This window comes from Chitinophaga filiformis (genome assembly GCF_900102545.1).
GTDB lineage: Bacteria > Bacteroidota > Bacteroidia > Chitinophagales > Chitinophagaceae > Chitinophaga > Chitinophaga filiformis.
Window position 1 is genome coordinate 334,673 of record NZ_FNBN01000003.1, and the last position, 115,343, is coordinate 450,015.

At 45.5% G+C, this 115,343-nt stretch carries 72 protein-coding genes (2 of these 72 running past the window's edge); 55 read left to right on the plus strand and 17 right to left on the minus strand.

The window, feature by feature from the left end:
- The 12 genes from BLR32_RS13750 to BLR32_RS13805 form a co-directional block, all read left to right on the plus strand.
- Positions 1 to 2,747, plus strand: partial view of a SusC/RagA family TonB-linked outer membrane protein gene (locus BLR32_RS13750; protein WP_089832680.1) — the 3' portion only. 910 nt of this gene lie to the left of the window's left edge; only the last 2,747 of its 3,657 coding nucleotides appear in the window; the start codon falls outside the window, past its left edge; the stop codon is at positions 2,745 to 2,747.
- 12 nt (positions 2,748 to 2,759) lie between these two features.
- Entirely contained in the window at positions 2,760 to 4,214 is a 1,455-nt protein-coding gene (locus BLR32_RS13755; protein ID WP_089834157.1) for a RagB/SusD family nutrient uptake outer membrane protein, read from the plus strand.
- A gap of 30 nt (positions 4,215 to 4,244) precedes the next feature.
- Positions 4,245 to 5,156 carry a zinc-binding metallopeptidase gene (locus BLR32_RS13760; RefSeq protein WP_089832682.1) on the plus strand — a complete coding sequence of 304 codons (912 nt, stop codon included), beginning with the start codon at positions 4,245 to 4,247 and terminating at the stop codon, positions 5,154 to 5,156.
- Between the two features lie 33 nt (positions 5,157 to 5,189).
- Positions 5,190 to 6,470 (plus strand): DUF4302 domain-containing protein, encoded by a 1,281-nt coding sequence (locus tag BLR32_RS13765; RefSeq protein ID WP_089832684.1) that lies wholly within the window; start codon positions 5,190 to 5,192, stop codon positions 6,468 to 6,470.
- A 51-nt stretch (positions 6,471 to 6,521) separates the two neighbouring features.
- Positions 6,522 to 15,455, plus strand: coding sequence for an Ig-like domain-containing protein (locus BLR32_RS13770; protein WP_089832686.1), 8,934 nt, complete (start codon positions 6,522 to 6,524; stop codon positions 15,453 to 15,455).
- A gap of 16 nt (positions 15,456 to 15,471) precedes the next feature.
- Complete coding sequence (locus BLR32_RS13775) at positions 15,472 to 19,644, plus strand: PKD domain-containing protein (protein ID WP_089832688.1); 4,173 nt, start codon at positions 15,472 to 15,474, stop codon at positions 19,642 to 19,644.
- A 24-nt stretch (positions 19,645 to 19,668) separates the two neighbouring features.
- Entirely contained in the window at positions 19,669 to 20,676 is a 1,008-nt protein-coding gene (locus BLR32_RS13780; protein WP_089832690.1) for a PorP/SprF family type IX secretion system membrane protein, read from the plus strand.
- Between the two features lie 38 nt (positions 20,677 to 20,714).
- Positions 20,715 to 22,499, plus strand: coding sequence for an OmpA family protein (locus BLR32_RS13785; protein WP_089832692.1), 1,785 nt, complete (start codon positions 20,715 to 20,717; stop codon positions 22,497 to 22,499).
- A gap of 37 nt (positions 22,500 to 22,536) precedes the next feature.
- Positions 22,537 to 23,568 (plus strand): PorP/SprF family type IX secretion system membrane protein, encoded by a 1,032-nt coding sequence (locus tag BLR32_RS13790; RefSeq protein WP_089832694.1) that lies wholly within the window; start codon positions 22,537 to 22,539, stop codon positions 23,566 to 23,568.
- Positions 23,569 to 23,643: 75 nt separating this feature from the next.
- On the plus strand, positions 23,644 to 24,201 hold the full coding sequence (locus tag BLR32_RS13795) for a hypothetical protein (RefSeq protein WP_143011467.1): 558 nt from the start codon (positions 23,644 to 23,646) through the stop codon (positions 24,199 to 24,201).
- A 108-nt stretch (positions 24,202 to 24,309) separates the two neighbouring features.
- Positions 24,310 to 24,891, plus strand: a complete 582-nt coding sequence (locus BLR32_RS13800) for an RNA polymerase sigma factor (RefSeq protein WP_089832697.1) — start codon at positions 24,310 to 24,312, stop codon at positions 24,889 to 24,891.
- A gap of 264 nt (positions 24,892 to 25,155) precedes the next feature.
- Positions 25,156 to 27,768 (plus strand): TonB-dependent receptor, encoded by a 2,613-nt coding sequence (locus BLR32_RS13805; RefSeq protein ID WP_089832699.1) that lies wholly within the window; start codon positions 25,156 to 25,158, stop codon positions 27,766 to 27,768.
- A 28-nt stretch (positions 27,769 to 27,796) separates the two neighbouring features.
- On the opposite strand, the gene BLR32_RS13810 is transcribed toward BLR32_RS13805, so the two are convergent.
- The 5 genes from BLR32_RS13810 to BLR32_RS33780 form a co-directional block, all read right to left on the minus strand.
- Positions 27,797 to 28,426 carry an RloB family protein gene (locus BLR32_RS13810; RefSeq protein WP_176842271.1) on the minus strand — a complete coding sequence of 210 codons (630 nt, stop codon included), beginning with the start codon at positions 28,424 to 28,426 and terminating at the stop codon, positions 27,797 to 27,799.
- Entirely contained in the window at positions 28,419 to 29,735 is a 1,317-nt protein-coding gene (locus BLR32_RS13815; RefSeq protein ID WP_089832703.1) for an AAA family ATPase, read from the minus strand. Before BLR32_RS13815 ends, BLR32_RS13810 begins: the two co-directional genes overlap by 8 nt.
- A gap of 73 nt (positions 29,736 to 29,808) precedes the next feature.
- Entirely contained in the window at positions 29,809 to 31,425 is a 1,617-nt protein-coding gene (locus BLR32_RS13820) for a hypothetical protein (protein WP_089832705.1), read from the minus strand.
- A 1-nt stretch (position 31,426) separates the two neighbouring features.
- A complete protein-coding gene (locus BLR32_RS13825; RefSeq protein WP_089832707.1) occupies positions 31,427 to 31,954 on the minus strand; it encodes an RNA polymerase sigma factor in 528 nt (175 codons plus the stop codon).
- 193 nt (positions 31,955 to 32,147) lie between these two features.
- Positions 32,148 to 32,603: a hypothetical protein gene (locus tag BLR32_RS33780; RefSeq protein ID WP_218124194.1), complete on the minus strand. Its 456-nt coding sequence runs from the start codon at positions 32,601 to 32,603 to the stop codon at positions 32,148 to 32,150.
- A 532-nt stretch (positions 32,604 to 33,135) separates the two neighbouring features.
- Here BLR32_RS33780 and BLR32_RS13830 point away from each other — a divergent pair.
- The gene (locus tag BLR32_RS13830) at positions 33,136 to 34,173 is read left to right on the plus strand and encodes a TIGR03118 family protein (RefSeq protein WP_176842272.1); all 1,038 of its coding nucleotides are present in this window, start codon (positions 33,136 to 33,138) and stop codon (positions 34,171 to 34,173) included.
- A 78-nt stretch (positions 34,174 to 34,251) separates the two neighbouring features.
- Here BLR32_RS13830 and BLR32_RS13835 read toward each other — a convergent pair whose 3' ends face one another.
- The 4 genes from BLR32_RS13835 to BLR32_RS13850 form a co-directional block, all read right to left on the minus strand.
- On the minus strand, positions 34,252 to 36,930 hold the full coding sequence (locus tag BLR32_RS13835) for a glycosyl hydrolase 2 galactose-binding domain-containing protein (protein WP_089832711.1): 2,679 nt from the start codon (positions 36,928 to 36,930) through the stop codon (positions 34,252 to 34,254).
- Positions 36,931 to 36,974: 44 nt separating this feature from the next.
- Complete coding sequence (locus BLR32_RS13840) at positions 36,975 to 37,694, minus strand: DUF4397 domain-containing protein (protein ID WP_089832713.1); 720 nt, start codon at positions 37,692 to 37,694, stop codon at positions 36,975 to 36,977.
- Between the two features lie 39 nt (positions 37,695 to 37,733).
- Positions 37,734 to 39,176: a RagB/SusD family nutrient uptake outer membrane protein gene (locus BLR32_RS13845; RefSeq protein ID WP_089832715.1), complete on the minus strand. Its 1,443-nt coding sequence runs from the start codon at positions 39,174 to 39,176 to the stop codon at positions 37,734 to 37,736.
- Positions 39,177 to 39,237: 61 nt separating this feature from the next.
- Positions 39,238 to 42,636: a SusC/RagA family TonB-linked outer membrane protein gene (locus BLR32_RS13850; protein ID WP_089832717.1), complete on the minus strand. Its 3,399-nt coding sequence runs from the start codon at positions 42,634 to 42,636 to the stop codon at positions 39,238 to 39,240.
- A 430-nt stretch (positions 42,637 to 43,066) separates the two neighbouring features.
- Here BLR32_RS13850 and BLR32_RS13855 point away from each other — a divergent pair, with 430 nt between their 5' ends.
- From BLR32_RS13855 to BLR32_RS13865, 3 genes are all read left to right on the plus strand, one after another.
- Positions 43,067 to 43,618: an RNA polymerase sigma factor gene (locus BLR32_RS13855; protein ID WP_089832719.1), complete on the plus strand. Its 552-nt coding sequence runs from the start codon at positions 43,067 to 43,069 to the stop codon at positions 43,616 to 43,618.
- A 46-nt stretch (positions 43,619 to 43,664) separates the two neighbouring features.
- On the plus strand, positions 43,665 to 44,804 hold the full coding sequence (locus tag BLR32_RS13860; RefSeq protein ID WP_089832720.1) for a FecR family protein: 1,140 nt from the start codon (positions 43,665 to 43,667) through the stop codon (positions 44,802 to 44,804).
- Positions 44,805 to 44,974: 170 nt separating this feature from the next.
- The gene (locus tag BLR32_RS13865; protein WP_176842273.1) at positions 44,975 to 47,608 is read left to right on the plus strand and encodes an alpha/beta hydrolase family protein; all 2,634 of its coding nucleotides are present in this window, start codon (positions 44,975 to 44,977) and stop codon (positions 47,606 to 47,608) included.
- Positions 47,609 to 47,715: 107 nt separating this feature from the next.
- On the opposite strand, the gene BLR32_RS13870 is transcribed toward BLR32_RS13865, so the two are convergent.
- The gene (locus BLR32_RS13870) at positions 47,716 to 48,066 is read right to left on the minus strand and encodes a hypothetical protein (RefSeq protein ID WP_089832725.1); all 351 of its coding nucleotides are present in this window, start codon (positions 48,064 to 48,066) and stop codon (positions 47,716 to 47,718) included.
- Positions 48,067 to 48,634: 568 nt separating this feature from the next.
- Here BLR32_RS13870 and BLR32_RS13875 point away from each other — a divergent pair.
- The 8 genes from BLR32_RS13875 (at position 48,635) to BLR32_RS13915 (ending at position 57,934) form a co-directional block, all read left to right on the plus strand.
- The gene (locus BLR32_RS13875; protein ID WP_089832727.1) at positions 48,635 to 48,925 is read left to right on the plus strand and encodes a hypothetical protein; all 291 of its coding nucleotides are present in this window, start codon (positions 48,635 to 48,637) and stop codon (positions 48,923 to 48,925) included.
- 1,019 nt (positions 48,926 to 49,944) lie between these two features.
- Positions 49,945 to 50,370 (plus strand): LytR/AlgR family response regulator transcription factor, encoded by a 426-nt coding sequence (locus BLR32_RS13885; protein ID WP_176842274.1) that lies wholly within the window; start codon positions 49,945 to 49,947, stop codon positions 50,368 to 50,370.
- 122 nt (positions 50,371 to 50,492) lie between these two features.
- Entirely contained in the window at positions 50,493 to 51,050 is a 558-nt protein-coding gene (locus BLR32_RS13890; RefSeq protein WP_089832733.1) for a hypothetical protein, read from the plus strand.
- A 146-nt stretch (positions 51,051 to 51,196) separates the two neighbouring features.
- The gene (locus BLR32_RS13895; protein ID WP_089832734.1) at positions 51,197 to 51,691 is read left to right on the plus strand and encodes a hypothetical protein; all 495 of its coding nucleotides are present in this window, start codon (positions 51,197 to 51,199) and stop codon (positions 51,689 to 51,691) included.
- Positions 51,692 to 51,895: 204 nt separating this feature from the next.
- Entirely contained in the window at positions 51,896 to 54,709 is a 2,814-nt protein-coding gene (locus BLR32_RS13900; protein ID WP_218124195.1) for a SusC/RagA family TonB-linked outer membrane protein, read from the plus strand.
- Between the two features lie 10 nt (positions 54,710 to 54,719).
- Positions 54,720 to 56,066, plus strand: a complete 1,347-nt coding sequence (locus BLR32_RS13905) for a RagB/SusD family nutrient uptake outer membrane protein (RefSeq protein WP_089834158.1) — start codon at positions 54,720 to 54,722, stop codon at positions 56,064 to 56,066.
- Positions 56,067 to 56,107: 41 nt separating this feature from the next.
- Positions 56,108 to 57,073, plus strand: a complete 966-nt coding sequence (locus BLR32_RS13910) for a cyanophycinase (RefSeq protein WP_245705425.1) — start codon at positions 56,108 to 56,110, stop codon at positions 57,071 to 57,073.
- A gap of 132 nt (positions 57,074 to 57,205) precedes the next feature.
- Positions 57,206 to 57,934: a carbon-nitrogen hydrolase family protein gene (locus tag BLR32_RS13915; protein ID WP_089832738.1), complete on the plus strand. Its 729-nt coding sequence runs from the start codon at positions 57,206 to 57,208 to the stop codon at positions 57,932 to 57,934.
- A gap of 60 nt (positions 57,935 to 57,994) precedes the next feature.
- Here BLR32_RS13915 and BLR32_RS13920 read toward each other — a convergent pair whose 3' ends face one another.
- Entirely contained in the window at positions 57,995 to 58,849 is an 855-nt protein-coding gene (locus BLR32_RS13920) for an OmpA/MotB family protein (protein WP_089832740.1), read from the minus strand.
- Between the two features lie 265 nt (positions 58,850 to 59,114).
- Between BLR32_RS13920 and BLR32_RS13925 the strand changes: the two genes are divergently transcribed.
- From BLR32_RS13925 to BLR32_RS13955, 7 genes are all read left to right on the plus strand, one after another.
- Positions 59,115 to 60,518: an alpha-L-fucosidase gene (locus BLR32_RS13925; protein ID WP_089832742.1), complete on the plus strand. Its 1,404-nt coding sequence runs from the start codon at positions 59,115 to 59,117 to the stop codon at positions 60,516 to 60,518.
- 334 nt (positions 60,519 to 60,852) lie between these two features.
- Positions 60,853 to 65,523 (plus strand): hypothetical protein, encoded by a 4,671-nt coding sequence (locus BLR32_RS13930; protein WP_089832744.1) that lies wholly within the window; start codon positions 60,853 to 60,855, stop codon positions 65,521 to 65,523.
- Complete coding sequence (locus BLR32_RS13935) at positions 65,523 to 67,613, plus strand: fibronectin type III domain-containing protein (protein ID WP_089832746.1); 2,091 nt, start codon at positions 65,523 to 65,525, stop codon at positions 67,611 to 67,613. The genes BLR32_RS13930 and BLR32_RS13935 overlap by 1 nt, the downstream gene beginning before the upstream one ends.
- 20 nt (positions 67,614 to 67,633) lie before the next feature.
- Positions 67,634 to 68,194: a hypothetical protein gene (locus tag BLR32_RS13940; protein ID WP_089832748.1), complete on the plus strand. Its 561-nt coding sequence runs from the start codon at positions 67,634 to 67,636 to the stop codon at positions 68,192 to 68,194.
- A gap of 227 nt (positions 68,195 to 68,421) precedes the next feature.
- The gene (locus BLR32_RS13945; RefSeq protein ID WP_176842276.1) at positions 68,422 to 72,771 is read left to right on the plus strand and encodes a hypothetical protein; all 4,350 of its coding nucleotides are present in this window, start codon (positions 68,422 to 68,424) and stop codon (positions 72,769 to 72,771) included.
- Between the two features lie 53 nt (positions 72,772 to 72,824).
- Positions 72,825 to 74,168 carry a PKD domain-containing protein gene (locus BLR32_RS13950; RefSeq protein ID WP_089832752.1) on the plus strand — a complete coding sequence of 448 codons (1,344 nt, stop codon included), beginning with the start codon at positions 72,825 to 72,827 and terminating at the stop codon, positions 74,166 to 74,168.
- Entirely contained in the window at positions 74,161 to 75,885 is a 1,725-nt protein-coding gene (locus tag BLR32_RS13955) for a DUF4136 domain-containing protein (RefSeq protein ID WP_089832754.1), read from the plus strand. The genes BLR32_RS13950 and BLR32_RS13955 overlap by 8 nt, the downstream gene beginning before the upstream one ends.
- An 89-nt stretch (positions 75,886 to 75,974) precedes the next feature.
- Here BLR32_RS13955 and BLR32_RS13960 read toward each other — a convergent pair whose 3' ends face one another.
- A complete protein-coding gene (locus BLR32_RS13960) occupies positions 75,975 to 76,469 on the minus strand; it encodes a hypothetical protein (RefSeq protein WP_143011470.1) in 495 nt (164 codons plus the stop codon).
- A 535-nt stretch (positions 76,470 to 77,004) separates the two neighbouring features.
- Here BLR32_RS13960 and BLR32_RS13965 point away from each other — a divergent pair.
- From BLR32_RS13965 to BLR32_RS13985, 5 genes are all read left to right on the plus strand, one after another.
- Positions 77,005 to 77,220, plus strand: a complete 216-nt coding sequence (locus tag BLR32_RS13965) for a hypothetical protein (RefSeq protein ID WP_089832758.1) — start codon at positions 77,005 to 77,007, stop codon at positions 77,218 to 77,220.
- Between the two features lie 87 nt (positions 77,221 to 77,307).
- Positions 77,308 to 79,605 (plus strand): fibronectin type III domain-containing protein, encoded by a 2,298-nt coding sequence (locus tag BLR32_RS13970; RefSeq protein WP_089832760.1) that lies wholly within the window; start codon positions 77,308 to 77,310, stop codon positions 79,603 to 79,605.
- 9 nt (positions 79,606 to 79,614) lie between these two features.
- On the plus strand, positions 79,615 to 83,352 hold the full coding sequence (locus tag BLR32_RS13975) for a Hint domain-containing protein (RefSeq protein WP_089832762.1): 3,738 nt from the start codon (positions 79,615 to 79,617) through the stop codon (positions 83,350 to 83,352).
- A 4-nt stretch (positions 83,353 to 83,356) separates the two neighbouring features.
- Positions 83,357 to 83,815 carry a hypothetical protein gene (locus BLR32_RS13980; protein ID WP_089832764.1) on the plus strand — a complete coding sequence of 153 codons (459 nt, stop codon included), beginning with the start codon at positions 83,357 to 83,359 and terminating at the stop codon, positions 83,813 to 83,815.
- Positions 83,816 to 83,954: 139 nt separating this feature from the next.
- Complete coding sequence (locus BLR32_RS13985; RefSeq protein WP_089832766.1) at positions 83,955 to 84,410, plus strand: SMI1/KNR4 family protein; 456 nt, start codon at positions 83,955 to 83,957, stop codon at positions 84,408 to 84,410.
- Between the two features lie 8 nt (positions 84,411 to 84,418).
- Here BLR32_RS13985 and BLR32_RS13990 read toward each other — a convergent pair whose 3' ends face one another.
- Entirely contained in the window at positions 84,419 to 84,739 is a 321-nt protein-coding gene (locus tag BLR32_RS13990) for a hypothetical protein (protein WP_089832768.1), read from the minus strand.
- Positions 84,740 to 84,883: 144 nt separating this feature from the next.
- Here BLR32_RS13990 and nfi point away from each other — a divergent pair, with 144 nt between their 5' ends.
- Entirely contained in the window at positions 84,884 to 85,579 is a 696-nt protein-coding gene (nfi, locus tag BLR32_RS13995) for a deoxyribonuclease V (RefSeq protein WP_089832771.1), read from the plus strand.
- On the opposite strand, the gene BLR32_RS14000 is transcribed toward nfi, so the two are convergent.
- The gene (locus BLR32_RS14000; RefSeq protein WP_089832773.1) at positions 85,560 to 86,021 is read right to left on the minus strand and encodes a hypothetical protein; all 462 of its coding nucleotides are present in this window, start codon (positions 86,019 to 86,021) and stop codon (positions 85,560 to 85,562) included. The genes nfi and BLR32_RS14000 overlap by 20 nt on opposite strands.
- 7 nt (positions 86,022 to 86,028) lie before the next feature.
- Positions 86,029 to 90,093: a DUF6531 domain-containing protein gene (locus BLR32_RS14005; protein ID WP_089832775.1), complete on the minus strand. Its 4,065-nt coding sequence runs from the start codon at positions 90,091 to 90,093 to the stop codon at positions 86,029 to 86,031.
- Between the two features lie 143 nt (positions 90,094 to 90,236).
- Between BLR32_RS14005 and BLR32_RS14010 the strand changes: the two genes are divergently transcribed.
- The 12 genes from BLR32_RS14010 (at position 90,237) to BLR32_RS14065 (ending at position 106,071) form a co-directional block, all read left to right on the plus strand.
- The gene (locus BLR32_RS14010; protein ID WP_089832777.1) at positions 90,237 to 91,313 is read left to right on the plus strand and encodes an acyltransferase family protein; all 1,077 of its coding nucleotides are present in this window, start codon (positions 90,237 to 90,239) and stop codon (positions 91,311 to 91,313) included.
- Positions 91,314 to 91,389: 76 nt separating this feature from the next.
- Positions 91,390 to 92,010 carry an RNA polymerase sigma factor gene (locus tag BLR32_RS14015; protein WP_089832779.1) on the plus strand — a complete coding sequence of 207 codons (621 nt, stop codon included), beginning with the start codon at positions 91,390 to 91,392 and terminating at the stop codon, positions 92,008 to 92,010.
- Positions 92,011 to 92,055: 45 nt separating this feature from the next.
- Positions 92,056 to 93,108 (plus strand): FecR family protein, encoded by a 1,053-nt coding sequence (locus BLR32_RS14020; protein ID WP_089832781.1) that lies wholly within the window; start codon positions 92,056 to 92,058, stop codon positions 93,106 to 93,108.
- Between the two features lie 60 nt (positions 93,109 to 93,168).
- Positions 93,169 to 96,621 carry a SusC/RagA family TonB-linked outer membrane protein gene (locus BLR32_RS14025; protein WP_089832783.1) on the plus strand — a complete coding sequence of 1,151 codons (3,453 nt, stop codon included), beginning with the start codon at positions 93,169 to 93,171 and terminating at the stop codon, positions 96,619 to 96,621.
- A gap of 19 nt (positions 96,622 to 96,640) precedes the next feature.
- A complete protein-coding gene (locus tag BLR32_RS14030; protein WP_089832785.1) occupies positions 96,641 to 98,173 on the plus strand; it encodes a SusD/RagB family nutrient-binding outer membrane lipoprotein in 1,533 nt (510 codons plus the stop codon).
- 28 nt (positions 98,174 to 98,201) lie between these two features.
- The gene (locus tag BLR32_RS14035) at positions 98,202 to 98,663 is read left to right on the plus strand and encodes a RidA family protein (protein ID WP_089832787.1); all 462 of its coding nucleotides are present in this window, start codon (positions 98,202 to 98,204) and stop codon (positions 98,661 to 98,663) included.
- 62 nt (positions 98,664 to 98,725) lie between these two features.
- On the plus strand, positions 98,726 to 99,943 hold the full coding sequence (locus BLR32_RS14040; RefSeq protein WP_245705426.1) for an aminotransferase class V-fold PLP-dependent enzyme: 1,218 nt from the start codon (positions 98,726 to 98,728) through the stop codon (positions 99,941 to 99,943).
- A 250-nt stretch (positions 99,944 to 100,193) separates the two neighbouring features.
- Positions 100,194 to 101,429, plus strand: a complete 1,236-nt coding sequence (locus BLR32_RS14045) for an amidohydrolase/deacetylase family metallohydrolase (RefSeq protein WP_089832791.1) — start codon at positions 100,194 to 100,196, stop codon at positions 101,427 to 101,429.
- 48 nt (positions 101,430 to 101,477) lie between these two features.
- Positions 101,478 to 102,392 carry an RraA family protein gene (locus BLR32_RS14050; RefSeq protein ID WP_089832793.1) on the plus strand — a complete coding sequence of 305 codons (915 nt, stop codon included), beginning with the start codon at positions 101,478 to 101,480 and terminating at the stop codon, positions 102,390 to 102,392.
- Positions 102,393 to 102,423: 31 nt separating this feature from the next.
- Positions 102,424 to 103,470: a bile acid:sodium symporter family protein gene (locus tag BLR32_RS14055; RefSeq protein WP_089832794.1), complete on the plus strand. Its 1,047-nt coding sequence runs from the start codon at positions 102,424 to 102,426 to the stop codon at positions 103,468 to 103,470.
- A 212-nt stretch (positions 103,471 to 103,682) separates the two neighbouring features.
- Positions 103,683 to 104,720, plus strand: a complete 1,038-nt coding sequence (locus BLR32_RS14060; RefSeq protein ID WP_089832796.1) for a sugar phosphate isomerase/epimerase family protein — start codon at positions 103,683 to 103,685, stop codon at positions 104,718 to 104,720.
- A gap of 142 nt (positions 104,721 to 104,862) precedes the next feature.
- Positions 104,863 to 106,071, plus strand: coding sequence for an NAD(P)/FAD-dependent oxidoreductase (locus BLR32_RS14065; protein ID WP_089832799.1), 1,209 nt, complete (start codon positions 104,863 to 104,865; stop codon positions 106,069 to 106,071).
- 26 nt (positions 106,072 to 106,097) lie between these two features.
- Here the strand turns inward: BLR32_RS14065 and BLR32_RS14070 are convergent, their stop codons facing one another.
- Positions 106,098 to 106,886 (minus strand): FecR family protein, encoded by a 789-nt coding sequence (locus BLR32_RS14070; protein ID WP_089832801.1) that lies wholly within the window; start codon positions 106,884 to 106,886, stop codon positions 106,098 to 106,100.
- A gap of 209 nt (positions 106,887 to 107,095) precedes the next feature.
- Here BLR32_RS14070 and BLR32_RS14075 point away from each other — a divergent pair, with 209 nt between their 5' ends.
- From BLR32_RS14075 to BLR32_RS14085, 3 genes are all read left to right on the plus strand, one after another.
- Positions 107,096 to 108,274, plus strand: coding sequence for a proline dehydrogenase family protein (locus BLR32_RS14075; RefSeq protein ID WP_089832803.1), 1,179 nt, complete (start codon positions 107,096 to 107,098; stop codon positions 108,272 to 108,274).
- A 152-nt stretch (positions 108,275 to 108,426) separates the two neighbouring features.
- Positions 108,427 to 109,221, plus strand: coding sequence for a thymidylate synthase (locus tag BLR32_RS14080; RefSeq protein ID WP_089832805.1), 795 nt, complete (start codon positions 108,427 to 108,429; stop codon positions 109,219 to 109,221).
- Between the two features lie 37 nt (positions 109,222 to 109,258).
- Positions 109,259 to 109,753, plus strand: a complete 495-nt coding sequence (locus BLR32_RS14085; protein ID WP_089832807.1) for a dihydrofolate reductase — start codon at positions 109,259 to 109,261, stop codon at positions 109,751 to 109,753.
- Between the two features lie 290 nt (positions 109,754 to 110,043).
- Here BLR32_RS14085 and dnaG read toward each other — a convergent pair whose 3' ends face one another.
- Positions 110,044 to 112,023, minus strand: coding sequence for a DNA primase (dnaG, locus tag BLR32_RS14090; protein WP_089832808.1), 1,980 nt, complete (start codon positions 112,021 to 112,023; stop codon positions 110,044 to 110,046).
- 393 nt (positions 112,024 to 112,416) lie between these two features.
- Between dnaG and BLR32_RS14095 the strand changes: the two genes are divergently transcribed.
- The 3 genes from BLR32_RS14095 to BLR32_RS14105 all read left to right on the plus strand — a co-directional run.
- The gene (locus tag BLR32_RS14095) at positions 112,417 to 113,007 is read left to right on the plus strand and encodes an RNA polymerase sigma factor (RefSeq protein ID WP_089832810.1); all 591 of its coding nucleotides are present in this window, start codon (positions 112,417 to 112,419) and stop codon (positions 113,005 to 113,007) included.
- A 99-nt stretch (positions 113,008 to 113,106) separates the two neighbouring features.
- Positions 113,107 to 114,087, plus strand: a complete 981-nt coding sequence (locus BLR32_RS14100; protein WP_089832812.1) for a FecR family protein — start codon at positions 113,107 to 113,109, stop codon at positions 114,085 to 114,087.
- Positions 114,088 to 114,174: 87 nt separating this feature from the next.
- Positions 114,175 to 115,343 carry the beginning of a SusC/RagA family TonB-linked outer membrane protein gene (locus tag BLR32_RS14105; RefSeq protein ID WP_089832813.1) on the plus strand. It continues 2,239 nt past the right edge of the window, so the window shows 1,169 of its 3,408 coding nt (coding positions 1-1,169); it begins with the start codon at positions 114,175 to 114,177; the stop codon falls past the right edge of the window.

The following is a 115,343-nucleotide window of genomic DNA, read 5'->3' on the forward strand; positions in this document are numbered from 1 at the left end:
ATATCTCAAACGATCAGCTGACCAGTGGAGATCCTACTACACTGCTCGGCTCCGCAGTAGCAGGTCTGAACCCCAACGATATTGAAAGCTTCGACATCTTAAAGGATGCGGCAGCTACCGCTCTTTATGGTGCACGTGCTATGAATGGCGTAGTGGTGATCACTACCAAAAAAGGACGCGCCGGCGCTAAACCGGTTGTGACCTACAGCGGTAACTACAGTACGCAGCTGAAGCCTAACTATAGCAATTATAATATCATGAACTCCGCCCAGCAAATGTCAGTACTGGCAGAGCTGGAGCGGAAGGGCATGCTCACTTCTGACATTCTTTCCCGCGGCGATATTGGTGTATATGGTAAAATGTATGAAAAGCTGAATGCAGATGATAAGGGAAATTTTCCACTGGAGAATACACCCGCTGCTAAACGCCAGTTCCTGCTGAGATATGCATCCGCCAATACAGACTGGTTTGACATTCTCTTCAAGACCAGCTTTATACAGGAACATTCCCTCAGTATTTCCTCCGGTACAGATAAAGGACAGTCCTACTTCTCTACCAGCTTTTACCACGACAACGGCTGGACCGTTGCTGATAAAGTAAGCCGTTATACACTCAACTTCCGTAATAACTATAAGCTCTCCGACAGGGTGAGCACAGGCTTCTCTGTACTGGGCTCTGCACGTCAGCAAAGAGCGCCCGGTGCGTTGAGCCGTACCAGCAACCCTGTAGAAGGTCAATACGACCGCGATTTTGACATCAATCCATTCAGTTATGCCCTGAATACCAGCCGTACCTTAACAGCCTATGACGAGCATGGAAACCTGGAATATTTCAGGAGGAATTATGCGCCATTCAACATCATCAATGAATCGGCCAATAATTACCTCAACCTGAATATGCTGGACCTCCGTCTTCAGGGCGACTTATCCTGGAAGGTGGCTAAGAACTTACGTTATGAATTTGTAGGCGCCCTGCGTTATGTAAAATCCTCCCGTGAACACCAGATCTCGGAGAACAGTAATATGGCCAATGCTTATCGCGCTGCCGACAATGCAACCATTGCAGAGAACAACAAGTTCCTCTACCACGATCCGGCTAATCCGGACGCATTACCTGTGATCGTGCTGCCTTATGGTGGTTTCTACAATCGCACAGAAGATCAGCTGATCAACTTCGACTTCCGCAACAGCTTAAACTATAATGCTACTATCGGCGATCGTCACAGTGTGACGGCCATGATAGGACAGCAGGTAAAATATGCAGACCGCCAGAATTCATCCAACACTGGTTACGGTTATCAGTATAACAATGGCGGCGTGCCTTTCACAGACTATCGTATTCTGAAGCAAACTATCGAGAGCAGTTTTCCTTACTATGGTATGAGCAAAGATTATGATCGCTTCGCGGCCTTCTATGCAACTGCTACCTATGCCTACAACAATAAGTATAACCTGACAGGTACCACCCGTTACGATGGTTCCAACAGGCTGGGAAGATCCAGCACCGCCCGCTGGCTGCCTACGTGGAGTATATCTGGTTCCTGGAACGCCGACAGGGAAGACTTTATTCAGAACCTGGGTTGGGTAGATTACCTGACGCTTAGAGCGAGCTATGGACTGACCGCGAGTATGGGCCCTGCTACCAACTCCAACATCGTATTCCAGACAATCAACTCTAAAAGAACTCATCTCGATGAGGTAGAATCAGTGATCAAAATAGCGCATCTGCAGAACGATGATCTGACCTGGGAAAAACTGTACACGACCAATATCGGTCTGGATGGTACCCTGTTCAACAGACGACTGAATTTTACGATCGATGCCTACAGCCGTAAGAGCTTTGACCTGATCAGCATTATCAAAACTTCAGGTATTGGTGGTGAAACTTTCAAAGCCGCCAACTATGCTGATATGGATTCAAAAGGTATGGAAGTGATGGTAGGCGGCGACGTGATCAAAAAGAAGGATTGGGGCTGGAAAACCAATGTCACATTCGGTTATAATACCAACAAGATCACCAATGCCAAGAACATCCCGAGGATCTTCGACCTGGTGGTAGCAGAAGGTGGTAACAAAGAAGGTTATCCCGTAAGAGGTCTTTTCTCTCTCGAATATAAAGGGCTTGACCCCCACACAGGTGCTCCGCAGTTTGTGAACCAGCATGGTGATGTAAGTAAAGATGTATTTCTGCAAGACCTGAATACATCTCACCTGGTTTACCAGGGCCCTGTTGATCCGCCGGCAACAGGTGGCTTCTCTAATACCTTCCATTATAAAGGTCTCTCGATGAACATATTCGTGACCTACCAGTGGGGTAATAAGATCCGCCTGTATCCAGCTTTCAAGACAGCGTATTCTGATCTGGATGCGATGCCGAAAGAGTTCTATGACCGCTGGATCATGCCGGGAGATGAGAAGGAAACACAGACGCCATCTATTCTCGACGGACTGGAACAGGTGATGCTGGGAGGCGCTTATCCTTACAACAACTATAACTATTCCACTGCCCGTGTGGCAAAAGGGGATATGATACGTCTGAAAACAGTATCGCTCACCTGGCAGCTGCCTGCTACACTGTTGAAAAGAACTGCTTTCAACAACATCACACTGACAGGAGCAGCCATTAACCCATGGCTGATCTATTCAGACAAGAAACTGAGAGGACAGGACCCTGAGTTCTTCAACACAGGTGGTGTAGCACAGCCTATACAAAAGCAATTTACTCTATCACTAAAAGTAGGTCTCTAAATAAAGATGGTTATGACGAAATTTTTCACAAGGGTAGCAGTCATAGGAGGCTGTCTGATAACCATAGCCGGATGTAACAAATACCTGGACAAATCTCCGGATAGCAGCTGGACAGAACTGGATACACCTGCCAAGGTATCACAGCTGCTGGGTACTGCCTATCCCCAGGCCAACTATATAGTTTTTGCAGAAGCGATGAGTGATAACGTTGAAGACAAAGGCGCTGGGGTAATTGACAGGACTAACCTGGATCCTTATTTCTTCAATGATGTATCTGCTACAGAACAGGATTCTCCTGAGTATTACTGGCAGGCTTGTTATACCGCTATTGCCGCCGCTAACAATGCACTGAAAGCATGTGAGGCTGCTGCAGATACCAGCCGTTACTCGGCACAGAAAGGAGAGGCACTGGTAGCCAGGGCTTATGCCCATTTCATGCTGGTAACTTTCTTCTCTAAGTTCTACAATGCGGAAACTGCGTCCAATGATCCGGGCATCCCTTATGTAACCGAGCCGGAAAAGGTAGTGATGAAACAGTATGAGCGTAAGACAGTGGCTTACACGTATGATATGATAGAAAAAGACCTGCTGGCAGGTATGCCGCTGATCAGTGATGAGAACTATGCTGTGCCACGCTATCATTTCAATAAGTCGGCTGCTTATGCTTTCGCTACACGATTCTATCTCTTTAAGAAAGATTATCAGAAAGTAGTGGAGTATGCTAATAAGGCATTCCCGAACAATGACCTGGCCAGCAATATGCGACCATGGAATACGACCTATAAAACAATGACCCCGGCAGTGATCAGGGATATCTATGCCAAGGCTTCTGAGAAAGCCAACCTGTTGCTGGTAGAAACACAATCAACGTATGGCCGGTATGTGGCTTTGTACAGATACGGCCTGACCTACAACATTCAGCAGCAGATACTGGGTAGTAATGTAACCGGTGGCGCTTTTGTGTATCCATTGTACTACTATGGCACAAGAGATTACTTCGTGCCTAAACTGACAGAATACTTTGTAAAGGCATCGGTGAACGCGACTATCGGAGACCCTTATGTAATGGTGCCATTGTTCACTACAGAAGAAGTATTATTCAACAGGGCAGAGGCTAATGCTTACCTGGGCAACAATACAGAAGTACTGGCAGATCTGAATCTCTTCGCCAGTAAACGTATCAACAACTACAATGTTTCTACCCATCGTATCACCACTACGAAGATCAGGAATTACTATGGCATCCAGGATGTAAAGAATGGTTTGCTACAGACTATCCTCGATTTTAAACGTGCTGAATTCGTACAGGAAGGACACCGCTGGTTTGACATTCAGCGCTATAAAGCGCAGATAACGCACTACACGGACAAAGGAGAACAGATGGTACTGCAGGCAGATGATAAACGCCGTGTATTACAGATCCCTCTATCGGCCACTACTTCCGGTATAGCCCTGAATCCCAGATAATATCAACCCTTACAAAAAGAACGCATACATATGAAACACATAAAAATATTCTTCTTCCTGTTTGCAATGGTGCTATTAGCTGCCTGCTCAAAAGAAGATGATGATCTCAGTGGTGTGCAAGACATCCCGGGCCTGGGTGGCGATACCTGGGTTCCGGGATCTTTAGATGCCTGGCTGCACGATACGATGACTGTTCCCTACAACATTGAAGTGAAATACAAATGGGACCAGTTTGAATTTGATGTGACGAAGACACTGGTACCACCCAGAGAAGAAGTGGTAGTTCCTGCTATCAGGGCCATCAGGAAAGTATGGATCGACAATTACATCAATGCAGCAGGTGAAATTTTCTTCAAGAAATACAGCCCTAAATTCTTCATCCTGTCAGGCAGCGCCAGCTGGAATGACAACGGTACCATCACTCTCGGTACTGCAGAAGGTGGCCGTAAAGTAGTGATGTACCTGCTGAATGATTTCCGTACCAAGGAGATGCCCGGCTATACCAAAAGAGATACAGGCAATGTGAAACAGATCTTCCATGTGATCGAACATGAATTTGGTCATATTCTCCACCAGACAAAGATGTATCCTCCTGAATTCAAGAAGATCTGCGCCGGTTATTATACAGGCAACTGGAATAACATCGCAGATGCCGATGCCCGGAAAGATGGCTTTGTAACTGCCTATGCCATGTCCAATGAAAGTGAAGACTTCGTTGAGATGATCGCTATGATGCTGATAGAAGGAAAGGCTGGTTTTGACAGGATCGTGAACAGCATCCCGGAGGGATACAGTGTAAATGGTTCTTCCCAGGCACAGGCCAAAGACAGGTTAAGGCAGAAAGAAGCAATGGTGGTGAACTATTTCAAAGCGTCTTACAACATTGATTTCTACAGCCTGCAGGACAATACAAGGAAATCTATTGTACAACTGCTGTATTAAGGCTTTATCAACCAGATCAATTTCGAACTCCTTATGAGAAAAAATCTATCATTATATTTTTTACTGATTGTCGTTACAATTGCTTCCTGCCGGAAGTATGACGATGTTTTTGATAAATCTCCGGACACCAGGATCAATAAAACACTGGCAGCATATAATGATGCGTTGACAGGTGCTCCCTATGGCTGGAAGGCGCTGGTATATCCTTCCGGTCTGCCTAATACGGCATTCGGATTCTATTTCAAATTTGATACTGCGAATAGAGTGGATATGTTCTCAGACTTCGACTCTTTGTCATCCATTACGGTGAGACAAAGCAGTTTCCGCCTGAAGTCATTACAGCAGCCATGCCTGTTGTTTGACACTTACTCTTATATCCATGTGCTCTGCGATCCCGATGCAAGCAAGAATGGAGGATACTATGGAAAAGGACTGTTCTCTGACTTTGAATTTGCTATAGATGGTATCTATGGCGACACTATAAAACTTACAGGACGTCTGAATGGCAGCAAGGCCATTCTCGTTAAAGCTACCTCCCAGGAGGCACAGGATTATTACGATAAAAAACGGAACTGGGAGTTTAACAACATTTCCCGGTTCCTTACTTACTTCAAACAGCTGAATGTAGGCAACAACAAATATGATGTCTATGTTGACAAGCTGTATCGCCAGATCAGTTTCGTACGTCCTGATGCTGATGGTGGAAAGGCGATTAGTGTTAGTTACTACTTCGATGGTAACGGTATCGCCTTCTCAAACCCCTTCCGTGACGGCGCCCTTACCTTTTCTTCATTTACTGATATAAAGTGGGATGCTGCCGGACAAAAGATGACACTGAAAGCAGGTGAAAACACTGCTACTATCACCGGTGTGATTAAACCGCTGGTACTGGATCTGGCCGCAGGACAGCGCTGGTACAACCAGGCTGCATCAACTGGTTCTTACTGGATCTCTACAACAGGATTCCACGTCAATGGTGTGGATGATGCCTACAATGTGGCCGGTATTGCAGGTTTCAATTTTATGTTCTATTACCCCAATTATGGTGAAGGCTATGACTTTGCCGGTATCGTACCAGATGGTTATGCCTATGGTCCGGCCTTCAAGCCTACATTCAGATCCAATGGCACTGCCACTTTCGCTTACCCCGGCGGAGGTTGGGGACAGACTCCCGATGCGGCAGCTGCTACCATGAGCCTTATCCTTGCCAAATACCAGGAGAGTGAAGGATTTTACTTTGTGCAGACAGGCAATACTTCCTTTGATATGGTGAATGCAAAAGATGCCCGTAGCTGGATCAGCTGGCAGCAATAATATCATCACCCTATCATTCATCCAAGAAGAAATATTTAAAAACAAACAGCCATGAAAAATCAGCCTGTTTCTGTATTATACAAGGCTTCATTATACCTGGTCATACTGTTGTTATCTGTACTGCGGCTTTCGGCGCAGATAGATATCACGATCGGGTCCAATAGCGGGGCCAATGGTAGTTCGGTATATCCCTGCCCATTACAGGATTATTATGAAGGTTCCCGGGCACAGTACCTGTACCGGGCCAGTGAACTGATAGCTGCAGGTATGCAGCCAGGGTTCATCAACGCAGTGAAGTTTACTGTGAATAGTGTGAACAATACCGGCGCTATAGACGCATATACCATTAAGCTCGCTACTACAGCAAAAGCGTCTCTTGATGTCAATGCGTGGGAGCCTTCAGGGAATGCTGTATTCGGTCCGGTGAACTACCAGCCGGTTAACGGTGTAAATAGTTTTGCCGTAGCGCCAACCTTCTTTTGGAACGGTACTGACAACCTGTTGGTGGAAGTATGTAATGGCGGCGCGGGATTTACATCGAATCCGAGTGTAAGATGGACAACAGGCCTGAGTTTTAATGGCTCTCATACATACAGGTCTGACGGTTTTGGTAATCTCTGTGGAACTGCTACCACCAGCAACTCCGGCACGATGACGACCCGGCCTGACATCATACTGAATTATACACCCGCTGCAGCATGTACCGGTGTGCCTGAAGCAGGTACCACCGTTACTTCGGCAACTACTATATGCGGAAATAACAGTTTTGCACTAAGTCTTACAGGCAATACTGCCGCTACAGGGTTAACCTACCAGTGGCAATCTTCTGATAATAATACAACATGGACAGATATTCCCGGTGCTAATACAGCTTTCCTGAACAGAACGCAGGCGGCAACTACCTACTACCGTTGTGTGGTAACCTGTACCGCCAGCGGTAGCAGTGATAACTCTACTGCGGTGCAGGTAGTAAGCCCGGCACTCATCCATGGTGGGTTCACCATTGATAAAAACTCCCCTGCCGGTAACGGTAACTTTACTTCATTCAATGCTGCTTATGACTATATTAAATGCGGTATAGATGGTCCTGTAGTATTTAACGTAGCGCCGGGTAGTGGTATATATGATGAACAACTGATCATCACACCAGTAAGTGGTGCATCCGCTACCAATACGATTACATTCAATGGCGCAGGACAAACCATTACCTATCTCCCCACCAAACAGTCAGAATCTGCTGTGATCAAGCTGAATGGTGCGGATTATTTTTCTTTTAATAATCTTAAAATAGTACCTAAGGGTACCACCTCTTCCCAATGGGGATTCGGTGTACAGCTGATCAATGATGCAGACTTCAATACAATTGACAGCTGTATTATTCCTATCCAGCAAACACTTACTTCCACATCCTATGCAGGTATCGTAGTCAGTGCCTCTGATACCGATCCGGTGGGTAGGGGAACCGCCAGTTGTGATGACAATACCTTCAGTTATAATACCATTACAGGCGGATATTACGGCATTACGCTGGTAGGTAGCTCCACTGTAGCTAACCAGCGGAATAAGGTGCTGAATAATAAGATCAGTGAGTTTTATAACAGGGGTGTGTATGTACACGGTGCGTTCAATGCTATTATCAAGAATAACACCTTCAGCAGGGCAACGCGTACCAGTGTAACTACCTTCACTGCGATCGGCCTCACAGACCTGAGTACAAAAGTGATAATAGATGGTAACCGGATCAGTAACCCATTTGGCGGTGCGCTGACCAGTACATCTGCTTTCTATGGTATCCTGCTTGAAAATGTGGATGCAATCACCGGTCTGGAAAATGAGGTGATCAACAACCTGGTCTATGGCCTGAATGGTAATGGTGTTCGTTATGCTATTTACAATAACGGCTCCAGCAACGTAAGGATCTATCATAATACCCTCTCGATGGATGGTACCTCTACTACTAACACCAGCTCTTCAAGAATTGCGGGTTATAACCAGAGTTCTTCTGCAGCAGGTGTGGAGTTCATCAACAACATCATCACATTGACAGGCACCTCGAATATCTCTCAATACGGTATTTACTTTGGTACTGCTTATCCTACAAGCGATGTGATATCCGATAGGAACGACATCTTTATTAATCCCCTGGCCACCAATAAGTATACTGGTTTCTATGAAAAGAACCTGCCTACACTGAGTGAGTGGCAGACGGCCAGTTTGCAGGATGCCAGCTCTTTTGCTGTTAATCCTTTCTACCAGGATATCGTGGGCGGTAACTATTCTGCTACCAGTGCTATGCTGAACAACAGGGGCACAGTAGTGAATGTAGCGGTAGATATCAACAACGCATCGCGTAATGTGAGCGCCCCTGACCTGGGAGCATATGAGTTCACGCCTCCTCCCTGCGTAACGCCGCCTACAGGTGGTACCGCCCTGGTGAGTAAGCCGGTAGTGTGTGCGGGGAACCAGGTGATACTGAGTCTGACAGGCAACACAATGGGTATGTCGCAGATCTATCAGTGGCAATATTCCACTACTGCCGCCGGTCCTTACACAAACCTGGGCTCGCCATCAGAATATGCGGATACTACCATCACAGCAACAAGCACGTTGTACTACAGGGCCTCGCTGACCTGTGGAGTTAGTACCAGTTATTCGGCACCGGTATTGCTGACAGTGAATAACGCATTGCCAGGCAATACTTATACGATCGACAAAAATACCCCAGCCAGTCCTACTAACTTTGTAAGCTTTAATGCAGCTAAAGAGGCCATGCTGTGTGGCATATCCGGCCCGGTGATCTTTGAAGTAGTGGCCGGTCGTACAACTTATGAAGAACAACTGATACTGGATTCTATACCGGGTACTTCTGCTATCAATACGATCACTTTCAGAGGTAATGGCAACACCATTCATTTCAGTGGTGATAACGCGGCGGAAAGAGCAGTGATCAAACTGCGTAAGGCAGATCATATCACGTTCGACAGCTTGCGCATAGATGCAACAGGTACAGGCGCTTATGGTTATGGCATACAGCTGTTCAATCATGCCGACAGCAATACCATTACCCGTTGTGAGATCATCGCAAAAGCCGACGCGACAGATGCTCAATACAATGGTATCGTTGTTAGTTCTTCAGATCAGGATGCGGACAATTCAACCGGCAACAACTGGTGCGATGCCAACGTATTTACTAAGAATAAGATTTCCGGAGGATACTATGGTATTACGCTGACGGGTATCAGCAACGGTATAACAAAGAACAATGTGGTGGCGGGGAATAAGGTACTGGACTACTATAGTGCCGGTATCAAGGTAAGATACAGCGTCAACAACCAGGTAACTGAGAATACTATCGACCGTCCGACCCGTCAGGATAACGACTGGAGCGTATATGGTATCTCGCTTGGCGGACGTGCCGATGGTGCTAAGATTGCCCGTAATAAGATTGCCAATGCTACGCCGCAGGCGGATGATTATACCTACTATGGTATTTCACTGGATAATCTGACCATTGATGATACAAAACCAGATACAGTTGTCAACAACATCATCTATAATCTGAACAGCAGTGGTAGCCGTTATGGTATTTATGTGAGCTGGACTGCTAACATAGTTATTACACACAATACGGTATCTGTTGACCGTGCAGGAAGTGATCTGACGTGGGAGGGGTCCACAGGCGCTTATCTCAACTTTAGCGATAATGTGAAATTCACCAATAACAATATCACTGTAACAAGTACAGGAACGGCCCCAAAACATGCAATAGAGATAAATGGCGGAACTGTCTCCCATCAGAACAATAACTATTTCGTAAAAGCCGGCGGTACGGACAACTATACCGGTGACTTCAACGGAGACCGCAGAACATTGGCTGACTGGAAGACGGCTACACTACAGGATACTTCTGCTACAGACTACGATCCTATCTACACAAACCTGGCCGGTGGCAACCTGTCTCCATTATTCTACAAGATGGATAACACTGGTACGCCGGAAGGTATTGCTATTGACATTCTGGGTAAGCCAAGAAGTACTACCACACCAGACGTGGGTGCTTACGAAATAAACATGCCGCTTTGCCAGACGCCTATCAACGCAGGTAAGGCAGTAGTAGATCCAAACGCAGGTATCTGTATGGGTACTATGATCTCGCTCGACCTGGTAGATAATGCAACAGCCGGTAAGCTCACTTATCAGTGGCAGGCTTCCTACTCTGCAACAGGTCCATGGATCTATATCAGTGATACAGCTTTCATCCCTTCATTCAAAACAGAACTGGGGACTAACAATTACTTCCGTTGTCAGCTGGTATGTAGCAATACAGATACTGCGTGGTCTGTAGTTACTTCAGTAAATATGAACCAGCCGCTCGTCAAAGGTATCTATACCATTAACCCGACCGGTACAGGTAACAGGAACTTTACTTCATTCAAATCAGCCGTAGCTGCAATGGAATGTGGTATCGCCGGCGAAGTGATCTTCGACGTAGTACCGGGTACTTATACAGAACAGGTATACATGCACAGGATCCCTGGTGCATCAGATACCAGCCGCGTAACCTTCCGCAGTCAGAATGGCAATCCTGCTTCTGTTATATTGACCTTTGCAGGAACAACCGCTAGCAACTATGTACTGAAGCTCGACAGTGCCAGCTATATTACTTATAAGAATATTACTATCACTGCCAGCAGTGCTACCAACGGACGTGCAGTAGTATTTGATGGTAATGCTATCAAAGACAGCCTGCTGAACAACACGATCAATGTTCCTGCCGTAACAGTGGATAATACTAATGCTGTAGGCGTATTCGCAGAAGACTTCAAAGGTGGTAATATCACCATCAGTGGCAACACCATTAAGAATGGCGCCAGTGGTATTCTCTTCTCGGGTCCTTCTGATGTAGAGCAGGTGCGTGGCCTGGTAATAGACAGTAACAAGGTAAGTGGTGTGTATACAAACGGTATCAATATCAATAACGTAACCCGTCCGGTAGTGACGAAAAACGAAGTTGAGATAAAAGATCCGCTGGCCGCTACTGCTTACGGTATCGCACTGACTCATGGTGATACCGCTTACAGGGTAACTAACAATACCGTCACTATCAGCAACACCAGTGGTAATGTATGGGGTATTGCGCTCCAGGATTGCCAGGCATCGGCAGCTGCTACCGGATTAGTAGAAGCTAACAGAATAGCAGCAGTAGCAGGCAATACCGGCATGATCTGGGGATTGGCTAACAACGGCGCTACTTACAACACCACGGTAAATAACGTGATCAGTGTGAAAACGACCGGTGCAGTAGCCTATGGCCTGTACAGCAACCAGGGTAATAATATCAACTACTATAATAACTCTGTATACAATGCTTCAACCGCAGCAGGTGCAAATGTAGCGGGATACTTCTCTCATACGAATGCTACTGAAGGCAATGTGAAACTGCGGAACAATATCTTCTCCAATGAAGGTGGCGGCGTAGCAGCAGAAATAGTGTACAGCAACTTTATCAACAGCGATTACAATACTTATTATACAACAGGTCCGGTACTGATCTCAAGAAGTGGTACAAGTGATGATTATGATAACCTGACTGACTGGATCGCTGCTTCTGATCTGGATATCAGTTCCATTGTGTATAAACCTGCCTTTGCAAATACAACCACACTGGAACCTGAACTGAGTAATCCGGATGTATGGGCTATCCATGGCCGTGGTGTGCAGATACCAGGTAATGATCATGATATCAACAGGCAATCCAGACCAGTAACCTTAACAGCAGGTGTGCCTGATATGGGGGCTTATGAATTCCTGCCAACGGCACAACCGACAGTACTACAAGCTATTCCTGCTGTACCGGCTCCTGGTATTACCCAGCAGTTCCTCTATGGTTCTGATACGGTAGCGAAGATCACATGGGATCCTAATACAGCCGTACCAACAGGTATCACCCTGAAACGTTACTCTGGCGTAATGCCGCCAAACCTGGCGCCGGGTACAGCCTTCATGTACTTCTATACAGATGTGGACGTAACTGGTGGTGGCGCGTATAAATTCAACCTGGAACAGTTCTATGTGGATTCCTGGCTGGGATATATGGATAGAGAGAAGAACGTACGCCTGGGTAGAACCAATGCTGCCAATACCTGGATCGTCAATGATAGCAGTACGGTAGATGTAGCGAAGAATATCATTGCTGATACCGCTCTCCAATATCTCGACAAATTCACCGGTTTAAGAGGCAACCTGATCTTCGAACATGAAGGTCCTGCCAGTGCAGATACTTCAAATATCGGTACCCGTTTCTGGGTAGGGTATGGTCACAACAGGTCGTTCATGACTAACAATAGCCAGAACCTGGCCCTTTATCTGGTTGCCGGACAAACAGATGCGCATGTAGTGGTGAAAGTAAATGGCACCGCCTGGGGTAAGGATTACCTGGTGCCTGCCAATACCAGCCTGACTACCGATATGATACCTAAATCAGGACTGAGCGATGCACGTCTGACAGGTGAGGGTTTATATCCTTTCGGCATCAGCATAGAGAGTGATGCACCAATCACTGCATATGCACATCAATATAGTTCACAGACAGCCGGTGCTACATTGCTGATGCCTGTCGGTACTTACGGTTATGAATACCGTCCGATGCCGGCCCACCAGCTTGGAGATGCTAATTCCTTCTCATGGTTCTATATCATTGCTGATAATGACAGCACAGTAGTAGAGATTACGCCATCACAGGCCACCATCGGCGGACATGCAGCTGGCCAGCCGTTCACCGTAACACTGAACAGAGGTGATGTATACCAGGTATTAGGCGCGCTGAAAGGCCTGAATGAAGGCAATGACCTCTCCGGTAGTATCGTACGCTCCGTACAGAATCCGAATGGTAAGTGTTATCCGGTAGCCGTATTTTCCGGTAACAGCTATACCGCCTTCGGTTGCGGTGGTACAGGTGGATTCGGGTCTGATGGTGATAACGTTATCCAACAGAACCAGCCGGTACAATCATGGGGTAAGACCTTCATGACGGCGCCAACTTCCGGTATGGCTGACCCGATACGCCTCATGACAAATATCTATCGTGTACTGGTGAAAGATCCTGCAACCGTGGTGACAAGGAACAATACACTGCTGACAGGTTTGATCAATAACAGCTACTATGAATTTGAAAGTAAGACTGCCGATTATATCGTAGCCGATAAGCCGGTAACAGTAGCACAATACTTCACTATCGATGGTTCCTGCAACAATGCACCGGGTGGCGACGTAGACATGGTTTACCTCACACCGGTAGAGCAGGCAGTGAAGAAGGCTACTTTCTACCGCAATAATGAAGCAGGGGTAAGCTATAATTTCGTTACCCTGGTGATCCATAAGCAAGGCCTGAACTCCCTGCTGATAGATGGTAGCAATGCATTCAGCTACGCTTATAATCATCCGAACAGACCAAACTATGTGGTAATAGTAAGACGTTGGAACGCTGGTGATGCACTCAGTACCATTAAGAGCGATTCTGCCTTCACCGCTATCACCTATGGTTTTGGTACTGACGTAAGCTATGCATATAACGTAGGCATGCAGATCAGGAACCTGAATGTGCAGCCTGCAATCACCAACATAAATAACGGAACAGGTAATAAGAGTACTTATACCTGTGCTAAGACACCGTTCCGCCTCACGGCACTGTTGCCAATGGTGCCGGCTACGCTGACATGGCAACTGAGCCAGGTAAGCAACCTACAGCCTGCTGCAGATGTGGTAACCAATAACCCGGTACCTGCAGACACCCTGTTGATCGATGGCCAGACTTACTACAAGTATGAGATCGGCACAGATTATACATTCACGACTCCTGGAACTTACCAGATTCCAGTAAAAGTAACCAATCCTGATATAGCCAGCTGTGACAACAGTATCACTACTTACCTGAGTGTAAAAGTGATAGCTGCGCCATTGGTTGACTTCTCTATCAGCTACAATGGTTGTATCAGTGATATCGCTGTATTCAACGGAACAGCAGTTAGTGAGAACAATGCAGCGATCAGTAAATGGGAATGGAAGTTTGGCGATGGTACTACAGCAGATACCCGCAGCGTAACCAAACAGTATGCGGCTGCTGGTAGCTATACACAGGAACTGAAGGTGATCACAAAAGACGGTTGTGTGGGAGATACCGTGAAAACAATAGACGTAAACGAACCGGTAGCAGCTACGCTCAATACGGACACACTGAGGATCTGTGCGCATACCGATGCTACATTCTCAGTACAGAACCCTGATCCGAATGCTTCTTACAACTGGTACAATGCTGCTACAGGCGGTGCATTGATCAAAGCAGGTGCAACACTTGAAATAAAAGATGCTACAAGCCCTGCGGTATACTATGTAGAAACAACAAAAGGTGGTTGTGCCGGTATGGCGCGTACGCCTGCAGTATTGCTGGTATTGCCGCAGCTGGGAACGCCGGTGCTCAAAGTAGATTCAGTAGGAGTGGACATGATCCGCTTCATCTGGAATGAGATCAGCGGAGCAGCAGGCTACCTGGTATCGCTCGACAATGGCGCTACCTGGATCACACCTTCCTCCGGAGCTCAGGGTCTTGAACATGTAATCAGAGGTCTTAAACCACAGCAGTCGGTAACACTGCTGGTGAAGGCTACAGGTTGCGAGGATAAAGTATCCCAGGCGGTTACCGGTAAAACATTACCTGATGGAGTATATATCCCTTCAGGCTTCTCACCAAACGGAGATGGATTGAACGATGTATGGCAGGTATATGGTGCAGTGGTAAGAGAGATCCATTTCATGGTATTCAACCAGTGGGGTGAGAAGATATTCGAATCCAACAGTCAGCAACTTGGATGGGATGGTAGTTACAAAGGCAAGGCACAACCTTCCGGTGTATACATCTACATCTGCAAACTGAAATTGGCTGATGGTACCCAGATAGACAGAAAAGGTACGCTCAACCTCTTGAGGTAATACTAAAAATGGTTTTATGGAGAAATGGACGTTACTTTCAACCAGACGATTCTTTGCTTGCTATTGCTCTCCGCCTCAGGGCGGGGGCACTGGCAGCAGGAAGTTGCTCCGCAGTCTGACAGGTATCCTGTTGATACTGCTGACTTGTTTGCAAACCCAGGGTCAGAACTTATCCAACAGAGGTAAAAGTTTCTGGGTAGGATATGGCCACCACCAGTTTATGGAGCCCAACAGGGGCAACTCACAGGAAATGGTATTGTACCTGAGTGCAGAAGAACCGGCTAATGTGACCGTGAATATAGATGGCACTACCTGGACAAGAACCTACAGCATCCCTGCCAACACTGTTATCGCTACAGACCAGATTCCCAAAACAGGCACCTTCGACGCCAGGTTATATTCAGTACCTCCTACATTCGGTGGTACAGGAGGAGAGGGGCTCTTTACCAAAAAAGGGATCCATATCGTGAGTGATGTACCTATCGTAGCATATGCGCACATATATGGATCTGCTTCTTCGGGCGCTACCATGCTGATGCCGGAGGATACATGGGGTTACTATTATGTGTCACTGAACAGCCAGCAGGACTATGATTTTGACTGTTTCTCCTGGATGTTTGTAGTAGCGAAAGATAATAATACCAGGGTAGAGATCACACCCTCCGTACCAACCCGTAACGGTAAACTGCCCGGTGTGCCTTTTACGGTTACACTGAATAAGGGAGAGATCTACCAGGTGATAGGCGCCTCCTTAGGAGGTAGTGCCGGTCATGAAATGACAGGTACTACAATAAGGTCTATCGCCAATGCAAATGATACCTGTTTCCCGATAGCCGTATTCTCCGGCAGTAGCCGTACTACTATTGCCTGTGCCGGTAATTTCGGTTCCAGTGGCGACAACAATATACAGCAGGTCTTTCCTTCCCAGGCATGGGGAAAACGTTATCTCACAGCACCTACTTCTACGGATAATACAGCAGGTAGTTTCATGACCAATCCATATAAAGTGGTGGTGAAAGATCCGACTACAATTGTAAAGCGTAATGGTGTGCAGTTAACCGGTCTTCAGAATAATGCTTACTACGAATTTGAAAGTAGCACACCTGATTATATAGAATCAGACAAACCAATTCTCATCGCCCAATACATGGCATCCACGGGTGCCTGTCCTAATACAGGTGGAGATGGAGATCCAGAAATGATCTACCTCAGCCCTGTTGAGCAATCCATTAAACGCATAGGTTTTTACAGGAATAACAGGGAGAGTATATGGGTGAATTATCTCACTATGATCATTCCCACAAAAGGAATGGAAACACTGAAGATTGATGGTCAGCCTAATGCCTGGACCTATACTACGCCGCATCCAAACAAAGCTGGCTATTCAGTAGTTGTAAAAAGATGGAATTCCAACCAGGCGCAGGCTATTGTACAAAGTGATTCTGCATTTACAGCTGTTACCTATGGTTTAGGCTCTGTGGAAAGCTATGGCTATAATGCAGGTACTCTCATAAATAACCTGAACGTAATAGGTGTTATTCACAATGAACAGGACACCTCCTCTTATAAAAACGAATTTACCTGTACACAGACGCCTGTAGAACTATCGGTGCTCCTGGCATACAAGCCGACAGCCATGCAATGGAACATCAGCAAGCTGGGAAACCAGATCACCCCCAATGCTGACGTATCTCTTACCAATCCTCAGCCTACCGGCGAAGAACTGGTGAACGGCGTACCGTATTATAAATATACTTTACCGGGTACTTATCTCTTCAGTACCATTGGTACTTACGAGATTCCCATTACCAATACACACCCGAGTATTGAAAAATGTGATCATAAAGAAGAAGTGAAAATTACTGTAGATGTTAAACGTAAGCCAACAGCCTCTTTTAAAATTGATTTCACAGGTTGTACTATGGATACTGTTTACTTCAAAGGTGATAGTAGTGGAAACGGGTATGATATTGATCGCTGGAAATGGCTTTTCCCGGGCGCAGTACAGGATAGCGGTGCATTGGTGAAGCGCAGGTTCCCGGTAGGACAACAGAATGTTAAACTAAGCGTGATCTCCAAAGAAGGATGTCTGGCGGATACGACCATTCCGGTAACAGTAGTAGCAAAACCAGTCGCTGATTTTACTACCGTGCCTGCCGCACTTTGTGAAGGAGGCAGTATTATGCTGACTGACAGAGCTACCTATGGTGGTACGGCTCCTATGAAGAACTGGTACTGGAACTTTGGAAATGATACTACTGCTTCACTGGATAAAGGAACAGCGCAGACTGCCAACTATTCCAAATTCGGCACATATACTGTATCGCATGTTGTAAAGATCAGTGACCTGTGTGTAAGTGATACGGTGAAGAAGCAGATACAGGTCAATGCCAAACCAGTATTAGGCTTCACTTATCCTGCAGCTTGTCTGGATGCCAATGGTCTTGTACAGTTCACCAGCACAACGACGGTACCCGATGGACAGGCTATCAGCACTTATACCTGGGACTTCGGAGATGCTAATGCTACGCCGGCAAACCCTAATACTTCCACTGTGGCAAACCCACAGCATAGCTATACAAACTTTGGTACGTATAATATCAAATATACTGTTACCACTGCCCAGGGATGTACAAAAGACACAACAGTGTCTGCCACTTTCAACCTGAAGCCGCGTTTAACCTTCACAGCGCTACCTGCAGTATGTGTAAACGACAAGAGAATTATATCAGTAGCAAAAGGCAGTATAACAAATGGTGTAACGGGTACTGGCATTTATAAAGGCCCGGGCGTATCTCCTGCGGGTATGTTTGATCCGTTGACGGCAGGAGCAGGTACGCATACTGTATGGTATGTGTTCACCACAAAGGGTGGTTGTGCGGATTCTATATCCGCTACCATTACCGTGCATCCGAAACCGCAACCTGCTTTCACGGCTAACGAAAGTATCTGTCTGGGAGAGACAGTGAATTTTGCAGACCAGTCAACCATTACTACCGGCAACATTACTACCTGGAAATGGAGCTTCGGAGATGGTAACAACGAAACACACACAGACAATACGCCTTTTGATAAGACATACACCACCTGGGACGCATACAAAGTAAAGCTGGTAACAGTGAGTAACAATGGCTGTGTCAGTGATACTGCATCCAGGACGATAGCCGTGCATGCTATACCGGTTACAGATTTTGCATTACCGGGTAGCATTTGTATACCTGATGGTACGGCCAGGTTCACGAACAATTCGACTATTCCTGATAATGCGGGTCTGACCTATCAGTGGACCTTCGGTGATGGTGGTACGTCAACGACTGCATCTCCGGTTTACAATTACCGCGCAGCAGGCAATTATACAGTATCGTTGATCACTACTTCAGTATATGGCTGTACAGCTACTAAAGAAAAGCTGCTGAATACTTTCTTTACACAACCGCTGGCCGACTTCTCTGTTGCACCGGATACACTGTGCCAGGGTGCTGATAATGTCTTTACAGACAGAAGTGTAGATGCCAATAACAATATCGTTTCATGGGCATGGACCTTCGGTGACGGTAGCGGGGCATCTGAAAAGAATCCTGTGAAGCGTTACAGTAAGCCGGGTAATTACCCCGTACAGCTGGTCGTAACTAATGGCGCAGGCTGCGTATCAGCACCGTTCACCAGCAATGTAGTGGTATACCTGCAGCCGGTGATAGATGCAGGACAGTCCTTCATCGTACCACAAGGCACGCCGGTAACATTCAACGCCACTGCAAATGATTCTACTGTATTGAAATTCCAATGGTCGCCGCCCAACGGACTGTCTGACCCTGCAGCGCTGAGACCGACCCTGTATCCGATGGAAGACCAGGTATATACCCTGACTGCTATTGGAGAAGGAAGTTGTATTGCTATCGATGAATTATCAGTAAAAGTATTTAAACACGTAACAGTACCCAACGCTTTTTCTCCGAATGGCGACCAGATAAATGACAGATGGGAGCTGACCAACCTGGCTGAATACGCAGATTGTACGGTGGAAGTATTCAACCGGTACGGACAACGCGTGTACTACTCAGAAGGCTATAAAACGCCATGGGACGGTACTTACAAGGGTCACTTATTACCACAGGCTACCTACTATTATATCATAAAACTAAAGAATGGATTTGCACCATTAACCGGGTATGTAGTCATTTTACTTTAACAACCGCTAAAAATATCGACCAAAATGAGAAATATACTATCTATCATCCTGGTATTGCCCTTTCTGATCTTCACAGGCAATACAGCAAAAGCGCAGACCGATCCGCATTTCTCCCAGTATTATGTGTATCCGTCATGGCTTAACCCGGCGTTGACCGGTGCATTTGATGGCCAATATCGTATATCTGCCATCTATCGTAATCAATGGGGAAACATCAGCGATCCGTTCTCGACTTATGGCGTAGCGGCTGATTTCACCACCAACAAACAGTTCAACTTCGGCGCCAGTGTGCTGAATCAGAAAGCCGGCGACGGTGGTTATAACTATACCACTGCTTATGGAAGTGCTTCCTATACAGGTGTACGTTTAGGTGCTGCCGGTACGCACAGGATCGTGTTTGGTTTACAGTTCGGTATGATCCAGCGTAAGTTCGATGCTTCCAAGCTCACTTTCGGCGATCAGTGGAACCCTATTACCGGTTACAATCCCGGTACACCCAGTGGCGATGCTTTCAGCAGAACATCATCCACCTCATTTGATGCCGGCGCCGGTGTACTGTATTACGATGCAGAACCAGGAAAGAAGTATAATCTCTTTGGCGGCTTCTCGGTATCACATCTTACACGCCCTACCGACCAGTTCAGCAAGACCGGCGATGCGCGTTTCCCCATGCGCTTTACAGGGCATGCAGGTGTGAAGCTGGCCATCAATGAAGTGTTCAGTGTAACGCCTAACCTGCTTTACCTGCGACAGGGTAATGCAGAAGAAAAAATGGCCGGTGCTTACGGACAGCTGTTTGTAAATCCTATGACAGATGTATTGCTGGGTGTGAATTACCGCTTCAAAGACGCTGTATCCACACATGCAGGATTTACCTATAAGAGTTTTACGCTTGGAGTGAGTTATGATATCAATACATCTCAGCTGAGTAAGATAGCCAGAGGCTCCAACAGTTTTGAACTGTCGCTCACGTTCATTGGCAGAAAGCTTTTCAGGTCACAGGAAGTGGAGTTTGTTTGTCCGCGTCTCTAACATGCACCTTCATCCATCACACGTATTAAAAGAGAAACATGAAACATATCTTTCTTACAGCAGTACTGTTTTCGGTGGTAACAATAAGCAAAGCACAGGTTGCTTATAACTACCTGCGGGCTGCTGACTATTACTACAAAAACGCAGAGTATAGTTCCGCGGCTCCGTATTATGAAAAATACCTGGCAGGAACCAGAACAATTGTAAGCAATGCGGCCTACAGACCATACAATACACAGCCGTCAACCAAGAAATCAATGGTAGGTGTGAGCAGCGAACAACAGGCTATCTATAAACTGGCGGAGAGTTACCGGCTCTTACATAACTACAGCAAAGCAGTGCCCTGGTATGCAGAAGCCATGGAATTTGATAAAGCTACTTTCCCCCTGGCTCCTTATCATTATGCAGTAGCATTGCGCGCATTGGGAAGACATGAGCTGGCAGAAAAGGCATTCACTTATTTCCTGGAATCATATCAACAGCAGGATAACTATCGCGAAACAGCGCAAAGAGAATTGCAGAATCTCCGCTTCATTATTGCAGAGATGAACAAACCTGATCTTAACATGTACAAAGTAGAAAAGGCGCCGGAAGTGATCAATCCTATCGGAGCTAATTATGCCCCAGTATGGTTTAAGGATAGTGTGCTGGTATTTACCTCTACAAGACCTGAAAAAGGGGCTAAAGGACATGCCTTCGTAAACCGTCTGTACAGCGCTAACTACGCTACCGGACAGCCGGATTCGGTAAGCCTCCTGGCTATTGCACAGCCAAAAGATGTTGACCAGGGAGTGATCGCATTGAGCCCGGATGGTAATACACTCTTTATGACCCGGTGGACAGTGAAGCAGGGTAAGAAGAGCGCTGCTATCTACAGCAGTAAAAAGAGTAGTGATACCTGGAGTGAGCCGGTATTGCTGGATACTATCCTGAATGTACCTGGTTATAGTTCACAACAACCGTTTGTTACGCCTGATGGTAAGCGCCTCATTTACGCGAGCGACAGACCTGGTGGTGTTGGCGGTTTTGACCTCTGGGAAGCAGAGCTGAATGGCGAAGGAACGCCTTTCTTTACAAAGAACCTTGGTCCGGTGATTAACACCGCCTGGAATGAAGAAGCACCTTATGTACATGCTGCGTCCAACTTGCTGATCTTTTCTACAGATGGCAGGGTAGGTATGGGAGGTTTCGACTTCTTCTACTCGAAAGATTCTGCAGGGGTATGGAGCACACCGGTGAACTTTGGTTATCCTGTGAACTCGGTAAAAGATGATATGTATTTCATCAGCAAAGGCAGTAAGGAGAATATCCTGGAGAATGTATGGTTATCGTCCGACCGTGCAGCGGCTTGTTGCCTGGAGCTCTTCTCTCTGCAGAAAGTAGTGCCACCACCGCCGCCACCTCCTCCTGCACCAAAACCAGAACCACCGGTGATTGCGTTAGAGCCACCAACTACAGATGGACCTATCGTACTGGAGAATATTTACTACGACTTCAATATGTCATACCTGCAACCGGCGTCTTTCCCATCATTGGATAGACTGGTAGCGATGCTGAAGAAATATCCTGCTATCGTGATTGAGCTGAGCGCACATACTGACAGCAAAGGATCTAATGAACTGAATGAGAAATTATCTGAAGCCAGGGCAAAGAGTTGCGTGGATTATCTCGTAGGTCAGGGTATTGATGCCAGTCGCCTGCAATCCAAAGGATATGCTGCCACACGTCCGATAGCACCTAATACAAATCCTGACGGATCTGACAATCCTGAAGGCCGTGCGCGTAACCGCAGAACGGAGTTCAGGATCATCAGCGGCAGATAAATAAGCTATCCGCACACCACTTTAAAAACACAAGCTTATGTACAGAAAACCATTGTTGTTGCTGCTGCTGACCATCTTATCGCACGGCATATATGCACAGCAACAGCCGCATTATACGCAGTACATCCTGAATCCATTCATCATCAATCCTGCTGTAGCAGGTATTGAAAATTACTGGGATGTAAAGGCAAGTCACCGGCACCAGTGGACGGGCCTGAATGGTGCACCGGTTACAACTTACTTAACCGTGCACGGTCCTCTTCGCAAAAGTGATTACCCTACAGCGAGTGTAACGGGTTTGACGCCTCCCGGCGAAAATCCGCGGGGTAGAGCTTACTGGCAGGAGTACACCACGCCGCCTTCACATGCAGGGCTGGGAGTGACTATTCTGAACGACAGGACCGGTCCTTTAAACAGGTTCTCATTCAGTGCTACCTATGCGCACCACATTCCCTTGTCAGCGCGGTTGAATGTGAGTGGTGGTATTTCCTTAGGCATGCAATCCGTATCAGTAGACGCTGCGAAGCTGCAATTCCAGCAGCCCGGCGATCCGGTGGTTGCTTCCAGTACCCTGCTGAACAAGTGGCGTCCGGAAGTAAATGCTGGTCTGTTATTGTACGGGGCTGACTTCTATATAGGTGCGGCGGCCCAGAACATCGTTCCCCAGGAAATGACCTATGATAATGGTAAAGTAGTGGGTGATTCTCTATACAGGGGAAAGCTGGTGCCGCACCTTTTCTTCTCAGGGGGTTACAGGTTATGGATGAATGATGATGTCAGTGTATTGCCTTCTGTGATGGTAAGACTGGTCACAGCGGCGCCTGTCAGCTTTGATGTAAATGCCAAGTTTCTCTACAGGGACCGCATATGGATGGGAGCGTCCTATCGCATCAAAGACGGCTTTGCCGCTATGCTGGGTGTGAATATCAGTTCGACGATAAATATTGGTTATTCCTATGACTATACTACTTCATCGTTGAATACAGTCAGCAAAGGTACACATGAGATATTGATCGGATTCCTGCTGGGTAACCGCTATGGCGACCTTTGTCCGAGAAATAATTTTTAGCAGCAGATAGCATGACACAACCTATATAAATTTTTAACAAAACATCTTCATTAAACATTAACAAACAAATTACTTATGAAACGAATTTCCAGTTACTTCTTTGTTGCATGTATGTTCTCATTCATCATCGGTATCACTTCCTGTGGAAAAGATGGCGCAGCGGGTCCTGCTGGTCCTGCGGGTCAGAATGGTCCGAAAGGTGATAAAGGAGATAAGGGCGACAAAGGTGACGCAGGATCTGTAAACATTACTTATTCAGATTGGCTGGATACACAGTTCGCGCTGGATACAGCGTCTGGTGAATATGTATGGGGAGCGGATGTAGCAGCAATTAATGCTGACCTGCTGAGCACAGGTTTTGTAAAAGTATATTTCAACCTGTATACTGCTGCGCAGCCTAACATTTCATCTATTCCTTATGTGGAGGGTGATCTGTATATCAGGGAAGTGTTGACAGAAGGAGGACTATTGTTGTTCAGCAACTTCAATGTGAGCACTCAGACAGATAATAGCGGTAATAAGAGATTCCAGGTAAGATATGTAATTGTTCCGGGTAATGCTGCTGGTCGTGGCAGGAACATTAACTGGAGCAACTATGCTGAAGTGCAGGCACTTCTTGGCATTAAGAACTAGTTTACTAATGACCATCTCCATCAAAACCACATGTAAGATGGCTGCTTTATCCAGGGCGGCCGATTTTCAAACTTCTTTTTTGCCCGGTAGTTTTAAAAAAATAATGACATGAAAAGATATTGTGACCTGACAGATGAAGAACTCATAAGAATGTACAGATCCGGCAATGACAGAGCTTTTACGGTGCTCGTACATCGCCATAAGAACAGGATCTTTACCACTATCATACTGTTGGTAAAAGACCGATGCCTGGCGGAAGATATATTCCAGGATGTGTTCATCAAAATCATCAATGCCTTCAATGAAGGTCATTATCTTGACAACAGCCGCTTTATAGCCTGGGCTGTCAGGATAGCCCATAATTGCTGTATCAGCCATTTCCGTAAAAAGACGAGTGCTTTTGCCCTTATTTACAGGGATGATATTGCGAACAGTGAATACAAATACGTGTACAGTCAGGAGCACCGCATCATCACGCGGGAGACGCATGCTTCTGTACACGAACTGATAGACCGCTTGCCGGAAGCACAGCGTGAAGCGCTGATCTTACGGTATTATGCCGACCTCTCTTTTAAAGAGATCGCACAGATTGTCAATGTAGGTATTAACACTGCATTGGGAAGGGTGCGTTACGCTGTGCTGAACATGCGTAAAATGATGGAAAGAGAACAAACACCTGAAGCTGTGTAAAAGCTCCCCACGGAGCTTTTTACCGGTTTTATCCCCATACCGCAGACATGATGCAGTCCGACCATTTTTTTACTGGCTATCTCCCTAAAAAAGCCTAAATTGAACAGAAAAGTAGCTTATTACTTTGGGATACTTTTGCATTTACAGGACGCCCCGGAATCATGAATAGTTTAAAGTTAGCCATTTAGCAAGTTATCCAGTTAACCCGTAATCAACAGTATCCCCAATTACAGGTCTGAAATTGAATTGAAGCCCAGTTTTTTTATGAAGAGGATTTTCCTGCTCATTTGTTTCCTTTGCTGTCTGCATACCCTGTTGGCACAGACTGTCTATAACGTATCAGGCACTATCAGGGATACAACCGGTCAGGAAATGATCGGGGCCAACGTATGGCTGATGGCAGGCCGTGATACGATGCATACTATCAGTAATGATGCCGGTAAATTCATTTTCAGGAATGTACCGCAGCCGGTTTTTACTATCCGCGTTACCGTGATCGGATACGATACCTGGTATCGTGAATTCTCATATAAAGAAGCAGGTACTCAGATCGATCTGCCGCTTATTAAACTATCCATCAAGACTAGCACACTGAAAGAAGTAGTGATAAAAGGTGCTTTGTCGCCCGTAGTGATGAAAGAAGACACCATCGAATACCGCGCAGATCAATACCATCTGCGGGCCAATGCAGTAGCGGAGGATCTGCTGAAACGCCTGCCCGGTATGCAGGTGGATATGGAGGGCAATGTACAGACCATGGGTAAAAGGATCACTAAGGTACGGATCAATGGTAAAGACTTCATGATCACGGATATCAAGACCCTCACACGCTTACTGCCGGTAGATCTCATTGATAAAATACAGCTCATAGATGATTATGGTGATCTGGCGCGTGCAACAGGCCGTAAGGTAGGAGAGCCGGAGAAGATCATCAATATCCAGACGAAAGCAGATCTTGAAAAGGTATACCAGGGGCAGGCATTAGGTGGTGTGGGCAATGATGGCCGGTATAACGCGGCTGTACTGGCAAACTATTTCAGTGAGAAACAACAGCTCTCAATTAATGGTAATACGAACAATATCAGTGCGCAGGTAGGAAATACCATCACTTCCTCTGTTAACGCCAACTATCGTGGCAATTTCTCCAAAGAATTTTCAATGAACGTAGGCGTCATTGGCGGGCGTACCACCAGTGATATGGAATCGCTGAGCACTTCAAAAACAGTGACTACCGATGGAACACTTTCCAGTATTAATACCAGCAATAACAGCAGTCGTAATGATAATTACAATATCAACGTTGGTGCTGAATACAAACCGAGAGAGGGGGATATGGTCAATTTCAATCTGAACTACAGCGGTAACAAATCTTTCAACAGCAGTATGAACAGCGCTATACAAAGCGGATTACAACGTAAGGACCAGATCTCTACCGGTGTGAACACCAACACTACACCTGTGTTCCTGGCAGGACTGTTCGCTTCTCACCGTTTCAAGGGACTGGGAAGGATTGTCTCCCTCGGACTGTATGTCAATACCACGAAGAACAATAACCTGCAGGATGGTGTTGACAGTCTGCGGTACTATAACCCCGACAGTACTATTGCAAAGGATTCTTTATTGCATCAGATACTTGATAAGAAGAACAATAACTTTACTTCCAATGGCCAGCTATCATATGTGGAGCCGCTGGATTCTGCCAATAGCCTGGAACTGCGTTATTCGGTCAACTATAACCATACTGATAACGGACAGGAAACGCACTGGATCAATCCTGATGGTAAGATCAATTTCATTGACTCTCTGAGTAATCGATATATCTACACGATGGTGCAGCATCAGATAGAGCTGAACTTCCGCAGGTCGAAAAACAAATGGGATTACACATTTGGTATGCGGTTGCAGCCTGCCAGTCTGACGAGTAGTATGGCGGGTGGGGCTAACAAAGCGGTGGTCAGCAGTAATAAGTTGGTGCCTGTTTTCCGTATTCAGTACAAACTTGCGAAGCAGGCGATGGTCAGCCTCTCTTACTCCGGTAATGTGATCTTCCCGACTTACCAGCAGTTGCAACCGGTACCAGATCTGACCAATGCACAGTTTCCTATCATCGGGAACCCGGATCTGCGCCCGGCGTTTGCACATTCTGTTTTCTTCAATTACCGCAATGCGGGAATGAATACCTTATTCGTTCACCTCTCTGGGAACTATACACAAGATAAAGTTGTAACGAACGTATCTCTTGTGAAGGACAGTTTTAATACGGTCAAGCAGGAAACCCGCTTCCTGAATACTGACGGCGACTATAACTTCCGCTTTATCTATGGATGGTCTTACCGCATCGCTGATGGTAAATACAACTTGTTCCTTGACGGAAACAGCTCTTACAATAATAATATCCTGTACATGGATAACGTTCGTAAAGTAGGTCAGAATTTGATGATTACGCAGTCTCTCCGTGCTAACATGCTGAGGGAATTTGTAGAGCTGACTACTGGTGTGGCTTATACTTACAACAGGAACGTTTACGTACTACAGGAGAATAATATAACCAATATTCACACCTGGAATTTTAACCTGAATGGAAAGGTGTATTTCCTGAAGACATTCAGCCTGGGAGCTGATGTGAATAAACAGTTGAATAGTGGTTATAGTGGTGCCTTGTCGGCTAATCCGCTGATGTTGAATGCTACATTGGAGAAGATGTTGTTCAAAAGGAAACTGACTGTTCGCTTGCAGGGGTTTAACTTATTGGATGAGACGTCGAGGTTGTCGCAGTCCATATCAGGAAATACGGTGACGGAGAGTCAGAACAACTTGTTGGGAAGGTATTTCATGGCGACGTTGCAGTGTGATTTGAGGTTGTTGAGGGGGAAGTAAAGGGAATTTAGGGGTTTTGTTTGATGGGCTATTTATCTATTTGAATCGGTTTTGGGGGTGAGAGGTTTAGTATTTTGAAGATCTTAAATATTTCAGCTCGTGGTTTTTTATCGCTATGATCGGACCGGTTAAGTTCAAGTGATGCCGCATTTTGTATGGCATTATCTAAGTGAGGTCTGAGTGCTTTATAAATGTTTTTTCTTTTTAAATAATCCTGGCGCTTATTATAGCCCTTAATGTGCGGAAGTATCTTAATGGAGACGTCTTCACAAGAGCCAAACATTCTGGCGGTCTTTTCAAAATGTAGTAGAATCCACGTTTCAAAACAGGGATTATTAATGTATACCGTGAAACAATCCGGATCCAGGCAGGCAATGTCATTTTTGAACGCTGTTATTTTCTTCTCTGAAATGACTGTATCAAAGTCAATCAGACAGTAGACATGATCGTATCCTTTTTCAATTAACGATTTTGCCGATTCAATAATTCTTTTGTAAGAACCGCCTTTGTGTGCTTTTCCCGGCAGTTCGGGTTTTATGACGACATCATCGAGCTGCTCCAGTTCCTTGAGCTGATCAAAGTAAATTTTCTCAGTAAATCCATCACCCACAATTGCCACTACCTTTTTGAAATTTCTGTGTGATGTTTTTCTAGTCATGGTTTTTAGATATAAAGATGCTGCCCAAATCAGGCTTTGCACCGAGTTTGCCAGTTTTATATGAATTAATAATGGATGCCCCTTTTCTAAGAACGCTGGTATCAAAGTCTGCCAGGGAATATAAGTCAGTTGTCCCGTTCTCTTTTTTCTCTGTGAACCAGATGGCGTCATTTCTGACAACATCCCTATCCTCAAGGAGGGATAGATTATGTGTAGTAATCGCTAATTGTGAGAAAGTGGAATTTGCAAGATGAACCAATATAAAATGTTTCATTAAATCTGTATGAAGGGATGTTTCCAATTCGTCGATGGTAATGATCTTGTTTGAATTAATCAGTGTATTAAGTATGCCGCTAAGTCCATAGTAACGTAATGTTCCCCTTGACTCCATACTGTTTATTAATTCATAAGATATTGCCGTTCCCTCTTCCTTAACGGTATGTTTAAAAAAGATATCTCTTGTAGTGATCTTTTTATCTTTTAACAATTGTTTTGCTTGTTTTTCAGAAGTAGACCATGCGACCAATCTGTTAAGTGTGATTTCATCAAGTTCTCTTTGAGTTGTTCTGATGTCAATGCCATCAATCTGAATGTCAGCCTTTTTGAGAATTCCGAGGATATCAGTTTTAAATGTAGGGTCATCCTGGATTCTGTCACTGGTCCAGCCAAAAAGGTTGGTGGTAGGTCGAACACTGCTCATCAATGTTTCATTAAACCATTTAATGACCGTATTGAGTTCAGGTATGTTAACATTGGTTTTATTGAATGCGCCAAGAACGGTAATATTCCAAAGCGTATTTCCTTCTATTACGGCTAACTCTTTATTGTTGACCTTTAAAGTACTGCCAAACGATATTTTAGAAACCTTATTTTCAATATCAGTTGTTCTGGTATAGAAATCGGCTACCCGGTTTTTGGGATAATATTGTAGCCTTTCACTCAGTATATATTGCCGGGTAAATTCAACATGATAATTGTACCGTACCTTATTTATCAGGAACGCTATCTGAAGTGACGACGTATTGGATTTTGAAGTACTATCAAAGAGGAAGGGCTGGAACTCTAATTCGTCATTTTTATCATTCACCGGATTTAATGACAATTCCCGTAGAAACTCTATTGCTTCCAGCAAGGTGGATTTGCCCGATGCATTTGGCCCATAAATTATCAGCAGTTTAAGCAACCTAAGACCCGGTATCGGCTCCACGACATAATAGTCCGACAGATGGTCATCAGCGATCGCTTCGAAAGATATTTTTTTCGCTTCTCTTATGGGGCCGAAGTTGCTTATCTCAAATTCAATAATCATAAATTTGGATTTTAAATGGCTATTTCTGCAATATAAATGCAAATTTATCCAATAAAATCAAAAAGTAGATATTTTATCTTGACCACAACCTCCTCCTCACCACCACTTCCACATTCACGGGCCTGGCCGAAATATCTTTTGTCTTACTCATCTTCGTAACCGGCACAAGCGTACGCAGCCCAAATTGCCATTTTCCGGCCATATAATCCACTTCTGCTACACCATTGACACTTACCCTGGAAAGATCCTGTTGATCCTTCTTAGAGGCAGGAAAAGCGCCATTTTTTGCAATTCCCATAGTATCCCTCACCGTCTGCCATACAAGCGCCTTTTGCAGGAAAGACGCCTGTATGCCTGCACCCACCTGCCATTTATGATGGATAGGGATTTGATACTGCAACGCTACTCCCCAGCCGGATTGTTTTAATAAAGACTTTGTGGTATCAAATGGAGAGGTTTGGGAGCCAACATCGTAAGGGATATTGGATTTAGGTACAACGCTTACGGAAGGTTGTATATCCAAAGACAATGCACCTTTCCATAGTTGCCTTTCAACTCTTACAGTAGGGATGAGACGACGATAGAACTGATTTTTGCCATTAGGTCCCACGAAATAGTAACCGCTATCAGATAATGGCAGCGCTATATTTAACTGGAGATACAAAGCCCAACGGTTTTCAATGTGCTTACTATTCGGTTGGCGTAGTACAAGCGGGTCAGCTTTACGCTGTAAGCTGGTATTATATCTTGCAATCGGGAGGTGTATCAATGATAATTGTAGTGGCGGGTGGCCTTCGGTCTTCCCTTGATGATGTCTATCGGTATTTGTATAGCCGCCGGTAGATAACTGTTGTTGCTGTATTGCCAGTGGCTCGGAAACAGGTGTATTAGCTGTTTTTCTCGAACGCTTTTCTTCAGTTGAAAATGACCTTGGCAGCTGGTTGTCTGTTGCCTGTTGCTTAGCTGCGGCTTTTTGTTCGATCAGGGAATGTTTATTAGTAGCAAGTTGCTTTAAACGTCGTTTTGTTGCTGCTTGTTGTTTAGAAATAATTTCCGGATGTTCATCTATTGTAGGCGATACTATTGTTTGCATGCCTATGGCCGGCGACCCAGGAATAGCTTGTGTTTTACTTTTCCCAGCGGCGGGATGTAGCCTTCCCGCAACTAACGATGGCCGTAATGATGTAGATGGTGTTGAACCCTGCAGTGTTGTTGATGATTGTAACGATCTTTGTGCTTGCGATGATAGTGAATCAGTCTGAGAAGAGGAAGATAAGGAAATATTGCCGGCAATACCTGATGTACTGTTTATTGTTGAAGATGTTGCGTCCCCTAACGCAGTATCTTCCTTTTCTGATATTGTCAATGCACGATTGTCAGACTTAGGAGATACTGATTGTATATAAGCTTCACTGGTATCATGATTATTCTTGCCGGAAGATGCTAACTGTGTATCATGCTTACGGCTGTACTGCCACAGGATAATACTGGCTGCAGCTATAGCAGCTACTAGAAATACGCCCTTTATCCACAGGTAACGTACATGCACACGGGCTGGCAAATTTCCCTGCACGGGCAATTCCGCGTCCAGCTTTTGTCGCATGGACTGCCATGCCTGATCGGCAGGCGGGATGGGAATTGGGAATTCCTCTTTATTGAAGTTTATATCACCCGAATTTTGCTCAGCCATTTTAAGAATAATACTTTAATAATACCGGCTTTAATTTGCTCCTGGTCTCACTCAGGTGCCATTTTACGGTACCCTGACTCAGTTGTAATCTTGCACATATCTCATTAATAGAAAATCCTTCAAGATAGAATAAAATGCATATAGCCCTGGTGGCTGGCGGTAAAACATCCAGCAGTTTGTAAATATCTCCCGATTCCATAGCGGAAAGTGGATTGTCACTGTAGGAAATATCAATGCCGGCTACGTCCACATGTTCTGCCCACTTAACGTTCTTAAGCTTGTCCAGCGCCGTATTGCGTACTATGGTATATACCCAGTTGAAGAATTGTCCCTTATCGTCTTTAAATGATCCTATATTTTTAAAAACTTTTAGCATCCCATCGTTCAACACTTCCAGTGCGTCTGCCTGTTCCGGGAAGAATTTCCGGCATAACAGAAATAGAGCAGGGTAAAACTTTTTATAAAGTTTCTCCTGACCTAAGCGGTCGTTAGCTACGCACTGTTTGATCAATTCCTGAATATCTTCCAAATGAAATTGTTCCGATAGGTATACAATAAGTTATTCTGATGCTACGCCGGCATGGTGCCGTTACAAAATGACTTTTACCGGATAGCTCCCCTTATGAGCGTCTCCGGTAAAAGTGCAAATATAGCCTGCTCCGCTACAGTAGCACTGTGGCCTTGACTACTGTAACGTTGTTGAGCCAGATTAGTTACAGCCGTTATCTGAACCTTTTACGTATTCCAGATGTGTCATGATGCGGGAACGTATCATGCGGTGGCCGGGGTGGATGCGGAGGATAGGAAGGGAACGTATCGTGTGGAGGATACGTTGGATGTGACGGGAATGTGTCATGAGGTGGATAGGGAGGATAGGACGGAAAAGTATCATGTGGTGGGTTAGGGATATGTGGGAACGTGTCATGCGGTGGATAAGGGAACGTATCATGCGGTGGATACGGAATACTGTCATGCGGAATGGTGTCATGAGGAATTGTATCATGAGGGATTGTATCATGAGGGATTGTATCGTGTGGAATACTATCTGTAGGAATAGAATCGTTTTCATATGCCAGCCCCTTACCTTTCATTTTTTCCTGCATTGACTCTTTGGTGCAGGAACTTTGTAGGAAAATAATAAACCCGGTAACGGCCAGGACTCCGATAAGTTTTTTCATAGAGTAAATGTTTATACAATGATGAACGGTGGGCGGATGGCAAAAGGTTGGGTGTGCTGAAAAGTTTTTCCATCATGATAAATTTCTGCGTTCAGCCTGTTGTATACTCTTAGCCGGGATGTTTTAAAACTATCTTAAACATCGTTGATTGGTAATGTATTATGATATAGGTGTTATTGTAAAGACAAAATAGTATGAGGGGTGAATTACCGGCTGAAAATATACTCTCGTGATAAGGCAACTTTTCCAGCTAAACACACGTATTAATTAAGAGACAGCGCTTTAGACGTCTTGTGTCCTGTTTTTCCTCCTTATAATGAAGCGTAGGAAATACCGTTATTGTTCATTTTTTCATAGTAATGCAGTATGCTATGCAGCATACACATATTCATTCACCGTTAAATTATAAGCGATGATAGTGTTGTTTGAGAAATGTCCGGTGATAAATACTATAAATGTAGGGTCACGTAAAGGCAGCTATGTCCGGACATCAGCGCGAAATTCTTTCATTTGGGCCCTTGGTAGTTTAGTAATGCTGTTAGTGTTAAATGTTGGTTGTAGTAAGAGCAATGGGTATGGTGACAATAATCCTCCTCCTGCTACAAAGAATTACAACCAGGTAAATCTTGTTACAGACGTTGGCGGTGGTCCTTATAGTTCTACCAAGGTCGATGCCAATCTTATTAATCCATGGGGCATTGCTGTTAATCCCGCAGGCGTCATCTGGATAACAGCTAATGGTACCGGTCTAAGTACTGTCTATGATAAAGATGGGAACATACTACTGTCGCCCGTCAGTATTGGATCTCCAGGCCATTCTACCGGAGGAAAGCCTACAGGTATTGTATATAATGGAACCGCAGATTTTACATTGGCTGGTACGCCGGCTAAATTTATCTTTGATACAGAAGATGGTACTATTTTAGCCTGGGCCTCCGGTGCGGTAGCAGCTATTGTAGCCGACAGATCAGCGGCTCATGCGGTTTACAAAGGACTGGCTTTAGCGAAAGATGGTACGGAAAATTTCCTGTATGCCGCTAATTTTTATGCGGGAACTATAGACGTTTTTGATAAGGATTTCCATATGGTCACCACTAAACCATTTGTAGATCCTAATATTCCTGCGGGGTATGCTCCATTTAATATCAGGGAGATAGGAGGTAATCTGTATGTATTGTATGCAAAACAGGATGCAGCAAAAGAGGATGATGTAAAAGGTGAAGGTAATGGATATGTGAGTATCTTCAAACCAGATGGTTCCTTCGTAAAAAGATTTGCATCACAGGGTGCATTGAATGCTCCATGGGGTATTGTTGCCGCTGCAGCAGGGTTCTGGGAAGTAGATAATACGATCCTTATTGCAAACTTTGGAGATGGGAAGATCAATGTCTATGATCAGGACGGGAAGCTATTAGGACCATTGATGAAAGGAAGTAATCCTATTGTTATTGATGGATTATGGGCGATTGAAAATAATATACCTTCTACGGCTGCAACGCAATTATACTTTGTGGCGGGGCCTACTGATGAAGCGCATGGGGTGTTTGGGTATATTATGAAAGCGTATTAAGGGCCATAGATCTTGTGAAATACGTTAGATAGTTCCGGCATCTGGGTAGTTATAAGATGCCGGAACTTTTAATAATATTTAATTTGCGTTTGGCCAGGTTGGTTCACCGCGTTTCATTTTTTCATAATTGTCTTTGATCTCAGTATCGCCCGGAGAGGCGGCTACAGCTTTTTCCTGCCATTGCAATGCTTCCTGTTTATTGCCTAGTTTATACAGAAGATTGGCATGTGTGTCGATAGTAGACGCTACACGGAACTGATCTGTCTCCCGACCTATAGCCTTTCTACTCCATTCTACTGCTTTTTCCAGTTCTTCTCTCTTATTGCTCTTCTCAAAAAGTGTCCAGGCCCAGTCGTTATAAGCGCCGGAATGATACCGGTCATCATAACGGGTTGCTGCCTCTACGAGATTTTGGGTAGCATTCTGTTGATCTCTACTTGCAGCATTGAGGTATCTGATTACGCAAAGCCCGCGGATCAGTTCTCCTTCTAATGGCTGATGCTGGCCGATGACCGATTCTACCTCATTCCAGTCAGGTTTTTCTGTTAACAGGCTTCTCACCTCGTCATCAAAGATGATCGTTTCCAGTTTAGCTGTTATGGATCTTGGGCTGTTAGCGATGCCTGCTACAGAAACACTTTTTTCCAGTATAGAAAAACCGGGATCTGTTTTCTTTGTAGTAACCTTTTCTATAAAGCTCAGATTATTTTCCTGAAGAGGAGTTTTTAACTTGTTTATATATTCAGTAGAAAATCTGGCAGCGTTAGCTTCATCTTTGTTTTGTAAAGCGATGAGGGTAAGGCTGCGAAGGGAAGCAGAATCGTTCTTTCCTGATTTATACTCTTTCAGACGGGCTGCATAGTCCCTGTTGATAGTATCGGCTACCGTTGCCGAAAATCCTTTTGTGGTAGCCAAATAGTTCTTTGTTGCCGGCCATACTCTTGCATGAATATTTCTTATGGTAGTCACAGGGAGTTTTATGATAGCCCTGTCATAGGTCATGAGGCCATTCTGCTCCGATTCCACGTCAAACGGCTGTGTATAGATGGAGGCACTTAGCCCTTCCTGTTCCAGTACTTTGAGTGAATCGACCATCTGTGTATACTGCTTTCGCATAATAGGAGGAGTGACTACACCATCATAGCCCCAGCCGGTTTGCAGATCATTCCAGAGATGTCCTTCTATGGGAACACCTATACCGCCAAACTCACCCAGTACACGCGCTTTACCTGCTATTGCAGGGGCATTTCTTGGAAAAGGGTAGGAGTGGACATCCGCAATATCTGAGCCTATCCAGGCATTGGGAGAAGGACTGCGAAGCACATCATTCACGTACAGCATTTCACCCGAATGACCGTTGACAATACGGGAGGGATCGGCTTCCTTGATCCACCTGGTCAAACGTTCCTGGTCGTACTGTCCCCATTTTTCATTAAACAGTACCCATGTCGTGATGCAGGGATGATTGTATAGTTGTGCAATATTCTCCGCGCTTTCCCTTTCAAATTCAGCACGGCCTTCCTGTGTGTCATTACCAGGATTGACCATATCCTGCCATACCAGCATACCTATCTTATCTGCATGATAATACCAGCGGTCAGGCTCGATTTTGATATGCTTGCGGATGGTATTAAAGCCCATTGCTTTCGCGGCTTCAATATCAAATTTTAACGCCGCATCAGTAGGGGCGGTATACAAGCCATCAGGCCAGAAGCCCTGGTCGAGTGTGCCCAGGTTGAACGTGTATTGATTATTCAAGAATATCCGGTCTATACCTTTTTCGTCTTTCTGAACAGCAATCTTACGCATGCCAAAATAGCTTTTCACTTGATCTATTGTCTCACCGTTTTTGACCAGCTTTATATCCAGGTCATATAAGAAAGGATCATCCGGACTCCATAAATGTGGATTGGTGATAGATAGCAGTGCAGGTTTATCGGCAGGCAGTTTTGCGGTAGCTACTACCTTTGCACCTGTTTTCGCGGTGAGCGCTACGGTATATCCCGTCAGATCTGAAGATTTACTATTACTGATGGTAAGGTTCACAAGGACCTGCTGTTTATCAATATCAGGAGTGATCCTGGCAGATTGAATAGATGTAGAAGGAACAGTTTCCATCCATACGGTTTGCCAGATGCCACTGCTTGGTGTATACATGATACCTTGTGGACTGATGATCTGCTTGCCATGAGGGTTGGGTCCCAGGTCGGTAGGGTCCCAGACTTTAATCACCAGTTCATTGTTTCCTGCCTGTAATGCGTCAGTGGCATCCAGGGTGAAATGCTGATATCCGCCTCTATGTGTACCCAGTTCTTTACCATTTAAATAAACAGTGGCTTCGAAATCAACTGCACCAAAATGTAACAGTAGTCGTTCATTTGCTTTTAAGGCTGGTTTTTCGAAACCGCGCTTATACCAAAGCAGTTCATTCGCCTTTAATGGCTTTTTAACCCCCGACAGCGCAGATTCTATCGGGTAAGGAACCAGGATCTTGCCGGAATAGCTTTTCGGATGCCCCGATGTTTTATCCGTGATCACATACTGCCATAGTCCATTCAGGTTTTGCCACTGGGGGCGGACCATCTGAGGGCGTGGATACTCAGGCAATACTTTTGCAGGATTGACCTGCTCTGCCCAACGAGTTACAATGGAGCCTCGCTGCATCTGCCAGGTTGTTGATTCCTGCGCCATGACCGCTGTAGTGATAAAAGCGGAGCACAGGCTCAGCAAAAGAGATGTACGTTCTTTCTGAAACATTAGGTTGTGAGATTTTATTTTGAGTTTAAAAGCGAGAGGAGTTATTAGTAGTGATTGATGCGAACCAGCTCGAGTTCCGGACCATCATATACCAAACCTCTTATCACAAGAGTGATATTTTTCAAACGCGCAATGTCGTAGTAGTAGAAAACTGTCAGTAGTTCATCTGTAACAGCATCATATACTTCGATGAAATACTCCTGGTTGGAGGATTGCGCTGGAAATGAGATAAAGTCTGATACTCCCTTATATGGAAGGTTATCTACCGCACTCCCGATAGGTTCACCGGAAATATTGATGCGAAAGCCATTACTGTTGGGAGAAAGATTTACAAATCGTACCCCTGTGGTGCTATCAGTACGAACTGGTATTTCATCTTTCACTAAAAGTCCACTTACATTATCGGGGTAACCATGCATAAAAAGACTATATACATCGCCTGGAGCGAATGTGACAGCCTGGTTAAATATAAGTTTTGTAGTGTCGTTAGCTAAAGCGATACTTAGGGGAACCTTACCCACAGGTAGGCCAAATGTCAGGGTGCCGTAGCTATATTTGCCGTCAGAGTAAAAATAGTTCAGTGATTTGGAGTTGGCGAAAATGAAGTTCTTCCCGGTGAAATTCATTTTAATATCTGTATTGTATGATGCAATGGCATTCACAAGGGTTACAGTGGCTGTATACCCTGATATATCTACATCTTCTTTTTTGCAGGAAGAAAGAAAGGATGTTGCAAACGCTATAAATAGGACATAATATTTCATGTGCTTTTTTTTAAAGGTTACAAATAACTTATCCCGCGCTTATGGTTGTTCAAGATAGCCGGGATTCTGATGGCCGCGCAAAGCTGGATTGTACCTGAATTCATCATATGGAATAGGTAACAAAGCTTTGTAAGGCGCCCAGGTTGTCCCTTTTTGCTGGGCAACAACGGACATAACTGCATTTAACTGGCCTCTGCGTTGAAGATCAAACCAACGGTCCCCCCATTCCATAAATAATTCAGTTTGCCGCTCTTTTGCAATAGCAGCAAGAAGGTCTTCCTGAGAAACTGCACTGGTACCTGGCAGCCCTGCGCGCGATCTGATGGCGTTCAGGTCAGATGTTGCACTATTATCACCGGTAAGATTGTTAAGATGCGTGCGAGCTTCAGCGCGGATTAAATATTGCTCTGCCAGGCGAAGCACCATAGTATATTCTTTTTGCTCCATTACTGCCCAGCCCTCTTTGTATTTATATGGAATAATTAGTCCTGATGGGCTCTTCGTAATCCAGGATGTTTTGCGTATATCATCCGGCTCAAAAGCATTCAATATCGAGGAGCTTACATAAAAGAACGGGTTCCTCTGGGACGGATTGATCAGTGATCTTCCATCTGGGGCGTTAGCCCCCTGTTGGTCAAGTGGGTTGGGTTGCAATTGCCAGATGGCTTCCTTACTGTTTTTGAGAAAGACCTGGTTTACATCAGCCAGTAATTCATAGTCGGCATCATTGATCACTTTACCTGCTTCTGTTTCTGCTTCCTGCCATTTCCCCATATACAGGTATACTCTTGCAAGGAGTGCAGTAGCAGCAGCTTTATTAGGGCGTATTCTTTCCTGTGTGGAACTCACAAGGTCCCTATCTAAAAACTCAGTTTTTAAGCCTTCCTGTGCATCTTTCAGATCTTTTACAATCTGTTCATAGACAAGTTGCTTATCCGTGCGTGGTATTGTGCTGTTCGCCTTAAAGTCTGTGGTCAGCACCAGTGGAACATCTCCATATAGGTTAACCAGGTAAAAATAGAGCCATGCACGGGTAAACTTAGCTTCACCAGTCAGGATGAGTTTTGTATCCTCCGGAAGGGTTGCAGATTTCTTTACACCTTCCAGCAGACTATTTACTCTATAAATGTGATCTCTATAAGTTGCCTCCCACATCGTCCAGGCATTATTGCTACCAGTCACTGTATTGGTGTAGTCGGGATATGCTGCAGGATTCGTTGGGATAAGCTCATCAGCTCTTAGTCCTGTTCTGATGGATAGTCCATAGACATCAGTAAAAACATCATCCGCTGCTCCCATACGCGCATAGATGCCAGTCATGGCAGCAACTGCTGTACTTGTATTTGAGAATACTATTTCGGATGTGGCTTTGTCAATTGGCAGATCGACTTCAATCAGTTTTTTACACCCGCTCCAAAGATATCCCGTCAGTAATAAGAACACTAAGTGAATGATATATCTGGTTTTATAAACGATTTGCATAGTTGTAATTTTAAGCTGTCACGGCGTTGATCAAATAAGGTGATAATTGAAGCATTAATTGCTATAATCCTATCTGGATGCCTGCTGTCAGTACCCGGAGTAGAGGCAATGAGGATGCACTCTGTGTTTCCGGATCCAGCCCTTTATAATTTGTAATTGTTAATAAATTCTGGCCCTGTATATAAACTTTAAAATTTTGCAGGTGATACTTTGAGATCAAATGTGTTGGCACGCTATAGGAGAAAGCAACATTTCTCAAACGCAAAAAGGAAGCGTCTACCCATCCAAGATCACTCTCACGTGCTTTGTCTAAAAGGAGTGTATTAGGTTCGCTGTAATTTTCTGACGAGAATTTTTGATAAGCGGCTATGTTCCCGGGTTTCTTCCAGTTATTCAGCAGTTCAACAGGAATATTACCATATTCCTGGCCTGGCTCACTGTAAAAAGAGCCAGGATTTCTTGAAATGAATGTATAGTCAAATAGATAGTTACGTCCGGCCTGATGGGTGAACTGAAGGAAGAATGACAGATCGAATCCTTTAAAGGAAAGTGTATTGGAAAGCCCGATGGTCAGCGGTTTTGTGTTAATCTTCATACCCTGGGTGTTGCCGTTGTCTTTATCTGTATTTACATTTCCGTCTGCATCAACAAACTGATAAAGACCTGTTGCCGGATTTACGCCTTTGGAGATATAGGCGATTGCAAACCCGGTAAATGGTTGGCCTACGGTAACAAAGCGGTTTAGCCCATAGCCATTATACAGTCCATCAGGATTTGCCAATAGTTTGTTGTACTGCAGACCAAAATTAGCTGAGGTAGACCACGTAAAGTTTTTGGTGGAGATGTTTCGTGAGTTTAATATGAAATCCCATCCACTATTTTGTATCTCTGCATGCTGGTTAGCTATTATGATGACTGCGCCTCCGGTAGAGGGTAAGCGGTAGGTTCCCAGTTGATCTGATGCCCTGGTTCTCCAGAAAGATGTGGTAAATAACAGGCGATCATTAAAAAAGCCGGTTTCCAAAGATAATTCCAGCTTGCGGACCTTTTCCCAGTGATAGTCGGGGTTAGCCACCCCCAACGAACGAATAGGCCTTATGCCCTGATAAGTAACATTGGGAAGACCCTGATATAGTTCAAGATATTGATAATCGCCAATACCATCATTCCCGTTGGTGCCAATGCTAAATCTTAGTTTACCATATGACAGGAATGGTAATTTTGTTTTCACAGGCTCTTCCTCCGTAAAGATCCAGGCCAGGCCTGTCGACCAGAAATTCCCGAACTGATAACCCGGACCAAAGCGGCTGCTGCCATCTCTGCGTCCTGTTAAATTTACGAGATATTTATTCTGCCAGTTATAGCTTAGGCGTGCAAATATGGCCGCATACCTGTATTCTGAGGTGTTGTTGGTGGAATAAGTACTTGGAGCAACAACAAAGCTTTTTAAGAGAGCATCACTTGTATAACCGGTGCCGGAAATAGTTTCATTTTCCTGGCCTTGGTTTTGTATTGTTACACCGATTAAACCGTCCAGCTTTCCTTCACCTATCTGACCACTATAGTTGATCTGTGGATCAAACGTGAAAGATTTATTAAGCAGGCTGGTTAAAGATGAAGCGCCTCTGGCTGTAGTGTCAGCCGGATCAAAAGAGGCAATAGGCGTGATGCCCAGATTACGTGTCCTTATTTCAGAATACCCTGCAGACACTCTTGCAGAAATATTTTCCGATATCTTATAACTGAATTCTGTATTCCCTCTTAAATTATTGTTTTTAGACAGCGACGTTTGTAATAGTTGGGCGTAAGGATTCTGCCAGGTGCCGGTTTTATTAGTGGCAGTCGGATCAGGTTCCCAGTTGAGTGTGCCATTCTTTGTATAAATGGCCGGAGCATTTGGCGCCAGCGTGACTGCCAGCGTTGTAAAATCGCTACTGTTGGAAAAAGAAGTATTGAATGTGTAGGAACCGCTTAGTAATGATTTAAATCTTCCGTTTTCTGAGTTACCGGAAATACTGAAGTTAGCGGTACCATTTTCAAATTTATTATCACCCGGAAAAACATATTTCTGTGTACTGAAGTTCCCTCCCACGAGGTATTGAACAGTTGAAGAGCCTCCGGATACAGAAACATTGCCATTATAAGACATTGCAGTTCTTCCAAGAAACTCTTTTTGCCAATCCGTATATCCGTTCTGATCCCAGACGGTCAGATCATAATTTGAATAGTTTTTGTCCTGGGTTTGCTTGTCGGGGGCGATTATGCCATTGCTGGCATAAGCCTCTCTGCGCATTTGCAGATACTGTGACGTATTGAGCAGGTCTAATTTTTTTGAAACCTGGCTGATGCCTGTAGAAAGAGATATGTTGATACTGGTAGCACCAACCTTACCTTTTTTGGTAGTAATGAGTATCACGCCATTACCGCCACGGGAACCGTAGATGGAAGTAGCATCGGCATCTGATAGTACATCTATTTGTTCAATGTCATTAACGTTAACAAAACTAAGCGCTGATAACTGACTCCTGACCAGCCCGAATGATCCCGATCCTGCTTTCAATGTATTGGGATAGGGAACACCATCCACAATAATCAGGGGCTCTGACCTGAATGAACCGGTACTTAAGCTATTCTGACCTCTCAACTGAATATTGACTGCTCCATTCGGTAATCCTGAAGTAGGGGTAATAACCAGGTTAGGAACCCTCCCCATCATAGCAATCAGAGGATTACTCACCGGTTGCTGGTTGATTTCCCGCCCTTTCAGCGTGATAACTGTTCCTGTATTTAATCTTTTAGTGGTATTGTAATAACCCTTTACCACTGTTTCATCGAGATCAGACACATACTCTTTTAATGGTATTACACCCAGATTGCTTCGACCTCTTATCTGTATCTGCTGTGTTAAGAATGAAACGCTTGAAATTGTAAGTGAAGCAGATCTGGACACTCCGTTAATCACGAATGTACCATCCTGGTCTGTGGTAGTTCCTTTTGAAGTGCCAGTGATAGCTACTGATGCCGCTATGACCGGCAAACCTTTCTCATTGATCACCTTTCCGGAAACCGATATAGTAGTGTCCGAAGTTGTTGAAGCAGGAACATGCAGAGGCGTTTTTCTTGTGATCGTGATAGTCTTTGAATTGACAACAACATAGCTAAGTCCGCGGTTGTCCAGTAATTCATGCATTATGTCCGAGAAAAGCCTGTCCCGGGCATTCACCGACACATTAGTAAAAGGTGCGAGTTCTTCGGTGCTGAAGAAGATAATAATACCGCTGATCTTTGATACCTTTTTTAGAATAAAACCAAGAGATGTATTTCTGGCAGATAGAGAAATACGCTTATCAGGTACATCAGCGTTTCCTTGTGCGTTGGCCGGAAAGCAAAGTTGCATACTCAAAATAAACACTGATGACAGGTATAAGATCCGGTTGCGTAAGCGGACAGTTACAGGCATATTGCAAAGATTTGGTTGAAGAAAATGGTTGGTACCTTCGATTTAAATTTGCAGTCAATGAGTGCTACATTCCTTTAAGTGGCTCAATTTGATTAAAATATTTACCCTGACGACATTTTATAGATCTAGAACGGCGGCCTTAATCGTTATGATCGGGAAAAGAATAAGCAGAATAAACAGACAATAATCCCCCTGGCGATTGCAGAAGCAAGCACAGAAATAAATACTGGTATAACCCATTACAGATTAATTAATCTAGCCAGTCATATTATGAAACGCAGAACTGATAAAGAAGTACTATGGGAGATTAAAATATTTCTGAGAGACGGGAACAATGCCATGGCATTGAAATTTCTCCGGTAAATTAAAAAATTGTTACTTTATAGCTGAATTGGACAAGAAGATCCCATAACCAACCACCGAAGGAAGTATGAGGGATGAAACCAGCTACCTGCCAGATACGTTGTTACAAGGCCTGATAAAAGGGGACGAACAGGCGCTAAAAGACGTCATGGATATATACCGTGATAAGCTGTTGCTGAAAGCATACCACTTGCTTGGCGATCTGGATGAATCAGGGGACGCCGTACAGGAAGTATTCATAAAGCTCTGGAGTGTTAGAAGCAAGTTGCAGGCTGACACTGTGCTTGATAAGTACCTGACTACGCTGATAAGAAACCACTGCTGTTCACTCCTCCGGAAGAGAAAGGTATTACAAACGCGTAAAGAGAAGTTTAGCTACGGGTTGCCATCTTACTCCTTTGTAAAGCCAATGGAAAGCAGAGAGCTTGCCCAACAGCTTTCGACCGCATTTAGTACGTTGACAGATCGTCAGCGGGCAATATTTGATTCCGTTTATCTGGAAGGAAAAAGTCATCTGGAGATAGTAAAGGAGCTGCAGATTGAACCTCAGACAGTAAAGAATACTATTTCCACCGTGCTGAAAAAACTTCGGTCCAATCTTGAATTTTGGGTGAAATGATCTCTTACCAGGTACTTTTCCTCCGGTTATGCGTTATTAAGTTATCATGAGTTTAGACCGAGATTTTATTGAGAATCTGATCATACAGGACATCTGCGGAACAATTGCACCGTCTGATAAGGCTGTTTTGAAGGATGCCATAGATAACAACCCTGAGTTATGGCTGTTGCAGCAGGCAATGATGCGCAAGTTGCAGACTTCTGAAGTGCAGGAAGCCCGCAGGCAACTCCGTGAATCATTCACTGCACAGGATATTATCAGGGAAGAGCGTAGAAGAAGACGGACCCGGACTATACGAAGATCAGGTGCTATCGCGGCCGTAGCAGGTGTGATCGCTTTTTTTAGTGCAAAATATATTTCATTTCATTCTTCCTCTGACACAGAGCAGGTAATGGTCATCGCTGCAGGCAATGAGCCGAAGCAGGTTGTTTTACAGTTGCCGGATGGCAGGAAAATAGCTTTAGATACTATTCAGGAAAAGCTGAATGTCGGCCATGTTGCTATCAGTACGCAGAGTAGTACACTTTCTTACCAGTCAACTAATACTAATAATAAGGAACGGGCAACCTTAATTGTACCGCCCGGCAAGGACTATAAGATCCATTTGAACGACGGCACCGAGATTCATCTTAACTCTGGCACCCGGCTCATATTCCCCTTACAATTTCTTGATGATAGCAGGGAGGTTACCATCGATGGGGAGGCTTATGTGAAAGTTGCCCCTCAACCAGACCAGCCTTTCATTGTGCATTTATCACAGGCTACAGTACAGGTATTGGGTACGGAGTTTAATGTTAATACCTATAGCGGTGGTGTGCAGAAAATAGCCCTCGTGAATGGTGCGGTAAAGATCAAAACTAAGATTGATAGCCTTGTGTTAAAGCCCGGCATGGAAGCTGTAACTACTGTAGATGGTGTGAAAGCAGATACATTTGATGCATCCGAGGTACTGGCATGGCGAGAAGGTAAATACTATATCAATGATGCTACCCTGGAAGAAGTAAGCAGTGTTCTGACCAGGTGGTATGGAAAGACTGTCGTTATTGATAATAAAGAAACCGGACGGCAAAGATTTACCGGGTTGATAGATAAATCACAAAAAATAGAAGTTACCCTCGACGGATTGAAACTTACCAATCGCATTGATTATTATACAGACGAAGATGGTGTAATTCATATCAAATAATAAAACCTACACCCCGTTTTTACCTCTTTCTGAATTAAGATAGTACTTGTAAGCCATTTTTGCGTTAAATGAACAGTACATCAGGAAGCATGCACTGCTATGCCATTACAGGTGTTACAATGTATTTTCATAGGCCTCAGCCAGGAACACAATTTAATTATGCTCAATACATGAAACTGAATTTTAGATTTCTGATCGCTTCACTCCTTTGCATAAGCCAGCTATCAGCCCAGAAAAAAGAAGTGGATACAGATGCCATTAAAAACACAAGGAAACTTGGCACATACGGTATTTCAAACGACGGGAATTATATATGGTATACTGAACAATCAGATGCTAATGGTACTACCTTTTATGTTTGTACCAATGATGGCCGTAAAAAGGCCAGCTATGAGAACGTGAGAGGTGCAGCGTTTACATCAGACAGTAAATATCTTGCATTTGAATGGAAGGATGATATAAATGTATTAGAACTACCTGGGATGAAGGAATACCGGTTCGTTCACGCACGCAACCCTAAAGTTGTCGGCGAGGGGAATAGGACCTATCTCTGTTTTCGCAGGGGGGATACCTTAACGTTAAGGAATTTGTCAGGGGGAGAGGAGAGGCGCTATACAGGGATCAGGGACAGCTATTTAAATAAACAGGGAACTGCGTTGGTATTGTACAAAGATAATAGCCTTATATGGGTAGATATCAAAGACACAAAAGAGAGGTTTTTTTTTACGGGGCCTGAAATAAGGAATGTGAGCTTCAATGCGACAGGTTCACATTTAATATTTTCAAGCACAAAAGGGAATAGCACGGTTATTTACGAGTATCACCCTCAGGCGTCATCAGCGACTATACTTGTTGACGATCGCTCCAAAGGAAAACAGCCGCATTTGGAAATCTTAAAGCATGATATCAGGTTTAGCGATGATGGAAACTTTGTTTTTTTCAAGTTAAGGGAACGTACAGCTTTATTGAAGCAGGACACTAACCTGATTACAAAGGGAGTGAGCATTTGGAGCTTCCGCGATAAAAATCTGCAATCTGAGCAATCGAATAACACCGTTGCTGACGAATATACAGCAGTAATTGCCCTTGATACGAGAGATGTTGTACAACTCGAAAATGATCATCAGACCATAAGTGGGCAGGTCAGGGGAGAATATGTGCTCCTGAAAAATAAAACCCATGAATTTGAAACCTATTGGAACGGAGAACGGGTTCAATATTGGCTCTTGTCATTACGTACGGGTGAGCAACGGGATTTCATTCCGTCGTCTGTACAGCAGCCGGTATTAGCAGGCATTTCTCCAAAGGCACGATATATTACCTGGCGCGACGATCTGAGTAATGAAACATTTTGCTATACAATAAAAACAGGTAAGGTAAATAAAATCGCTGCTGGTATAATTGTTAATGCATCTGTAAGTACCCAGGGTCGTAGAAATTCATTTGAAGTATCCGGCTGGCTAAAAGATGATGCAGCGTTGATCGGGTATGATAGTTTTGATGTATGGCAGGTGGATCCGGAAAACAAAAGTAAGCCAGTATCTATAACCGGGAAAGCAGGGAGAAAAAACGGAATTCAATTCAGGCCTGTTGAAGTATTAGCGCAATATGAGCTTACCGGTTTAAAAGATTCAATCCTCCTGACTGGGATGGAAGTATCAACAAAATATAGTGGATTTACGAAAGTAAAGCTGTCTGCGATAAATGCCCCTGGTAAAAATTTTTTAGGACCATACCTGTATTACTTCCCTGGTATTGTCCTTGATGGATACGTGCCTCCTCCTATGAAGTCCAATAGATCTTCAGCCTTCCTTCTGCAAAGACAAAGTGATATAAGCCCCTCTAATATTTTTTTCACAAAGGACTTTCGTCATTTTATTGGTATCTCCGATATCCAATCAGAGCCTGGATATAAGGGATATGTCGCTGAACTTATACAGTGGACTAATAAAGAAGATCAGCAGAATTTCGGTGTATTATACAGGCCGGAGGATTTAGATCCTGCAGGAAGTTACCCTATTATATTTAACTATTATGAAAGCAGAAGCTTTGAGAGATATCAGTATAAAGTACCTGCATTAAGCGCTGTGAATGTAAATGTTCCATGGTACGTAAGCAGAGATTATGTCATATTTATACCGGATATGAACCGGATGCGTGGTAAAACAGGCCAGGTTGCGCTGGAGACAATTGAAGGCGCTGCTAAATACCTGACAGGAAAGTATACGTGGATAGACAAGAGAAGGATGGGACTGCAGGGGCATAGTCACGGGGGATATCTGACAAACTATATTACCACTCACTCTAACTTATTTGCTGCTGCTCAGTCTTCGGCGGGATATAGTGATTTTATCAGTGGGTATGGCCTATTGGCATTTGGAGGCATCAGTATGCAGTTTATGCATGAAGTTGGGCAGAATAACTTAGGTGCAACACCCTTTCAGAATACACAGACATATATTGATAATTCATGCATTTTCACAGTCGATAAGGTTACCACTCCGTTGTTGCTGATGCATAATCAGGGAGATGGCGTAGTTAGTTTTGAGCAATCCATTGAGCTGTTTACGGCATTGCGTCGTGTAAGTAAACCGGTGTGGTTATTGGAATATGATAATGAAGATCATGTGCTGTCAGATCCTGATCATATTCTGGATTTTTGTACCAGACAGCAACAGTTCTTTGATCATTATCTGAGAGGTAAGCCGGCTCCTAAATGGATGACAAGTGGTCTGCCTGCAGTTTATAAGGGAATATATTCTGGTCTGGAAATAGATAGTTCTAAAAAAGCGGTTGGTCAGTAAAGATTGAATCGTATACTCTTCTCTTTATAGAATTCTGAGCATATGTTATATAAAGATAGAGTTTCAGATGGGTGATCCCATCCGAAACTCTAAAATTGTAACATCAATTAGTTAACTGCGGTTGTGTGGGTAGCTGGAACCTGCACACCAGTCCATGCTGGGAATGTAATGGTAGCTGTACCATTAACTTGAGTTAATGTAATTGATGCAGTTGTTGTTGTGCCAGTAGTGCTATATACGGTAGTAAGCGGATTAACAGTTGCGTCTGTTATGAACCTGGCAGGGGTGATAGGTAAATAAACAGAAGCGGCTGCAGCGTATACAGTGCCAAAGGTTGTGTATTCTGTTGTGTAAGTGAACGCTCTCAGACCATTGAATTTAGCAGCATTGAAAGCGAATGCACCACCAACTACGGCTAGAATAGCCACTGCGGAAAGAATAATACGAGCTTTTTTCATAAAACAAATGCCTTTATAAATCAAAAGACTAAACTTAGAAAACATAAATATTGCCTACTCTTTTCGATGGTTTTCGGCTACCCCATCTTGGAGATTTCCCGGCGAGCTTGCAATCATGCCAGGCAATTGCTGATCAGCAAAAAGTTTGAAGAGTACAGCGCTAAAGCCTGATAAAGGCAACGCACATACTACCCTTAGACGGTATGGAGATGTAAGAATTGGAAAATGTTATGTCAGCGCAAATTGTTATTGTTGAGGTCAACAACAACAGCAGCTATAACGAGAGTAGCAACAACAGAGACAAGGATTGATCAGAATATTGAACTTCGGGTTCATAAAAATTTATTTGGGTTAATTCAAACGGATTATGGTGGGTTCCGTTGGTATCATTGTTTACACAAATCTACTTCTATGTACTGTCTTTTTACTTAGGAGATGAAATAAAACTTTGGAGAAAGCGTATTTTATGCGTCCCTCAACCGCATGAGAAAAAATCCACCTATGTTGCCACTTTTGAATTGCGTAAAACCCGCAATTCTAATTTCCATAGTTTTAAAATAAAAAAATTATGGCAAGAACAAGAAATCCATTATTAACCGGCGTAAAGCTCGGTCACGGTGAAATAGATCCGGGCTTTATACTGAAAACCCGTAAGGGGAAGGTATTTATCAGTAAATACCCCGACATGAGCAATGTCATTCCTTCGAAGTTGCAGTTGAAATCCAACAGTAAGTTTACAGCTGCAATAGCGTATGCAAGAGGCATTATCAATGATCCTGTAAAGAAAGGTGCTTATAAAGTCAGGCCTGGAATGAGTGTATATCATTCGGCTGTTAAAGACTATCTGGATAGTCATTAGAGATATTCAGGATGAGCCAGCAGTTACACTGATAACTTATAAGAAGAAAGCCGCTTCATTTTCGAAGCGGCTTTCTTTTTTACTCCCACCCAATTTCAAAATAGACTCTATTACTATCCCAGAGTTCATTAAAGATGAACTTTTTTCTCATCCACTGTTTCTTGTTTTTAGAGACGAGCTTCCAATTAGGTGGATTGTGAAACCGCCTGGCATCGGGCCCGAGGGTTTTGTCATCGTAGTAATAGTAATGTTTCCAACGGATATCCGAGCAGCTGCTCCAGAATGTGCCGTGATAAGGACAAATCCAACAGCGACCGTATATACGCTTATGAGCGCATTTGTAGGTTTTGTTATCAGTTGTCTCTTTCAGTAGCTTTTTGTTCTTCACTTGTAAACACTTTGGTGTTACAAGGCATCAAATTCTTTTTTCATATTTACAAATGTAAGATATATATAATGCCATTGAAATTTTTCTCTCTGCCGTAAATGGTATTCGGTTTCCCGTTGTACCTGCACATTTGGTCATTTCTGCTAAGGATATAGAATAAAATTGTCTGGAGTAATACGAGATCTAACATTGAGGCTCGTATGAGATATAGTAGAGATTCGCTTATCCTCCCTTAATCCTCCCTTTTAAAGGGAAGATTAAGGGAGGATAAGCGAATCTCTACTATATCTCATACGAATTTCAACCCAATTATAACGTCAAATTTTTAAAAATTCAGGTCTCATTTTGATCTCTAAATAATTATTTTTCATTAAATTACATGGATATTTTTAATTCTGGTCCGGTACTTAACCATAATCTTTTTTAGTATTAAAAGTTTCAACTATGAACACCATTTCAATGAATCTTGCTTCAGGTAATTCCCACCCCAGTAATGCCATTACTGGTCAGTCTAATCCTATACCATTACCATTCCGACTACGACTATCCCTACTACTATATTCCCTACGCAGCTTCCACAGCGCTCTTTCCCCCCGTTTTAGACACCAATTGTTCACGATTCCCAATTTTAATGAAAGAAGGTATTCTGATCCTTACAAAAAACGCTATTTATGAACTGGTCTTTCATGAGCAGATCATCTATATTACTGTACAAGACCACTATCTCCTTTTAAAGCTTACAGACGGCCGTTCCCTACCCGCCAGATATAGTCTGAAGCAACTTGAGCAACAACTTCCCCCCAATATTTTCTTCCGTACTCATAGAAGTTATATTATTTCCATCAGACACATTAAAGGTGTAGGATTGGACAGTATTATCATGAAAGGGGGAGAGGAGATCCCACTTGGTAAAAATATACGAACCTCTTTTTTGTCGCTTTTTACAGTGCTCGGAGGTACAGAAAGTGACGGTGCTTACGTCGCAAATTCGACAGCTTGCGTTGCGAATTCGACAGCTCACGTACTTTCTTCAAAACCGCCTCAAAATCCTTCCTAACATTGTGTCATCAATCACAGCCAAAGGGGCTGCACCTGTAACAGGAGAGAGGTGCCTCCTGCTATACCCGGCGGTAGTGATTGTAGTAAAACTTGATTTTTTATCTTAAAAACTTAAAGAATATGGCACACATAAAACAAAATAAAATGATGGAAGGAACGTCCGGTACTATTGGAAATGTAACCTTCAGCGTAAAAAAGAATAAAACAATTTCTGGCCCCAGGCGCGGTCCTAGCAAGAAGCCGCCGACTGAAGAGCAGTTGGCAGTACAGCTGAATTTCGAACGTTGTTCGGCATACGCTCAGAAAGCAATCTCTGATCCAGCAACGAAGCTGTTGTATGAGAAAGCTACGACGGGAGGTCAAACAGCTTTTAATGCAGCCTTCAGGGATGCAGCCAGACCGCCACGGATATTGGAAATTGAAACGAAACAATATAAGGGCCAGGTAGGTGATGTGATCGTAACCCTGGTGAAAGATGTCGTCCGCGTCGAATCCGTAAAAGTAACAATCCTGTCTGCGGCAGGAGCGGAGCTGGAGCAAGGAGACGCCGTTCCGGATATCGGCAACTACTGGAAGTATGTAGCTACAGCAGCGAATGCCTCATTATTGGGGACGCGTATCCAGATTACTGCCACCGATCTGCCGGGTAATGTTACCGAAGCAGAGGAAGTGATCTAACGCCCATTTAAACAAGAAGCGTCCGGCCTCAAAACCGGGACGCTTCTTATTCTCACAAAGAAGGTAAAGAACATACAAATAGTCATTTCTGTTCTATTTTCCGCAGCCGGATTAAAATAGCATTGCAGTTTAATCGACTATTTATAATGCGAACTATCATCACTATCGTACTGCTCTTTATTTTTTCATTACAACTGACCGCACAAACAACCTATCCCCGTATCACCGGTTACGTAGGTATATTACATCCTATTGTACATTTTGGTGACGGAGGTGCACAGTGGAACTTCAACGGAGCCTATGTCGGCGGATTCCCCACAGGTATCAACATCTGGAAAAGCCAGCGGATCGGTTTCTCCTTTGAGTTCGTTCCCTTTATCCGCGCTGCGAATGGTACCAGTAAGATGAATAACTTTCTCTTCCATCCCGGTGTGCTTGTTGCCTTAGGTCATGGATTCACATTTGCCGGCCGCGCTGCATTTGAAACATCAGGCAGATATGGACTAACTCCCGTACTGAATAAAGTGATCAAAAAGAATAAAGACTGTAGCTATTTCGTTGCAATACCCGTACCTGCCCGTTTCGGCAACGATCATCCTGCTACAATAGGCATAGGTTTCCAATTCGGGATCGCATTTTAAACTCATTAAAAAAACAGTAACAAATAATTCTACCTTTTATTTTGATAAAAGATTTTTTAAACTAATTTTGTCTACACAATTAGTAGACTAAAGCCCGTTTGTATCCCACCAACACAAAACGGCTATTACCTATCAATACTTTAGCACCTTCCATTCCGCCGGCAACTGCTGCCGGTGAGTATTCCATTACCAAAATTGTTCGATGTGAAAAAAAGTTTACACGTCCTGATCATGCTATGCTTACTGGTGGAGCCCTTATTGAATTATGCACAGACTGTAGCTCCTCCCGACACCACCATTGCCTCTTCCATGAACCGCGCTTTGAGCGAAGTGATCGTTGTCGGTTACGGTGCACAAAGTAAGAATGCCGTAGTTGGCGCCGTAACGAGTATTAAAGCTGCAGGCATCAAAGACAGGCCTGTAGCTAGCTTTGATCAACAGTTACAAGGCCGCGCACCAGGTGTGCAGGTCAGCGCCAATACAGGCGTTCCCGGAGATGGTATCTTTTTTCGTATACGGGGAACAACTTCCATCAACGCAGGTAACGATCCTTTGTATGTAGTAGATGGCGTATTCATCAACAACCAGTCACTACAGAAAGTAACGACACAGGGACAGGCCAACAATCCGCTGGCGGATATTAATCCTGCGGATATTGAGTCTATCTCTATCCTGAAAGACGCTACCGCTACTGCCATCTATGGTGCACGTGCAGCTAACGGTGTTGTGCTGATCACTACCAAACGAGGTACCTACAACAGCCGCCCTAAAGTAGGGTTCAACACTTATGCGGGAGTAGCATGGGCGCCTGAATTGTGGGAACTGGTAACTGGTCCTGAACATGCCACTATTATCAACGAAGCCTGGGTCAATGATGGCAAACCTTTCGCCACAAGGCCTTTCCGGCCTAAGTCGGAAGGCGGCCGCGGCCTGCCGGAAGAACAGCCTACATACGATCGTTTGCATGATATCTTTCGCACAGGTGCTATACAGAACTATGATCTCTCGCTGTCAGGTGGTAACGAAAAAACAAGATACTACCTGAGTGGTGGTTATAACAAACAACTCGCTGATATCAAAACGAACGACTATCAACGCGCGAGTCTGAAAGTAAATCTCGATCAGCAGATCAATGACAGGGTTCGTGTAGGAACAAGTAACTCACTGTCACGTTCCCGCCGTACCAATGCGCGTGTAGGAGATGGTCCGCAGGGCGGTATCCTGCAGGCCGCATTGCATACACCAACATATCTGCCGAAGTTCAATGATGACGGCACCTATGCGAAGTGGGCAGGCTTTGATAACCTGGATGTGCTGATCAAATACACGGATATGCATTCCATCAGTACCCGCTATATCGGTAACTTATACGCAGAAGCAGACATCCTGCGTAAGCTGAAGTTTCGTACCAGCTGGAGCCTGGACTATAACGACTATGATGAGTATGAATACTGGAACAGTTATACAAACAGGGGAAGCGCTAGTAAAGGCCTGGCTACTTCCAGCGTAAGTAAGAACATCGTGTGGGTGAATGAACAGACCTTGTCTTACAGAACCAGCCCGGGACAAAAGCATACGCTGGGGGTGCTTGTTGGTAACTCCATCCAGGGCAATATCGCACAGCAAACATTTGCGCAGGGCACTAACTTCCCCAGTGATGCATATAAGCAAATTGCATCAGCCGCTACCACTACCGCGTCTTCCAATCGTGCAGAGAACAGGCAGGTATCTTTCTTCTCCCGCGTGGAATATAACTATGAAGGAAAATACCTGGCGGAAGTAAACTTCCGTGCAGATGCTTCCTCTAAATTCGGTACAGACAAACAATGGGGATATTTTCCTTCTCTCGGCGTGGCATGGAGAGCAAAGGAAGAACGTTTCCTGCAAGCAGTAGATGTTATCAGCGATCTGAAAATAAGAGCGAATTATGGCCTGACTGGTAACCAGAATGGTATTGGCAATTTCGCTTCCCGTGGTCTCTGGGGAGGTGGTTCCAATTATCTTGACAACCCCGGTACTATCCCACAGCAACTGGCTAACCCGGAGCTGGGCTGGGAAACTACCCGCCAGTGGAACCTCGGATTGGACCTTGGGTTGATAAACGATCGTATCAGTATAGAATTTAACTGGTATGATAAATATACCAGCGATCTTTTACTGAACCTGCCATTGCCTGTCAGCAGCGGCTTTCGTACTATTGCCAGCAACTCCGGAGAGATCAGTAACAAAGGCTTTGAGCTGGGTATCAACACAACTAATATCCGCAGCAGGAATTTTATATGGCAAACAGGATTTAACATCGCCCGCAATATCAACAGGATCGAGAAGCTGAATATCCCGATCGATGCATCCTATTCTGTGGAGCGGATGGCACAGGGTTATCCTATGCATTCTTTCTACGTATACCGCCAGTTGTATGTTGATTCGAAAACAGGTGATGCCGTTTATGAAGATGTGAATAAAGATGGTAAGATCACAGCTGCAGATAGGCAGATGACTGGTCAGGCGACGCCAAAATTCTTCGGAGGACTGAATAACAACGTAAGTTATAAAGGATTTGATCTTACAGTGTTTTTCAACTTTCAGTGGGGGAATAAAGTGTACAACAGTAATCGTTTCTTCCATGAATCCGGTGGTACGCGCGACGATCGCAGGGCTATCAACAAAAATCAACTCAACCGCTGGCAGAAGCCAGGCGACGTAACAGATGTTCCAAGGATCACCACTATCGGTAACAACTATGCACTGAATCCTGTCAGCCGCTTCCTGGAAGATGGTTCTTTCCTGAGACTAAGTTCCCTGACCTTAGGTTATACCGTGCCTGCGCTTATTGCCAAACGCATTCATGCCAGTAATATCCGCTTTTACGTGAGCAGCACCAACCTCTGGCTCCTGAAGAAATACAAAGGGCCTGACCCGGAAGTCAATGTTACTTCTGATCCCAATGTACAGGGTTATGACCTGGGCACACCGCCCCAGCCGCGTACTGTACAATTTGGCCTGAACCTTACACTTTAAAATGACGAACATGAGATTGAGCATATATCTTTTAGCCGGTATTTCCCTCCTGACCAGCTCCTGCAAGAAGTTCCTCGATGTACAACCAGAGCAGCAGGTAGATGCCTCGGAAGCTATTACCAACCTGGGAAGTGCAGAAACAGCGGTAAATGGGCTTTATAACTTATTGGGCAGTGATGCTTATTATGGTTCCAATTTCCCTGCGTTATCTTACCTGTCAGGTGGAGATATTCAGTGGACAGGTTCCCAGTCTGCACCCCAGCAAATTGCCAACAGGCAGCTGACAGCAGATAATGGCAACGTTGCATCCTCCTGGGCAGCTATTTACCGTACCATCCTCTCCGCCAATTATATCATTGATGCCATTCCAAAACTTTCCGATCCGCTATTTTCACAAACAAAGAAAGATCAGCTGACAGGAGAGGCCTATTTTGTGAGAGCCTTATCCTATTTTGACCTGGCCCGTGGCTGGGGCGGTGTACAACTGATACTGACGCCTACACGCCTGCCCGGCGATCATACAGGCATTAAAAGGAGCAGCCTGGAGGAGACCTACCAGCAGGTGCTTAGCGACCTGAATAAAGCCGCAGAATTGCTGCCGCTTACTACCAACAGGAATAGGGCTACCCGTAAAACAGCATGGGCCCTGAAAGCCCGTTATTTCCTTTATAGGGAACAAACAGATTCTGCTGATGTATATGCCACAAAGATCATCAGTGATGCCGCCAATTACCAGCTATTAAAGCCTTATAGCGCTTTCTTTGCGGGGAATGTAGTAGCGACTGCAGAATCGGTTTTTGAGATCGGCTACAGCGTCTCTTTTAAGAACGGGCATTACAACTGGTGGCTGCCGCCTGCCTTGGGAGGCAGAAGGGAATGGGCGCCTAATGCGCAACTGGTTAGTTTGTTGAATGATCCCACTGTTGGTGGTAACAGAAATGCCCTGATAGGACAGACTGCTCCTCCGGGTAATCTCTGGTACGGAAAGCTGTACTATCGTACGCCTACCGGTACAGATCCAGCTTACCTGATAAGAATAGCAGAGCTGTACCTGATACGTGCAGAAGCAAGGGCGAAGAATGGTCAGCTGACGGAAGCCCTGCAGGACCTGAATGCGGTTCGCGATCGTGCTGGTATAGCTCCCGGTACAGCAGATACAAAAGAAGCGATCCTGCTGGCTATAGAGCAGGAAAGAAGGCTGGAATTTGCCTTCGAAGGCGACCGCTGGTTTGACCTGGTGCGTACCGGGAGAGTAGCGGCAGTATTGGGTGTGACTGACAGGAACCGTTATGTATTTCCGATACCGGCAGATGAACTGCTGGCAGATAAAGCCCTGGATCCTAATCCGGGTTACTAGTATCACAACACATGATTATAAAACCCTTTAAATACGATCCAATGAAACGGCTGATCATATCATTTTTTTTCGCAGGCATGCTGCTCTTAGCAGCCGGCGCTATAGCACAGCAAAAGACAGCAGCTACCACTGTACCTTCATCAAATTCAGCTACAGCTGCTGTGCCGACTGATGCTGTTGTAGGTCCTCAGAAAGGCGCCCTGATCATTGTGGGCGGTGGTAAGGTAGGCCCGGAAATATGGGCGCGCTTTATCGAGTTGGCAGGCGGTCCTAACGCCAATATCGTGGTGATTCCAACTGCCGGAGAAGATTCTGCTCTTGCTACCGGTAAATCATTCGAAAAAGAATTACTGCAGGACCTGGGCGTAGCACAGGTAACAGTACTGCACACACGGGAGCCTAAAGTTGCTAACACAGAAAGTTTTGTGGCGCCGTTGAAAAAGGCGACGGGCATCTGGTTTCCCGGCGGACGTCAGTGGAAGATTGCAGATGCTTATCTGCATACACTGGCAGAAAAAGAGATCAAAGCTGTGCTGACCCGAGGTGGTGTAATAGCCGGTACATCCGCAGGAGCTACCATCCAGGGTTCATTCCTGCTGAGAGGAGATACCAAAGGAAATGGTATCCTGGAAGGAGATCATGTACAGGGGCTCGACCTGATCCATCATACCGCCATCGACCAGCACATCCTACGCCGCAACCGGCAGTTTGACCTGGTAGGTGTTATTAAGGCGCATCCGGATCTGCTTGGTATCGGTATTGATGAAAGTACTGCTATTGTGGTGCAGAAAGATACATTTGAAGTGATCGGAAACTCGTATGTAGCTATTTACGACATTGCGCATATTAACGAAAAACAAAAAAGCCCTACGGGCGAATACAATACCGATGGCCCCTTCTATTTCCTGGGCCGGGGGCAACGGTTCGACCTGCAACAGCGTAAAGTTATCACTAATACTAACCGTACTGCGGTGGTGAATACACCCAGGCTGAGCAACAATAATTAGGTTATCTGTTGCACCATAGATAAATAAAAAGCCGTCCTGAAAAATATCGGGGACGGCTTTTTTTTATTAAAATATAGCAATAATATTACGCTATCCTAACCAGCGCGGAATCCACTAAAAACTCACCAGACTATGAAAATTTGCGTAGCACAGGCAAAAGCAGTAAAAGGAGACATCCGGAGCAACATAGAAAACCACAAAAAGATCATCGATCTGGCTATCTCTCACGGTGCAGACACCATTATCTTCCCGGAATTATCCATCACAGGTTATGAACCCACATTGGCCAAAGACCTTGCAATTTGTATCGATGACGAATGCCTGAGCGATTTTCAGCATATCAGTGATGCAAGGAATGTAACTATCGGAGTGGGAGCGCCACTGAAAGCGGATACAGGGATCACGATAAGTATGGTGTTGTTTCAGCCCGGTGAAGAGAGGAATGTATATACGAAAAAATACCTGCATGCAGACGAAGATCCTTACTTCGTTAGCGGACAGAGCACTGTTAGCTTGTTGGGAGAAGAAAGTGATGTAGCGCTGGCCATCTGTTATGAACTGTCAATACCGGCACATGTGGAAGACGCGTACAAAAGTGGTGCAGCTGTTTATATCGCGAGTGCGGTGAAATCGACAGGAGGGATTGATAAAGCGATTGCAAGATTATCAGAAATAGGAGAGCAATATGAAATGACGGTATTACTGGCAAATGCAGTAGGAGAGTCTGACGGGTTTGAATGTGCGGGTAAGTCGGGCATATGGGATAATACCGGTGTACTGGTAAATCAACTGGACGCTACCAGCGAAGGTATCCTGGTGTTTGATACAAAGACACGCAGTGTCATCGCAGCAACGGTATAACGAAAAGAGCGCCTCCGATAACGAAGACGCCCTCTTGCTATAATGAAATGGATGATATTCTTATTTCTTTTCCAGCAGTTTGAAGAACTGGTCAAGCTGCGGCAGTATCACGATACGGGTACGGCGGTTGGCAGCCCTTCCTTCAGGAGTATCGTTGCTGGCGACAGGCAGATATTCACCTCTACCGGCAGCGGTGATATGAGCAGGAGGAATACCGTAATCATTCTGTAATACTCTTGTTACGGCAGTAGCCCTCTTCACACTCAAATCCCAGTTATCCAGCAATACGCCTCTCTTGAAAGGATTGGTATCTGTATGACCTTCCACCATGAATTCAATATCAGGCTGATTAAGCAATACCTTCGCTACTTTACCAAGTACTTCTTTCGCTCTTGCAGTGATATCGTAGCTACCGCTTTCAAACAGCAGTTTATCTGAGATATCGATATACACTACGCCTTTCTCTACTTTGATGTTAATGTCTTTATCATCCAGGTTGCCAATAGCGCCTTTCAGGTTCATCACAAGTGCCATGTTCAGAGAGTCTTTACGCGCAATGGCCGATTGCAGGTCCTGTATATAAGCATCTTTCGCGCCTATATTATCCAGTGATTTCTTGATACTTTCTGCCTGTGAATTACTGATAACAGACAGGTCTTTCAACTGGTTCAGTAAGGTATTATTGTTCTGTTTTAAACCTTCCAGCCGTTCTTCATTCTGGTTTCTGCTACGTTCAAATGCAGAAGCAGTATCGCGCAGGCTACGCTGACAATCATCCAGTTTACTCTGAAGACTAGCATACTTACCGGATAGCTCAGCATACCTGGCTTCTGAAGCCTTGAACTTTTTCGTACTGACACAGGAGAATAATAAAATAGGACTAGATAATGCTAATAATATGACACTACGTTTCATACAAATTGTGTTTGTTTTTAATGACTCTTGCTGTTGTTCCTTGTACTCCGCATAAATCCAACACCATGCCACATTTTAATACGTACTCATGTATAATCCTGTTAAATTGTTAAAATGCATCACTAATGAGAATTTCGCATTTCGTTATATTGTATTACCATACGGAGAAAGCATAGGATGATTATTATATTTTAGTAGCGATCTGGCATTAATTTATCCACGAAACATCAGGTTCTCGAAATCCAAAATCGCATCAAAGTTCATTATGAAGAAGACTTTCTGTTTACGCCTCTTACTGAGCATCCAACTATTAATGCCTGCCATGTTAAAGGCGCAGGTTAAAACAGCCGCAACGCCGCTCGCTACATTGCAACAGCAATTTGTTGATCTGCGTTTCGGTATGTTTATCCATTTTAACATTCCTACTTTCGCCAACCAGGATTGGCCTGATCCGGAAGCTCCGGTATCACTCTTCAATCCGACAAAACTTGATTGTAACCAGTGGGCCGCAACTGCGAAAGCAGCGAATATGAGCTACGGCTGTCTTACCACTAAACATCACAGCGGGTTCTGTATCTGGGATACAAAGACGACTGATTACAACGTGATGAACAGTCCTTATAAGAAAGATGTGGTGAGAGAATATGTGAATGCCTTCCGTGCCAAAGGTCTGAAGGTAATGTTATACTACTCTATACTGGATACACATCATAAGCTGCGTCCTCACGATATTACGCGAAAACACATCGAGATGGTGAAAGCACAGCTGACGGAGCTGCTGACGAACTATGGAGACATCACTGCGCTGATCATCGACGGATGGGATGCACCCTGGTCCAGGATCTCTTATGACGACATCCCTTTTGAAGAGATTTACCGCCTCATTAAGAGCCTGCAACCTAATTGCCTGGTAATGGACCTCAACGCGGCAAAATATCCGACAGAGGCCTTATTTTACACAGATATCAAATCTTACGAACAGGGAGCAGGACAACATATCTCAAAAGAGGCTAACAGGCTACCTGCATTGTCTTGTCTGCCTATCAACAGCGCCTGGTTCTGGAAGGAAAATTTCCCAACTACACCAGTGAAAGATCCGGTGAAACTGGTAGATGATATCCTGGTGCCGCTGAATAAAGCCTGGTGTAACTTTATCCTCAACGTAGCGCCTAACCGTGAAGGTCTGATAGACCCTAATGCTGTAAAAGCATTGGAAGAAGTGGGCAAACGCTGGAAGAATACAGGTGCTATGCCTGCTCTGCCACCTGCTATTGCACCCATTATCTCTTCCAATATTGCCAAGTTCCAGCGTAGCAATTCCAGCTGGAGTGATGATATGAACATTATGGATTTTGCCAATGACGATCGTTTCAACAGCAGCTGGCAGTCTAATCCAACAGTGAAGCAGCCCTGGTATGAAATAGATTTTGACAAAGCACAGCGCTTTAATATGATCAGCATCGTGGAAGATGGTAACAATATCAAAAAATACCATCTTGAATATGAAGATAACGGCACCTGGAAACCGTTGGCAAAAGGCCAGGAGGAAGGCCGTGTGAAAATACACCGTTTCGACAGCGTGTGGGGCGGACGTGTACGTATAGTGATTGACGAATTCAGTGCACCTCCTGCTATTGCAGAATTCGGGGTGTATAACGAAAGAAGATAATTGTGAATGTTACTTTTAATGGAGGAAGGTGTCTCAATGCAAGAGGCACCTTTTCTTTTTCCCGAAAATGGGATAATCCCCCGTCCCCGACATTAAAAATCTGTTTTCATAATGTATACGGACTCAACCATTAACGCCAGATAATAGCGTGAAAACCTGCATTCAACGCAGAAATGAATAAAATATTTTATTAATGTTAAAAAAACACTAATATTACACCAAATATTAGTACCCGGAGATGTTTGTAAACACGAAATAACCTGTTGTTCTCTGTAGTAATTGATCGTTGTTAACTGAGCTATCACCGCAACTCTATACCTATATTATTGGCCCTATGGTAAAACCTTACCTACGAAACTTCTGTTACCGTTTCATTAGCCTGTTGGCGTTATTTATTACAAGTCAAGCTGTTACGGTACACGCCGAGGACAGTGATTATGTTAAAATCCATGTACCGGCGGCCAATGTCATGGCCACCAGTATGATGGAAAGCCGCAGCTTTCCGGATATAGATAAACAGCTGGTGGCGGAAGCACTGATCGCACCAGAAAGCGGTTTGTTCACCGATGCCAACCTGCAAAGGTTGTACGACGTTGACAGTAATGCCCACGCCTACCGTGACATAGCAAAGGCTGAATTTGAGAAAATAGAGAAGAGTAATCGCTATACATCCACCATCTCGCCAGACGACCTGAATGAGCTACCTATGGGGCTTTTTAAGACCGTTGGTAACACTACCGTAACGATCGCGGTAAGCAATGCCATTTTTTATTCTACCTACGCGGAACTGACCGTATATGCCAAAGTGCAGATACCACAGGAGCCACGTGAGATCTTTTTTGGTCTGAAAGGCCTTAAACTTTCGTATAAAGGCGGCATATTGGGCGATGCCAAACTGGTATTGCTGGGTGATGTACCTGTACGACTGGGTGGCGGTACAGCAGCCCTGGTACTGAAGGGTGGTATGGATATGAAGACCGGTCAGGGACTTGACCTTACCTATGTAACAATAGATTGTAACGGTTTCAAGGAATTGGGGCTTAGTGCAGACCTGATGTTCCCGCGGAGTATGCTGGTGCCTTTGAAACCAGATGGAGAAAGAACGACAGACAGCTCGCAGGTAAAGGCCTCATTCAATACGATAGTACGCGACTGGAATGATATACTCGTAAGCGTAGACCTGCCTGCATTTGAAATAACACCCCTCAAAGGCGTAGGATTCCGTATAGGCAAAGCTGTATATGATGGCAGTGACCTGCGTAACTCTCCCGATGTGGTATACCCCGCAAAATACCAGGAACGTTACCTGCCACAGGATGACCCGAACTTATGGCGGGGAGTATATGTGTCTGACCTGGAGGTAACCCTGCCTAAGCAATTTGCACGGGCTGACCAGCCCGATAAGCGTGTTTCGTTTGGTGGCAAAAACCTGATCATCGATAATAACGGTATCACCGGCAACTTCTTTGGTAATAATGTATTATCGGCTGGTAGTGCCGCCGGCTGGCGTTTTTCAGTAGATCATTTCGATATAGATCTGGAGGCCAACCATCTCACAGGGGCAGCATTCAACGGTATGCTGGGCATTCCGATGTGCAAAGCCCCACTGGGCTATTCTGCTGTTATTACTGCTGATAATGAATATATACTGAAGCTGAACAATCTTGACACACTGGATTTTATGGTGTGGCGGGCAAAAGCTCAGATAAACCCAAACTCCTGGGTACAGTTAAAACTGGCTAATGGGCACTTTGAGCCGGAAGCCATGCTAAATGGCTACCTGATCCTGGCATCGTCGCTGAAATTAGACGACAACGGTAATCCTGTTGCCAAATTTAAAGGTATCATGTTCCAGGGATTGCATCTGCAGACAAAAGCTCCTTATCTCACTGCCGAGTATTTTGGATACAGGGATGAAAATACAATTTGCAATTTCCCTGTAGCTATTAAGGAAATCGCCCTGGAAACCAAGGACAGCACTACGGCTAACCTCAATATTGCGGTACGCTTTAACCTGATGGAAGGGAAATTTGGCGGCGATACACGGTTGGCACTGGTTGGAAAATTTGATAACAGCAAAGGCTTACAGACCTGGAAATTTGATAAGGTAAAGCTGGATGCTATTTCACTGCATGCTGATCTGAGTGAAGCCATGTCGATATCCGGTTCACTGAAGGTGTATGACGATGACGCCGTATATGGAGACGCAGTGAGTGGCGAGGTAGACGCAAGTTTCATGAAGGGGAAAATAAAGGTAAAAACCCGTGCTATGTTTGGCGCTAAGAATTTCCGCTACTGGTTTGTAGATGGTACGGCCCAATTTAAGCCTGGCATCGCAATAGCCCCGCCCCTGAAAATCTCAGGTTTCGGCGGCGGCGCCTATTACCGGATGAAAAAAGAAGGTATTGATACTATTGCTTCCCCAACAGGCGTAAAGTATGTGCCGGATTCCACCGCAGGACTGGGCATTAAGGCCGCTGTGCTGTTTGATGTGGTAGAAGATAAGGTAGTACACGGAGAAGTATCTTTTGAAGTAGCGTTTAACCGCAGCGGTGGTATCAACTTTATGGGCCTGTATGGATATGCTAAAATACTGGCCACGGTGCCGATGGGCAATATCACAGGGAAAATAGCCAGACAATTTGCCAAAATACAGGAACAGGAACAGAAGGCGATCGCCCAACTGGGATCCACAGGCGAGAAACTGGAGGAATTGAAAATATCAGATCCTTCAAGCGCAGCCTCGTTGCTGGCGGGCGATCAGAATCTACCCGCTGAAGTGGGAGTGACCGCCTATGTAGGTATACAATATGATTTCACGACCTCTACACTGCACGGCAACTTTGATATGTACATGAACGTAGCCAACGGTATGCTGACGGGTAACTCCAGCGGTAACCGCGCCGGCTGGGCAGTGATCCATATTTCACCCAGCGAGTGGTATTTGCATATGGGAACGCCTACCAATCGTTTAGGTACCAAGTTCTCTATAGGTGGTCTTTCTATTAAATCAGGCGCCTACCTGATGGTGGGTGATAAGATACCCGGCTCTCCGCCACCACCGCAGGAAGTGGCAGATATCCTGGGCGTAGATATGGAGGAGCTGGATTATATGCGCGACGCCAATGCACTGGGCGATGGCCGGGGATTTGCATTTGGCGCTAACCTTAGCGTGGAAACCGGCGATATCACTTTCCTGATACTCTATGCCAACTTTAAGGCAGGCTTAGGTTTTGACATCATGCTGAAAGATTATGGGGATGCGCATTGCGTTGGTAGTACAGAGAAAATCGGCATAGATGGCTGGTACGCTAACGGTCAGGCATACGTGTACCTGCAGGGTGAGTTGGGTGTGAAAGTAAACCTGAGATTCGTGAAGGCCCGTATACCGCTCATATCTGGTGCAGCAGCTATGCTGATGCAGGCTAAACTGCCTAATCCTACCTGGGTAAGGGGATATATGGCCGTTAAATTCAGCGTGTTAAACGGCCTTGTAAAAGGTAATATGCGCATGAAGGTGGTTATCGGTGAAGAGTGTGAGATCGTAATGAATGGTAACAGTCCGGTAGATGTGAAGATTATCTCAGACGTAAAACCAGCTACTAATGCCGATGCAGTGGATGTATTCACTGCACCGCAAGCCGCCTTTAATATGCGTATGGGGCAGTCGTTCGATGTAGACGACGACAAGGGCACAAAGACCTACCGCGCAAGGCTGGCATCCTTTACCGTTATGGATAATGGTCAGCCGATACCTGGTCGCCTGGAATGGAATGCCAACAATGATGGTGTTTCCTTCTACTCCAAAGAGGTATTACCTTCTCAAAAACAGCTGACAGCTACGGTAAAGGTGGCATTTGAGGAGCGGGTGGGCGTAACCTGGCAGACGGCCTATGTAGATGGCAAACCGGGCGAAGAGATTGAAACGGTGACCTTCACTACCGGTACTGCGCCGGACTATATCCCGATGCAGAACATCGCCTATGCGTACCCGGTGGTGAACCAGCAATACTATTACAAAGATGAATCTGATAAAGGCATCATTAACCTGAGTATGGGACAGGCTTACCTGTTCGACGCCAAATGGAAGTATGCGATCAATTTCAAAGATGCCGCCGGTCAGACAACTAAATTAGATATGACCTATGACGTCCCTTCACAGACGATTCATTTTACACCAACGGGTCTGAAGGCGAATACGGCCTATCAGTTTGACGTAATAGCCATCCCTCCGGGTGCACAAAGCACCGATGAAGTAGTAGCTTACCAGCAACAACAGGATGCAGGCGAAGACGGCAGCTATGCTGTTGCCAACAACCAGGCGCAGACAGTTTCCAGGGGCGATGTGGCTAAATCATTGCTGCATTATGGATTCCGTACCAGCAAATTCAACACGTTTGCAGAGAAGATGCAGTCGCTCCGTTTGAAGGATGGTATCGGTGAAACAGTATCCACAGATGTAGTGCGCCTGCTGGCCGACGTAGGCGACTATGAAGGCTTTGAAGTAGTAGAAATGACCGGTAACAATTACACTGGTTATAAACCGATGGTGAATGTGGAAGCGGTGATGGATGATGCGTATTTTACCAACGACATTAACCCGCTGTTGTATGCCAACTATCCTATCAATAACGAGATATTCATTAATAAACGTAATACGGACGAATTTGGAATAACGCCAAGCAAGGCCTTTATCCTGATGCCTACTTATCTGGCAGAAGCATCTACAGGCAAGGTGACCAGCTGGATAAAAACAAGGTTACCGTACCTCTACGATCTTCCACAGGTATACAACCTGGATTTCGCCGAGCTACAATATAAAGTAGTGAACAGGTTCATGGGCACCGAGGAGGCAGCGAAATATGACTACCTGATAAACGGGCATTTCCCTTTCATACGGTACGGCGCTTACAAAGTAAAATACCAATATGTGCTGCCTGACGGGACTAAAACCAGCAGCGCTGTATTCAATTATCATAATCCATTTAAAACAAGGGGCTTCTAATGACAATGCGCAGGCTATCTTCTATACTGCTTATACTTATATGCTTTACCGCTGTATCGCCGCTACGCGCACAGCATAAAGACAGCGCCGGGATAGCGGTTACCGCCAGGGCCCGCCAGCACAGCATATTGCTGCGATGGGGCATGACGACCTCCCGTGCCTGGAAGCTCGGTAATCAATATGGTTTTCAGCTTACCCGTTATACCGTTACCCGGGATGGGAAGTTATTGTCATCGCCGGAAGCTAAAGTATTGAATACACAACCGCTGCGGCCCAAACCGTTAAATGAGTGGGAGAATATTGCGCAGCATGATCAGTATGCCGCCATTATTGCACAGGCATTGTATGGTAAGGACTTTGAAGTAGGTGGCGGTGGTAATAATGGTATTGCAAGTATCATGGCACAATCGGCCGAGCAGGAACAGCGTTTCTCACTTTCCCTGTATGCCGCAGACAATAGTTTTGAAGCCGCTGTCATGGCAGGCTGGGGCTGGGAAGATAAAGAAGCGCGTCCCAATGAGAAATACCTGTACCGGGTTATTTCACTCGCGCCTAAAGATCGCCTGACTGTAGATTCAGGGGGTGTATTTATAGGCATACAAGATTATGCGCCACTGCCGGTACCTGGCGATGTAGGAGCAGTGTTTGGTGATAAACAGGTAGCACTTAGCTGGGATTACAGCCTGTTGAAACACTACTATACTTCATGGATAGTAGAACGTTCCAAAGATGGCGGTAAGACCTTTGAACCGGCCCGTTCATTGCCGGTGACCAACATCAATGAAAAAGAGAACAGGCCTTCTTCCCGCATGTATTTTATTGACTCGCTGGAAGATAACAATACAGTGTATCAGTTCAGGGTAAGAGGTATTTCCGCATTCGGTGAAAAGGGTCCTCCTTCTGCAGCTACTACCGGCAAAGGAAGGCAGGTATTGATATATGTGCCGAACATCCGCAGCAACAAGATCTCCGCACAGGGAAAAATGACGCTTACCTGGGACTTTGAAACAGCAGGTAACGCATTGATCAAAGGCTTTGCATTAAACCAGGCCGAACGCGAAAGTGGCCCTTATAAAACCGTAGTAGTAAATATTACTCCGGATAAACGCAGTCTGCAATATGATCAGCTGTTGCCATCCAACTACTTTACTATTACGGCAGTGGCAAAAGAAGGCGAATCGACAACCTCATTCCCTGTGTTGGTACAACCGGTAGATTCTACTCCGCCTGCGCCGCCCGTTGGATTGGCTGGTACTGTGGACAGTAGTGGAGTGGTAACACTGACCTGGAAAGCCAATGCGGAAAAAGATATGCTGGGATATAAAGTATTCCGCGCCGGCAGACTGAATGAAGAACTTTCTCCTTTAGTGGACTCTATCTATATGAAGACCGTTTACAAAGACACTGTTCCCATAAAATTCCTTAACAGTAAAGTATACTATGCAGTAGCGGCATTGGATAAACATTATAATCAATCCGGTTATTCTGCTGTCCTGGAGCTAAAGAAACCGGATGTGATACCGCCTACTTCGCCGGTATTCAGTGCTTATAAGGTAGTTGATGGCCAGGTACAACTATCCTGGGTGAATAGCGGAGATGAAGACGTAGCTGCGCACCTGCTGTATAGGAGGGACCGCGCAGATACCAGCCATAAATGGTTATTGCTCCAGACATTTCATGATGGTACCCAATATTATGCAGATCGGTTGATTGAAGGCGGACAGACCTATACTTATATCATGATGGCGAAAGACAGCAGCGGCCTTGAGTCGCCGCCTACCCAGCCTATTACCGTAACCATACCGGCAGACCCGAACAATATCAGTGTAAAAGCACTGAATGCCTATGTGAACCGGGACCAGCGTTACATTGAACTATCCTGGAAAGATAATAATCCCGGTATAAACGAATACCAGTTATACAAGGGAGCAGGTGGTCAGCCACTGAGCCTCTGGAAGATAGTTCCGGTAAATGTAAAAACAGTTGTGGACGAATCTGTGAAGATCAATACTGTCTATGAATATGGCGTACGCGCCGTGAACAGAAACGGTCTGAGCGGCCCGCTTAAAAAAATTCAAACAAATTATTAACACCTACATACCTTCTATTTATGAGAACCATTACACAAAAAGCCCTATTGTTGTTATTCCTTCCCCTGCTGGCGTTTACAGGCAGGCTGTCCGCGCAGAACACAGCGTACGAACTAAGCGTAGATGGCTCAATCATTGGGTTCGGCAGTACGGCAAGCTGCAACAGCCTCTATGAAATATATGCCATTACGGAACACGGTGATCAAACGCTTATCACCTCCGGATCCCTGGACGGTCTCAGCGATGGCCAGGTGCAGTCTTTTCCTCCGCAGACTATCACCTTTACTTCGGACAATCCGGTAGTACGGATTGCCGTATGGAGTAGGAGGAAAGCCCGCAACTGTAATACCCTGGCTGCCGGCGAAAGGGATTACATCCTTCCGGTGGGCAGTATTGCCTGGTTTGATGTGAACGTTCCCGATTTATTTACTGGCTATAACGTTCAGTCTAATTTGCATATAACTATTAAGCCTGCCTCCTTAACAACTGCGATTCCCACCAACGGAGATGTCATCAACCGGACAAGCAGCACCCTGCATAATTCTCCCAAAACACTGATTGAGTTATCCCAGGAAAGATAATAACGTCGGAATAAACGAATAGCAGTTATACTCAGCGGCTGGCGAACGGCCGCTGAGTTGCTGAAAATAGTTTCCGGTAAACGTGAAAATGACTGAAGAGGAATCGTTGAAGATCGATACCGTTTATGAGTATAGCGTACGCGCTGTGAACAAAGACGGTCTGAGCAGGCCCGCTCAGAAAAGTTAAAACAAGTTAAATCCCTGCATACTTTTTACCTATGCGACCAATGATAAAAAGAGCCCTATTATTGTTATTCCTTCCCCTGTTGGTGTTTACCAGCAGGTTAGCCGCGCAGAACCCAACAGCGGTGTACCAACTGACCGTGAAATGCGACATCATGGGCGATGGCAATACAGCAGACTGCGGTAGTCTCTATGAAGTATATGCCTTTATGCAGTACGGTGGTTCAAGGCTTATCTCATCCGGATCCCTGGATGGTCTCAAAAAGGGCGAGGTGTGGTATCCTTCCCCCAAGACGATCACCTTTACCTCGGACAATCCGGTAACAGGGATTGCAATATATGGCAAGCGGAAACTCGCCAGCTGCAATACCGCGGCTTCAGAAGAAAGAGATTATATGTTCCCGCCTGGCGATCGTACCTGTTTTAGTACCAGGGTTGGTAACATGTTTGCTGGCTATCATTCTACGTCTACGCTGTTTATAGACATTAAACCTGTGTCCAATGCATATGAATTACAGCTCCAGACAACGGAAGTATATCCCGCCAGTTTGGCGCTAAACTATTACGCGACTGTTAATTATACAGATGGCACAAAGGATGATAAGATATTCGAGTTTATATCGACTGCGATTCCTGCCAACGGAGAAGTCATCAACAGGACAGGCAGCGTCATACACAGTTCCCCCAAAAAAATATCATCCGTAGAAGTTTATAGTAAAGGGGCTCGAATCGGCCCCTGGCCTGCTTTAACGCGGACAGAGACTTTTCCTGTCAGTCATACAGGTCTGGAATTTGACGGGAATATTAATAATCCGTTTGTCACGTCGATGGACCCGAGCAGTAAGATCCATGTGACTTATAGAAAAGTCATGAATGACCTGGTATATGACGGGCCAAGCCCCAATATACTACCTACTGACGCTGAGATCAGGATCATTGGTACTCCAGGGATACCCAACCAGCAATACATCTGGCAATACCTGGACTATAATGGCAATTGGCAGAACGCCCCTGGAAACAAGCAGGGATCCAACGTTCTTCAAGTCTCTGCCAAAAGCCTTTTGGGGAATGAATGGGAAAAATATCTCACCAAACTGGTACGGGTTAGAATGCTACCGGCTTGCGCCCAGGACCGGGAATCCGCTACTATTACATTGGACTGCCGGTTGGAAGCTCCGCACATTACAAGCATTATTCCTAAGAAGATATCCTGTAACGGCGCCAGTGACGGCGGTTTCATTGTTACCTTTGACCGTCCGGCGTATACTGGTGAGACAATAAACGTAGAAGTCAAGGACCTTCTGAACGTTATCGGTGGTACCCAACCTAATCAGATAGGTGTTACCATGGAACCCAATCAGACTTACACCTGGCCTTCAAACACGCTTTTCGCCAGCCGCTTCCAGGTAAAGGTAACCGGCAATATTAATGGCACCAACAGTTACAGCGACGCAAGTACGGCCGAGTTCCAGCTGGATGAACCCACACGGGTCATCTTCTCTACGCCTGCTCCTATTGCTGTAAAATGTTACGACGGTAGCGATGGCGGTATCAACCTTAACATTAATGGAGGCGCTGGTGGTTATGTAGCATGGTATAAAGGGGGTGCAGATAATGATTATCTCACGCAGCCGTTCAACCAGAACACGATAACAGGCCTCGCCAAGGGAGATTACCTGATAAAGGTAAAAGACCAGAACGGATGTGCCGGTAAGACGGCCGCCGGAGACGAGGAAATAAGCTTCAGCGTTCAACAACCTGACGCACCACTGGGGGTGGATGCTACTTCCATCACCGATCCAAAAGCATTCGGATATTCGAATGGCAGCATTACCGTTCATCTGAAGGGCGGTACGCCAAAAGCAGACGGCTCTTATAATGTTGAGTGGAGGAAGGCAGATGGCACTTTGTTAACACCCGCAAATACTGTAGATGGCAATGGCATCTATACCACCACCATCAGCAACCAGCCAGACGGCGATTACACCCTGACGGTCACAGACGGCAACTATAATGTGGCTGCTACAGACAGCAGGACAGGTTGTGCCCTCATCAATACCTTTCCACTAAGACAACCGCCACCATTAGTGGCCAACATACAGATCACGGACAGCGTTAGCTGTACCGGCAAGGCCGATGGAACGCTTACTGCTATAATAAGCGGCGGTGTACCATTTAACCCCGCGCCGCATTACACTTATGAATGGTACCAGGTGGCGAACGGCGCAACCGTGGCTATCGGACAAACAGATAGTACTGCTGTTGACCTGCCTGCGGGCCAGTACCTGGTGAAAGCTACAGACGCCAATGGCATCTCTATACTATCCGATACTACAGACCTCATAGATCCGGCTCCTTTACAGGTACAATTCAACACGACGCCTGCTACCTGTTACGATGGCAGCAATGGTGCGTTGGAAGCACTCGTAAGCGGCGGTACAACACCATACCAATATAACTGGAGTAATGGTAGCCGGAACGCGTATAATCCTGGTTTACACGCCGGCACATATACAGTGAATATAACTGACTACCATGGTTGCCCTTTATCTGAGGACTCCATAGTTGAACAACCAGCTGCTCCGATAGAGATAGCGCAACAAGTATTGACTCAACCACTTGCCTATGGTTACTCAGATGGTAGTATTAAAATACAGTTGAAAGGTGGTACTGCTAAAGCTGATGGCAGCTACAATGTTAGCTGGCAAAAGGCAGACGGTACACCGTTGGGCAGTGGCGTTGGTCAGGTAGTGGCAGGCGTTTATGAAAACGTGCTGTCAGGTATACCTGCAGGTGATTACAAGGCTATCATTACAGATGCTCAATATACCGGTCCAGACTTGAATATGCAGGGCTGTACGTTGACAGGATTTTTCCCATTAAAGGAACCACCTCCATTAGAAGTAAGCATCGCGGAACAGCGTTATGTATCCTGTAAGGGAACTGCAGATGGCGTGCTGAAAGCTACCGCCGATGGTGGCGTGCGCATAAACGGTCCGCTGCCATACCGATTTGCGTGGTATAAGAAGGGTAGTGGTGGTTATAACGCTATCGGTCAGACAACACCATCAGCCAGCGGATTAACAACCGGTACCTATAGAGTGATCATTACAGACGCAAATAATATTGATAAAGTATCTGATTCCTTCCTGCTCGTTGAGCCGGCACTGTTGCAGGTGCAGCTGGCCACCACACCGGTGACCTGCGCCAGTGGAAAGGATGGAGAGGTAAGGACCACCGTTAGTGGTGGTACGGAACCTTTCAGTTATGAATGGACGAATGGAGCAGCCACCAGTACTATCAGCAACTTAACAGAAGGATCTTACCTGGTGTTTGTAACAGATTCCCGCGGCTGTGAAGCACAAAACAACGCGGATGTGTTTATACCCAATGGCCTTGTGGTAAATGCAGACATCATACCACCGGTTTGCGCGGGTAATTGCGATGGTGCTATTAACACGGTGATCAGTGGAGGCATTCCTCCTTACCGCTATGCATGGAGCAACGGCGGCACTGGCAACAATATAAGCCAGCTGTGTGCGGGTAAATACACGCTTACTATCCAGGACGCTAACAATTGTAAACGTGTGCAGTCCTTTAATCTGCCAGACCCGTCGCCATTACAGATACAGCTGGGAGGCGACATAACACTCTGTAACGATCAAACCTATACGGTAAATGCTATCATAACAGATCCTGCGGCTACTTATACCTGGGGTGGAGAGCCTGCCTTCCAGGCGGCTATGCCGGCCGTGACGGTCAACCAAAGCGGTCAGTACTGGGTAAGTGTAATGGACGGTAAAGGTTGTATTGGCCGTGATACGATCAACATACAACAACTGAAAGCAGATATCTCGGCAGAATTTGTTGTAGCCACACAGGTATTTCGTAATGAGGATGTATCGCTGATCAATATCAGCACCCCGATGCCGGAACGCACTGTATGGGAAATACCAACCAGCAAGAACATTACCGTGTTGCAGAATACGCCGCTGCTGGCAGGACTACGCTTTGCGGATACCGGCGTGTATCGCATCACCCTGCACTCCTATATCGGCAATTGTGAAAAGGTATTCACGAAAGACATTGCTGTGCTGGAATCGCAGTCTATGCCAGTTCCCGGAGGCGCACAACAGCCGTTCATCACATCGTTTGATGTATTGCCTAACCCTAATAGCGGGCAATTCACCGTGCGTGTGACCCTGGATAAGGCTGCAGAGATCCGTCTGCGCCTGTTCAATATCATCAGCAACCAGTTGGTGAACGACCGTAAGGAAAGCGCTGCCGAGCAATTTAACATAGGCTACCAGCTGAATATCACGGCAGGCACTTATGTGCTCCTGCTGGAAACACCGCTGGGCAATCAGATAAGGAAAATCATCATCACTCAGTAATTACTGAAGGAGATACCGTTGACAGCTAAACGCAGTATAAGCTTTCGAACAATATGAAGACGAAACTAATATCCTATACTATATTCATACTGCTACTGGCTGCATGTTACAAAGAAGTGCCACGGCCCCTTACAGTGGACTTCGCCTACGTGCTGGCAGATAGTTCGCATACTGTACCGATATCTGTAAACATCGCCAACCGCAGCACTGGCGCTACCGGTTTTAAGTGGAGTTTTGAAGGTGGCGAACCTGCTACCTCCGACTACGAGAACCCGGGAGCCATCAGCTTCGCGCAGGCCGGTCCGCACAAGATCACATTAGAAGCCTGGAATGACGACACCCGGAGTAGCAAGACCATTACACTGGTGCTGGACAGTGCAGTACAGGTGTCTTTTGATGCTGAGATACAGGTGAATGATTTTTCACCCGTACAGGTGAAACTCACTAACCATACCACAGGCGCCAGCAGTTATAACTGGACTTTCCAGGATGGCGATCCGGCCAGTGCCAATACCGCCGTACCGCCAGCAGTTACTTTCACCACACCAGGGCCGCATACCATTACCCTGCAGGTGAGTAATGGCGGACAACAGTTCACTGCCAGCAAAACCATCACCGTAAAGTCTCCTTTACATACGGATTTTACCCTGAACCCCGGACCATTCGACGACGACTACGAAGCGCCGTTGACAGCAGTACTCGGTGGTAAAAGTGTGAGCTACCTTACACAGCAGTGGCAGTGTGCAGGTGGTGTGCTGGATAGCGATACATCCTCTGCGAATACGGTATACTTTGCCAATCCGGGTACCTATACCATTACATTGACAAATACTAATGGGAAGGGATCAGAAACAGTGAATAAAACTATCACAGTAAAACCTAATTCGCACCTCCGTACTATTACGGATGTAAAACTAGGTATCAGCACTGCGCATGCAGATATTGGCTGTTTTTATTCTACCCGCCTGCGAAAGGTATACCGCAAAAACGATGATCTGACAAAAGAGGGGAAAGAGATTGACCTGGTATTCTTTGGGCTGAGCCGCAGCTTTACCTATAACAAATTTGTATCGCCGGATTCTGCTACAAGTTATACCTTCTCCGCCATACCCGGCGCTACGGTGACGCGTTTCATCAACAGGCAGGAACAATGCAATTGTGGTGTGTCATTCAGCGTAAGCGATTTTGACAACATGCAGACAGATGCTCCTTTGCAAGCCCTGCAACTGCCAGCCGGCGCTAACGGCAACCTGCAATTTGATCAGACAGTATTACCCCGTATTATATTATTCCAGACGGCAGATGGCCGTAAAGGCGCCATTAAGATAAAGGACTATGTGCTGGAAGGCACCACAGCCTATATAGTGGCGGATATTAAAGTCCAGAAATATGAATAGATCCCGTATCCTATACCTGTGTACTGCTGCATTACTGCTACCGCTGCTGTCATCCGCGCAGCAGGTAGACCTGGAACATATCCGGGATCTGTTTGGCAAGGGAAGACCTTTGAAAGTGAACGGCGGACTAAACGCCAGTACTGTATTCAATAGCGGCAGTGGTGGCGGCAGGCAGCCGTTTACCTGGTTCCTGAACGGTAGCCTTAATACCAATATACTGGGGCGGATCAATCTGCCTTTTTCGTTTAACCTGACCAATGCCGGAGCAGGTTATTCGTACCCTACCTTACCTAACCGTCTGAGCCTGCATCCCTCTTATAAAGGAGTAACTGCCCACATAGGCGACGTAGCCATGTCGTTTTCTCCCTATACCTTAAACGGTCATCAGTTTACGGGCGTAGGATTGGATATCGCTCCACAGCAGACCTGGAGCATCAGCGTGATGTACGGGCGACTGCTGCGCGCAGTAGATTACGACAGCACCAATCGGGGCATATTGCCTACATACCGGCGTATGGGTTATGGCGCTAAGCTTTCCTTAACGCAGCCAAATTATGCGCTGTCCCTGAATTTTTTGCGTGCCCAGGATTTCGTAGATCCTATGCAATATATCCCGGATAGCCTGCACATCTTTCCTAAAGCAAACCTTGCTGTGAGCATTACCGGTATGCTGCGGCCTGCCAAAGGACTGGAATTTACCATGGAATACGCCAACAGTGCCATGAAACTGGATAAACGGGACTATCATCCTACCAGGTCGGATCGTGGTAACCTGCTGGAAAACGTATTTATGTATGATATCAAGAATACGCAGTTCTTTAAAGCTATCAGAGCAGGAATGAACTACACATTTCATAAAAGTGTGATAGGATTAGGTTATGAGCGTATAGATCCCGGTTACCAGACGCTGGGCACCTACTATATGAATAATGACCTGGAAAATATTACTGTGAATCTGTCGCAACCATTGCTGCATGATAAGGCCACCATATCCGGCAATGTGGGGTACCAGCGCGACGATCTGAATCATACCAAGGCCGGCGCCACATTCCGCATGGTTAGTGCGATAAATGCGACTTATATGCCCAATGAAAAATGGAATACGAACTTTACCTATTCCAACTTCCAGACCTACACGCACATAAAACCGCAGTTTGATTATATCAATCAGACGAATCCCTATGAGAATATGGATACGCTGAACTTTAAACAGATATCGCAGAGTGCCGGACTAACGATTACCTATATGCTAAAAGCCAATAAGACCAAGAGCCACAACATCAACCTGAACCTGAATGTACAGGATGCGGCAGATATTCAGAACGATGTGCTTTGGAAAGGTAACGGGTCGCGGTTCTATAATTCAAGCACCGCATATACCTTGTTACTGATACCGCGGCAGATAAGCTTTACCGGTGCTTTTAATCTGAGCTATAATACCATTGGGAGGGATGACTTTCTTACACTGGGCCCTACGCTGGGTATGAACGCACGGTTATTTGAGAAGAAAATGACGGCTGGTTTTAACAGCTCATACAATAGCAGCGCCAGCAATGGAGAGCAACAGGGGCAGGTACTGAATTTTCGTGTAAATGCGGCGTACATGTTCATGAAAAAACATAACCTGAATATGAATGCGGTGCATCAAACACGGTGGACGCCCAGGGGCACAGCGAGTAATGTGACGGCGACCTTTGGGTATAGTTATAGTTTTTGAGGTAAGGAACTTTATGATCGGCAGACGACTGCACCAGCAACAGCGAGGCCGCCCGCTGCAAGCGGACGGCCTCTAGGTTTATACATAGTCTATATTCGGTCGTCGTTCAGTAAAATACTTCCCAGGCAGATCATTGCCACATCCTCGACCAGCCCTGCTATGGGATCGGGTGTGCCGGTGATCTTTCCAAATTTCTTTCTCGCATAATAAGTTACGTAAGCACCTGCGCAGGCCGCTGCGGCGCCTATCAGAGCACCCAGCCACATACTCTTACGTTTTCGTTTGCTAACGATGGCCCCGGTAAGGGCGCCTGAGATACCTCTGCTGATCAGACCTGCCGGTTCAATCCTGTCGCCTATGCCGGGTAGTTTATCAACATAAGTTTCCCCGGCAGCCATTAAAGTCAATATCTTACTTTCAGGGAAGATGAGCGCAGGGGCCAGCGTTGTACGGGAGCCGGCAATAGCACTCACTCCGGCAATAACAGCGATATCCCTGGCGCTGTTGCCATTCATATGCTGCTTAGCTGTCTTTATTTCCCTGGTTTTTGTATTGCCTGTAGTCGCGTGTGTACCATTTCTCATGTTGTGAAATTTAGATGATACATTGTTAAAGGCCATTCGGATATATGTTATACCACTTTCGTACCAGTAAATATCGGGTACAGCAGCACACTCAGCCTGTCGGGATCATCCATGCACGAAACTCAGCTATAGCAAGAATAGCTGTGATAAACGGTTTTAGCAGATAATGACAATTTTTTGCTGCGGCAGAATAGCCCTAAAATTATAATGATATCAATGTGTTAGCACCGTGCTCAGGTAATACTGTAGCAAGACTGTTGTGTAAAATGTCCTACATTCTGGCATTTTATTTGGGACCGGTATAACATATACGTCTCAGCTTTACCAATGCGAAGGGCCTTTCATCCAATAACCGTTAACTGACGTATGGAGAAACCGGCAACTTTTCCCTCATTTCTTTCTCTTTCTTAATGGTAGTTTTTATAGTCCTGAATCCACTGCGCTTATAGGTACAGATATATAAAAAAATATATCTATCTTAGTGTGATTTTAATATATTCGTCTTCGTTTGTACTAAGCACACCAGACCCTACCTATGAATAAGATAACCTACAGACTGGGGTTATGCCTGTTGTTGACATTTAAAGAAGTAGGAATACCCGTTGCTACTGATTTTATTTACACTGCAAAAGATAGCATACACCGCATTCACATTATCAGTTTTACAAACAGCACTATTGGTGCAGCCGACCCGGTTAATGGACAATTTACTGTAGTGCGCCCACACAATTCAACATTAATTACCAGCTGAATATAACGACAAACACTTACCTGTTGCCCGGGACTTCATTGGGCAACGCGGTCAGAGAAATTGTCATAAACATGTAGCAATCAGAAAATGAAAAACAGCATATATAACACATTCCGTATAGCGCTGCTGGCAGGCGTGCTGCTGTGCGCCGGCTATTTCAGATCGGCCGCGCAGAAGTATCCTGTGAAAGTGCAGGTGCAGTTATTGCAACCTGTAACGCCGCAGCTGATTGATCTCTATACAGGTACGCAGGGCAGAATGATTGTCACCCTGCTGAACACTGACCTGCAGAATCCTACATTAACCGTCCGCTTACGCTTTACTATCAAGGGTGGGAATGCGGTGCTGCGTAATAAGGACTATGTTTATTATCCGTCTATTCAACTGGATGCCGGTATTCCACTGCGACTAAGCCTGGAAGATCTGGAACCTTATTTTCAGTTGAATAATCTCGACGCTTCGGGCATCCCTCCTTCACAACTGATGCCGAACATCCTCCTGCCGGATGGTTATTATACTTTCTGTGTAGAGGTGATAGAAGTGAAGAGCGGCCAGCAGGTCAGCAATAGTACGCAGGGGTGTTCTCCGCCTGCATGGATCAGTATGAGTCAGCCGCCTTTATTGAACCTGCCTGTCAAGGGTGGGGGTGTGGCATTCAGGGAACCCCTGAATATTGTTTTTAACTGGACGCCCCGGCATATGAGTAGCGCCAATGCTGCTTTCCAGACGGAATATGAGTTCACGTTGACAGAGTTGTGGGATACGGTGATTGCACCGGAGGCAGCATTCCTGAATTCGCCTCCCTTATATCAGACCATTACCAATACCACTACGTTATTGTATGGACCTGCAGAACCTCCGCTCTTGCCGGGCAAGCGATATGCATGGCGGGTAAAGGCAAAAGCGAAGATGGGCGTCAATGAATATGATGTATTCCTGAACAATGGTTACAGTGAGATCTTCTGGTTTGTATTACAGGAAGACTGCCAGCCGCCGCAGCAGGTACTGGCAACAATAGAAGAAAACGTCGTTACAGTCAGTTGGTTGCCACAACCCAAAATGTCTGAATACATAGTAGAATATCGCGAAGCGAATAAAGACAACGCAGAATGGTTCAGCATAAAAACAACGGAAGACCATGTAGCAATTTATGATGCGGTACCGGGCAGAAGTTATGACTACCGTGTGGGTGGTTATTGTGTGGCAGCAATAAAAACAATGGGCGATCAGCATGGTTTTGAGATGCCTGCAAGAGACAGTACTGATAATAAGAACTGTGGATTATTACCTGATATCAAACTGGCTAACCAGGAACCTCTTAAGGAATTGAAGAACGGTGATCAGATCCTGGCGGGCGATTTCCCTGTGCGTCTTACAAGCGTATCTGGCGCTGGCACATTCCAGGGAACGGGTTATGTGATGATCCCATTCCTGAGCGATACGAGAGTAAAAGTGAAGTTTAGCAATATCACCGTCAATACCAGCCACCAGTTGCTGAGTGGTGTGATACAAACCACTTTCGATAGCACGGCAGCACAGGTAGTAGGGGTTGACGATGCGATACAGGCCGTAAGAGATCTGGCGAGTGTGGTGAATGACCTGGCGCATCTGACGATAGATAGTGACTATCTGATGGTGAAAGAGTTGGCTGACGAGATCAGGAAACTGGCGGAGGATGAATTGCCGGAAGATCTGAAAGAGCGTATTACTAAAGCTGCGGACAACCTGGAGCAGACCAAGAACGACTACGATAAGGCGAAGGCAGAATATGAGAATGCGAAAACACCGGAGGAGAAAGCCGCGGCAAAAGAGAAGAAGGACAAGGCAGCAGCTGCATTTGAAGAAGCGAAAAAAGAAGTTGATGCAGTAAATAAGGAGAAGGAAGAATTCGTGAAGTCGGTTACTGATATGTTGGTGAAGGCAGTTAAAGGCCTGAAATCGGATTATAATGACAGCAAGCGTACGAAGATCAATGAAGATTTCAATGCCAGCAGGAAAGCATTAAATGATATGATCAGTGAAACGAAGAAGGCGATCCTGGATGGAAGGTCAATGCCTGCAAACACAAGTCGGGGGCAGAACGCTGTTGTTATCGCCATCGACAGTGTAGAAGTATCAGCACCTGAAGATCAGTTTTCAAAACTGAGTGTCGCATTTAAAGAGGCGGAATTGCAGAAGAATAAAATGGCGGTTGTAGATATGTTTGACCAGCATATATCCAGTAAAGAATATTATGCATTTATAACCCAGGTACTGAAAATAAATGGTAAGAATCTCGTCGATTACATCATAGCGGAAAGGAACGATGAGGTGGATGATGAGGTGATCGTTGATAATCTGAAAGTCGAGCTGGAACAATTAATTACTGATCTGTTGAATAAATAAGCTGGTAATATGAAAATGTTACATAAATATATACTCTTGTTCATCCTGTTGTTGCAGGCCAATGTGGGATTTGCAGCGCCGGACAGGGACAGCCTGATGGCGAAAGTAATTGAAAGAGGCAGGATGGCTTTTAAGGAGCTGGTCCTGCAGAATAAATTAAATGATGAAAAAGGACTGTCATCTCAGAATCACTATGTATTGCATATCAATACGGCAGACCTGATAGATGGACAGATAGAGAAACTGGATAAGGAATATATCAGACAGAGAAAAATAACCTATGGTGCAGGTAGTATAACCGGCGATGAGGCAGCTGGCGACTTTCTCGTACCGGCTGGTGAAGATCTCGATGAACTGGAGGAGAAATTGAGGAAATGCAACACAAATGCTGATGCCAAAATACGGACGTATCTCGTTACCATCGATTTTATACCGATGATCTATGATGTTCCTGGACTTGATCTGGAAACGCTGATGAGTTACCGTAGAGGAGACGCCAGTGGAACAGAAGAAGGAGACATGGGGGAGAATGCCAAAAAGGATGCAACAGCTATTTTACAAGGAGTTTCAACAGCATTGGTAGCTGCACCACCTGAAAATGGTGAGAAACTGGCGTTCAATACGGTGTGTGTCGGCATGGTGAACTATAGGATCTATGATAGGAAACGCCGGTTTAAGAAGCTCCAGATATTTTCCTGGTATTCTAATCTGGAGGGGACGGATGTGCAATCATATAATCTGTTAGTGTCGAAACATCTGGCCACGGTGAAGGGAGCAACGGGTTACAGGCTGATAAAAAGTTTTATAGATGTCATTAGTGAGAATAACTCAGACTTTGCATTGTTGCCATCTGTAAAAGATAAGATAACGTCTGTCAATACCCGTGAGGAGATGGAGAAGCTACTGTCAACAATCAGTGCGAATGCCTATGACCAGTTTACCTATGAGCAACGTATTTATGCGGTTAAAATGCTTGCATCACAAGCTATAATTACCAATACCGGCGCAACAATGATAGTGGATCTCCTGTCAACCGCAAACCTTGAAGAGGACGCAGGTAAATTGAGAGATGATCTTAATAAGCTGAACAACTTTGTTTCAAGGGAAAACGACGCCGAAGAATCTGAGGTATTACCAGCCAAAACCAGCGAGTTAACCCTCCTGCATCTGCTGGTAAATGGCATATCAGACCATCTGATCGGCGATAAGACTTATACACGGTTGATGCAGGTTTTCATCAACATTGCGAAATCATCGCCTGCTATTGCTGATGATGCGCTGGATTTTTACAGGGACCCCAGAAAACTGGACCGGACGATAGTATGGGATAAGAGCTATGCACTAGAGTTGTTTGCTACGCCTCCCGCCGGTACCAATAGTTATGAGGTAACATTGGATAATAAGCGGGATGAGGTCACCATTATTAAGTCGCAGTTGGAATATCCCGAAAATGAGGCGGGGTATACTGAGCTGCAGAAGTCTATGCGTGAGTATGCCAAGGGGAATAGCACCTTTATACAAAAGCTGCTGAATGACCTTGTTTTGCCTGCCATGGGCACCATGGATATTGCTGGTTACTATGAGACGAAGTATCCCCGTGAACCAAAATGGGTAGAAGGAAAAGCAATTACGCTAAAGGCATGGCAGCTGGTGTCATTTACAAATAAATCCGATATAGGATTGCTGGCAACAGCGGTAGGAGAATCCTCAGATCAAAATGAGCATAAGGCACAGTACCTGCCGGCCATCGTATTGAAATATGCAGCGGATAAGGAATTGAACAAGGAGGTAGGTAAGGGCATTGTAATGGCCTTTGATGTGATCACGCTGGTGACACCGGTAGGTGAATTAGCCTATTTGGGAAAAGTAGCTAACTATGTTTACAAGGGTGTTGAATACAGTGCTAAAGTAACCGCGCTGGCACATCTGGGTGTAGAAACGGGTGCGATACCTCCGGACAGCAAGTTGGCTGAGTTCATCAATGACTGTTATCAAGTGACTGCCCTATTGCAGTTAGGCAATCTGGGTTTTTCTGCAACGAATGGTGTTATTGCCAGGTTATCCAGAGCAGAAGCTACAAAATTCCTTCAGTCATTTTACGGAGCGGAAAAAGAGGGGTTAATGTATCTGATGAAGGATCCTGAAGCAGTGAAACAGATCCTGCGGTTTAAGAGAGAAATAGAAGAAGCAGGTGCCGCAGCCGGATATGGTAAGACATGGTATAAAGTGATCAAAGAACAGGTATACAACGGGATTTCAGGCACTGTTGCCAAAATGAAAGACTTAAAGTTCCTGAAGTCGAAGGGAAATGGTAACCTGCTCAAATTCACAGATGATGGAGGTCAACAGGTGATGCATGGCATGGCTGATGGAACAGTGGTGCTGGATAAAACAGCGACGACATTTGCAGAGGATGCCCGTCTGGTAGGTACCATGGATGACATTCCTGTCCGTACGGCAGAAAATGCGGAGGAAGTGGTGGAAGACCTGATGTTTGTACAACGCGCTAACAAAAGTGTGGAGTGTATAAGAGGCGCTTGTTTTATAGCGGGAACACCCGTGCGAACGAAAGCCGGTCTCATTCCTATTGAACAGATCAAAGAAGATGATACCGTGCTTGGCGTAAAGGTGGCTAATGGCGATACTACCTGGCAGAAGGTTAAGAATACTTTCACCAAACATGCTTCGAAACTGGTGCGTATCATTACGGGCCGTGATACGATCTTCTCCACACCAGAGCATCCTTATCTTACAGAGAATGGCTGGAAAAGCGCTATTGACCTAAAGGTAGGCTGGCGTCTCAGGTTGGCGGGACATGCCTTTGCTACACTGACTGCAGTATTGCCGATCGATACCAGTGTAACGGTTTACAATTTTGAAACCAGTATTACACACAATTATTGTATAGGGAGTGAAGGCATCGTCGTACATAATTCCTGTAAGAATTTAGAGAAGTTTAAAAGCGGCATTCCGGAAGGCTATTATGGCGATTTTGTTAATGATTTTAAGAATGCAGCAAGTGATATAGATAAAGAGAAACTTCTAAAGAAGTTTAGTGAAGGAAAACTTTCTACCGATGTATGGGTGATTTTGCATGAGTTTCCTTCCCTTCGCAAAACTGAGGAACTGAACAAGTTTCAGGAACTACTGAGATCATGTAAGGATCGCAATAGTACTGCTTTGCTGAAGGATATTATGGCGGGTAAGAAGGAATTTAGTGCATTAAATCCGGTTGATCTTAATATCTTAGGGACCCGGTTTGTAGAATTGTTGTATTGGGCCAAGTACAAAAATCAGACTGATCTGGCTGCTCAACTGCAGAAATGGGTCTCACGGCTTAATAATGCAGGTTTATCACCATTTAGTCATATACAATGGGTAGACCCAAAATCCCTGCGTTTTTCTCAGGGGTATGTAGGGGATAAGGTATACAAATATATAGACGAGATGAAAGCGGGTTTATGGGATTGGTCAAGGAGCCCCTTAGAAGTAGCAAATATAGATGGCCACCTTGTAAGTCTGGATAACAGGCGTTTACTTGCCGCACAACTGGCTGGTGAAAAAGAGGTGCCCATACGGCTTGTAAAACTGGATGCTCCCCGTCCCGCCGGCGGCACATACGGCAAAAATCTGGCAAAAAAGCTGTTTTCCAGACCAGAGGATCATCCCGAGCTTGAGAAAATTGATTTGCGACCTTATGGCTCATTTAATCAGCCTCAGGTCGTACCCCAAAAGCCAAAAGAATAAATGTATGAATAATAACATCCAGGAGCATTGGAGTAAAAGTGAAATACCAGGACTGGACGCCATTCTCTTTCAGGATGGTACCATGATCATGATTAATTTTTATGCTGTAACAACGAAGAGTGGAAAGCGGCATTATGCCAGCCCTATATGTGAAACCACGGCGCAGAGTGTTGAAAAATATAATAGCGGTGTGTGGAGAGAAATACAACCGCATCCGGCGTCCTTCACACTGCCTGATGGAAGAAAAGTTTACTTCGGAGAAGGAACGATGGGGCAGGAGGGATTTGTAGCGCTTACCGAAGATAATGACCAGCTGATCTGGGCATTGTTTTGCACGGACTCCAATCCATTTGTCAGTGGGGAATTTGTGAATGGTAAGATCCGTGTTTATTCTACCTACGATCTTTATTTTAACATCGATATCCATACACCGGAGAAGATCACTATTGAAGCGGAGGAATAATGTCTGCTGCTCCACTGTTTTAAAAGGCTGTTCGTCATCGCGAACAGCCTTTTTCATTCCCTACACCCTGATTTTCACAAATATCCATTCATGTTATAAAAAATATTATTAATATTATCCCCTATATCAGAACAAACAGATGGCAAAATATCTGGACTTTTTACAACAATATGCGAAGCACCTGGGTGATCCTCAGGGAGTTAAAGAAGCAGAGATCCAGGCGATCGAGCAGCAGTTTAATGTTAAGCTACCCTTAGCCTACGTAGAATTTATCTCCATGTTCGGCAAGAAAAAGGGCCGCATCCTCAGAAATTACTCCAGCGAAGTATCCTACCTGGCACAGAACAGGAAAGATGCCGTTAAGGCACAGGAAAACGCCGGCGCAGATGCCTTTGTGATCAAAGACAGTCATTTCTTCTTTGGCCAGTGGCAGGGACTTTCTTCTTATTTCTTTGATTGCGAACAGCAGGAAGATGATCCCCCGGTATATGTGCTCGATGCAGGTAAGGCAGAAGTTTTTAAACCTTCATTTTCGCAGCTGATCAGGGAAGAGCTGAATAAAGTATTAAAATTTGATGGGGTTATCAAAAAATAAGCTCCCCGTTAATGTACCTTACTCACATCTGATAAGCATACCATTTCAGGCATCAGGCAGATGGCCAGGCAAAGTACTGCCGGAGGCTTGTCTGTAGCATGCATGTTGAATGCAATGGTGTCGCCCAAATTGATCTCAGCCGGTAATACGGTTGTAATAGTACTGTCTGTCCCCAAAATGTTAACCTTGTAAAGTCTGCCCCCTTCTGTAGATGAGCAGCAATTGTCCGCAGCTGCTACAAGTCCCTTAAAAGATCTGCCGCGCTCCTTCGAGCAGGATAAACAGGATATAACAGAGATAAGGCACAAATAAATAAAGATCTGTTTCATTTCAATTTATCTGGTTGATAACTATGGAATAGGTATAATGTGTATAACGGGAACCCGGGGGAAAAGTTACAAACCGGCACCCGCTTGTACGGGAAATGACATGATGTTTTCCCTATATTTAACTTTCAAGCAGGACGCACAAACATGATAAATTCAAATCTGACAGAACAGGAAGCAATTGCTCTGCAACAGCAGTTGCGAAGCCAGGTTATCCTGTCCGACCACTTGCCGGCCGAGATAAAACTGATCGCAGGTGTAGATGTGGAATACGATAAGGACAGCGAAGCCATTGCAGGCGCTTTTGTATTGCTGGATTATCAAACACTGGAAGTGGTGGAAGTGGCTACACATTGTATGGAGGTGACCTTTCCCTACATCCCCGGCCTGTTTTCATTCCGTGAAATGCCGGTCCTGCTGGAAGCATGGAAGAAACTGCAACAGCATCCGGATGTGATCATCTGCGACGGACAGGGGAGGGCGCATCCCCGTCGTTTCGGACTGGCCTGTCATATGGGTGTGCTGTTGGATAAACCCACACTCGGATGCGGCAAGACAAGATTATTTGGGACCTATGAACAACCCGCTACAGAGAGAGGCTCCATCAGTCCATTGCTGGCGGAAGATGATGGAGAGCATATCGGAAATGCACTGCGCACGCAAACGGGCATTAATCCGGTATTTGTGTCTGTGGGACATAAGATCTCACTGGATACAGCTACCAGCCTGGTCCTGAAAATGTGTACGGAATACCGCCTGCCGGAAACGACCCGCAAAGCAGATCATTACGGGCGGGAGGCATTCCTGGCATATAAGAACGGCACTACTCCGCCGCTTCAATGACGATCCTTTCCGGTGCAAGGATATCAATGTTGTAATAAAGATCATAAGTTGAATAAGCACGGATCTTGCCGTTCACAAATTCAGCTTTTGTAAAGGGATTAGTAGCGCTGCTGAATAAAGCCCAGATCAGCTGATCATCATTTTCTGTAAGGGCTATGAAACCTTCATTGCCCATACCGCCCTCACCAAAATAGACTTTCTTTCCATCAGGAAGTGTGAGTGTAGCCGGATGCCTTTCTATTTGCGTCCATACGTCGTCATTATATTTTTCAACGCTTTTCAATGTGGTTTCACAGAGAGGGGACACATAATGTAGCTTGCCGCCGCTTTCTGTTGACACAGCATAAAAATCAAGGATGATCACTGTGCCATCTGCAAAAACGATAGCGTCTATACCTGGTAATTCGTCATTATTCCAATGCTCCTGTATGATGTTCGTCATGTGTATGTTATTTATTCGGATATACGATCGTAGGTTTATTGGGTGAACCATGCGGCCGCAGATCAGCTTTTTGAAGATCAGGTCTTCTTTTCGGTTTGGAATTCAGTTTCTTTTCAAGATTGCTGCGATAAGTACCGCCATCAGGACGGGGATCATCCAGGTTGACGATACGTATCGGCACCTGTGGTACCTCTGCCATTTGTGCCGCCATCAGACGTCTGTTGTCAAGGCTGACACGGTGACCGTCAATCTCTGCTACCTCCAGCGGGCTTCTTGACCAGTCCCAGTTACCATCTTTCATCGCCTGTGCATATTCTTCCACCTGGTGGCCGACATACCCCTGGGAGAAATTCAATGATTTTGGATCTACCCACTCGATAGGATTCAGGCCGAATATATCCACATAGGCATCCGGCTTTTTCACATATGCATAGAGGTGAATGCCACCGAATAATCCTGTAGGATCATGGCTGATATAACTGCCTTCCTCCGGACTATAATACCTGAACCTGTTATAATAAAGACCTGTCTCCGCATCTTCATACTGTCCCTGGTAGCGGAAGGGTACAAAGTGACGGTCGCCCGCTAACTTACGGACGTTTCCATAAATATCCAATTCACAGGACCATACGTTGTTACCTTCATCGTCGTATGCCTCGCAAGGAGTGCCAAGATAATCGGCGATGAGGGAATATTTTTTACCGGCACTTATCCGCGCAGCGGGAACAGCAGCATCTGCCTCGAAGGTCCATGTGGTCAATGTTTCAGCAGGTACTGGTTCAGTTGGTGTTAAGATATTCCCGTCTTCGTCTATTGTAGTAACAGGTCGTTGTTTTACAGGATAATGCCATTCGTGTAGAGGAACATTGCCATCCCAGAGCCAGCGGGTGATCTGTTGTTTGAAGATCTTTGCTGTTCTTCTGCCCAGGGCATCATATTCAAATGAAACGGCCTGTTTATCCGGTCTGATCACCTGCTTAAGCATGCCATTGCCATACCATGCATATTCCCATACCGTTCCCTCTTTGGTGATCTTACGGGTCAGATTACCTTCTTCGTCGTATTCAAAACGGGCCTGTGAACTTTCTTTTAATTGTCCGCCGGCAGTGTATTTTCTGTCTTTACGTTCAGGTGTTTTATACAGGTTACCCATTTTATCAGGCAGACGATAATCAAATTGTCCGTCTTCATATTGTGCACGTGACAGATGACCAAAGCTATCATGACTGAAGGTGCTTACGCCCTTATCGAGTGCATTGATGATCTGCCGCAGTTGCTGATTGGCATCCCAGCGGTAATACCTGCTTCTTACTGTGCGTGTATGATGGCTGACGCTGTGATGTACCGGTAAACCGGCATCATCATAAACACGTCTGTTCACAATACAGCCCGGCAGTATCCTTTCTGTTTCAAGGCCGCGCAGATTCCTGGTGATCTGTGCCGTCCACGGATCATCGATACTTTCGTCGGTGGTAGTGATGCGGGTTACCACGCCATTGTGGTTGCGTTCGTACCGGATATCTGCCCCGAGGCTGCTGCGAACATGGAGCCGTTTACCATACTTATTGAATGTAGTGCTGAGCTCATGTTCATTCTGCCATTCTCTCACGATATTGCCCGATACATCTCTCTCGAATCTGACGCTGCTGTTTTCATTGATGGCCTCGACAAGCTGGCCGTTGCGATTGTAGCTAAATGTTTCCCAGCTGCCGTCGCTGTGTTCTGCTCTTGTTACGCGATAATTGTAGTCGTATTCATAGATGGTAGATCTTTTACCGGGACGATCTATCCTTATTACATTTCCTTTGGCATCCCTTTTCAGAAAGCGGGACACATTGTCAAAGCCTGTCTCTTCAATGACCTCACCACGTTGATTCCGCTTAAAGCGATAGCTTTCTCCATGCTCATTGACAACAGCTACAAGGCGTTCTTCCGTATCGAGGATGAAGTGTATTTTAGTACCGTTCTCTTCCCTGGATTGCAGGCTACCCAGCTGGGTGTAAGTGAAACGGATATCATGATGTTTATCTTTTGCATGAATGACTTCATCATAAGCATTATACCCCAGCCGGATATGATTGCCGTCGGGTGTTCTGATATCCGTAACCCTGCCCAATGCGTCGTATTGGAAGTACTGCGACTCCTGCTGCGGATTATTGGATCTGATACATTGTCCCCATGCATCGTATTGCCAGCTGTATGTGGCTTTATCGGGTAGTGTGACAGATGTTAGATTGAGGTCTTCATCATATTCCAGTAAAGTGCTGCCGGCACGCAGTCTTTCCACTTTACGCAGCAGTTGTTGTTGATCATATTCAAACATTATAAGGCTGCCATCGGCTTCTGTAATAGTATGTAGCAGGCCATTATGTTCATTGTATACATAACTGCGGGTATTGCCCTGTGCATCTTTGACAAGCAGCAGGTTGCCCTCTTCGTCATAGGTGAATGAGCGGGTGGCCCCATCGGCTTTTGTAAGAGCAATGCAGTTGCCCCACTCATCATAGGAAAAGCCCGTGGCATTTCCTTCCTCATCTATGTACCGGTATATTTCAAAATCTTCCGTGTATTCTGTAAATGTGGAGTGACCCAGTGCATCTTTCACCTGGTGTACCACGAAGTCAGGCGTGTAATAGTAAGTCGTTTCGTTGCCGAGGGAATCAGTGAGCACATTGTATCCCTTCTCAGGATGATATGCGATATATCCTTCCAGTACGCCTTTTTCACCCCAGGCATGGATACAGCGGCGCTGCCGGTCATATTCCCAGTAGAAGGATTGTCCGTTCCTGTCTGTTCTTTGTATCATCAGGTGATCTTCGTAGATCATCCGGATAGCTTTATTGTTAGCATCGATGATGGCAGAAAGATCGCCGGCTTCATTGTATTCATAACTTACCATGAGGCGTTCCTGTCCGCGATGTTGTGTTGTTACCCGGATGATCCTGCCGCTTTTATCATTTTCTATATGCAGTTGTCTGCCTGCAGTGTCGATGATACGCTGGAGATCACCCTTGAAGTTATAGTGGAAGGTGATGATAAATCCGGCCTTGTCATGAATGGATACAAGACGGTATTGCTTGTCGGCAGGATGCAGTTTATGGAAAGTATAAAAAAGTTTTTCTTGCTGGTCATAGAGTAGGTAGCTGTTGATATCTGTCCGTGTGAGCGTAAGCTGCTCATGCCGGTTATACTCGCCGGGCATACCGGAAGGAGTATAGCTAAAGACAGCGCTGCGTCCGTTTTTAAGCAATACGAGCGTGATGCCTTCCTGCGCATATTCCTGTACACGCATATCATAGGAGAAATGCATGGCATGGCCCAGTACGCCTTTATGGGGACTGTCGCTGTTCCATGAGCGGGCCCATGTAAGCGGAATAGGGCCGGGCAACTCAAAGTCCACACCATCATATATTACGATGCCCTGTACGAGATCTACAGGTTCCAGACCCAGTTTACAGAGGAAGTTACTGAGTTTATTACTGCCAAAGGTTTTCTGTAGTGCATGGTTGAATTTCGTTACTACTTTTTTCAGTCCTTTCATCAATGCACCAAAACCGAAAGATGCTATTAAATTAATGAGTACGCCCGCCCAGTCGGGCACATAGGGGCCACCTACCATAACAGGTTTTCCGAATGAGAGCGGAATGGTAAAAGAGGTAGGAAGATACATGCTAGGTTTGGGTATCATCTTTTTACCCGGTTGCAGTGACAAGGGGATACCAATATCGTTGCAGGTCATCAGCATATGGCCTGTAGGACTCATAAGCCGGCCTTCCGTTTTTACCTTTTTGCTGCCATAAAAGTTGACAGAATCATGTCCGATCAGTGGGGCCAGCAACCAGGGACCACCCATGGGAAAATGGATGAATATAATAATGATGCCACTGGTATCACTTACGCCGCGGGGTACATGATTTACTTTGGTAGTAGCACCGATGAAAGGGATGTAATCCATGGGATCCACTACAAATCCGATATATGGATGCGGCAGTGGAATGGGAAACCCTAAAAGTAGTACGATGTGAATGTCCAGGCCAATAACGGGTACAAAATGCTTATTACTTACTAACATGCTATGAGGTTTTTCTTCGGGCTAAACCAGGGTTACGAAAGTGGAAAATATTTTTCCAGATACAGTTATGGTGCAATATAAAAATTATTCTATTATCTTACCCTCAAGGCAAAGATTCAACCGAAATCAAATCGTTCACGTCAATGAAACAAAGGCTCCTGTCGCTCGACTTTTTCAGAGGTTTGACCGTGGCTGCTATGATCCTGGTCAATAATCCGGGAAGCTGGTCTTACGTTTATCCCCCGCTGGAACATTCAAAATGGAATGGCTGCACACCTACGGATCTGGTATTTCCTTTTTTCCTGTTTATGGTAGGCGTATCTGTCACATTTGCGCTGAGCAGCCGTAAGGCAGATACCGGCGGACATGGAAAACTGATCCTGCATATTTTCCGCCGGGCGGCTATCATTTTTGCTATCGGACTGGCTTTTCGTCTGATACCATCCTTTGACTTCTATAATCTGAGGATTTTAGGCGTTTTACAGCGCATTGCGATCGTTTTTCTTATCATCTCTCTGCTCTATATCAAAACAGGTCCTAAAGCCCGCATATGGCTTTGTTTTTCGTTTCTGGTGATATACTGGCTCCTGATGACGGTAGTACCTGTACCAGGTATTGGTCCGGCGAACCTGGAACCTGAAACTAACCTGGCAGCATGGCTGGACCGTACCGTAATGGGAGAGCGGCATCTCTGGAAGCAGGCCCGTACCTGGGACCCTGAAGGCATTTTAAGCACGCTGCCGGCTATTTCAACGGGGTTGCTGGGTATTATGACGGGCGACTGGCTACGCCGTAAGGATGTAGGGGATGCTGAAAAGGTGTCCTGGCTGTTTACCGCAGGTTTCCTGTCGGTACTGGCAGGCCTGGTATGGGATGGATTCTTCCCGATCAACAAGTCACTGTGGACAAGCTCCTTTGTACTCTATACCGGCGGACTGGCAGCCATGGGACTGGCATTATCCTACTGGCTGGTCGATGTACAGAAATACCAGCGGGTTACGCCTCCTTTTGTAGCTTTCGGTAGAAACGCTATTACTGCCTATGTTTTATCCGGTGTTGTTCCCATGGTCTTTAAAGGAATGTCCGGTGGGATGTTCAGGGGCTATTCCGGGGTGTTTTCTCCTCTCAATGCATCTCTGGCCGCAGCCATTACGCTGGTGTTGCTGCTATTCATCCCGGTATGGATCATGTATAAAAGAAATATCATCGTAAAAATCTGATGTGGAACGAAAATGTTACCACTGGCCGGTATTTTTTTTGTATTATTAGGCAATCGTCTTCCTAAACTTACTGCCAATGCAATCGGAGAGCCACGTGTTATGGTGGAATGCGTTTAAACAGGGGGATTGGGACGCCTTTACTGCGCTCTACGGCGAGTTTTATGAACTGTTGAACAATTATGGCCGCAAGTTTACGCAGGACGCGGACCTGATCCAGGATGTAGTACATGATCTTTTTGTAAGATTATGGACCACCCGCACCCGGCTGGGCAATCCTGCCTCTGTGAAGAACTACCTGTACAAGGCATTACGCTCTGCACTATTCCGTAAAATACAGTCCCTGTCCAAATTTGTAGAACTGGATAATGCCTCCGGACAGGGGGGATTTACTGTGAATTTCATTCCCGATGCATCTTTCCGCCAGGAAGAACAGGAACTCAGGAACCAGGTGATTGCCCTGGTCAATACATTACCTGCCCGTCAGCAGGAGATTATCTTCCTCCGTTTTTATGAAGGAATGTCCTATGAGGAGATCGCCGTCATCATGGACATCAATATGAGCTCAACCTACAAATTATTATATAAGGCCCTCGACAACCTGCAGAAGGTGTCAGATAAGCGTTTCCTGACCATTTTAAGTGTACTCTTTTTCCTCTCCAACAATTTTTCTAAAAAAATGATGATTCCGGAGGGATAATTTCCACCATGTCATGTCTAATAGTAGTAAATCGGGGATATCGTGATGAACAATGAGAAATATGCAACATACAGATTGGAAGACTTCCTGGACGATGACGCCTTTATTAAGTGGGCGTCTGGTAAAGAACAGGATGCACCTGTAGCACAGTTCTGGAGCGAATTCCCTTTACAGTACCCATCTGCTGCCGCCAACTATGAATTTGCCGTCAGTGTGATCCGTACTTACCGTTCGCAGGAAGTGTGGGAGAACAGGGACAATAAGGCGCATGTCCTGGAAAGGATCACCGCTACCATAGCCGCCAATAACAACCGCCGTCCTGCACTGATCCGCCGCATGAGCACATGGGTAAGGGCCGCAGCTGTTGTGCTGATCGCTACTGTAGGTGGCTACCTGCTCTTTAATAAGCTGGGCAAGCCGACAAGAGAAACAATCGCAACAGGCTATGGCGAAAAACGAACCATCACTCTGCCCGACCATTCAGTGGTGACACTGAATGCCTCCTCCTCCATTGCTTTCAATGAAAAATGGGATACCACCTTAGCCAGGGAAGTATGGGTAGATGGAGAAGCCTTCTTCGATGTGAAACACCTGAACAGTGATACTACCAATATAAGACCCGGACAACGTTTCCTGGTACATAGCAATGGCCTGACAATAGAAGTACTCGGAACATCCTTTAATGTAAGAAGTCGCCACGGAAAAACGAAAGTAGGACTGGTAACAGGAAAGATCCAGGTAGGATTCAGCGGCGCTGCTGCACCGAAAGCTATGGTAATGTTGCCGGGCGATTATATCGAGTATGCGGATAATCATTTATTACTAACTAAAAAGATAGATAAGCCGGAATCAATTAAACGTTGGACACAGGTACCGCTGACGTTTACTGATGCTACACTAAGTGAGATAATAGAAACACTGCAGGACAATTATGGTTACACTGTAAAAGTCAGTGAACAATCAATCAAAAAACTAAAGATAGAGGGAGATATCAACGTAGCTAACGTAGAGGAACTATTGACTGTAATTACCACGACGCTGAATGTCAAAATAGAGCAGCCTTCCGAGAAGGCGCTTGTCATAACTTCAGGAAAATAACAGCGGGAAAAACACGCGCGTAAACGCCGCGGGAAAAACTAGGACACGTAAAAAAAAATTATGAACATTTTGAACCAAAATCTCGTTTTGGGGCTGCTCTCTTGTGCCCTGCTGCCAGGTATTGCCCTGTCTGCCGGTGCACAGACGCCCACGATGTATGCCGCGATGAGGCAGTCAGATAAGATCCCTGTAAAACATGTATCCGCAACAGTGTCCCTGAAAGAAGCTTTAATAAAGCTGAAGAAATTCCAGAATATACGTATCGCTTACAAAGAGGGACTATTGGATGGGAAAGTAGTAGCTGCTGATGTAATAGAAAAAGCAGAACACATGGACGCAGAAGCTGCTCTGAAGCTGCTGCTGTCAGATTTTCCATTAGCCTACATGCGTATTAACAAAACACAGTATTCCATATATGTGCCAACAGCGGCTACCGTGCTGAATGTAAACAACCTGATGGCAGATAAGCTGAAAGGTAAGGTAACAGGCCCAGATGGTGCACCTATTCCCGGCGCCAGCATTGTGCTCAAGGGAAACACATCCGTAGCTACGATGGCTGCTGCTGATGGTAGTTTTGAACTGAACCTGAAAGGTGCGACTCCTCCCTTTGTGCTGATAGTAAGCTCCATGGGCTTCAGCAAACAGGAAGTGAATGTAACAGATGCAGGTGCTCCTTTAACGGTAAGTCTTGCAGAAGCCAATGAGTCACTATCTGAAGTGGTAGTAACCGCCCTTGGTATCAGGAAAGAGAAAAAGGCGCTGGTATATGCCGTAACAGAAGTAAAAGGTAGTGAGTTCACACAGGCCCGTGAGGTGAATATCGCCAATGCACTGAGCGGAAAGATAGCAGGTGTGAATGCCACCAGTCTGGCCAGTGGTCCCGGTGGTTCCAGCCGTGTGATCATCCGTGGTAACAGTTCACTGGGTAGTGAGAACCAGCCTTTATATGTGGTGAATGGTATGCCGATAGATAATACAACACCTGGTGGCGCTCCTACTACTGGTGGTGGTGGTCAGAACGTGGATAGAGGTGATGGTATCGGCGGTATCAACCCGGATGATATTGAGACCATCAGCGTATTGAAAGGTGGATCTGCTGCTGCGCTGTACGGCTCCCGTGCTGCAAATGGTGTTATCCTCATCACGACCAAAAAAGGCCGCGCACGTCAGGGCATCGGTGTAGACTATAACACTACCATGACGATGGAGACACCATCTGTAAAGCCTGACTGGCAGTACGAGTATGGCCAGGGTGATAAAGGATTGAAACCAACGTCACAGGCAGAGGCTATTACCTATGGCCGTCGCTCATGGGGTACTAAAATGGATGGTACGCAATACATCGCTTTTGATGGTAAAATGCATACCTATTCTCCTCAGAGAGATAATATCAAAAACTTCTACCGTACAGGAGCTACCTATACCAATACTGTAGCATTCAACGGTGGTAGTGAAAATATTAATTTCCGCTTCTCGCTCTCCAATACCAACAGTAAAAGCATCGTTCCTAACTCCAAGTTCGACAAGAAAATTGCGAACCTGAACCTGAATGCTTTCCTGGGTAAAAAGCTGAGCATAGAAGCTGTAGCGCAATATAATGTTGAGAATGCGACCAACCGCTCCAGTTCCGGGGATGCCACCGGTAACCCCAACTGGGGCGTTTATATGATCGCCAACACAGTGGATATCCGCGCCCTTGATCCCGGTTATGATGCAACAGGCCGTGAGATCCAATGGAATGAAACAGCGTATGCATCCAATCCTTACTTCGTTGTCAACAGGTTTAAGAATAACGATACCAAGAACCGTTTCATCGGTCAGGCAAGTGTGAAGTATGATCTGCTGAAGAACCTGTATGTGAAAGGTACGGTGAGCCGTGACTTCTTTAACTACAACTATGTTGGTATTATTCCAACCGGTACGGTATACACAACCGGTGCAGCTGGTGAATACAGTGAACTGAGAAATGCAGTAGCAGAAACCAACTCAATGGTAACTGCCAACTACAATACCAAGATTGCCGGTACTATCGGTGTGAATGCATTGGCTGGTGTAAATGCCCGTCGCTTCAACTCTAACCAGACCGCCATCACCGGTACACAGTTTATTATTCCATTCTTCTATAGCTCTACCAACCTGACTACTTCCACTACTACACCAACCAGGAATAAAGTAGCGACCAACTCCATATTCGGTTCCGTAGACCTGGATTACAAATCTATCATCTTCCTGAACTTCACAGGACGCCAGGACTGGTTCTCTACACTCAGTCCGAAGAGCAACAGTATCTTCTATCCATCTGTAGGTGGTAGTATCATGCTGTCGGATGCGTTTAAACTACCTAAGGTGATCAACTATGCAAAACTGCGCAGTTCATGGGCACAAGTGGGCGGTGCTACGCCCGATCCTTACATCCTGAACCAGACTTATTCCATGGTGCAGGGTGGTCACCTGGGACGTCCGGTACAGCAGATCACACAGTCAAACGGTGTGAACCTGGTTACCAACTCCAACCTGAAACCGCTGACCTCTACTACCTATGAAGTAGGTGGTGAAGTACAGTTCTTCAATAACAGACTGGGTATTGACCTCACTTACTATAAGAAACAGACAACAGACGATATCGTAAGCACCGCTGTATCTACCGCTTCCGGTTATAACAACGCTTTGCTGAACGTAGGTAAGTTGTCTAACAAAGGAATCGAGTTACTGTTAACCGGTACACCTGTTAAATCAAAGAACTTCTCCTGGTCTGTAAGCTACAATATGGCCCACAATACCAGCAAGGTAGAACAGCTGGCAGCAGGCCTCACCACCTTACAGATGGCAACAAGCGTGGGTAGCTGGGCATTCATCCACAATACAGTAGGACAACCTTATGGTATTATCAAAGGATATACTACTGTAAAGAATGCGAAAGGACAGACTGTATATAACAGCACAACAGGTTATGAGCAGAAGAGCGACCTGGTAGCATTAGGTAATGGTGTACCTCCTTTAACAATGGGTCTGACCAATACCTTCAGCTACAAGCGCCTGTCGCTCGACATCTTAGTAGACGGTAAGTTTGGTAACAAAGTATTCTCCGGTACAGATGTATATGCTACCCGTTTCGGTCTGCATAAGAAAACACTGGCAGGCAGGGAAACCGGCCTGGAACTGAATGGTGTTGACCAGAATGGTAATGAATATCACAACACGATCCCGGTAGCGAATCTGCGTCTCTACTACGACAATACCAAGAACTATACAGACCACTTCCTCTTTGATGGCAGCTTTGTAAAACTGCGCCAGGTGATCTTCAGTTACCAGATCCCGATACAGGAGAGATTGAAAAAAGTGGTACAGAGTGCGTCCATCTCGTTTGTGGCACGTAACCTCGCCATCCTGTATAAAAAGACTGACAACTTCGATCCGGAATCCAGCTATACAAATGGCAATGCACAAGGTTTTGAGGCGTTCGGTATTCCACGTACAAGAAGCTTCGGTGCGAACCTGATGGTGAAATTCTAATCTCTTAAAACTACTACGGATGAAAATGCGCTTTAACTTTTTAATATATACAGCCATCGCAGCAACGCTGGCTTTCCAGTCCTGTGATAAAGGATTCGAAGAAATGAATGTCAATCCGGATGCATCGTCCACTGCACAGCCTGAATATATGTTCAGTAAGGCGTTGCTGGATGCTTTTGGAAACAGCTATTTTGCTACTGACGTACTGGCCTGTGGCGGTTCCATGCAACATTTTGCGACTTATAAGGATGTACCTGGTATCGGTGATAAATATTATTTCCAGCAGGGTACTTATCCATATGATTACTTCACAACAGGGTATACTACAGCTGTCAATGAAATAGCAACCACTATCAATTCGCTGAGTCCGGATAATGCTGCGGATGGTAACAAGCTGGCGATTGCCCGCATCTTCAGGGTGTATATCATGCACCGTCTGACAGACATGTATGGTGATATTCCTTATTCTGCATCAGTGAAAGGATATACAGAGAATAATTTCACACCTAAATACGACGCACAGGAAGATATCTATGCCGACATGCTGAAAGAGCTGGACGAAGCAGCAGCTAAACTGGATCCTGCAGTAGCTACTTTCGGTCCTGGTGACTTTATTTATTCCGGCGATGTGAATAAGTGGAAGAAATTCGCTTATTCCCTGATGCTGCGCCTGGGTATGCGCCTGTCGAGAAAAGCGCCGGATTTAGCTGAAACATGGGTGAAGAAAGCCATTGCCGGAGGTGTGATCACTGCCGACGGAGATATCGCTACGATGAAGTATGTGGATGGATCGCAGGCGATCAACCGTAATCCTGCCGCAGCAAGTATGCTGTCAAACGACTATGCGGTAGCAAATGGCAACAGCAATACAGAGGGTGGAAAGCTGGCCAGGACATTTATTGATGCTTTAAAGGCAAACAATGACCCCCGTTTGAATGTTATTGCAATAGTATGGAACAATGGTAAGGCAGATACCAGCACCGCACTACAGAAAGGTATGCAAAATGGTCTGCTGAATAAGCCGGCTGATTTTACCAGCTATTCCGAGCCTAATCCGGCTACTATTCTTCAATACAATGCTCCTTTCATCCTGATGAGTGCCGCTGAAGTGAACCTGTTGCTGGCGGAAGCAGGGGTGAATGGCTGGTGGGAAGGAAGTGCTGCCGGCGCATTTGCAGATGCTATTGCGGCTTCTATGCGTAACTGGGCATTGTTTGGCAGTGGGGGCGTGATTGCTCCGGAGAAGATTGCAGCTTATCAGGCGGCACATCCGCTGACTGGTGGGGCAGAAGCGATGAAAGCGATGATCGGGCAGGAGAAATGGGTGTCTTTATTCCTGGATGAGCAGGAGATACATGCTAACTGGCGCCGTACCGGATATCCTGTTTTGACACCGGTAAATGTTCCCGGCAATTCTACTGGTGGTACTATTCCCCGCCGTCTGTTATACCCGCCTTCTGAAGAAAGCGTGAACAGCGGTAGCCTGGCAGAAGCAATTACCCGTCAGGGACCAAACCTGATGACAACCCGCGTATGGTGGGATAAACAATAAAATACCCGTATCTCAAACTAACTAAATCATGCTAAACCAGAGAAGATCCGTATTAAAGAAGATAGCAGCCACATTGGCTGGAATCACAGGTGTCAACGCAATTGCCAGAGCAGCCGCTCCTGCCTTACCGGAGAGCACTCCGCAAGGAGCCGTGATCTATGACCAGGAAGTGCCATTGTTCTCCAGTTTTAAGATCCATGGCAACACGGTCTATATTGCCGGAATAGGCGCCCACTTTGAAGGAGATATCAAAGCACATACGGACCACGTATTAAAAGAAATGGAAAAAGTACTGACCAAGGCGGGGTCATCGATGGAGAAGGTGCTGAAAGTTAGTGTATTCCTGCACGACCTGAATGATTACAAAGCGATGAATGAGGTATTCAGAGGACGGTTTGGCAACAATCCGCCTGTCCGTACCACGGTAGCAGTTTATGGAGGTGTACCCGGCGACTCTCTCGTAGAGATGGATTGCATCGCCACCCTATAAGGAGGATGTTTTTCTTTACCCTTTCTTTTTAACATATGCAACGCAGAGACTTACTAAAAAATATGTCTGTAATCCCCGTATTGGGGGCATTTGCAGGCAGTGCTAAACTATTGCCCTTATCTGATGAAGCGGCAGATGCCACAGTAGCTGGAAAGGACTATTTCAAAGAACTCGGCATCCGCACATTTATCAATGCCGCGGGTACATATACTTTTATGACAGGCTCCCTGATGAGGGACGAAGTGATGAGCGCCATCAATTATGCTTCGAAAGAGTATGTATTGCTGGATGAGCTGCAGGATAAGGTAGGGCAGCGTATTGCAACCCTGTTACGTTGCGAATATGCTACTGTTACCTCCGGCGCTGCTGCTGCTATGACATTGGGTGCTGCCGGTGTACTGACCGGCATGGACGAGAAGAAAGTAGCACAGCTGCCATTCCTGGAAGGCACTGACATGAAAAGGGAAGTGATCATTCAGAAAGAGCATGATATCGCATATGCACATGCACTGAAAAATACCGGTCTGCGGATCGTGTATGTAAGTGGTCGTGAAGAGCTGGAAAAAGCGATCACTGACAAGACGGCCCTGATGTACTTCCTCAATGCCAACAATTTTGAGGGGAAGGTGCAGGTGGAGGAGTTCCTGAAGATAGCGCAGGCGCATAGCATTCCTACGATGATAGATTGTGCGGCAGATGTACCTCCGGTTGAGAACCTGTTCAAATATACCGCAATGGGATACGACCTGGTATGTTTTTCCGGTGGTAAAGGCATTCGCGGTCCGCAGAGCGCGGGCCTGCTGCTGGGAAGGAAGAAATATATTGAAGCCGGAAGATTAAGCGCGCCTCCCCGCGGTAATACGATAGGCAGAGGACTAAAGGTGAATAAAGAAGAGATATTAGGAATGCTCGTGGCACTGGAAACGTACCTGGCCATTGATCATGCTAAAGAATGGAAAATGTGGGAGGCGCAAATTAAGCTGATCAGCGACGCTGTAAAAACAGTGTCGGGTGTGACGACTGAAGTGGTGGTGCCTCCGGTGGCCAACCATATTCCTACGCTGCACATCTCCTGGGATGCCACAAAGATCCCTGCTACAGCAGCAGAGGTCAGGCAAAAACTCCGCAGTGGCACTCCTTCTATAGAAGTAGCCGATGGAGCCAACCAGCATACCTTTAATGTTACTACCTGGATGCTGGTACCCGGACAGGAGAAGATAGTGGCAACGCAACTCAAAAAAGTACTGGCAGAAATGGCGCTGTCCACAACGCATGGTTGATAAATGGTGGTGTGTTTCACCTACAGGGAATTACAGGGCTGGTAAAGTGCACGAAATTGCCAGCTCTGCCCTGTTTTTTCTTTTAAAGCATATTTCATTCAGATTACATAAGCCGGGTAACAGGGAGCTCCTGCCAGTAGATAAGGACTGCGTGTATTGATACTGGGCACGTAGCGTTTTTGATATTGTTGCAGCGGGCTGCTTGTCCGGGTCTTTCATTCATGTACAGGTCTCATTAAAAAGTAAGGACATGAGGAGTATTATTCAATACCTGGTACTCCTGGTATCGGTGAATATTATTTTCACCGGCGCTCAGGCCCAGCAATATAGCCTGCTGATTAAAGGTGGTCACGTTATAGATCCGAAAAATAATATCGATGCAGTCATGGATATTGCATTGACAAATGATACTATTGCAAAAGTAGCTGCTCATATAGACCCGGCTACGGCACAGAAAATAATTGATGCCACCGGCTTATATGTTACGCCGGGCCTGATAGATATTCACACGCATAATTTCTTCGGTACAGTTCCCAACCGTTATCTGAATAACAGTTATGAAGCAGTCGCGCCGGATGGTTTTACTTTTCGTTGCGGCGTGACCACTGTTGTGGATGCAGGTAGTTCGGGATGGAAGAATTTTGAGATCTTTCTTGATCAGACAATAAAGCATTCGAAGACAAGAGTGCTTGCTTTTATCAATATCGTAGGCGGTGGTATGCGTGGTGGGCCGTATGAACAGGACCTTACGGATATGGATGCCAAGATGACTGCACTGACTATCCGCCGGTACAAACAATGGATAGTGGGGATCAAGGTAGCACATTATGAAGGTGCAGAATGGATACCTGTAGACCGTGCCGTAGAAGCAGGTAACATGGCCAATACGCCGGTAATGATCGATTTCGGTGGCAGTAATCCGCCATTGTCGCTGGAGGAACTGTTCATGAAGCATCTGCGTCCCGGCGATATCTTTACACATGCTTATGCAAAAGTAAAAGGCCGTATGTCTATTGTTGATGATAATGGCAAACTACGTCCGTTTATGCAGGATGCCCGTAAGAAAGGCATTCTCTTTGACGTAGGACATGGAGGTACCAGCTTTAGTTATTCACAGGCTATTCCTGCATTAAAGGCCGGCTTTTATCCAAACACGATCAGTACAGATATTCACACCGGCAGTATGAATGGAGACATGAAAGACATGCTGAATGTGATGTCTAAATTCCTGAATATGGGTATGTCGGTGCAGGAGCTGGTGAAGGCAGGCACTTCAGCCGCAGCACAGGCAATACGCCATGAGGAATTAGGAAGTCTTTCAGAAAAAAGTGTGGCAGACATTGCCATCTTACGTGTGGAAAAAGGTAAGTTTGGTTTTACAGATGCACATACGCGTGTGGAAGGAGATAGTAAGCTGGTATGTGAGGCGACGCTACGTGCAGGCAAAGTGGTGTATGACCTTAATGGGATCACCGTGACTAAATAACCCGAGGCGTTTTAAAACAGGTTTTATTCTTCATTCAAATACTGATACATGAAATTCTTTTATTTCCTTCCATTACTGTTGCTGTCCTGTTGGTTACGGGCGCAGACAATTTCCAGGGAGGAACTGATCTTTCTTACAACAGAGTGGAAAGGAGAACGTTTTGCTGACGGAAGGCCGAAGATCCCTGATGCAGTTATTGAACAGGCACGTACTGTGAGCCTGGATGATGTGTGGACCATTCTTGAAGGAGAGGGGTACCATTGTCAGTTTGACGGTGGCTGGAAAATGATCTATGATAACAAACCTATTGTGGGCAGAGCAGTAACAGCGATGTTCATTCCTTCCCGTCCTGATGTGGAAGCGCATATGAAGGAGAGGGGGCAGCAGAAAGGTTTTAAAGGGAACAGTAATTCATGGCCTATCCAGCAGTTATCAAAAGGTGATGTGTACGTGGCGGATGGCTTTGGCAAAATAGCCGATGGTACGCTGATAGGTTCTACACTCGGCAATGCTATTTATGCCCGTTCAGGTAATGGTGTGGTTTTTAATGCCGCTGCGCGCGATCTGGAAGGGCTGAAGGAGATCGATGGGTTTAATGCGCTGGTGCGGGATTGGGATCCTTCTTTCCTGAAAAATGTGATGTTGTCAGGTTTGAATGTGCCGATACGTATTGGCCGTGCGGTAGTGTTGCCGGGCGACCTGGTGCTGACTTCCAGTGAAGGGGTGATATTTGTACCGGCACACCTGGCAGAAAAAGTGATCGGTATTGCCGCATTCATACAGGTGAAAGACCAGTTCGGATTTGAGATGGTGAAAGCCGGGAAATACACGCCTGGTGAAATAGATAATAACTGGACAGACGCCATCAGGGAGGCATTCCTGGAATGGCAGCATAAGCAGGCTGGCAAAAAGCCTATGACCCGCCAGGAGCTGGATAAGATGCTGGAGAAAAGAACCTGGTGATTATTTTTAAGTATTAAACTATTTCCACTTTATGACAGCATTACTCCCCGCCGCCGGGCCTTTCATCATTGCATTCTGGGTCATACTGGCCATACTTTGTTCAAGAAGGGCGCAAACGAAAGGTTTTGTGTATACGCTGACCATCTTTGCAGCCGTTACAACCGCAATGTATTATCCCCAATACTTTCTGACTGTGGGAGGCTATGACCTTTCAAAACTTATTACACCGCTTATCCAGATTATCATGTTCGGGATGGGGACTGCCATGAGTGTACGTGATTTCTATGGTGTGATCAAAATGCCAATGGGTGTTTTTACAGGTGTGGTATGTCACTTTACTATTATGCCCTTTGTAGGTTGGGGGCTTGCTCACCTGTTCAATTTCCCGCCTGAAATAGCGGCAGGTGTGGTACTGATCGGTACCGTACCCTGTGGTATGGCATCCAACGTAATATCCTACCTGGCAAAAGCCAACCTGGCGCTGTCGGTTACCCTGACGGCAGTTTCAACTATGATGGCGCCTTTTGTGACGCCTTTCCTGATGCGGTGGCTGGCTGGCAGTTATGTGGATATCAGTGTGACGGCGATGATGTGGGACATCTGTAAGATTGTGATCCTGCCGGTAGCAGCGGGGCTGCTCTTCAATCATTTCCTACACGGAAAGCTGAAATGGCTGGATAATATTATGCCTAAGATATCTATGTCGGCCATTGCTTTTATTATCGTTATCATCACGGCTAAAGGGCGTGAAAGTTTGCTGGACGTAGGTATACTGCTGATTTTATCATCACTCATTCACAACCTATCAGGGTATACACTGGGCTATTGGCTGTGCCGTCTTATCAGGATGAATGAGCAGGATTGCCGTACGATAGCAATTGAAGTGGGGATGCAGAACGGCGGACTGGCAACGGCCATTGCAAAGAATATGGGGAAGATCGCTACCATTGGTCTGGCTCCGGCTGTATTTGGTCCCCTGATGAATGTAACCGGCTCTCTACTGGCTTCCTGGTGGCATAGACATCCGCCGGAGGAGGCCAATGAAAAAGCCGTCCAGCTTGAAGTTGAACGGCTTTAGTTTATCATTTATAATGTAACAACAGTGATGTTGTACATCAACGAGGTGGAATATATAAATAAAGACAAACGGGGAATTACAGTGTCAAGTGGAAATCAAGATAATCACAAAATGTGAAAAAACTATTCTTTTGAGGTAATTTTTTGCAGTTTTTTTCTGAAGGTATCTACTTTGACCCATAAAATTGTATTTTGTTATATAAAACCACGTATATGAATAATCCTAAACAACGCAGGGAATTCCTCAGGCAGATGGCATTGTACACCATGGGGGCGGGCCTTTTACCCTCCGTCCTGGCAGCCTGTAATACCGGCTCTTCCACGAAGGAAAGCAAAGACAGTACCAACACCAACGCCGGACAGGCAGCTGCTGATAAAACAGCAAAGGATCTGTTCTTTAAGATATCCCTGGCTGAATGGTCTTTCCACGAGGCTATATTCGGAGGAAAACTATCACATCTTGACTTTCCTGTGAAAGCTAAGAATGACTTCGGGATTGAGGCTGTTGAATATGTAAATCAATTCTTTAAGGATAAAGCAACGGATAAGGCTTACCTGGCCGATCTGAAGAAACGTTGCGCCGATAATGGTGTACGCAGTGTGCTGATTATGATCGATGGTGAAGGAGAAATGGGAGATATGGACGTGAAGAAAAGAGTGAAGGCAGTGGAAAATCACTATAAGTGGGTGGAAGCGGCAGAATACCTGGGTTGTCACGCTATCCGTGTAAATGCAGCAGGAGAAGGCAAACCGGATGATGTAGCTAAGGCAGTTGCAGAATCGTTGACTAAATTGTCAACATTCGCCAATACACATAATATCAATGTGATCGTAGAAAATCATGGCGGCACTTCTTCCAATGGTAAATGGCTGGCAGGTGTCATGAAGCAGGTGAATATGCCTAACTGTGGTACCTTGCCTGACTTTGGTAATTTCTGTATAAACCGTACCAAACCTGTAGACAATACGCCACAGGGCTGGGCAGCTACGAAATGCCTGGAGGAATATGACCGCTATGAGGGCGTAACAGAATTAATGCCTTTCGCAAAAGGTGTTAGCGCCAAAACACACGATTTTGATGCGGAAGGTAACTGCGTGGAAACAGACTACCGCAAAATGTTGAAAATAGTAAAGGATGCCGGTTATACAGGTCATATCGGTATCGAATATGAAGGCGCTAAACTTTCCGAAGAAGAAGGTGTGCGTAAAACACTGGAGCTGCTGAAGAGAGTAGGTGCAGAACTGAGCTGAGAAAGCAATAAGTAAACAAGATATCAGGAGCCAGGAGCAATAATGTTCCTGGCTTTTTCATGTAGCCTGTATACGCTGAATAAATGCCGGGTTTGTCCCGGTATAATAATTGGATGCTCATACTTAACTAAAGCATTGCCCCTTGGATCTTCATGCTGGTTATCCTTATTCATTGGTCAGATATGGACTGCCGTTTAACTATCCCCGCCTGGATCGCGATGTGCAGACTGACGTATTGATTGCCGGAGGTGGTATTTCGGGTGCGTTGGCAGCATATTATCTTACAGCGGCAGGCATACCGGTTGTTGTGGCCGACAGTCGTACGATAGGATTAGGCAGCACCTGTGCCAGCACTTCATTAATACAATATGAGATAGATGTACCTCTATGCCGGTTATCAGACAAAATAGGAGAGAAGAATGCGGTTGTAGCTTACCGGCTCTGTTATGAATCCATAGCCGTGCTGGAAGAGATCTGTAAAAAGATAAGGGCACCCTTTTTTGATCGCAGGGATAGTCTGTTCCTGGCCTCTTATAAGAAAGACCGGGAATGGTTGAAGAAAGAATATGTGCTACGTAAATCATTGGGTTTTGATGTTGCATACTGGGATGAAGCAACAGTAAAAGATAAGATGGGCTTTGCCGCTCCGGGTGCTATTTATTCTGGTATGGCTGCACAGACAGATGCTTACATGCTGACTCATTCACTACATCAGTATAATATAAAAAAAGGAGCAGCAGTGTACGACAAAACTACTGTTGTGGATATTGCCCATCAAAGGAATGGGGTTATTGTTAAGACCTCAGAGGGGTACAGGATCAATGCAAAATATCTTATCATAGCTACTGGTTACGAGGCCTCGCAATATATCAGGGAGCCCTTGCTTACACTGCACTCTACATATGCTACGGTCAGTGAAAGTATTCAGACTGATAGTTGTTGCTGGCATAACAACTGCTTGATATGGGAAACCAAGGATCCTTATCTCTATATGCGTCGCACGAAAGATAATCGCATACTGGTAGGAGGAAGGGATGAGTATTATTACAATCCTTCCCGGCGTGATAAACTGATCAGCAGAAAAGGCAGGAGCCTTCAAAAAGACTTCAATAAGAAATTCCCGCATATCCGCTTCGTACCTGAGTTTCAATGGACGGGTACCTTTATTTCTACCGCCGACGGACTTCCTTTCATTGGTAGTTATCCGGCTATGCCACGTACTTATTTTGCGCTGGGCTTCGGTGGCAATGGTATTACGTTTGCCCAGATAGCGGCAGAAATACTGACAGCAATGATACTGGGAAAGAAGAATACTGTACAGCAGCTGTTTGCTTTTGGAAGAGGGAAATGAATCTTCGTCTATTCATTACCTTTTGCTCAAAAACGAATGGTCACCTTATTTTTGTTGATTTTGTAATCAAACTTTGCTGTCTGCCGGATCTCTTCCAATACTTTCGTTAAGGACGCCTGATGGAATTCCCCATTGATCCCTCCGGCGGCTGATGGATCTCCTTCTACATAGATTTCTGTACTGTACCATTCCTCCAGTTTACGAACGGCATTCATAAACGGTTCATCGTGGAAAATGAGTTTATCCTGTAACCAGATCGTCATTTCGATTGGTTGATAGGTTTCTTTTTCCATCAGGTCTATTTCTTTATTAGCCAGTACCATATTGCCGGGGCCAAGCATTTCCGGTTGATCGTCCGTTTTGGAATGATAGGACTTGCTCACCTTTACTTCGCCACTTAAGACGTAGGCAGTTGCACCCTGTTGTGATTCAAAACACCGCATTTTGAAGCCTGCAGGTTTTGTAACGGTCATGGTCAGGATGTTCGTTTTTACAGTAAGCGGATAAGCAGTGGAATCGAAGTAAGCTTCTCCGTCCAGTAACAGTATATGGCTTTTAGCGAAATCAGCCGGTACGAGAAGTTTGGTATTGCTGTTCAGGATAACAGGTGTTCCGTCTGCTAAAGAGATCTTTTTACGTTCTCCCAGTACCCCTTCGTAAGTAGTGTAGGTCTGTCCTTTTTCACGAATGGAAGACAGGACCTCCTTTGGACTCCGTAGCAGGAATACTGCGAGGAGGGCAATGACACATAGTACAACTATAACAATATAAAGCGATTTGCGACCTGACCTGGTATTAGCTTGCTTAGTAGGCACTGGGAATGTTTGGTTTTGATGAAGGGATAAAATTAAAGAAAAAAATATAGGACGGAAGTTTTGTTGGGTTTAAATAAAAAGAAATTCACAGGTGTTCTGTTTAATTAAAGAAGACTTTTGTTTGAGGTTTTCAAAACCACTGTGAACAGGTTGTTGTTGTTGTCAGATCGTTTTTGTGGGAATCTGTCGGCATACTAACTTTGCGGCCCATGGAAAAGCAGCTATCATTATCATTTGAGAATACCGCCATAGCTTTTGAATCAAAGACGGACAAGGCATTAAAAAAGGCTGACTTCCTGTTTAGCAGCATTGGCAAGCCCTGGTTGGTGAAATTAGGGGCTACGGTAACGCCATTGGCGCTGAAACTGGGATTGCCTATTAAAGGACTGATCCGTAATACCATTTTCAGCCAGTTTTGTGGAGGAGAAAGTCTGCAGGAAGCAGCAGCCGCAGCCACTGTGTTAGGGAAGTTTCACGTAGGAGTAGTGCTGGACTATGGGGTGGAAGCCATGGAAGGGGAAGAAAACTATGATCACGCTGTACCTGAATTCATCCGCGCTATCGAATACGCGGCAGGTAATCACAATATTCCGTTCATTGCTATTAAAGTAACCGGCTTTGCCCGTTTCAGCCTGCTGGAAAAGATCCACAGCGGGGAGACACTGACGCAGGAGGAAGTGGCAGAATATGGCCGTGTAAGGAACCGTATTCTATCCATTGCCACTGCAGCTGCCCAGCACAAGATAGGATTGCTGATAGATGCAGAAGAGTCCTGGATCCAGCAGCCGGTAGACGACCTGGCAGATGAGCTGATGGCACAGTTTAATAAAGAACAGGTAATTGTATATAATACGTTCCAGATGTATCGCCATGACAGGCTGGCTTTCCTGAAGAAATCCTTCGAAAAGGCACAACAGCAAGGATACCTGCTGGGAGCCAAGCTGGTAAGGGGCGCCTATATGGAGAAAGAGCGTAAACGGGCAGAAGAGATGGGATATCCTTCTCCGATCCAGCCAAATAAGGAAGCAACTGACAGGGATTATGACGCTGCTGTGAGATTCTGCATGGAACGTGTGGATAAACTGGCTGTATTTGTTGGTACACATAATGAACAGAGCAGCATGCTGGCGGCCAGCCTTTTACATCAGCAGGAACTGCCGCATGACCATTCACATGTCAGCTTCTCCCAGTTGCTGGGTATGAGCGATAATATCACCTTCAACCTGGCCCATGCCGGTTATCATGTTTCCAAATACCTGCCTTATGGTCCGGTGAAAGATGTAATGCCGTACCTGCTGCGCAGGGCACAGGAGAATACTTCCATTTCCGGACAAATGGGACGGGAACTGGGATTGATCCGCCGGGAAATGAAGCGGAGAGGGATATAGGGATTATCCTAACACAAGTCATTCGTAGATATACACTGCGTTTCATAACAGTCAGACTACTGTTGTGAAACGCATTTTTGTGTTGAGGCTTATTGACATCCGGTGAATAATTCATTCGGTTGAAGTAAGGACAAATTCGTTACTTTGCTCCCATGGAACAATACCTTCAATTACTCCAACATATTATAGATCAGGGAGCTGTGAAAACCGACCGGACTGGTACCGGTACCACAAGCTGCTTTGGTGCACAGTTAAGATTTGATCTGCAGAAAGGATTTCCGCTGGTTACTACAAAAAAACTGCACCTGAAATCCATTATTTATGAGCTGTTATGGTTTCTGAACGGGGATACTAATATTAAGTACCTGAAAGACCATGGAGTAAGCATCTGGGACGAGTGGGCGGACGAAAATGGAGACCTGGGCCCTGTTTACGGCAAACAATGGCGTAGCTGGGAAACAAAGGACGGCCGTGTCATTGACCAGATCAGCGAAGCAGTAAAGACCATTAAGAACAATCCGGACTCCCGCAGGATCATTGTAAATGCCTGGAATGTGGGTGACCTGCCTGATATGGCATTAAGTCCCTGCCATTGCCTGTTCCAGTTCTATGTGGCCAATGGCCGACTGAGCTGCCAGCTTTACCAGCGCAGCGCAGATGTATTCCTGGGAGTACCTTTTAACATTGCCTCATATGCTATCCTCACCATGATGATGGCGCAGGTATGCGACCTGGAGCCGGGAGAGTTTATCCATACATTCGGCGACGTACACCTTTACAGCAATCATATGGAACAGGCTAAGCTGCAGCTGAGCCGTCAGCCGTTTGAACTGCCTACCTTGAAGATCAATCCGGCAGTGAAAGATATTTTCGGCTTCAAATTTGAAGATTTTGAGCTGTTGAATTATCAGCATCACCCGCATATCAAAGCGCCGGTAGCTGTATAAAGGATGGTACTTATTCTGAATCTTAAATGTTTACTACTTGACACTTTCTATAATAGTTGCGGCTTCCGAAAACAATGTAATCGGCATCAATAATCATCTACCCTGGCATTTACCGGTTGATATGAAGTATTTTAAGGACACGACGATGGGTAAGCCTATTGTAATGGGGCGTAAATCTTTCGAGGAGTTGGGACGCGTGCTGCCGGGAAGACCTAACATCATGATCACCCGCCAGCAGGGTTATACTGCTGAAGGCCTGTACGTGGTACCTTCCCTGGAAGCAGGTATTGAAAAAGCGAAGACATTCGGAACAGAGGAAATCTTCATTACCGGCGGAGGTGAGATCTTTAAAATGGCGCTTCCCATTATAGACAGGTTGTATCTTACACGTGTGCACGCAGAAGTTACCGGCGATACTTATTTCCCCGAGTTTGATCCGAGAGGATGGAAGCTGGTGAAAAATGAGCGTCATGAAAAAGATGAAAAGCATGCGTATGCGTTGACCTTCCAGGTCTGGGAAAGAGAGAAATAAAACACCTCCAAATAGGAGATTGTAATAAAGAAAAAGGGGCTGACTGTCTGACAGTCGGCCCCTTTTTTATACATAACCGTGAATGCGTTTTTTGTCTGAAATTTTGATAGTGCTTCTTCGACGCTAAAAGGTCGCTTCTTCGACGCTTGTTCGACCGATATAGGAACAAGGATTGTTATCGTATCCCGGATACGCCGGAAATCCTACCTAAGTTACTGATTTTTAATTGTATATTCTCATTTGGCAAGAAATAAAATGTCCGGATCCACCAGGTGTCATTTTGGCGCAAATTATTTGAATACAACCGTTCCGAGCCCCTTTGTCAACTCGGATTCCAGTTGTTTCAGGTGAATATTCATCTGCATACACTTGATCTGCTCATCCATTTCGGTAGACCGTTCTAATTCCTGTTGATTTTCAATGATCATTTTACGGATCTTCCTCAGAATGAGATAGTTGGTCGTAGAGATCGTATCCTTCAGATAGGCATTGTCGCCATAAACTGTATCTATCTCGAATTTGTCCTTCCAGGCAGTACTCAGTTCAGCTTCTTTATCTTCCATAATAGCCACCACCATACTCGCAACATCCTGGTCACTATGATAAAGGAACCATTTTTTATCGGGCAGGCTATCCTGGTCGTACATGTCTTTGTATTCCCTTAAGATCCTTTTTACCAGTTCATTGTCTGCCAGCGATTCAAAATCGTAAGGGAGATGGAAGATGTAGTCGGCCACAGAGCTTTTATCTTCCTCACTGAAAGGTTTGTCGCCGAAACGCAGCAGTATCTTTATCAGTTCCCTCTCCTGTTTCTCATCCGGATTGAAGAAGTTAACAGCCGGCTCTCCACCATTCTCCATGGCCTCCATGGCGGCAATAGCTTCCGGAGAGAGGTCATCGTCCATAGGTGGAGCGGCAGCGGCATTATCCCTGGCCTGCTGGTTCTCTTTTTTCTGAAAACGCTCACGGATGAACTTATTCACCAGGTTAATTAATCCCTGCTCATCGATTTTCAGTACCTGGCTGCACTGGCGGATATAGTCCTGCTGACGGGTAAAATCTTCCGTTTTGTCGATCTTGGAGATAGTCTCCGCAATCTCATTTACGAGCTGTGATTTACGGTTGCTGTCATTACCTGCATCCTGCATGGAGATCTGCAGTTTGAACAGCACGAAATCCTGTTTATTACTGGCAATAAACTCACGGAAGGCATCTGCTCCTATCTTCTGTACATAGCTATCGGGGTCTTCCTTATCGGGAATTAAAACCAGCTTTACGTTCAAACCTTCCTCGATTGCCATATCAAGCCCTCTCAGGGCGGCCTTGATACCGGCATTATCCCCGTCGAAGAGGATGGTCAGGTTGTTCGTATATTTTTTGATCAGCCGGAGCTGGTGTTGCGTCAGGGAAGTACCACTGGATGCCACCACATTCTCAATGCCCGCCTGGTGGAGGGAGATCACATCTGTATATCCTTCTACCAGCAGACATTCGTTCAGTTTGTCAATGGCGTGCCGGGCGAAGTAGGTACCATACAGTACTCTGTTCTTTACATAGATCTCGTTTTCCGGTGAGTTGATGTATTTGGGGGCGCGGTCGTTCTTGACAAGAATACGCGCACCAAATCCCAGTACCTTACCACTCTGGTTATGGATAGGAAAGATCACACGGCCACGGTAGTTGTCTCCCGGCTGCTCATTCCTGACGGTGACCAGTCCCGTCTTTTGGAGGTATTCCAGGTTATAACCTTTGCCCAGGGCTGCTTTAGTAAAGGCATCCCAGGTATTCAGGCTGTAGCCCAGCTGGAATTTACGGATGGTCTCCTGGGTAAAACCACGCTCTTCGAAGTAGCTGAGACCTACGTTCTGACCTTCTTCGGTATTAAAAAGGGTATTGGAAAAGTATTCACGGGCGAAGCTATTGATGATGTAGAGGCTGTCTGCCATCATCTGCTGCTGTCTGGCTTCAGGACTTACCTCTGTTTCCTCAATAGGTACATCATATTTCTGTGCCAGCCAGCGTAAAGCTTCCACATAGGAATACTTTTCATGTTCCATCAGGAACTTGATGGCATTACCGCTCTGGCCGCAACCGAAACATTTGAAGATTTCCTTGCTCGGGGTAACAGTGAAGGAGGGCGATTTCTCGTTATGGAACGGACACAGCCCTAAGTAGTTGGCACCCCGCTTTTTAAGTTTCACGAAATTGCCCACTATCTCCACAATGTCAATCCGGCTGAGTATCTGTTGTATGGTATTCTGTGAAATCAATGGCGCTTAATTCAGACTGCAAACTTAAATAAATTTCAGCGCTTGACCGGGCTGCCATCATACATTGTTGCCCGAACCCCATCTGCAGGGCTGATACACTACTGAAAAAAATAGTATTGCAGGGACTGAGCTTTCAGCGTTGCCCGCGGAGTTGCCACCGGATCGTTATTACCAATAACAATACACGTAAAGTACCGTTGATGCTGCAATAGACAGTGCTGCCTGATAGTATTATCGGAAGGATCTTTTTCATTCAGGATAGATGATGTTAAAAAAACATCTCCCTTGGATAATTTACCATTTATTTAAAATAGTATCATGATCTAATTTTAGACAACACGTTTTAAAAAAACTAAAACAGCACTTACAAAGAGGGGGATCTGAACAGTGTCCATGCATATTGTTAATAATGATCAACAGCTGGCTGCACGCCTACGCGACGGTGACCACAACGCTTTTAAAGAATTATATGCTGCCTATCATCAGCTATTATATAGCACAGCGTGTAAATATCTGAAAAGCACCACTGCTGCGGAGGATGCTGTACACGAAGTATTCGTGAAGGTATGGCTGCACCGTGAAGAGCTGGACCCTTCCCAGGGGGTACGCAATTTCCTCTTTAAATGCCTCAAGTTCCACGTACTGAACCTTATACGCGACCATAAACGCAGTTTGTCCAAGCAATACGAACTGGTATATAATGCCAGCAGTGAACACCGCGACGCCGAATCTACCGTTATCTTTAATGACTATCGCAAAGTAGTGGACCACGCCATTAACAACCTCTCTGCCCAGAAGAAAAAGATCTTCCGCCTACGCTCCTACGAAGGACTCAGTAACGAGGAGGTAGCCCGGCAACTGGGATTGTCCATTAATACTGTCAAGTTTCAGTATGCACAGGCAAGCAAGGCCTTGAAACATGCATTAAAGATCATGATGAGTGCATTGCTTGGCCTGGCCTTCATCATTGTTATCTTTTCCTGAAATTTTTTTTCAACGCATATAATACTTTTGATTTTCTCCGGTGTAGTATTATATAGAGCGTAACTTTTCATTTGTCATATTTTCATCGTAATCCACATTATGGAGCAATTCGACCAAAGTCTGCTGCATAAATTTCAGCTTAACCAATGCACCCCTGAGGAGTATGAAAGGGTACTGGAATGGTTTACCACTCCTGCGGGAAGGGAATACCTGGATACTGTTATGACGCAGGATCTTGATACGGCAAAGCCGGATATCATGATGTCCTCATTACAGTCGGAGGAGCTTTACCAGCGTATCTTGGATACTACCGGTCAGGAACAATCACATCATCGCAGGCCAGGTTGGTTTACAGGTCTCAAAGTGGCTGCTATACTATCTGGTACTTTAATGCTTGCTTACGGTGGATGGAGAGTTTATAATCATCATCGCAACACCATTATTCAGACAGCTTATGGGGAAGTACGCACTGTAGTCCTGCCGGATCAGTCGGAAGTTACCCTGAATGGTAACAGTACCCTGCGTTATGTCAACAACTGGGAGGGTTCCGGAGATCGGGAGGTATGGATTGAAGGAGAGGCATTCTTCTCTGTAAAACCATCAGCCGTACCCCGTTCATTCCAGGTACATACTGCCAGTAAAATGAATGTGGAAGTACTGGGTACCACTTTTAACCTGGTGGACCGTCACGGACGTATGCAGGTAGTACTGAATAGCGGAAAGGTGCGTCTGCACAGCAGCCGGACGCCGGAAGAAACAATCATCATGCAACCGGGAGATCTGGTGGAATACAAAGAACAGGTACGTACAAAGGTGAAGAACCATATCAATACACAGCGTTATTCTTCCTGGAAAAGAAACAGTCTGCAATTCGAAAATGCCAGCTTTGCTGAATTGGCGCAGCTGTTGGAAGATACTTATGGCGTATCTGTAGAGATAAGGGACACTTCATTATTACATCAGGAATTTACGGGTACAGTGCCCAGTCAGCAAATGGACATGCTGCTGGACGGACTTTCACAGCTTTTTCACCTGAAAGTTAGCCACGTCAACAATACCGTTATTATTGAGAAAGACTAATTAGAAAAACAATGCAGTACATACTGCAGACCGGTGTACAACGGAATGCAGGGACCGCAGCAGAGGTAATCACTCAAATTTAAATGTATGAACAAGTTCATTAGTGCCTTTATGGCTGCTATGGGCATGGCATGTTATTGCAGTATGCCGGCAGATGCGCAGGACCTGGCAGCGCTGGGTAAACCTGTCAGCCCCTTCGAAAGATCACAGACTAAATCTTTGAAAAATGTGCTGGATGGGCTTGAAGTAAAATACAATGTACACTTCATGTACAAGAGCAATCTCGCAAAATTGCAATTGTCACGTGTTGAAAACAACAAAACATCTTCCCTTGAGGAAGAACTGAAGAGTATCATCACTCCCAATAAACTCCGGTATAAAAAGATGGGAGAGGGCTTCTATATCATCTACTCACAGGATGATGAACCCACTGAGGCGCCTCCTGCCGGTAACCGGGAAAACACCGCTTCACAGGTACAGTCAGTGATGAATGCAGCGCCTCTTGCTGCTCCCGCTGCGATCACTGTAAAAGGTGTGGTGACCGACGATAACGGTCAGCCTTTGCCAGGTGTAACGGTACTGGTAAAAGGTACGTCGAATGGTACTTCCACGGGTGTTGACGGTTCCTGGTCATTACAGGTGCCGAATGAAAATGCCGTGCTGGAATTTTCCTTCATCGGTTATACCAAACAGGAAGTAACCGTCGGCGGCCGCACGACCATTATGGTAAAAATGACGCAGGATGTTACCGCTATATCAGAAGTGGTGGTAGTGGCATATGGTACGCAGAAGAAAGTAAATGTTACCGGTGCCATTGCTGCTGTAGATGGTAAAGATGTGAACTGGAAACCGGTGGGACAGGTATCTGCTGCATTGCAGGGTGTGGCTTCCGGTGTGACAGTTACTACCAGCAGCGGCCAACCTGGTTTAGACCAGGGTACAGTGCGTATCCGCGGTATCGGTACACTGAACAGCAATGATCCGCTGGTACTGGTAGATGGTGTGCAGATGAACATGAATGATGTGGACGCAAATGATATTGCCTCCATCTCTGTACTGAAAGATGCGGCATCTTCTGCTATCTATGGGGTAAGAGCTGCAAATGGTGTGATCCTGATCACTACCAAAAGAGGCGCTTCCGGTAAAGCAAAGGTGAATTATTCCAACTACTTCGCATGGCAACGTCCGGCCCGTCTGGCTAAATACGTGGGCGCGAAAGACTTTATGAAACTGGTCAATCTTACTGCTGCCAACTC

Coding starts and splice junctions, on each gene's coding strand:
- BLR32_RS14000 (WP_089832773.1), bottom strand. CDS start 86,021: ATGACGAACATCATACAGGAGCATTGGAATAATGACGAATTACCAGGT.
- BLR32_RS13945 (WP_176842276.1), top strand. CDS start 68,422: ATGATAAAAAGAGCCCTATTATTGTTATTCCTTCCCCTGTTGGTGTTT.
- BLR32_RS13865 (WP_176842273.1), top strand. CDS start 44,975: ATGAAACTGAATTTTAGATTTCTGATCGCTTCACTCCTTTGCATAAGC.
- BLR32_RS13905 (WP_089834158.1), top strand. CDS start 54,720: ATGAGATTGAGCATATATCTTTTAGCCGGTATTTCCCTCCTGACCAGC.
- BLR32_RS33780 (WP_218124194.1), bottom strand. CDS start 32,603: ATGAAAAAACTTATCGGAGTCCTGGCCGTTACCGGGTTTATTATTTTC.
- BLR32_RS13930 (WP_089832744.1), top strand. CDS start 60,853: ATGGTAAAACCTTACCTACGAAACTTCTGTTACCGTTTCATTAGCCTG.
- BLR32_RS14030 (WP_089832785.1), top strand. CDS start 96,641: ATGAAAATGCGCTTTAACTTTTTAATATATACAGCCATCGCAGCAACG.
- BLR32_RS13870 (WP_089832725.1), bottom strand. CDS start 48,066: ATGAAAAAAGCTCGTATTATTCTTTCCGCAGTGGCTATTCTAGCCGTA.
- BLR32_RS13850 (WP_089832717.1), bottom strand. CDS start 42,636: ATGCCTGTAACTGTCCGCTTACGCAACCGGATCTTATACCTGTCATCA.
- BLR32_RS14020 (WP_089832781.1), top strand. CDS start 92,056: ATGAACAATGAGAAATATGCAACATACAGATTGGAAGACTTCCTGGAC.
- BLR32_RS13980 (WP_089832764.1), top strand. CDS start 83,357: ATGAATAATAACATCCAGGAGCATTGGAGTAAAAGTGAAATACCAGGA.
- BLR32_RS13840 (WP_089832713.1), bottom strand. CDS start 37,694: ATGAAATATTATGTCCTATTTATAGCGTTTGCAACATCCTTTCTTTCT.
- BLR32_RS13985 (WP_089832766.1), top strand. CDS start 83,955: ATGGCAAAATATCTGGACTTTTTACAACAATATGCGAAGCACCTGGGT.
- BLR32_RS14075 (WP_089832803.1), top strand. CDS start 107,096: ATGGAAAAGCAGCTATCATTATCATTTGAGAATACCGCCATAGCTTTT.
- BLR32_RS14095 (WP_089832810.1), top strand. CDS start 112,417: ATGCATATTGTTAATAATGATCAACAGCTGGCTGCACGCCTACGCGAC.
- BLR32_RS13830 (WP_176842272.1), top strand. CDS start 33,136: ATGCTGTTAGTGTTAAATGTTGGTTGTAGTAAGAGCAATGGGTATGGT.
- BLR32_RS14055 (WP_089832794.1), top strand. CDS start 102,424: ATGACAGCATTACTCCCCGCCGCCGGGCCTTTCATCATTGCATTCTGG.
- BLR32_RS13755 (WP_089834157.1), top strand. CDS start 2,760: ATGACGAAATTTTTCACAAGGGTAGCAGTCATAGGAGGCTGTCTGATA.
- BLR32_RS13800 (WP_089832697.1), top strand. CDS start 24,310: ATGAAAAGATATTGTGACCTGACAGATGAAGAACTCATAAGAATGTAC.
- BLR32_RS14050 (WP_089832793.1), top strand. CDS start 101,478: ATGAAATTCTTTTATTTCCTTCCATTACTGTTGCTGTCCTGTTGGTTA.
- BLR32_RS14100 (WP_089832812.1), top strand. CDS start 113,107: ATGGAGCAATTCGACCAAAGTCTGCTGCATAAATTTCAGCTTAACCAA.
- BLR32_RS13795 (WP_143011467.1), top strand. CDS start 23,644: ATGAAACGAATTTCCAGTTACTTCTTTGTTGCATGTATGTTCTCATTC.
- BLR32_RS13820 (WP_089832705.1), bottom strand. CDS start 31,425: ATGGCTGAGCAAAATTCGGGTGATATAAACTTCAATAAAGAGGAATTC.
- BLR32_RS13775 (WP_089832688.1), top strand. CDS start 15,472: ATGGAGAAATGGACGTTACTTTCAACCAGACGATTCTTTGCTTGCTAT.
- BLR32_RS14045 (WP_089832791.1), top strand. CDS start 100,194: ATGAGGAGTATTATTCAATACCTGGTACTCCTGGTATCGGTGAATATT.
- BLR32_RS13935 (WP_089832746.1), top strand. CDS start 65,523: ATGACAATGCGCAGGCTATCTTCTATACTGCTTATACTTATATGCTTT.
- BLR32_RS13760 (WP_089832682.1), top strand. CDS start 4,245: ATGAAACACATAAAAATATTCTTCTTCCTGTTTGCAATGGTGCTATTA.
- BLR32_RS14035 (WP_089832787.1), top strand. CDS start 98,202: ATGCTAAACCAGAGAAGATCCGTATTAAAGAAGATAGCAGCCACATTG.
- BLR32_RS13855 (WP_089832719.1), top strand. CDS start 43,067: ATGAGGGATGAAACCAGCTACCTGCCAGATACGTTGTTACAAGGCCTG.
- BLR32_RS13975 (WP_089832762.1), top strand. CDS start 79,615: ATGAAAATGTTACATAAATATATACTCTTGTTCATCCTGTTGTTGCAG.
- BLR32_RS14060 (WP_089832796.1), top strand. CDS start 103,683: ATGAATAATCCTAAACAACGCAGGGAATTCCTCAGGCAGATGGCATTG.
- BLR32_RS13780 (WP_089832690.1), top strand. CDS start 19,669: ATGAGAAATATACTATCTATCATCCTGGTATTGCCCTTTCTGATCTTC.
- BLR32_RS13875 (WP_089832727.1), top strand. CDS start 48,635: ATGGCAAGAACAAGAAATCCATTATTAACCGGCGTAAAGCTCGGTCAC.
- nfi (WP_089832771.1), top strand. CDS start 84,884: ATGATAAATTCAAATCTGACAGAACAGGAAGCAATTGCTCTGCAACAG.
- BLR32_RS13835 (WP_089832711.1), bottom strand. CDS start 36,930: ATGTTTCAGAAAGAACGTACATCTCTTTTGCTGAGCCTGTGCTCCGCT.
- BLR32_RS13895 (WP_089832734.1), top strand. CDS start 51,197: ATGCGAACTATCATCACTATCGTACTGCTCTTTATTTTTTCATTACAA.
- BLR32_RS14010 (WP_089832777.1), top strand. CDS start 90,237: ATGAAACAAAGGCTCCTGTCGCTCGACTTTTTCAGAGGTTTGACCGTG.
- BLR32_RS13910 (WP_245705425.1), top strand. CDS start 56,108: ATGAAACGGCTGATCATATCATTTTTTTTCGCAGGCATGCTGCTCTTA.
- BLR32_RS13885 (WP_176842274.1), top strand. CDS start 49,945: ATGAAAGAAGGTATTCTGATCCTTACAAAAAACGCTATTTATGAACTG.
- BLR32_RS13815 (WP_089832703.1), bottom strand. CDS start 29,735: ATGATTATTGAATTTGAGATAAGCAACTTCGGCCCCATAAGAGAAGCG.
- BLR32_RS13785 (WP_089832692.1), top strand. CDS start 20,715: ATGAAACATATCTTTCTTACAGCAGTACTGTTTTCGGTGGTAACAATA.
- BLR32_RS13790 (WP_089832694.1), top strand. CDS start 22,537: ATGTACAGAAAACCATTGTTGTTGCTGCTGCTGACCATCTTATCGCAC.
- BLR32_RS13810 (WP_176842271.1), bottom strand. CDS start 28,426: ATGACTAGAAAAACATCACACAGAAATTTCAAAAAGGTAGTGGCAATT.
- BLR32_RS13915 (WP_089832738.1), top strand. CDS start 57,206: ATGAAAATTTGCGTAGCACAGGCAAAAGCAGTAAAAGGAGACATCCGG.
- BLR32_RS13765 (WP_089832684.1), top strand. CDS start 5,190: ATGAGAAAAAATCTATCATTATATTTTTTACTGATTGTCGTTACAATT.
- BLR32_RS14080 (WP_089832805.1), top strand. CDS start 108,427: ATGGAACAATACCTTCAATTACTCCAACATATTATAGATCAGGGAGCT.
- BLR32_RS13925 (WP_089832742.1), top strand. CDS start 59,115: ATGAAGAAGACTTTCTGTTTACGCCTCTTACTGAGCATCCAACTATTA.
- BLR32_RS13805 (WP_089832699.1), top strand. CDS start 25,156: ATGAAGAGGATTTTCCTGCTCATTTGTTTCCTTTGCTGTCTGCATACC.
- BLR32_RS13955 (WP_089832754.1), top strand. CDS start 74,161: ATGAATAGATCCCGTATCCTATACCTGTGTACTGCTGCATTACTGCTA.
- BLR32_RS13845 (WP_089832715.1), bottom strand. CDS start 39,176: ATGCAAATCGTTTATAAAACCAGATATATCATTCACTTAGTGTTCTTA.
- BLR32_RS13940 (WP_089832748.1), top strand. CDS start 67,634: ATGAGAACCATTACACAAAAAGCCCTATTGTTGTTATTCCTTCCCCTG.
- BLR32_RS14040 (WP_245705426.1), top strand. CDS start 98,726: ATGTCTGTAATCCCCGTATTGGGGGCATTTGCAGGCAGTGCTAAACTA.
- BLR32_RS14015 (WP_089832779.1), top strand. CDS start 91,390: ATGCAATCGGAGAGCCACGTGTTATGGTGGAATGCGTTTAAACAGGGG.
- BLR32_RS13860 (WP_089832720.1), top strand. CDS start 43,665: ATGAGTTTAGACCGAGATTTTATTGAGAATCTGATCATACAGGACATC.
- BLR32_RS14025 (WP_089832783.1), top strand. CDS start 93,169: ATGAACATTTTGAACCAAAATCTCGTTTTGGGGCTGCTCTCTTGTGCC.
- BLR32_RS13770 (WP_089832686.1), top strand. CDS start 6,522: ATGAAAAATCAGCCTGTTTCTGTATTATACAAGGCTTCATTATACCTG.
- BLR32_RS13965 (WP_089832758.1), top strand. CDS start 77,005: ATGAATAAGATAACCTACAGACTGGGGTTATGCCTGTTGTTGACATTT.
- BLR32_RS13950 (WP_089832752.1), top strand. CDS start 72,825: ATGAAGACGAAACTAATATCCTATACTATATTCATACTGCTACTGGCT.
- BLR32_RS13960 (WP_143011470.1), bottom strand. CDS start 76,469: ATGAGAAATGGTACACACGCGACTACAGGCAATACAAAAACCAGGGAA.
- BLR32_RS13890 (WP_089832733.1), top strand. CDS start 50,493: ATGGCACACATAAAACAAAATAAAATGATGGAAGGAACGTCCGGTACT.
- BLR32_RS13990 (WP_089832768.1), bottom strand. CDS start 84,739: ATGAAACAGATCTTTATTTATTTGTGCCTTATCTCTGTTATATCCTGT.
- BLR32_RS14005 (WP_089832775.1), bottom strand. CDS start 90,093: ATGTTAGTAAGTAATAAGCATTTTGTACCCGTTATTGGCCTGGACATT.
- BLR32_RS13970 (WP_089832760.1), top strand. CDS start 77,308: ATGAAAAACAGCATATATAACACATTCCGTATAGCGCTGCTGGCAGGC.
- BLR32_RS13920 (WP_089832740.1), bottom strand. CDS start 58,849: ATGAAACGTAGTGTCATATTATTAGCATTATCTAGTCCTATTTTATTA.